This is a genomic window from Paenibacillus sp. LHD-38 (assembly GCF_031157315.1).
Lineage (GTDB): Bacteria > Bacillota > Bacilli > Paenibacillales > Paenibacillaceae > Pristimantibacillus.
The window spans coordinates 57672-173014 of the sequence record NZ_JAVIFU010000008.1; the positions used below are offsets into that span (position 1 = coordinate 57672).

The window sequence follows — 115343 nt, forward strand, 5'->3', positions numbered from 1 at the left end:
AATGACGTGACCTTTGCCAGGGGCTATTTTGGCTTAAACGTATTCGGCGGGAAAGCTTCCTATCAGAACGTCATTGCAACAGCTGCGGAACCATTGCAGGAAAAGGTCTATAAAATCGTAAATCCGAGCAGCGGTAAGGTGCTGGAGGCTGATAACGGAACGAACGGCGCCCGCGTGAGGATTCAAACGGATTCGGGCGCTGATAGCCAGAAGTGGTATGTGGAAGAAGCGGCTGACGGCACCTTCACGATACGCGGAGCCTATAGCGGGAAAGCGCTTGACGCTTCGGGATCGGATAACGGCTCGCATCTGCAAATATGGCGAAACTTCGGCTTCGGCAATCAATGCTGGACTATGCCTGAGAATGAGGATGGCACCATTGGCATCGTAGCCGTTAACAGCGGGAAGGGACTGGATGTGGACAGCGGCAGTACCGAAGCCGGCACGGCTGTTCAGCTATGGGAGCGAAATGCGTTTGCCGCGCAAAAATGGAGTCTTGTGGAGCTGGTTCCACCCTCAGGCGGCGATGAAGGCAGTGAAGCAGAAGGCTCCGGAGACGGAGGAAGCAGCAATCCGGATGATGGGAACGGCGGCGAGAGCGGAGGCAATTCGGGTGAGGGGAGCTCTGGGAATGGAACGGGATCACCAAATCCAAGCGCTTCTGGCAGCGGAGCAATTACGATGCTAATGGATGGACAGGCAGAGTCCTTTGCCACGGCTAAGACCGAACAAACCGCGGAAGGCAGCCTGACTACGATCGTAGTGGATACGGGCAAGCTTAAGCTTTTGCTTGGGGCTGGGCAAAACCATAACCTGGCTATTAAAGCTGTTACGGCGGATAAGGTTCGCTTAGAGGGTTTAACCGCGGCGGTAATGGAATTACTTAGCAGCAGCGGTTCTACTTTAACCCTTCATACGGCTTACGGCATAATTCCGCTGGAAGCAAGCAAGGATTGGAAGAAAGCATTAGCTTCATTCGGCAGCGAGGTTTCTAGCGATGACATTAAAGTCAGCTTCAGATTTGGCAAAGCTTCAGAGCAAATTCAGAAGCTTACGAAAGCTGCCGCGGCCAAAGGCGGTTATACCTTGCTGCTGTCCGACCCTATTCTTGCTGTGATGTCGCTTAGCTATGGCGATTTGAGCATGGATATTTCCAGCGAGGGGAAAACCGTTAAATATTTGGCGCTGCCCTCGAAAATGGATCCTGCCAAGCTGGCTACTGCGGCGGCTGTTTATGCAGACGGTTCCATCAATCATCTGCCGACGGTGATCGAGCGGATCGGCCAAACCGATTATGCGAGAGTAATCGATTGGAATAATAGCTCGATGTACACGCTCATTGCTAACGCCCCATCGTTTTTTGATACAGACGGCCACTGGGCAAAGGAAGCGATCGACAGCCTTTCTTCGCGTCTTATTCTAACGGGATCGGAAGCACATGTGTTCTCGCCTAAACGGAATCTCACTCGCTCCGAGTTTGGCGCTATTCTCGTCCGGTCGCTCGGTCTTATGCAGCCTGTTGAAGGAGGCAGTCGATTCTTGGATGTAAAGGAAAGCATGTGGGACCATGATGCGATCGTCATTGCTGCGGATAAGGGCTTGATAAGCGGCTATGAGGACGGTAGTTTTCGCGGAAGCACAAGTATGACGAGGGAGCAGGGCATGGTCATGCAGGCAAATGCGCTTAATCAAATCTTAGGGGAGACGTACATTCCCCTAACTGCCGCTGAGGAGGCCGAAATACTTGAGCATTATGAAGACGGCGAAGCCGCTTCCGCTTGGGCGCGGCCATCCATTGCCTATTTGATTAAGGCCGGTATTGTGAAAGGCGATGCGAATATGCAGATTCTGCCTAAGCATTCCCTTTCGAGAGCACAAGCGGCAACCATCATTCATAACCTGCTGAAGCAAGTATCGTATATTTAAATCATAGGGCTCTTTGTCTCGGTCAATGCTCACGTTGATGGGACGGGGGCTCTTTTCTATTTTGCCGGATGCAGTAATACGCAGCGATCTAAGAGACGAAGCCGTATTCTTCAAAGCTGTATTGCAAACCGCATCCGGTAACGAAGCACGTTTGGCTTATCTCGCTTGCCAATCGCGTTTATATTATAATAATAGCAACTAATGAATGAAAAAAAGGGGCTGCTTATGGAACAGGTAACGGTTGTCTGCAGCATATGGATCTCCGCCATGCCGGAGCGGGTATGGCAAGCGGTAACGGAAGGGGAACAGCTTACCCTGTGGTATTCCCCGGGCTCACCTTGGGAAATTAAAGAACTAAAGGAAGGAGAAATCGTTTACTTCCATCATTCGCCCAATAAATATCATTCGGGGTCTGAGGTTGTTACCATGCAGGCGGTGATTGAGTCACTCGACAGCTGTCGGCGTTTTGCGCTTCGTTGGGATCTGGGCGTGCTGGAGCCAGCCATGATTACCACATTTCTCCTTGCTGCTGAGAAGGATGGTACGCAAGTAACAATAACCGAGACGGGATATGAGTCCGATGATCAGACCAAGCCGACTAAGGAAGGTTATGCGATGTCGCTGGAGAACCTAAAGGCGCTTATCGAAGGCAGAAGCTTGCCTTATTGAGGTTAGATCATGAGGAGGTTTTTAGATTGTCGCGGATAGGCCTAATTAGCGCTATAAACCGTTATCCGGTGAAGTCATTTGCCGGGGAGGGCTTGGATGCATGCCAAATAGATACATACGGATTAAAAGGCGACCGCTGCCACGCTTTTTTTGACGAAACAAAGGAAGGCTGGGATAGCTTCTTCACAGCAAGGGATATTCCGGCCATGCTTTCTTACAAAGCGAAACTTGTTGACGAGAACGCGAAATCGGATGATGCTCAACTAAAAATAACCTCTCCGGAGGGCAGGAATTTTGGCTGGGACGATGATTTGCTAACCGAAATGCAGCGGTATTCCAAGAAGAAGATGCTGATGCGAAGCTATCAAACACAAAGTCCGGATCTTAAAGCCGTGGATGAGGGCAGCATCCTCATCATCATCGATACAAGCTTGCGGAAGCTTGAAGCCCTATGGGGGAAGCCGTTAGATGAGCGCCGTTTTCGAGCAAATATTGTCGTGAAAGTGGACGAAAGCGGTTTTAGCGAAAAGGATTGGATAGGGAAACGGCTCTCCGTAGGCAGCGCTCAATTGCATGTGGACAAATACTGTGACCGATGCTCGATGGTTACGCTGGATCCGGACACCCTTGAACGCGATGGATCCTTATTGCGAAAAATCAATGAAGAGATGAGATTAAACTTCGGGGTATACGCATCCGTCGAGAAAACGGGCGTTATCCATGCGGGGGATCAGGTACATCTTATGGATAGATAGGGTTTGGAACAGAGGTTAGGCTAGCTTGTTGCAAGGTTATGAAGTAAGTATCAGAAAGCCCTCATTTTGTTAACAGATGAGGGCTTTTCGACGTTCAAACATATTAGCGTAAAATTACAAAAAATACCTGTTATTTGTAAATACACAGGGGTAGGGGGACTTGTATGCTGATTACAAGCGCATTGCTTTTCAAAAAAATGTTCGCACTTTCATTTCAGAGCGAAGGGGGGCCTTATATGAAGAAATATAGATGAGCTGTCCGTTTCGCAAACCTATCTGCATGCGGATAAATCTGACTAGGCAGCATATTTACCAACTCTAGCAAGTTATAAAAAAGAGGAGATTATAAAAATGAAAATGACTAAAAGCCTTGTGCAATTACTTATTTTTTCAATGCTTATCTCCATCATTCTTCCGTATAACGTTTCCATTGGACATGCAGCAGATCCCATACCTAATGGGACTAATTATGGATTGAAAGCGGAATATTACAAGAACTCCGGACCCGGTGAGTTTAGGTTTGAAGACTTGATAACGACGATAGTCGATCTGTATATTAATTTTAGTTCATTGGAAGGAGCATTCATGACGCTGGTAGGTCAGAACAATCGTGTGAATGTAAGATGGACAGGACAGATCACACCAGAATTTTCTGAAAACTATACGTTCTGGATGACTGGTGATAATGGTTTTAGACTGTGGATTGAAAACAAACTAGTCATCGACCATTGGGTCGCTGACTGGGATAAGGAACAAACGAGCAGTCCGATTCCATTGGCAGCAGGGCAGAAATATGACATTAAAGTTGAATATTTTGAAAATGACGGTGGATCTAACTTGTTTTTACGTTGGGGAAGCCAAAGTGTGCCGAAGCAAATCGTGCCTGCGACAGCCTTCACTTTGCCTGTCGGTTTTGAAAATAACGGGCCAGTATCAGGATCGGTCTTTCCTGACGGTCTGCATGCAGAATTTACATTTTCGGAGGCATTAGCCGAGCTTGGCAGCAACGTGCGGGAGCAGCTCTCCGTCAATGTGTTAGGGAAGGATTGGCCGATCAAATCGGCAGCATTGAAGTCAGGCGATTCTAAAACAATCCAAATCGAGTTTGAGTATCCGATGTATTCCCAGGATGCGCCCATGGCCAATATCGGATATACAGGCGGCGGAGCCCTTGTGTATGATGCAACCAACCAGCCGGTAAAAGAATTCTATCTTGCGATAAAAAACAATTCAACTTATCAGATAGAAACTCCGTGGGCAAGCCAGGTAGATGCAAACAATCCCTTGCCGGAATACCCAAGACCGCAGATGGTCCGTGATCAGTGGCTTAACCTTAATGGGAAATGGGAATTCCAGCCTGCGAAAGAGGGAGATTTGCTTCCAACAGGCAAAAAACTTAATGAAAACATCATTGTACCATTTGCAGTGGAATCCAGACTTTCAGGCATCCAGCGCCAAGAACAGTTAATGTGGTACAAGAGAAACTTCACCGTACCGCAAAATTGGAATGGACAACATGTGAAATTGAATTTTGGTGCAGTTGATTATGAAACGGATGTGTATGTGAACGGAACAAAGGTAGGAAGCCATAAAGGCGGATTCACCTCATTTAGCTTCGATATAACGGATCAGCTGAAACCTGGGGAGAATGAATTGATCGTTCATGTACTCGATTATACGGATACCAAAGGGGATCAAATCAAAGGTAAGCAAACGGTAGTTCAACCAGGAGGCATTTGGTATACTTCGGTCTCTGGTATTTGGCAAACGGTATGGCTGGAGCCTGTCGCTAACGCAAGCATTGAACGGATGGATATGGTGCCGGATATTTGGAATGGCCAATTGAAGTTATCGGTAGATACTGTAAATGGAGCAGGTAAAACAGTAGAAGCTGTGGCTCTAATGAATGGCGTTGAAGTCGGCTGCATCAGCGGAGGCGCCGATGAAGAGCTGCTGCTTCCGGTACCAAACGCGAGATGGTGGACACCGGATGATCCGTTCCTCTACGATTTAAAAGTATCATTGAAGGATGGCGGAACGGTAGTCGATAAAATTGACAGCTACTTCGGTATGAGGGAAGTAAAACTGGAGAAAGTCGATGGAATCCAACGTCCTTTGTTGAATGGTAAATTCGTGTTTCAGATGGGGACTTTGGATCAGGGCTACTGGCCGGATGGCCTTTATACAGCCCCAACAGACGAAGCGCTGAAATTTGATATTGAAGCTGAAAAGCGTATGGATATGAACATGATCCGCAAACATATTAAGATTGAACCGGCCCGTTGGTATTACTGGGCAGATAAACTGGGTCTTCTCGTTTGGCAGGACATGCCGAGCGGAACGAGTAGAGATGTTTCGGCTCAACCGCAATACTACAAAGAATTCGATGAGATGATAAAGCAATTACAGAATTCCCCATCCATTATCGTATATGTTGTGTTTAATGAAGGGTGGGGTCAATTCGACAATGGCGGGGATTATACCAGGGAAGCTATCGCACATGCGCTAAATGCGGACCCGACTCGTCTCATTAACGGTGTTACGGGGTGGTATGATGCGGGAGGCGGAGAAAACGAATCCAAAGCGGGCCATTTCTTGGATTGGCACAGGTATCCTGCACCGGATTCTCCCACACCTTCGGAATACCGGGCGGCAACACTTGGAGAATATGGGGGGTTAGGCCTTCGAGTGCCAGGGCATGAATTCAGTCCTTTGATCGTTTACTCTGAACTACTAATGAAGAGTAAGGAAGAGTTAACGGATAAGTATATTAGTTATATTAATATGGTTAAAAAAATGAAAGATAAACCCGGACTCAGTGCGGCGGTGTATACGCAAATCGCGGATGTGGAGTACGAAATAAATGGATTATTAAGTTATGACCGCAAAGTGGAGAAGGTTGACTTCGCGCGCGTTGCCGCAGCGCATAGGGAATTAATCGGGAATAGCAATAAATCCGATCTAATGAACAACATCAACGCTGCGAAGCAAATTCGTGACAATGCAGCAGTAGGGGATGGCCCAGGACAGTATAAGCAGCAAGTAATCCATGATTTCTCTGCTGCTATCGCAAACGCCCAGGTTGTCTATGACAACGCTCAAGCCACCACGGATGGTATTAAGGTAGCAATAGATGCTTTAAATGCGGCTGTCAAACAATTTCGCGCCAAAATCAACAATCCTTTGCCTTTCATTGAGAAGTTTGACGATTTGAACGCAGAAGGTTGGACGACTTATGGCGGCGAGTGGAGTGCTGCCAGCGGTGCGTACTCCGTGATTAACGGAGAAGGCTTTAAAGCGGTTGCTAATGATATTAACTTCCAAGATTTCACTTACGAAACGGATGTTTCTATGAGTGCCAGCCCCAATTTAGCCAATGCTGGCGTTATATTTAGGGTTACTAATCCGACTGTTGGCAGTGATAACCTGCAGGGATATTATGCTGGTATTACACTAGCGGGGCGAGTTCAGCTAGGCAGGCTTGATAACAATTGGACAGAACTGGCGAATAAAGCAGCCCCGCCGATCGGCGTAGATACCGTATATCGGTTGAAAGTTGTGGCCAAGGGACCGAACATTGAGGTTTATGTCGATGATACACTTGTGGTAAGCGCTGTAGACAATACATTTTCAGAAGGTGCTATCGGACTTCGAACCTATAAGGCTAACGTAACGTTCGATAACATTAATGTGACTGAAATGGAAGATACGGTTAAGCCAATTGAGAGCATCGTCATCAATGGTGATTCTGCGATTACGGCTAGCGGCGGCACGCTTCAATTAACAGCGCAGGTTTCTCCTTCGGATGCCACGAATTCAGCAGTCACTTGGTCTGTAGAAAATGGAGCGGGAAGGGCAACCATTAATGAGTCAGGACTATTAACAGCTGTGAGCAATGGTACGGTAACCGTGAAAGCAGCTGCGAAAGATAATTCTGGAGTCACGGGAACCAAAACCGTTGTAATTAGCGGACAGACGCAACTAAGCGATAGCATGACATTGGATGGCGCTGGCAGTGTAAAAGAAGGTTCGACGTTTACAGTTAAGTTAGGTGTATCGAATGTAACAAACGATGTGTTCGCTTCTGATATTACGATGAACTATAATGCAGATTTGTTTGAGCTTCAGGAAGTAAGCTCTGCTGCGGACGGAATAGAAGTTGTGAAGTATGCTGATGAAGGGAAAGGCAGTGTTCGCATGGTACTGGCGTACATTGGTGAAGAGACTCAAAGCAAGCAGGAGTTACCGCTTGTTCACGTAGTATTTAAAGTGAAAGGGTCTCCTAATTCATCTGGTAAAGTTTCGGTGATTCATGCAGTGATGGCCGATGGGGAAGGCAAGGAGACTGAAGCTGCTCCCGCTGAGCTTGCTGTGAGGATTGAGGGCAACGGTTTAGACGGCGACCTGAACCATGACGGTAAATTCTCGATTGGTGATATAGCGATCGTTGCCATCCATTACGGCAAAGACAGTAACAGTCCGGACTGGAACGTTGCAAAAACCGCTGATTTGAATGGCGATGCTAGGGTAGATATTGAAGATCTTGCAAAAATGGCGCAGAAGATCTTTTCGTAAAGCTAAAGGGACGCTTTAGTTAAACAACCAAGGAGCAGTTTGCTATGGCAGCTGTTCCTTTTCTTTATTAACATAACTGGCGGATTGCCACAGTACCTGGCATGTTCATATTCATGTATTTATGTATTAAATTGGATAAATTATAATAGGATTTTATTGCATTTTAGTATACAAAAGTATAGCAAGTATTCTAATTATAATTAAGTAATAAATATTTCACTTCTATAAATTATATATAAACTGTTTTAGAATAAAGAAGTCTTCTTAGAATAGAACTGTTTAATTCAAATCGTTTAATAGGAGGAAATAGATCATGAAATATCGGAAATTAGGCGGGACTGGCTTAAAGGTCAGTGAAATCAGCTTGGGGAGCTGGCTTACATACGGTGGATACGTCGAGCGTGAAAATGCGGTCAATGCCATTAAAACGGCATACGACCTCGGCATCAATTTTTTTGACACGGCGAACGTATACGAGCGGGGTGCGGCTGAGGAATTGGTTGGGGAAGCGTTGAAAGCATATCCGCGCGAATCCTACGTGCTGGCGACAAAAGTGTTCGGGCAGATGGGCGATGGACCGAACGACCGCGGACTGTCCCGCAAGCATATCATCGAGCAGGCGAACGCCAGCCTGAAGCGGCTCGGCCATGATTATGTAGACATCTATTACTGCCACCGCCATGACCCCGAGACGCCGCTGGCGGAAACGCTCCGGGCGATGGACGACCTGGTGCGCCAGGGCAAGGTGCTGTATATCGGCGTCAGCGAATGGCAAGCCTCTCAGATAGCGGAAGCGCTGGGTGTTGCCGACCGCTATTTGCTGGATCGTATCGTCGTGAACCAGCCGATTTACAACATGTTTGACCGTTACATCGAGAAGGAAATTATTCCGCTTGGCGAACGTTCCGGCATCGGGCAGGTGGTGTTTTCTCCGCTCGCGCAAGGCCTGCTGACGGGCAAATATACGTCCGCCTCTGACATTCCGGTTGATAGTCGCGCCGCCAAGCTGGATTGGGTGCGCAAAGGCATTACCGACGAGAAGATAGGGAAGGTCCGCAAGCTGGAAGGCATCGCCGGAGAGCTCGACATTACCGTCGGCAACCTGGCCCTAGCCTGGATTTTACGACAGTCCAACGTCGCGAGCGCATTGGTCGGCGCAAGCCGTCCTGAGCAGGTGACGGAGAATGCCAAAGCGTCGGACATCGAGCTTGACCAAGATGTATTGAACAGGATTGAAGAGATATTGAACTAGAATTTTTTAAGGCTAGAAAACGTACATCATGAAGACGGAGGGAAAATTGCATGTCTAAAGTAGTCGTTACGGGAGGAAGCGGCATGCTTGGCCGCTGGGTAGTCCGGCATTTCGTGGAGCAAGGGTACGAGGTGTTAAACGCAGATACCCGCCAGCCGGAGGAGCCGCTGTGCCCTACGCTCATCGTGGATCTTGAGGATCTGGGCCAAACGTATGGCGCTCTTGCCGGGGCCGATGCGGTCGTCCATATGGCTGCCATTCCCAGAGCGGGCATGGCACCGCCCGAGGTGACTTTCCGCAATAACGTCATGTCGACTTACAATGTGCTGGAAGCAGCGGCAGGCCTCGGTATCCGTAAATCAGTCATCGCTTCCAGCGAGTCATCGTACGGTATCTGCTTCGCGGTCCATCCGATCGGCCCGCAATATGTGCCGATGGATGAAGCGCATCCGCAGCTGCCGCAGGACAGCTACGGCTTGTCCAAGATCGTGAACGAAGCGACCGCGGATATGTTCCACCGCAGGACAGGCATGCAGGTTGTGTCGCTGCGCCTAGGCAACGTGATTCCGCCTGAATGGTACGAACGGTTTCCATCGTTTATTCATAATCCAAAGGAACGCGAACGCATCCTGTGGAGCTGCATCGACACCAGGGACGCCGCAGAAGCATGCCGTCTGGCAATCGAGGCGGAAGGGCTTGGCTCGGTAGCGCTGAATCTGGCGTCAGATGAGTCCAGCATGGACATGCCAAGCCGCGAGCTGATGGCCGCGAGTTATTTGGAAGTCACCGACTTCCGAACACCGCTCAGTGGGTACGAGTCGTTGCTTAGCAGCGAGAAGGCGAAACAGCTGCTTGGCTGGCAGCCAAAGTACAAGTGGCGTGAACAGTTGGGCATGTAGCCTGTCAAGTTCTAAGGTGAAGGCAGTCAAAAAGCTTGTCTGAAAGCTGATACCGATGCTCCATCGGTGTCAGCTTTTTCAATTTAATCTGGATTATGGCATTCGAACAGAATTAGACCATTATGGAGTTGATAGCTTTACAAGCTTAATGATGCAAATCAAAAAGATCGCAAGCCGAATGCCTGGGGGCAAACAGCTGCGATCTTTTTGAAAATATAAGAAAGTATTGATCAAGTTATAGTCGTTTACGTTTGAAAAGGACAATGACCGCGCAGGAGAGTAGCAGGATAATAAGCGCGATGCCGGTTGCCGCAGCTTCCTTTGGACTACCTTGTGCTTCGGCCTGGGTCTGCTGCGCGCCCGGACCGCCGAAGCCGCCCATATCACCGCCCATATCACCGCCCATACCGCCTTGCCCATTCGGCCGTTGGCCGCCAAAGCTGCCCTGCATGCCACCCTGCTGGTCAGGCATTTGGCCATCTGGCGGAACCATGCCTTCGCCTCCAGGCGGTGCCTGTCCATTAGCGCCATTGGTGCCGGCAGCGCCTTGCCCGTCTGGTGCTTCGCCTTGCGCAAACGCTCCTGGTGCTTCCGCATTGCCGTTCGGCGTATTGGCCTGTGCCCCGTCCTGCTGGTCGTTAGGCCGTTGGCCGCCAAAGCCGCCACCCATGCCGCCTCCGCCCATGTGCAAGCTGCTGAGCGACAGAGCTCGTTTGCGTTTTATTGAAAGAAATGACTTGAGTTACACCCTGCTCGTATTGCTCATACGTGTAGAAGGAGGATGGGTCAGCCTCGACATAACTCGATATCATCGCTTTAATCTCAGCTATTCTCGCTTGAAAGTTCTCCTCTGCTAAATAGCCATTCAGTATGCTTTGTATGATTTCATGATATTTTTCCTTGTAGGCTTCAACCTTCAGCAGCTTATCGACGAGCGGGCGATCCGCTACTGTTCCAGTAGTAGGTTCATCAATCAGGACGCCGGATCCGCCGAATCCGCCGAAGGACATATTATAATCCCATGGTAAAATATTGAATAACCCGTCATCCTCATATAAATAATAGTTATGCTTTTTCTCAGACAGGTAGCTGTCAAAGTTTCCGGCTACCGCATTCAGAGCGATAAATTTCAAGGCTTCATCCACGTCCAGCACGCTCTCGTAATTCGTACCGTTGTTCAGCTCATCGAGCATATCCAGCAAAATATCATCGTTTGATTTTTCCGATTTCATATCGAGCCCGGTGTAGGCATCGATGGTTTCGAGCCAGTTAAGCTCGCTGCCGCTTCCGCCGTTTGCTTTGTATAACGCACCGTAAGCATTGCCGAAGTTGCGTTCGAGATACGCATCGCCAATTTGCTCTACCGCCAAATAAAAACCCCAAAGCTCGCCGTTGACGTAAACATTCACATAGGAATATTTAGGCGTCGGAAGTCCCATTTGCTCAGCCAGCTCATACGATAAAAATTCACGCATATAAGAGGCATCGCTATAGTTGTTGTTCAAGTTGATTTTGCTTATTCCCTGAAGAGTCTGGTTGACGTACTCGTCAAAGGAAATTTTAAAGCTGTATCGATCGGAATCGGTCATTCTGACAACGCTGTTCAAGCTGAGATTTCCTTTTGTGCGTAAGCCGACGTTTTCAAGCTTTTGACCGTTGTATTCGACAGTCGCTTCTTTAAATTCCTCGGCGCTGGCATTGTCCAGCATGCTTTGAAATTCTGTTTCATCGATCGTAATTTTGACATCAACGACTTTATCCTTCGGAAAAACAGTCTCATCAAGCTTTTGCTCATCCGCTGATTGCTCATTATCGCTCGCATTTGTGCTCGCGCCTGTGAGGTTGAAGGATGTCTCCCCAAAGGAACATCCGGACAAACCGATAATCAGGAGAATAGAGCAAAGGCTCAATAAAAATAATTGAGCTCTCACTTTCATTGAAGCACCTCCTGATTATTATGAGACATAATCACCGCTGTAGCTGATAAGCACGGCATTCCGTACGCCTGAAAGCTCAGTCAATTGGTTAATAAAGCGGCCGGTTTCGTCGCGAAGACGAACCTCAAGCGTCATTTCGATATTGCCCTGCGTCACTGATTTTTGTTTGACATTGTAACGCTTAACGATAGAGCCAATTTGCTTGTGCACGAGCTGCTCTGTTGCGTCGCTGTCACAGTTTACGACGAGCAGGTATGGCGATTCGACAGATCCGCCTTTGACGAAGAAGAACAGAATGAGACCAACAACGGTAGAACCGATGACCGCTAACGTGAAGAAGCCTGCGCCTGTTACAATCCCTGCTACCGCAGCCCAGAACAAAAAGATAAGATCGGTTGGATCCTTGATTGGCGTTCTAAAACGTACGATGGAGAGCGCGCCGACCATACCGAGCGAGAGCACGAGGTTGGAGTTAATCGCAATAATGACGACGGAGGTAATCATGGTCATGCCGATAAGCGACACATTGAAGCTCTTCGAGTAAAGCACGCCGCTGAAAATCCTTTTGTACAGCAGGAATATGAAGAAGCCAAGCAGGAAAGCGACACCAAGCGTAATCAATATTTTGGATAAGCTAATGTCGGAAGAGAAGTTTTCGATCACTGATTTTTTAAGCACGTCTGCGAAGCTGGTGGTTGTCTCGGTCGTTGCGGCAGCAGTTGTTGTGGTTTCCATTTTAATAATCCTCCCAAGTGTTGAATTTCAGATGTTTTCGGCAGATCACGTATTTTGAAGCGGATTGCCGATTAAGGCCTTCGAGCTGCAAAGCCATTTTGATATAAGCAGGAATATAAGCATCATATTTCACCTCAAGAATGATAAAATCATTGTCGAGGGCACGGATAGGCTCCAGGCTTTTGTCAAAAATATCGACGGCATGCAGACCGGTTCGCAGCTCTTTATCGAATGTGATCCTTACGTTGCCGTTGTCGCATACATAGGGCTCGCGAACATAATCAACGATTACCTTCGGCCGAAGTAAATGATGCTTCATTTCATTATGAATCTCGTTAAAAAGCGGCTTGTCCGGCTCTTTCAGCACATCGTGGTCACCGGCCATGAGCCTGTCGTACATCTCTCTAGTAAGCGGCTCCTTCACCTTGGCGATATAGTCTTTGAATTTAATTTTTTTCTCAAAATGAATGATATGATCCTGGCCGTTATAGATACGGATGCGGTATTTAACCCGGTCCCGAACGCCGCCAAGCTTCTCATGCAAAGCCTTGTTATTGATATCATCAAAGTACAAGCTTCGAATATGATATTCGCCAGTCGGACCGACATGCTTGTCATGGTCCATCAGATCCTTCAGCCTCTGGCGGATAATGAAATATTGATGATAATTAATGAAAAATTTCAACTCATTGCGATAGTTTAAATCTTTGTTCATTTCACACCTCTTTTCATGTTCAGCGCCCCTTGTTGCTAACAAATGTTATTCTACTGGCCTTTACTTATTCTTAACTTAAGGACGGCTGAAAGATTGCTGAATGCGCGAAATGCAGGTTTATTGTTAAGATATAATGAAGAATAAGAGAGATAGAGGAGCGGATATCTTGAAGTTTCGTAAAGACGTGCTAGTAGTGCTCGCTTGCTGTGTACTGTTAATCATAGGCGCAGTAGGAATGGAGTGGCTTCGGACGGATCATGCAAAAAAACCGACAGCGGTTGTGACCACGTTCAAGGGGGAACCGATGACAAGCCGTGCTTTTACTTGGTACAGCTCGAATCCGGAGGCTGACGTGATCGTGCAAGTCGTGAAAGGCGATGCAGCGAATGATTGGGAAAGTGAACAGGCGATGACCTTTAAGGGTACGACGACTTCGGTTATAGCTGCTGATGGGAGCACAAAGCTAGCCGTGCATAAAGCAGAAGCTTCCGGGCTTGAACCGGGAACGACGTATTCCTACAGAGTCGGGAGCGGGGATGTGAAGGGATGGAGCGATGCTGCTGTATTTCAGACAGATGAAGCAGACACGGAAAACGTTACTTTCATTAATGTAACGGATTCGCAAGGCGTCACGGAACAGGATTTCTCGTTGTGGGGCCATACGCTGGATAAAGCCTTTGCGACATTTCCCGCGGCTTCGTTCATCGTTCATAACGGCGATTTGACGGAGGAGCCGTCAGATGAACAGGCATGGTCTTATTTATTTGAAAAAGCAAGCAAGTGGGTAACGCAGGTTCCGTTTATGCCGGTTACGGGCAATCATGATGAGGTTGACGGCAATGCGGAGCCGTTCGTTTCTCATTTCAACCTGCCAGACAATGGCGCGGAAGGCTCGATTCCGGGAACAAGCTACTCCTATGATTACGGACCTGTCCACTTTGTCTTTCTCAATTCCGAATCAAATATCAAGGAGCAAACGAAATGGCTGCGCAGCGATCTCGAGAGTACGGATAAGGCTTGGAAAATCGTCGCTATGCATCAAGGCCCATACGGCGGTAATACCTATAAGAAGGTGAAAGACTGGACCGAGCTATTCGATGAGTTTGAGGTAGATTTAGTGCTGCAGGGGCATAACCATGAGTATTCGAGATCCTATCCGCTGCGTGATGGGAAAATCGTCGGTGACGGCGAAGCAGCCGTGCAAAACCGCGAGGGTACGGTTTATGTGGTGACGAATACGGCCGGGCAAAAGTTTAATGAGAAGAAGGAAGATAAATTTTACCATAAGGTGCATTTTCAGAACGAGAAGCAAATGTTCGCGGGCATCGTGATCAATGGAAAAACGTTGACTTATCAGGCCTATGACGTGGATGGCAAGAAGTGGGATGAGTTTGTGTTGGAGCATTAATATCTTAATATCGATTGATACGTTGAAAAGCCGAAGAGGGCAGCCTGGCATCAAATGATGCTGCTGGGCTGCCTCTTTCTGTGTTGTAGTGATTTTTTATCGCAGATCAAGCGGAAGCGAAATTCGGAAAGTCGTACCCTCGCCGGGTTCGCTGATTACCTCGATGGTACCTCCATGAGCATCCACGATCGACTTGGTTATTGCCAAACCTAAACCAGCCCCGCCGTTTTTCCGTGTTCGAGAAGATTCGCTGCGGTAGAAGCGCTCAAATAAATGGGGCAAATGAGCTGCGGCAATTCCGGTTCCGTTGTCCGTAATGCTTATTCTCGCCTGGTTTTCCAGGCGTTCGAGCATTATCTTAATTGTGCCTGACTCTGCATCCGTGTGCTGTACCGCGTTAAGAAATAAATTCAAAAGCACCTGCTTCATCTGATCGTTATTGAATTTGCCGCTTATGGCTGATTCAATAACGAGATCTATTTTACGGTTTCCGGCAAGCAGTTGCAATTGCGGCTCCATTTCTTGAAGGAGTTCATCGAGCCGGGCTGCAGACAGCTGCAGCTGCGGGGCTTGATCAAGCTTTGCAAGCGCGAGCAAATCCTCCACGAGCCTGTTGATGCGCTTGGATTCCAGCTGCATGCTGTTCAGCGCGCGGTTGAGCTGATCGGGATTTGCGGCTGCTCCGCGCAGCAGCACTTCAAGAAAGCCGTGAATAGACGTAAGCGGCGTTCTCAGCTCATGCGAAGCATCGGCAATAAACCGGCGCATTTTTTCGGTTGTTTTCCGTTCGGTTTCGAAGGAGGTATCCAAACGCTCAAGCATCCCGTTAAAAGCATCTGACAAGCGATCGATCTCTTCTTGGCCTTGGCTTGCCGGTATGCGTTTGGTCAGGCTGCCGGCATCGGTTTGCTGAGCAGCAAGCACGACGCGGGATAATGGCTTTAACGTACGGCGAAGCAGCGGTAAATAAAGGGCAAGTCCGGCCGCGAGCGCCACAATGGAAAGGCCTGTGAAAATCGCTAGCTGGGTCATGAGCAGCTGCCTTAGCGAATCGGTTTCCGTGCTTACTTGTACAATCCCCTCTACTTTGTTAAGAGGACCGGCATTTCGGAAGACGACAAGCTGCTCGACTCCATCCGCATTATTTAATATTTTGTAATCAATCTGTTGTCGTTCTTGAAGCTGTTTTGTTATTTGCTCATATTCCTCAGCTGACAGGAGCGGAGCGCTTGCCTCGGTATCCTTTGAGACATCGGTGACTGTACCGTTCGAATTAATGAAGACGATCGATAAGCCAGGTTGGTAAAATAATGGCGAGTCCCGTCGCTCTTTCGGGGGGCGAGACGCTTGGAACGAATCGCCATCCTTATTATCAGACTCCGGATGATTGTCATCCATTTCAGATTTTTTCTCGTTCGTAAACCAATCCATCGGCATAGCCATGATTTGAGTGTTTAAGGATTCAGCTTTATTTTTGAATATAAAATCCTTCATAATAATGTACTGTAGAACGCCGATCAGCAACAACAACGCTGCTAAAATAAGCAAGGATCGGTACAATAGCTGGTATCTTAGGGAACGCGGGGCAAAAATCCTCGCGAAGGCAGGCGGCGTTCGGCGGCTCATGGCAAGTCCATCCGGTAGCCGGCGCCTCGCAGCGTACGAATAAGGCGATGCTCCTTATCGTTCAATTTATCCCGCAGGGAACGGATATACACCTCAACGATGTTCTCTTCCCCTCCAAATTGATATCCCCAAACTTTATCCAATATAAGCGATTTGCTAAGCACGACCCCGTTGTTCAAAATAATAAACCGAAGCAGCTCGTATTCCGTTGGCGACAGCTCAAGAATCTGGTCCATATAGATAAGCTCTTTGCGCCGGTCATCTAAACGGAAAGGTCCGTAGACAACCTCTCCCAGCAGATTGGGAAATTGGTTGCGCAGCCTCGCTCCGATTCGTGCGAGCAGCTCGCTGAAGCTAAAGGGTTTGATCAAATAATCGTCTGCGCCGAGCGTTAATCCTTTCACGCGATCCTCGACTTCATCCTTGGCGGTGAGCATAATAACCGCGATATTATCTCCGGTTGCACGCAGCGCGGCGCATACTTCAAATCCGTTCATTCCTGGCATCATGACATCCAGAATGACGACATGCGGCTGAAATACGCTTGCTTCCGCCAGAGCGGATTCACCGTCATAGGCGACCCGGATGTCAAAGCCTTCATTTATAAGACCCAGCTCCAAAAACTGTACGATGTTTGGCTCGTCATCTACGAGCAATATTTTAATTCCTTTGAAGGATGTCATGTTGGATCCCCTTTCACTAAGATACCTGTCTATTATCGGCTTTTTGAAAAAAAGATGCACCTGTTTGCCTGCAATTTCAGCAAACTTTAAGCTGATTGCCGGGAAAATACCCGTTTTTTAAAATGTGAAAATCAAGGGAATGAAAATGAAAAATTGGGGATATTAAAGTGGTGCTCAAAAAAGAAAAGAGAAGGATGGTGTATTTTGCATGCAACAAAACAAAAAGGGAATGGCATCAAGTGAAACCGGCAATAAGATTGGAAGGCTTGCAGCAAGGTACATAGTTGCGGCATTATTGTCGATTACGTTGATGATCAGCATGCCTTATACAGGACATGCGATCGGAAAACATGCCAAGGGACCGGATGTATATGTCATTCAAGGCATGCTGAAATCATTAGGCAGCTATTCGGGACCGATTGATGGTTACTATGGTGCCTCGACCGTGCGCGGCGTTAAATATTTTCAGAAAAGGCATGGTTTGAAGGCAACGGGTTCGGTAGATATTAAAACGCTTCAATCGATTTCCTATTCGTATACTGACATGAAAGCATCGATGAAAGCAAAGAGCAAAGCGAAGTGGAAAGGTAAAGCGAAAGCAATCGGAAATGGCGGCGGAAAAGGTAACGGTGCAGGTGGCGGAGCTGGTGGCGGTGCAGGCGGCGGAGCTGGTGGCGGTGCAGGTGGCGGTGCAGGCGGCGGAGCTGGTGGCGGTGCAGGCGGCGGAGCTGGTGGCGGTGCAGGCGGCGGAGCTGGTGGCGGTGCAGGTGGCGGTGCAGGCGGCGGAGCTGGCGGCGGTGCAGGCGGCGGAGCTGGCGGCGGTGCAGGCGGCGGAGCTGGCGGCGGTGCAGGCGGCGGAGCTGGTGGCGGTGCAGGCGGCGGAGCTGGAGTAGGTGAAGGCGGCGGAGCTGGCGGCGGCGCAGGTAAGTCTGGCGGCATTGGCGGTGGCCAAGGCGAGAACCAAGGTAAATCTGGCGGAATCGGCGGCGGCCAAGGCGAGAACCAAGGCAAATCTGGCGGAATCGGCGGCGGTAAAGGCGAGAACCAAGGCAAATCTGGCGGAATCGGCGGCGGCCAAGGCGGCAACCAAGGCAAGTCAGGCGGAATTGGCGGCGGCCAAGGCGGCAATGGCAATCTAGGCGGCGGTCAATCCGAGAATCAAGCGCCGAATGGCGGAAACTCGGGCAACCCTGGTAAGGGCGGCAATCAATCCGAGAATCAAGCACCGAACGGCAGCCAACAATAGAATAAAAAAAAGATATTCCTTTGATAACGGATGATATGTTTTTGAGTATGAAGCTAGGAATAAATAAAGGCGACCAATTGTTTTTTTGGTCGCCTTTATTTCTGCGTAGTATTACTTCTATTGCACTGCATTCCATACAATGACCACGTCTCGAAAAACCACATGGATAACGCAGCGGCTTGTGTCTCTACGTTTCTAATAATATTTCACCAGTGCGCGTAAGGTCATAGCCGGATATGGAATTCAGCTCCCTCTTAAATTCATCAGATCTGAGAATATGGAGCAGAGATGAAATCCATGCTTGATTGTTTGCGGATTTGAGCATGACCAAATCATACCGTTCCTGAATTAAGGGTATAAATTCGATGTTACCTACAATAGACGCTGTCTTTTCTATGCCAATGCCAACGTCAGCTTCACCTGATGACACTTTGGAAGCTACGCCGAGATGATTGCTTTGTTCGTGCTCGTAACCTATGAGTTCATAGGACTTTATGCTGTGCAGTCTGAGCTGTTCGTCCAGCAAGACGCGAGCGCCGGAGCCTTTCTCCCGGTTAGCTATCCGCAAATTGGCAGTGCCTAAATCAGACCAGCCATTCAGCGACAACGGATTACCTTTCTGTACGTATAAGCCTGCATTCCTGGAGAGCAAATTGACGACGATGTAAGAGGAACCAATGAGCAGTTTTTTGATATAAGGGAGGTTATACTCCCCTGTATCGCCATCAAGGAGATGTGTGCTGACAATGTCGGATTCTCCGCGGTACATCGAGATAAGGCTGTCAAGACTGCCGACATATGCGCGCAGCGGCCGTATGCCGTCTATGTTCTTTTCCATATATTTCGCTAGAATGTCAAGACTGAGATCCTGACCTGTAATAACAATGGGACGAAGTCCGGTATTTAATGATTGAGTATAAGGTCGAGCAGGTGCATCTGTAATTGCTGGACGCTCGTTAATTTGTAATCCTCTGGCTCTTTGCTTATATGCTTCCAAGTCGGCAGGATCCACCCGCATCTGTTTGCCTACACGGTACGAGGGCAATTCACCTTTTTTTATAAGATCATATACGGTGAGTTTGGATATTTTCAGCAGCTTGGCAATTTCTTCAGTCGTATACGAGACATCGCTGGTCATGATGCTCCTCCTTATGAACTGTACTGAATATTTCACTATAAATGTCATTGTATCATATTAGGATTTGTACGTTTTGTTAATTGCATTTACAAAAGCGTTCTTCTCTATATATAATATGGTTTAAATATAATTAGTTATATTTGATTATAACTAGGGGGGTACTAATGTTTAAATTGATTAAAGGTTACATGGTTTTATCTATCGTTACTGCAATGATGTTAGTGTTTGCAGGCTGTGGAGCTGCACAAAATACGAATACAAATGAGAGTACGAATAATCCAGCGGAAAGCACAATCGCGCCTAGCGAGCAGCCAGCCGAAACGGTTGAGCTAACGATTTCAGCAGCGGCTAGCATGACGGATGCCTTAACAGAAATTCAGAAAACGTATGAGGCTAATAACCAAAATATTAAACTGAGCTTCAATTTCGGCGCATCCGGCGCACTTCAACAGCAAATTGAGCAAGGGGCGCCAGCTGATTTATTCTTGTCTGCGGCCGTTAAGAACATGACGGCACTTGTTGACAAACAGCTGATTGATGCAAATCAACAAGTCAATTTGTTGAATAATGAGCTTGTTGTAGTTGTTCCTGCCGATGGCAAAACGCCGATTGAAAATGTAACTGATCTAACCAAGACGGAAGTGAAAACAGTAGCGATTGGCATTCCGGAAAGCGTGCCAGCCGGCAACTATGCTAAGGAAGCGCTAACGAACGCAAAGCTATGGGATGCTTTACAGGCGAAATCCGTACAAGCGAAGGATGTAAGACAAGTGCTGCAATATGTAGAAACCGGAAATGCCGATGCCGGTTTTGTATATAAAACAGATGCGCTGACCACCGATAAAGTAAAAGTAGCATTTACGGTTGATTCAGCTGCGTATAAGACAATTCAATATCCAATCGGTATTGTAAAAGCTACGAAACATAGTCAGGAAGCCGAAGATTTTTATACGTATTTGCAGTCGCAAGAAGCGCTTGACGTGTTTGTTAAGTATGGCTTTACTGTTCCTAATTAACTGTGGCGTTCATAAATTTGCAAGAGTTTTGGCTGCCTATACGGCTTTCATTACAAGTTGCATTGTTATCAAGTATAGCGGTATTTCTTATCGGAATAGCAGTAGCTTGGTGGATGTCACGCCGCAAGTTTAAAGGGAAAATCATTATTGAAACCGTGTTTATGCTGCCGTTGGTGCTCCCGCCGACGGTAGTCGGCTTTTTGCTGCTTGTGATGCTTGGACGGAGAAGCTGGATCGGAGAATGGATCGAGTGGTTGTTTGCAGCACCCATTGTTTTTTCTTGGTGGGCTGCCGTCGTTGCTTCGATCGTGGTTTCCTTTCCGCTCGTCTATCAAACCATGAAGGTCGGCTTCGCTTCCGTAGATCGGGATTTGGAGGATGCAGGACGCTCAATTGGGGCAAATGAGTGGGCGGTATTCAGGTATATTACACTTCCGCTAACGTCCCGCTCACTAATTTCCGCCTTTATTCTCGGCTTTGCACGCGGTTTGGGTGAATTTGGAGCTACGCTGATGATTGCGGGGAATATTCCGGGTAAAACACAGACGATTCCCACGGCCATCTATGTTGCGGTCGATTCGGGGAACACCGCAATGGCATGGGCTTGGACATTCGCTATTATTGCAATATCATTTATGTTACTGCTTATAAGCCGGCAGAAATAATATTAGATATGGAAGAGATCTTGAAGAGCCGATATAAAAATCGGCTCTTTTCAATATTATGTGCATTCTGTTCCAACTTCGAACCGCTTGCCTGATTGCCTTGCTCCGTTTACTCCACTGATGCTTCAAGCTCCGCAACGATTACTGCAAGCGGCCCTAAGTCGTCAAAATGATTAAATTATTGCACTTTTATCTAAAAAAACATACATACGCTTTTTTTTTGACCATGCTACGATAGTTAATATTTGATGGAATGTTCCGAAGGTCCCGACCCGTGGGTAAGAGGAACGTACACATAAGGAGGCAAAGTAAGTGGTCATAAACAATCCGATCTTGCCCGGTTTTAACCCGGATGCATCCTTCCTGCGCGTTGGGGAAGACTATTATATTGCAACTTCAACCTTTGAATGGTTTCCGGGCGTCCAGCTTTATCATTCCAAGGATTTAGCGAACTGGGAGCTGCTGCCTCATGCACTGACCCGTACTTCGCAATTAAATTTAAGAGGGAATCCGAGCTCGGGCGGTATTTGGGCACCGGCGCTTTCTTACGATAGCGGACTTTATTATTTATTGTTTACGGATGTAAAGGGCCGCAAAGGCGTTTATAAGGATTTGCACAATTATTTGGTAACGTCTAAGAGCATGAGCGGACCGTGGTCTGAACCGGTTTATTTGAACGGCAGCGGCTTTGATCCTTATTTATTCCATGATACGGACGGAACCAAATGGCTGCTGAATATGCAGTGGGATTTCCGGGACGGCCATTCCAGGTTTGGCGGTATTATACTTCAGCAGTACGATCCCAAAGAGCAGCGGCTTGTCGGACCCGTGAAGAAAATATATGAGGGTACGGATCTAGGCGTGACCGAGGGACCTCAGGTGTTTAAACGGAACGGTTATTATTATTTGTTGGTTGCAGAGGGGGGCACAGGGATTAACCATGCTGCTACGTTAGCCCGCTCGCGTAAATTGGAAGGTCCTTACGAAACAGACCCGGCTTATCCGATATTAACCACCCGCGGCACTCCTGATTACCCGCTGCAAAATGCAGGCCACGGCATGGTTGTAGAAACGCAAACCGGCGAATGGTATATGACGCATATTTGCAGCCGTCCCTTTGCGGGCACGAAGCTTAATCCGCTCGGCAGAGAGACATCGATTCAGCGCTGCGTATGGACTGAGGATGGATGGCTTCGCCTGGATCATGAGGGAAGATTGCCTGCTCTTTCGGTACCAGCCCCGCAGCTTGAACCGCATCCGGTACCCGTTCTGCCTGCAAAGGATGACTTCGATTCGCCAAGTCTAGGCTATCTCTATCAAACGCTGCGTGCTCCGGCGGAAGAATCGTGGCTCAGCCTAACGGAAAGGCCAGGCTACTTGAGGCTCCGCGGCAGGGAATCTCTCCATTCCTGGCATCAGCAAAGCATGATTGCACGCAGATTGCAGCATTTTAGCTGTACGGTTGAAACAAAGTTGGAATACGAACCTGAGCATTTCATGCAAATGGCTGGACTTGTCTTTTATTATGACGAGTTGGATTATTTTTATTTACGTGTCACGCAGGACGGCGAAAATGGACGGAAGCTTGGTTTGATCACAAGCATTCAAGGAAAATACAGCGAAAATAGAGAGCATGAGCTCACTGTCGATGGCTGGGATGCTTATTATTTAAAGGCGGTTGTCCGAGAGAGGGAGCTGCGTTTTTACGCTTCTAATGAAGGCCAAGAATGGCTTCAGGTTGGGACAGTGCAGGATTTAGGCGTCTTGTCCGACGAATTCGGAGGGAAGCTGGGTTTTACCGGCACGATGATCGGCTTATGCGCACAGGACATCAACGGAACAAAGAAGCATGCGGATTTTGATTATTTTAGCTACGTAACGGAATAGAAGAAACCAAAAGAACGGATGGACGGCTGTTATAGCCGTTTATCCGTTCTTTTTCCCTTCAATCGTTTAAGGCGCATACAAGGCTGAGAGAAGTTGAAAAATAAGACTAAATAACCAGCCGTTTGGCCCATCTGTAACCTTCGGCGCAGCAATGATCTTAAATTATCGGCATACCGTCCTTAAAAAACTTCATTTAAGCTGTCGGAATTTGATGTTAATCTTAGATCAGGAAACGGGATTGAACAAGATGATGCGCACATCTTACATGAAAATTCCTCTTAAACAGCGGATATTAAAGGGAGGTCAAATGAATATGGCTAAAAAATCATTCTTGCAATTGGTATCTCTTATGTTGGCATTGACCGTGATTTTGACCGCATGCGGTGGTAACAACAACGGCAATAATACAGCTTCACCAAGCAATAATACGGGCACATCGGAGACTCCGACAGATGCGTCAAAGAAAGACGTTAGCTTCTCGCTGGCTTATGCGACAGGCGACCCGGCAACGAAAAAAGCAATTGAAACGACGATTGATGCCTTTACTGCAAAAAATCCTCATATCAAAATTGTTAACTATAGTGAAACAACTTCGGCTTCTTACTTAGATTGGCTTAAAACAAAAGATGCAGTAGGCCAATTCCCTGATCTCGTAGAAATGCGCGACACCAAAGTATTCGTTGACGCAGGCAAAATCGTAGAGCTGCCGGAAGATCTTCGCAGCCTGTTCTCGATCCTGCCGGAATATGCAGGCAAAATATATAACGCTCCACTTACGGGCACTGCGCCGCAAGGTATTATTTACAGTAAGAAAGCGTATGCGGATGCAGGCGTAACCGAGCTTCCGAAAACGTACGATGAGTTTTTAGCGATCCAAGAAAAGCTTGCGGCTACCGGCATTTCGCCAATCGTAGTCGGCGGTAAAGATATTTTCCATATGGGCTTCTGGACAAACTTCTTCTTCATTAACGAGGTTTATTCCAAAGATCCGGACTGGAACTCGAAACGTACGGCAAAAACGGCAAGCTTTGCGGATGCCGGCATGGTTCAAGCGGTAACCGATTATAAAGAGCTGTTCAGCAAGTATGTGGATAAAGGCTGGCTCAGCACGGCAGATAACCAAACGGCATCTATTCTAGTAAGCGGCAAAGCGGCTCAGTTGTTCTCCGGTCCTTGGATGTTCGGACAAATCGCGGAAGCGGATCCAAGCTTCGAGTTTGGCTTCTACGCAATCCCTGACCGCAGCGGCAAAGTGAATATTAACCAACTGCCTAGCCTATCAGGTTGGTCTCTTTCGGCAGAGGGAGCCAAAGACCCGGATAAAGTCGAAGCGATCAAAGCGTTCATCAAATTCTTCTTCGAGCCTGAGCAATACGGTCCTTACCTGGCTACCGTAAACGGAATTCCGACGACATCAGCTGAAGTGACTTATGAAACGGGCGAGCAAATGCAAGAAGTAATGAGGCTGGTTGGCGATTCTACGGTTAACAAATCACTTGGTCTTGCGAACTGGTACGGCGACAATGCGATTCCTCCGCAATTCCGCAACTGGTACTACAAGCTTCTTCAGGAGCTTGTATTGGAAAACGGCGACGTAACGGAATATATGAAAAAAGCAGACGCAGAGTACGACAGCAATGTAAAAGCAAATCAACAATAAAGCATGCGTTGTAAAGTAAAGAAAGAAGGACGGAAAGAGCAGCCTCTGCTTACGCGGAGGTTCTCTTTTTATCAAGAACTTAGGAGGTAGGAGAGCCATGATTGCCCAACTAAAGAAAAAGAAATGGACAAATTATGCCATTTGGTTTATATTGCCTGCATTTCTACTGTATACGGCTTTCGTCATCATCCCGACGTTGAGCAGCGTATATTTAAGCTTTACCTCATGGGATGGGCTAAGCAGCAATATCCGGTACATCGGTCTTGATAATTTCAAAGAAATCCTAAGCAGTCCAAGGGTCCACAATGCTTTGAAAAATACGCTGATCTTCGCGTTCTCACTCGTTATATTGGAAAATGCGCTTGCATTGCTGCTTGCTATTTTAGTAGATCAGGTACGTTGGTTCCGAAACTTTTTCCGCAGTATTTTCTATTTTCCGGTATTAATGAGCGGTATTATTATGGGCTTTATTTGGATGATCATTATGAATTACAACTTTGGCGTATTAAATCAATTGTTGGATATGACAGGCCTCGGCTTCCTGAAGGCAGATTGGTTGGGAAATCCTGATTTCGCGTTGATCGCGATCGTTCTCTCAACTGTATGGAAGGCAGCCGGTTACTATATGGTCATTTATTTGGCAGGACTGCAAGGCATACCACAGGAATTGCATGAAGCCGCAAGCATTGACGGAGCGAATCGCTGGCAGCAGTTCCGAAGCATTACTTTCCCTTTGCTCGCAGGAGCAATGACGGTATGCGTGATGCTTTCCATGATCGGCTCACTCAAAATCTTCGATCAAATCGCGGTGATGACCGACGGAGGTCCGGGATTTGCGACCGAAACGTTAACGTATATTATCTATAAAGTCGGCTTCGGTGAATTGAGACAGGGTTTTGGTACTGCGCTTTCGATGGTATTGTTCCTGCTTACGCTCGCGATTTCCTTGATTCAAATGAAAGTTCTTCGGAAAAGAGAGGTGCAAATGTAGGATGAAAAAAAAGATTAAGGCTAACGAAATCGTCGTTTTCACCGTTACGTTTGTTATCGCTGTCGTGTTTGCTTTTCCGATTTACTTTAATATCATGTCCGCCTTTAAGAGTAACGGCGAAATCATGCGAGATGCGATCGCCTTCCCGAAAGGGCTTTATCTCGAAAGCTTCAAGTATCTTTTGACGGAGACCCAGTACCCGACTGCGATGCTTAACAGCGCGATTTTAACCTTCTCCTCCATTATCGTTATGGTTCTAGTCATTCCGATGGCTGCTTACGCAATTGAGAGGACGAATTCGAAGTGGACGAATGGCGTGTTTACGTACTTCCTCTTCGGCATGATGATTCCTTTCCAGGTATACATGATTCCTTTGTTCAAGCAGTTGAAGATGATCGGTTTATTCGGAACGCTAACAGGGCCAATCCTTGTGTATATTTCCGGATCCGTTGGCTTCGGCGTCCTGCTCTACACAAGTTTCCTTAAGGGGATCCCGCGGGAGATCGAGGAATCGGCAGAGATTGACGGCTGCACGCGAACAGGGATATTTTGGAAAATAGTATTCCCTTTGCTGGGGCCGGTAACAGCCAGTATGGTCGTGCTGCAGGGCCTCGGAATTTGGAACGATTTCTTAATGCCGATGATGGTGCTTCCATCCGGTCAAGCCAAAACGATGATTGTCGAGCTGTTCTATTACGTCGGGGAATTTTCATCCCGTTGGGATATGATCTTCGCGGGTACGACGATGTCGCTTATCCCGGTTTTAATCGCATTCCTTTCCTTGCAAAAATATTTTGTCAAAGGCGTCTCGTCTGGCGCAATCAAGGGTTAAACAATAAATGATACATCCAGCAATAAGCACAGCCGGAAGCTCCTCTAGAGGAGTTTCCGGCTGTGCCTGTTGCTTATCAGGACGAATTAAGGCAATGGTCATTTCATGTTATGATGAGATAACATTACAGGGTTCAGCGTTTGTATAGGAGGAGTTTATCGATGAAGTCGTGGGGGCATAGATGGAACAGTGTATTCGTGAAATTTTCGGCGGCGTTCATATTAGTTGGCCTTATTCCGTTGTTTGCGCTCAGTTATTTCTCCGTACAGACCTTTACGGGGCATGTCGAGCGGTATACAAACGATAATTTGCGCCAGATGGTTCTTTATATCAGCTATAATTTGAATTCCGCATTCAATAACTATAACGAAATCTCCATGCTGATGTACACGGGGCGATATGATGGCCTGCAGGACAGCTTCTCGGACAATCAAACCCGCAATGTGAACGAATTGCAGCAAATCAATTCCGTTCCAATCGATGCTTTTCTCAAAATGATCATGTACAGCGACCGGTATATAACGAGTACTTATTTTGTTCGGACGAATGACAGCAAGCTTTATTATCAAACGAAGGAAAATAAAGTTATCATTCCGGAAAAGCTGCCCACTCGGGAATGGCTAAGCACGATGGACGATGACCCTACCGGACTAATGATTTATCCGACGCATGAGGATTATTATATATTCAATTCCCAGGACAAAGTCATTACCATCGGGCGGAATTTGATTGATACATCAGGTACGCTCACGCGGGAACCCAAAATCGTAGGCACTTTGTTTTTTGATGTCGACGCCAAAATAGCGGATCAGTTTTTGCGTGAGCTCAATTTGGGAGCGAAGGACGAGCTGTATGTGCTCGATGACAAAGAGAGGCCCTACTTCAGCAATAAGGAGCTGGCTGCCATACAAGTCCCCATTTCTACGGAGAACGACGGCGGCAAGCTTATTTTAAGCGAAGAGATCCCGTTTATTAAAGGGCAGCTGCTTGTTAAGTTCGAGAACGAGGAGATTTACAAGCAGCTTGGAACAACCAGCTCCGCTGTTTATATCGCGATCGGAATTTGTTCGCTGGTGCTTATTATTATGGGAACCTGGTTTTCAAGACGGCTTGCTGCGCCGATTCGAGGGCTGATTAAGCAAATGGCCAAGGTAGAATCAGGCAATCTGGAAATACAGGTCGAAGTGAAAAGCAATGACGAGATGGGAAGATTAGCCCATGGCTTCAACCGGATGGTGGATCGGCTTCAGGCCTTCATCAACGAAGCTTATGTTGCTGAGATCAAGCAAAAGCAAACCGAGCTGAATGCACTGAAAAGCCAAATCAGGCCTCATTATTTATATAACACACTCGAGGTCATTCGGATGAATGCCGTCCATAGCGATGCCGATGAAGTGGCGGATATGATTCTCTCGCTCTCGAATCAACTGAAGTATGTCATTGATTACGGCGAGGATTGGGTGACGATCCAGCGGGAGCTGGGGCATCTCAAGGATTATTTCTATATCATCCAGGTAAGATTTGAAAACAGATTCGAGCTCAGATGCGATATTTCGGAAGAAGTAAATAGGGAATGGCCGATCCTAAAGCTTTCCCTGCAGCCGATCGTCGAGAATGCGATTCAGCACGGGCTGCGACTCAAAGGAAAGGGCATCGTGAAAATATCGATCGAGCTTTGGGAGAATAAGCTTGCCGTTACCGTTTACGATGACGGCGTCGGCATGGATAAGACGGAGCTCGATCGCCTTAACGCGATGCTTGAGGATACAGCGGCACCTTCCAAAAATGTCGGCGTAAAAAATGTGCATGAACGAATTAAATCAGTCTGCGGAGAAGGCTACGGGGTATCGATAAGCAGTCGCAAGCATGTCGGCACGTCGGTGCTGATGCTATTTCCAGTGAAGGAGGAACTAACGCATGATACGACTTATTCTGGCAGATGATGAACCGATTATCATAAAAGGATTGCGGAAGCTGATTGATTGGGAATCGTTCGGCATGGAAATCGTCGGTCAAGCCTACGATGGCAATGAGTTAATGCAGCTGATTGAAGAGCTGGTTCCTGATCTAGTCATTAGCGATATCAGCATGCCGCATCGGACGGGGATCGATATTATAAAAGAGATCAAGCAAAGAGGAATGCCTGTGAGCGTGATCTTTATTAGCGCGTATCAGGAGTTTTCCTATGCGAGAGACGCAGTAGCTTTTGGAGCAATCGACTATTTGGTGAAGCCGGTCGTGAAGCAGCAGCTGGAGGGCGTGCTGGACAAAGCAATTACATTAATATCGGAGCATAACGAAGAGCAGAAACGAAAAGGAAAGCTCCAGCTGCTGGAGCGGAAAAGCCGGCATGAAGAGATGCAGGATGCCTTAATCCAATTAACAGACGGAAATTTATCGCCTAATACGAAGTCTTTTCAAGAAACAGACGCACAGCTTCAAGGGCCGCGCTATTCGGTATTAATCATAGAGGTAGAGCGCTTGAAGGAAGAGACGGACCGCTGGACGGAAAAGGAAAAGAAGCTGATCGAATTCGCGATCGGGAATGTGCTGCAGGAGGTCATTATCGATACGGGCATCGGTTATGTTTTTATGAAGCGGTATCAGCATGTCATCGTTGTCAGTCACGATGAGCCGGAAGAGCCGGTTTTACTGGCCGAGGATATGCAGGGGAAAATAGAAACCTTCCTGAAGCTGAAGGTCTCGATTGCCCTTAGCCGTCCCGTGAGCGAGCTGATTAAGCTTGCCGATGCTTACCGCGAAGCGGAGCAGGCCATGGAGATGAAGTATTTCTTAGGCTTGAACCGCGTTTTAAGCTTTGTTCCGCAAGGACAGCCGCAATCCTTCGATAAAGAACTTTATAACCTGCAATGGGATGTCATCCGCGCAATGACGTCAAAGGCATGGCCCGAGGTGCAGGCCGCACTTGCGGTATGGCTCGATACGATCAAAAATGAAACTTATGGAAATCGTTCGCTTGCCGTATCGACGTGTTTCTCCTCGGTGTCCTTTATTATCCAAGAGCTGTCCAAATCGGGTGTGCCTCTATCAGAACGCGCCTTAGACAAACGCGAGCTGCAGCAGCTGCTTGCTAACTTTGAGACCTTTGACCAAATGCGTTCTGAAATTATCGGCGTATTTGAGAAAACCTACAAAGAAATGGACAGCGATTCAGGCAATAAGGACAAAATCGTGTTAGCTAAAATCAAGCAATACATCGATGAGCATTACAGTGAGGAGATTACGCTCGAGTCGATGGCGAGCATGGCTTTCATGAACTCCTATTATTTCAGCAGCTTCTTCAAGAAGCATACGAAACAAAACTTTAAGCAGTATGTGACAGAGGTTCGGATGAGGCATGCAGCAGACATGCTCAGCCTGACGGATTTGATGGTGTATGAGATCGCGGAGAAGGTTGGGTATAACAACGCCAGGCATTTTAGCGATATGTTCAAAAAAATGTACGGCAAGCTGCCCATCGATTACCGGCAGGATACGAAAAAAACGACGGAATGAGCATGAAATCGGTTTGTCAGGCCAATCAGCACAGCTGGTTGGCCTGGTTCAAATTCGCGCAAAATCCATTGCAAAAGAACTTTAAATGATATATCATGATATATTATTAGAGTTTGCAGATAGGCTGGAATGGAAGGAGGGGCTTGCTTTGAATGAAACATCATCTAAACCCATGTACGAAAAAATATTTGAATCGGTAAAAAATCAAATCTTAACGAAGGTCTATGGGGTCGGAGAACGAATCCCTTCGGAGAAGGAACTGGCAGAAGCCTACAGCGTCAGCCGAATTACGAGCAAAAAAGCGCTGGAGCTGCTTACGAATGAGCGCTTAATTGTAAGAAAGCCAGGCAGAGGATCATTTGTCGCCGATCCTGACACCGATTTTGGGACAGTGGCAGCCTCTTCTGGGGCGCCTGTTGCTGCTTTTTCCACGGAAATGACAACGATAGGGCTCGTCATTACCGATTTTGGCAACAGTTACGGAACGGGCTTAATCTATGGTATGGAAGAAGCATCCAGGGAACATGATTGCTTCCTCGTACTTCGCCGGTCATTCGGCATTCCCGCTAATGAAGAGCTGTCGATTCAGAAGCTCCTTCATTTGGGCGTAGACGGGTTAATCGTATTCCCGGCTCAGGGCGAATACTTCAATGAGGAAATTTTGAAGCTGGTTATCGGACGGTTTCCTTTAGTATTGATTGACCGGCATTTAAAGGGAGTATCCGCAGCATCAATCAGTACGGATAATGCCGCGGCGGCAAGAAAAGCGACAGCCCACTTATTTGAACTCGGGCATCGTCATATTTCATTTCTGTCGCCTCCGCCAACGGATACGACGGCTGTCGAGGAACGGATTGAAGGCTTTATTCAAGCGCATGCCGAGCATGGGATTGCGGTGGATCGTGGGCTGTGGGTAAATGATCTTACCTCCACGCTGCCGAATTCGTTCAGAGGGAACAATATCGAGCAGGATATCGACAAATTAATGGCGCATTTGAATAGCCGTCCCGAGATCACGGCCTTGTTCGCGATTGAATATAACATTGCTTTGCTTGCCAAAGCAGCTGTGGAAAGAATAGGACTTCGGATCCCACAGGATATCTCCATTATTTGCTTCGATAGTCCGCCTACGGGACTTGGCGGCGGATATGCATTCACCCATATCAGGCAAAATGAAGAGGAAATGGGACGTTTGGCCGTTGGCCATGTACTGCGAATCATGCAGGGGCAGGCGGTTCCTAATAAAGTCATGCTAGAAGCGGATTTAATCATCGGTGTTTCAACCGATAAGGTACGCCAGTAACGCCCCTGACCTTCAGGGGTATTTTTTTTGAAATGGTATATCGATTATAATGATATATTAGCTTATAAAATGTCGAAATAAATTCATATTGACATACACACCTTATACCAATATACTCATTTTATGAAAGCGGTTACGGTTATAGGAGAGAAGCTTCTTTACCATAGCCAAGATAAATACGAAAAGGGAGGCATGGCAATGAAATTGAAAAAATGGTTCATGACAGGGACAGCAATGCTGCTCGTAATCGGGCTTATCGCAGGATGCTCGGGTAACAACGCAAACCAGAAGAATACGAACGGTTCTACGAATGCGGGAGAAGGTAATACAAAAAACGCAAAAGCAGTAGAGTTAACCTTCTGGGGCGATTGGGGCGGTGAAGGCCAAGTACAGTTCGAGACCATGGTCGATGCCTTCAATAAGTCGCAAAGCAAAATACATGTAAAATATGTGCTGCAGCAGGATATGATTACCAAGTTTTTGACGGCGGCTACCTCGGGCGGTTCGCCGGATATCCTTTTTTGGGACCGCTGGAGAACCTCGCTGTATGCGCCCAAAAACGTGCTGCATCCCATTGATGAATATTTAGAGCGTGACGGCATTTCCCGCGATGATTATTACGAGGAGTCGCTTAAAGAGCTCTCCTTGAACGATAAGCTCTACGGCCTGCCGCTGACAGTAGATGCGCGCGCACTTTTCTATAATAAGAAGCTTCTTGCCGAAGCAGGCATCGAGCCGCCGAAGACATGGGATGAGCTTGCAGATGCCGCAGCCAAGCTGACAAAGTGGAACGGAAACAAGCTTGAGGTAGCTGGATTCTCGCTTGGTGATGTTGGATTGTTCAATATGTATTTGCAGCAAGCGGGCGCGCAAATGCTTACGGAAGACGGCAAAACGAATTTCAACAACGAGCAGGGTAAACAAGTGCTGCAATATTGGGACCGTTTGTTGAACCAGGACAAAGTATATAAAGTCGGCTTTGAGCAAGGTTTGGGCGAAGGGCAGGACGCATTCGTAACCGGCAAGCTTGCCATGCAGTATACGGGTCCGTGGATGCTCAGCACTTATAAAAAATACGGCAAGGATCTTGACTTCGGAATCGTACCGCCGCCAGCTGGGCCAAATGGCGATAAAGCAAGCGTCATGGGCGGCTTTGGTTTAGTTATTCCGGAGGGCGCTAAGCATAAAGAAGAGTCATGGGAGTTTATTAAATGGTGGCTTGCCAATAAAGACAATGCGCTGCTTTGGGCGAAAACAAGCTTGAATATTCCGGGCTACAAGCCGGCCCTCGAAGATCCGTTTTTCAAAGACGACCCGTTCTGGAAGCCGTTTATGGAAACGCTTGAATTTGCGAAGGTGCGGCCGAATCATCCAGGCTACTCCGTCCTGGAGGGAGATGCTTTGATACCGAATCTCCAGCTGTTTCAGCAGAACAAACAAAGCATAGAAGATACGCTGAAGAAGGCGCAGGAGCAAGGGGATAAGCTGCTCGAGGATAACCGCGAAGTAAAATAAGCAATATTCGTGAAAAACAGAAAGGGAGGAAAACCTCCCTTTCTCCAATTGAGGGGGAGTTCCTATGGCTTCCGTTAGAAAGCTGGAGCGTCATCAAGCGAGAACTGCGTATTTGTTTATTACGCCGACCATGCTGTTGTTTCTTATATTTACGGTAATCCCGGTATTTATGGCGCTTTATTTAAGCTTCACCAATTACGATGTGCTGAGCCGCAAGGACTGGGTCGGCTTCGATAATTACCGCAGGCTGCTTGACGATGATTTATTATGGGTAACATTCAAAAACGTATTTTTATATGCCGTTATTTTCGTTCCTTTTAACATTATCATTTCATTAGCCCTAGGGATTCTCATGAACCGGGCTTGGCGCGGCATTAAGCTGTTCCGCACCTTAAATTATTTGCCGACTTTGACATCGTCGGTAGCCGCGGCTACCGTTTGGATTTGGCTGCTCCACCCCGAGTACGGATTGGTAAACGGAATGTTATCATACATTGGCATAACCGGGCCGGCATGGGTAGCGCAGACGGAAACGGCGATGCTGTCGATCATTCTTGTTACGCTATGGCAATCCGTCGGCTCCAACATGATCATTTATCTGGCAGGTTTACAGGGCGTTCCGGATTATTTATATGAGTCGGCACGGCTGGACGGGGCGACAAAGATCGATTGCTTCCGGTTTATTACATGGCCGCAGCTTAGACCGACAACCTTTCTGGTCAGCACTTTATCCATTATCGGCGCGCTTCAGCTATTTGACCAGGCGTTTGTGCTTACGCAGGGCGGACCGGCCAACGTGACGAAAACACCCGTCTACCTCATTTACCAGCAAGGCTTTAATCAATTGCAAATGGGCTATGCATCGGCGCAGGCCTTCGTTCTGGCCGTGGCGATTCTTATTTTCTCCATCATTAATATGCGAATAACAAAAGCGGAAGAGTCTGTGATATAGGAGGCGAGCTGCAAATGGAAACGATCGGAGATACTCCTCTGCGCAAGGGTTTGAAGAAAACGATCTATTATGTCGTTTGCGCCTTGATCGCAATCGTCATGTTTTTACCCTTTTACTGGAGCGTTTTGACCTCGATAAAACCGGATGATCAAATTTTTGCAATGCCGATCAAATGGCTGCCAACGGACATCACGTTCGAGCATTACAAAAAAGCGTTTACCACTGTTCCTTTTGGCTTATATTTCTGGAACTCTTTTGTGCTGGCAGCCGCAGGTGTATTATTTAATCTCTTTTTAGGCTCATTGGCAGGATACGCGTTCGCTAAGCTCAAATTCAAGCTTAGTCAGCCATTGTTTCGTGTTTTATTGGCTGCGATGATGATTCCCGGCATCGTAACGATGATCCCGAGCGTTTACGTGCTGCAGCATCTCCCGTTTTTTGGCGGGAACGATTTGCTCGGCTCGGGAGGTCATGGTCTCATGAACTCCTTTTGGGGAATTATTTTGCCCGGCGCTTCCGGCACGTTTGCGGTCTTCTTCATGCGGCAATTTTTCCTGACGCTTCCTACCGATATGCTGGAGATGGCGCGGATTGAAGGCTGCGGAGAGTTTAATATCTTTTGGAAAATCTACCTGCCGCTTACGAAGCCGGCGCTCGCAACATTGGGAATCTTTACTTTTCAAGCAGGCTGGAACAGCTTTCTCTGGCCGATGATCGTGCTTAACGATCCATCGAAAGCGACGGTTCAAATGGGATTGCAGGCATTCTCGTACAATTTTCAGACGGATTTTGGTCCGATGATGGCAGGTGCTTTGGTTGCTATTTTACCAATCTTGATTTTGTTCCTGCTGCTGCAGCGTTACTTTGTTCAAGGTATTGCTTTCAGCGGTATTAAAGGGTAACGGGAAATCGGATGGAGCAGGCGGTACATTTCATATCATGATCTAGGGGGAGACGGCCGATGAACAAAACGGCAATCGGAGTATGGGAGAAGCGGGTGGACGAGGCGCAGGCAGCGCTTGAGCATTTTTTCTGGAATGATGAAATTAAGATGTACAACATAGAAACGCCTTGTCCAAACGGCAGCTGCAATACGATCTTCCATTATTGGTGGATGGCGCATGCGGTTGACGTACTGGTCGATGGATTGTTAAGAACAGGTGAGCAGCGATATGCGGAAAAGCTGCGTATTTTCTATGAGGGGATCTTGGAGAGAAACGGCGGATCGCTGCCAAATGAGCTCTATGATGATATGGAGTGGATGGCGCTTGCTTGGCTGAGGGCCTATGCGGCAACAGGAGAAATGACTTATAAGCAAGCAGCTTTGGTTTTATGGGAGGATATTAAAACCGGCTGGAACGACCATATGGGAGGCGGCATCGCTTGGCAGAAATCCCAGCTTGATTATAAAAACACGCCTGCTAACGCGCCTGCGGCGATTTTGGCGGCACGCTTATACCTGGCATTTAAAGACAACAGTGATCTGGCGTGGGCGAAAAAAATATACGAATGGCAAAAGGACAATCTTGTCGATCCGGACACCGGCTTCGTATGGGACGGCATGAACCGAATAGGCGACGGGGCAATCGATAAAGAATGGAAGTTTACTTATTGTCAGGGCGTCTATATTGGTGCTGCAGTGGAGTTATTTCGGGCAAGCGGAGAGCAGGCTTATTTGGAGGATGCCATCCGGTCATTCGACGCCGCTGTATCAGAGCTGACAGATCCCGTAACGGGGGTGCTGCCGGATGAGGAAACGGGCGACGGCGGTTTATTCAAGGGTATCCTGATCCGATACGCAGCCGAGCTTGCGAAGGAAGAGGGCGGTGCCCGCGCGGCGCAGCTGCTTCTCGTGAATGCCGAGCAGCTGTGGCTGAACGGCAAAGCGGATGGCCAGGCTTTGTTCAATCACAATTGGACGGAAAATCCGGGGGAAATCGTAACATTAAGCGTACAGCTCAGCGGCGTCATGCTGTTGGAGAAAATGGCGGAGCAGCACGGATGAGCCATGACAACGGGGTTGATTTCGTACAGGACGCTTTGGTCCGGAATTATTGGAACACCAGCAGCTCGATTATGAACCAGTGGTATCCGCCAGAGGCAAACCCGCCGGAGGAAAACTATTATTACTGGTGGCAGGCACATGTCATCGATGTTTTCGTTGACGGATTGAAACGGACAAGCGACGGACAATATCAGAATCGCATTGAGGCGATATACGATGGCATCCTCCGAAGCAACGGCGGTACTTTTCTCCACCATTATTATGATGATATGGAATGGCTCGCTTTAGCTTTGCTCAGGGTGCATCAAATCACCCGGGATGAAAAGTACAAGCAGAGCGCACTAGAATTGTGGGCAGACATTCAGACCGCATGGAGCGAGCAGCTCGGCGGCGGCATGGCGTGGAACAAAGGTCAATTGGATTATAAAAATACGCCGGCCAACGCGCCTGCTGCCATACTTGCTGCCCGCTTGTATCAATGCTTCGGAGACAAGTCAGATCTGGACTGGGCTTTGAACATCTATAGGTGGAATAAGGACCATTTGGTTGATCCCGCTACCGGCTTTGTATGGGATGGAATCAACAGGAATGGTGACATGCAGATCGATTATGATTGGGCATTTACTTACTGCCAAGGGGTTTTCATCGGCGCAGGCGTTGAGCTCTACCGCTGCACAAATGATCGGTCTTTTCTGGAAGACGCGAAGCGAACGGCGCATGCCTGCATCGAAAGGTTATGCAATCCGGAAAGTCTTGTAATGCCCGATGAAGGAATTGACGATACAGGGCTATTTAAAGGAATTTTAGTCCGCTACTTCGCCCAGCTGCTGCTGGTCGCTCCGGAAATGAATGAGGTCAGGGACGTGATTAAGGCGAACGCAGCGATCTTGACGAAGCAAGGGCTGAATATGGAAAACGGGCTATGCGGTCCTTCCTGGGAGAGCCGTCCTTCGCTCCCTGTTCAGTTAAGCGTACAGCTTAGCGGCGTCATGATGCTGGAAGCCGCTGAGCTGCTGAGGCATATGGAATAAGAGAAGTCCCCGTGTAACAGCTGTATGCTGCCGCGCGGGGACTTCTTCGTTTTTATCAGATTTCATTTGAACCGGTAAAGCCGTGGATGAATTTTCGGGGAGATATCGCTTCGATCTGTTTGAAGGCTTTGCTAAATGCATAGACGCTGCCGTAGCCTACCTTCTCCGCGATGGTCGTAATCGAAAGCGGCGTATAAATCATCAGATGTTTTGCTTTTTCAATGCGATAGCGCATCTGGAATTGATGCGGCGTGAGGCCGTATTTTTGTTTAAACAGCCTTGAGAAATGGAATACGCTCAGCGTGGCCGTCTTCGAAAGCTCCTCAAGAAGGATCGTTTGGTCAAATCGCTCCATAATGAGTGATGCTGCTGCGTCAAGCGATTTATGATGAACCCGGCGCCGAGACAGCTCGCTAGCTTCCAATCCTTTCATGATCAGATAAATCAGTTTTAAAACGAGTGATTTTTGCAAAATGAAAAAATCCAGATCCCGCCGCTCATAAGCATGTATGAGCTGCTGCAGCGTTTTTAGTATTTCTCCGTGATTATCGACCCGAATGACATCCGGTATTTGCAGAACGGATTCCAGAACGTCTTCGCGAATCCAGCTTTTTTCTTGCTCGCTGCAATCTGCCAAGCTCTTGTAGCTGATGGGCACATCCTCCAGATTATCTGCGTAAAGCGCGTCGAAGTGAATATGCGGCATCCAGCATTCCCCCACGGATTCCAAAAACTCATGCTCCTTGCCCGGCTTGAATAATACGATGTCCCCAGGAAGGAGGTTATGGATGGAGTCGTTGATCCTTAGTGTAAGTTCCCCCTTCTCCAAGTAAAGCAGCTCATAATCGAATATAATGCGCGATTTTAATCGCATCCCGGATTCACGATGATTCCAAGCTCTGCGGACATTGGGCGAGAGCTGAATCATCAATGTTTTCTTAGTATCGGAAAACGCTTCCATTCTATCACTCCAAAATAGCAAGATTGGACAAATAATAACAAGTTGAACTAAAGAAGTTCCCAAAAAACTATGATAACATAAGCAATGTAAACGATAACATGATTTGAACGGCCAATGAATAGAAAGCATCTTCTATTATATTATGGCCCGGTTAGTTCATCAACCATGGTTGTATTTCTTTAATTGAAAGGCTGCAATTATATGAAAAGGAGCATGAAATCATGAATAAATTTAACGGTCTAGAGATGGGGATTGGCAGTTTAGCTAGAGTTTCTGACGCACAGACCCGGTCGATAAGCGCTGAAAATTTTAACGGGGAAAAGGGCAAGGGCGGTATGGCAACGGAAGGAACCGGCGCAAATTGCGCACGGGATCTAGGGATCGGCTGGAAGGTATCCCCTTCGGTGGAAATTGCGGCGGGAGCGACCTTCACGATGGCCGAAATTGACGGTCCGGGAGCGATTCAACATATTTGGCTGACATCCTCTCCATCTCATTGGAGGAATATGATCCTTCGTATGTATTGGGACGAAGAGGAGCAGCCTTCCGTCGAAGTGCCGCTTGGAGACTTCTTCTGCAATGGTTGGCAGGAACGATGCGACGTGAATTCGCAGCCCATCGCCGTGAACCCGGCGGGCGGAATGAACAGCTACTGGCTGATGCCGTTCCGGAAGCATGCCAAAATTACCGTTGAGAACAAAGAGTCTGATAAGGTCGTGCTTTATTATCAGGTTGATTACACTTTAACGGATGTACCGGATGACATGGCATATTTCCATGCCCAGTGGAGAAGATCCAATCCCGTACCGTACGGCGAAGTCCATACGATACTGGACGGCGTAACCGGTAGAGGACAATACATCGGGACGTACCTGGCCTGGCAGGTAAACAATACAGGCTGGTGGGGCGAAGGCGAAATCAAGTTCTACATGGACGGAGACAAGCAGTTTCCGACGATATGCGGAACAGGCACCGAGGACTATTTTGGCGGGGCTTGGAACTGGGAGCAGCCAAACGGAAAGTACTCCACCTATTCGACTGCGTATCTAGGGATGCATCAGCTGATCAAGCCGGACGGATTATATCGCAGCCAGCAGCGGTTCGGGATGTATCGGTGGCATATCATGGATCCGATCCGGTTCCAGAGCGATTTAAAAGTAACAATCCAGGATCTCGGCTGGCGGTCAGGAGGAAGGTATTTGCCGCAGCAAAGCGATATCGCCTCGACTGCATTTTGGTACCAGCTTGAGCCGCATGCTCCTTTTCCATCCATACCGGAAAACGACGATCGGGAAGTGATTTGACGGTTGCATGCAGCGGAGATCTCTACGGTGTGGGGATAATAAATAAAGTGGTTCGAGGGCCCGTGCGTATTTGCACGGGCCTACTCGAATTAGCTTCTAGGGAGAGGGACACCCCGTGAGCTGACATAAAGGATTTGGGGTGCCGATTACCGGCTGGATCATTACCGGGTCACTTATTCAACCCGGTCGATCATCAGGCAAAAGGAGGCTCCCATATCTTTTTCCTCCACCCGATCGTGTCTCCGGTTACCAGCAGCCGTTCATCCAACGTTACATCCATGCCGAAGGGGAGATTATGGCCATGTCGAAAACGGATGTCTCGCAGCTCGACTCTATATCCGTTCTGAAGTTTTTGACAGGAGATATGAACGCGATGCGTGAACTGAAGAAACGTGCGCACCCCGTCGCTGCCCATGACCGCCTGAACCACATCGTTCTGTTCTTCTTTTTCGAAGATTGCTTCTTCCTTCAGAATCAATCCGCGAATCGAGCCGGTAATATAGGCCTGCCCGGTCTCATGGACGTATTTCCACTGGTGGGGAAGTCCACGCGGAATCAGGAAGGAGTAACCGGCCATTCCGTAATGCCTGCGGACATGATGCAGCATTAAGCGGCCGATCAGGATACGGCATCCGATAAAGAGAAAGGTTAACGCATAGACGAATGGGAAAATAGCCGTTGACCCGAAGACTCCGAACAGCCATAGGAGCAGCCCCGCGGCATGAAGAAGGAACAGAACTGGATCGAAGATCGGGATCGTGTTCGCGTGGAACCATTTCTTAGAAACCGGTCTGAAACATTGTACGCCGTATGCATTAAAAAAATCGAGGATGACGTGAAGCACGACCCCGGCCATCGTCCATAGAAATATCGGGATCAGGTGGACCCAGGCATGAAATGTGAGGGCAATCAAAGGGGCGAGGACAACAGGCCACCCTGCAAGCATAAGAAGCGAATGACTGAAGCCCCGATGATGCCGCAAGTACGACTTGTACCCGCGAATACGAATGACGGCATCGAAATCAGGGGCGGTCGACCCGATGATTGTCGCCGCGAATAATCCATAAACGACAGTCGAATGACTGACGAGAGCTGGATCGGCAAGAGAGATCGCCAGTCCGCCCAAAGTGGCGCCAAGAAGAAGATGAGTTCCGGTATCCATAACCCTGTACCTCCTACTGAAGCTCAGATTTGAACATACCCAGTTCCAATGTCTGTCATCTTCAAGCAGTCTCGACTTCTTCATGTATGCTTGCCGTCGTTTGTCTTGCGGCGGCCAGCTGATTATGCTCCGTTTCTGCGATCTGCAGGCAGCGCGTGTAAATCGACTCCATCGCTTGGTCCCAAGTGCGTGAGAGCGCATAGGCTCTGGCTCTTACCCCGAACTCCCGCCATTTGTCCGGATGGTCAATCCAATCGGTCAATGCTGCGAGAAAGCTCTCCGCATTTCTCGCCTGGACATGCATCCCGGTTATCCCATTCTGAACAATCTCAGTCACGCCTCCGCTATCGGCGACAATAGAGGGAAGCCCGGACGCCGCAGCCTCCAACACGACGTTACCGAATGTTTCGGTCGAAGAAGGGAACACGAACAGATCCGAGGAGGCGTAAAATTCCGCTAACGCTTCTCCGCTTTGGTAGCCGGCGAACGTTGCATTCGGAGGAGCTTCCTGACTGGCCTGCTCCATCATGGGGCCGTCACCGACGATGAGCCAGTGGACCTGTCCGCGGATCTCTTCAGGCAGCCGATGCATGAGTTGAAGCAGGATATCCAAATCTTTCTCCGGGGCCAGACGGCCGACAAACAGGAGCAGATACCGCTCCTTAATCTCGTAAATCTCGCGAATACGGTCCGATCGTTTCTCGGGCGTGAACAAATCGCAGTCTACCCCCCGGGTCCACAAAGCAAGATTGCGCAGCCCTTTGTCTTCCAGCCGGTTGATCGTCTCCAGCGAAGGCGCGAATATGGCGCTGCAGGAACGATGGAACCATTTGATGTACGGCCAATAACACGCCCGGGCGAGCGGAAAGCGATAGGAGTCCAGATAATGGTCGAAATGGGTATGGTAAGAGGCTACTACAGGAATGTGTAGTTTCTGAGCGGCAGTCAGACCGGCGAGTCCAACATTGAAGGGGGTGGCGATATGGACAAGATCTGGCTTGAACCGGGAAAGCTGATGGCGAATACGCAGCAAATTAGGAATGGCAAACCGATGTTCCGGATAGAGCAGGAGAGGAATACTGGCGAGCCTGCACACCTCTTCTTCATAGGATGGATCCGGTGCGGTAGGCACAAACAGCATGCATTCAACACCATGGTCGGACAAATAATCGGTCCATCGCTTCAAAGTAAGAGCAACGCCATTGATCTGCGGGACATAAGTGTCTGAAAACACGGCAATTCGCATTGAATCACTCCTCTTCCGGGATGATATCCTCACAGTAGTGCATGATTATTATCTCTGATGTACATTTGAGTAAAGAATTTATGAATTAAAATAAAAACAATTTGACTCAAGCTGAAATAGGCTTGAGTCAGATTGTTTTTTTGTCGTACCGCCTTGCGGAAGAGAAAGTCGAATAGGGTGTTCAGCTGCTCCATACAATGGTTAATAAGTAACGATTGACAGAGGAGTAGATCATGCATAAGCAGCCATTGCCGAAAAAAGTCGAAGGGGGGGATGAGATGAAGAAGATACGGATTGGGGCAGGACAAGGATTTTATGGGGATTCCATTTTACCTGCAATCGAGACGGCGAAGAGAGGGAATGTCCAATATCTATGCTTCGATAGTCTTGCTGAATTAACGCTGGCCATTCTCCAGAAAGACCGGCAGAGAGATCGGACCAAGGGATACGCACGAGACATTTCCGTAACGATGAGGGAGCTGCTTCCTTTTGTCAAAGAGAAGGGCATTAAGATTCTGACCAATGCCGGGGGAATGAATCCGCTTGGAGCTCAGCAGGAGGTAATGCGAATCGCTGGTGAGCTTGGCATAGAAGGACTTAAAGTGGCGGTAGTCTCAGGCGATGATGTATTAGATCAATTACAGGCATGGGAACTGCAGGGGATATCACTAGCACACATGGAAGATGGCAGAGACATTGAGTCCGCTAGGAGCCGCATCGTATTCGCCAACGCCTATTTAGGAGCCGGTCCTGTTGTGGAAGCGCTTCGACAAGGAGCTGACGTTATCGTAACCGGGCGAATAACAGATTCCGCGCTATTCCTTGCACCGCTCATCTATGAATTTGGCTGGGAACTGGAGGATTGGAACCGGCTGGCTCAAGGAATACTGATGGGCCATCTCATGGAGTGTTCCGGACAGGCAACGGGAGGTAATTTCAGCGGCGATTGGCAGTCTATTGAAGAGGATTTAGACAGCATCGGCTTTCCTGTGGCGGAAGTCCGGGAAGACGGAGAGTTTGTCCTGACCAAGACGGAAGGAACAGGCGGGCTTGTTTCCGTAGATACTGTAAAGGAACAGCTGCTCTATGAGATTCACGACCCGTCTGCTTATATGACGCCGGATGTCGTTCTGGACCTGACGGGTGTGCAACTGCAGGATGCAGGCGTGAATCGTGTCCGGGTGACAGGCGCCCGCGGAACGAAACGTCCCGGTACGCTGAAGGTTGTCATGGGATATGCGGACGGCTGGCTTGGGCAAGCGATCTGGGGATATTCATGGCCTGATGCATTGGCTAAGGCTAAGGCTGCAGACCGCATCATTCGTAACCAAATGAAGCGGATGAATTTGCAATATGACGAAGTCCGTACCGATTATCTCGGCTACAATTCCTTACATGGGCCGCTTGCGAAGGAGCCTGCGGAAGAGTTAAATGAAGTGTACTTGCGGATGGCTGTGCGCACGGGCAGCAAGGAAGATGCGGCTAGGCTCGGCAGACTTGTCCCCCCGCTAATGCTTAGCGGCCCTCCTGCAATGGGCGGATTCCTCGGTATGATGAAGCCGCGTGAGCTGCTTGGCATGTGGTCCTGTCTCGTACCCAGGTCAATCGTTGAAAGCAGCGTTCAGGTGAACGTCCTGGAGGTGTAAGCAATGGCCCTGGTACAGCTTCGGCATCTTGCGCAGGCGCGTTCCGGCGATAAGGGGAATACGGTGAATATTGCCGTTTTTGCCTCGGATGCATCCACATATGAAGTACTGATTAGAGAAGTAACCGCTGAACGGGTAAAGACGCATTTTGATGGACTGGTGAAGGGAGAAGTGACTCGTTATTTAGTGCCTAATCTCAAAGCGATGAATTTTGTTTGCAAGGAGGCATTAAGCGGGGGAGGCTCTGCATCAACGAGAATGGATAATCTCGGAAAGTGTTATGCGGCTAGCTTAATGCGGTTGGAAATCGAAGCCGGGGACAACGGTAATCTCTCCATGTCATAAGCAGAGAGGTCGTGTGCTATGCATTTCGATTTAACGGCAGAACAAACAATGATCAGAGATTTGATCCATGAGTTCGCACAATCGGAGGTTGCTCCGGGGGCGGTTGAAAGAGACCGAACAGGTGCATTTCCGTTAGAAATATTCGAGAAAATGGCAAAGCTCGGGTTAATGGGGCTTCCTTTTCCAGAGCAATACGGAGGTGGAGGAGCAGATACCATAAGCTTTGCCATTGTCGTGGAGGAGTTAAGCCGGGTCTGCGCCTCCACTGGAATCACATATTCCGCTCATATCTCTTTGGGGGGAGCGCCCATTGACCGGTTTGGAACAGAGGAGCAGAAGGCGGGCTATTTAACTCCGCTGTGCGAAGGTCAATACCTGGGCGCTTTCGGGCTTACGGAGCCGGATGCGGGATCCGATGCGGGCGGAACCCGAACGACAGCCGCCCCAGTCGGGGATAAATGGGTGATAAGCGGCTCCAAATGTTTTATTACCAATGCCAGCTATGCCCGTAACCTCGTTCTGACTGCCGTAACTGACCCTTCGAAAGGAACGAACGGCATAAGCGCTTTTATCGTTCCTACGGATGCGCCTGGTTTTACGGTGTTAAATCATTACGAGAAAATGGGACTGCACGCTTCAAATACAACCGAGCTTGTGCTAGATCAAGTGGTCGTACCTAAAGAGAACCTTCTGGGCATCGAAGGCAACGGTTACAAGCAGTTTCTGGCTGTCCTTGACGGTGGAAGAATAGGAATCGGGGCTATGGCTGTCGGAATAGCGCAAGGCGCATTCGAGAAATCTCTCCAATATGCCAAACAGAGAAAGCAATTCGGGAGCACCTTGTCTACCTTTCAGGCGATCCGGTTTAAACTGGCGGATATGGCGATGAATATAGAATTAGCCCGTAACATGGTCTATAAGGCAGCCTGGCTTAAGGATCAAGGAAGAGGGTTTAAGAAGGAGGCCGCAATCGCCAAATTGTTCGCTTCGGAGATGTGTATGAAGGTTTGTGACCAGGCTGTTCAGATTCATGGCGGCTATGGATACATGAGAGAGTATGAAGTGGAGCGCTGCTTGCGTGATGCCAAGCTATTGGAAATTGGGGAGGGAACCTCGGAGATCCAGCGGATGGTAATCGCAGCTCAAATCGGATGTTAACGGGAAACGAAACAAACGAGTGCCGCCGCAATCGACGCTTTTCAAGGTAAACGCCACCCGGTATTAAAAGGGGAGTGCTAGAACATGTCCAATGAAGTTGAACCTGGGAAAGCCGCTTTGCAAGAGCGGATCGATCGGATCAAACAGGGAGGCGCCTCCAAGTATCATGAGAAAAATGCGGAGCAGGGAAAGCTCTTTGTCCGTGACCGGTTGATGCTGTTGTTTGATCCGGGATTCGAGCTCGAGGATGCCCTGTTTGCCAACTGCAGAGAGAAGGAACTGCCGGCTGACGGAGTAGTAACGGCCATAGGAAAAATAAATGGACAGACGGTTTGTGTGATTGCGAATGATTCGACCGTCAAAGCCGGCTCGTGGGGAGCCAGGACGGTAGAGAAAATGATTCGCATGCAGGAAACCGCGGATAGAATGCGGGTGCCGCTGCTTTATCTAGTCGATTCGGCGGGCGCACGGATTACAGACCAGGTAGAGATGTACCCGGGGCGGCGCGGCGCAGGCAAAATTTTTTATAATCAGGTGAAGCTATCGGGGAAAATCCCGCAGATTTGTATATTATTTGGTCCGTCCGCAGCTGGAGGAGCTTATATTCCTGCGTTTTGCGATATTGTGATTATGGTCGAGGGAAATGCATCCATGTATCTCGGCTCGCCGCGGATCGTGGAAATCGTTACAGGGGAGAAGACAACCTTGGAAAAGCTGGGCGGCGCCAAAATGCACTGCTCCGTATCCGGCTGCGGCGATGTGCTCGCTCACAGCGAAGAAGAAGCGATTGCGCTTGCCAGAGACTATCTTGCTTATTTTCCCGCCAATTGTTCGGAAAAGCCTGCTGTCTTGGACGCGAAGCCTTCTGTCAGTCTCGAGAAGACGCTGGAAGACATTATCCCAGGCAATCAGTATACAGCGTTTGATATGTACGACCTCATTGAACGGATTATCGATGAAGACTCCTTTTTTGAAATCAAGAAGCTGTTCGCCAAAGAACTTATAACCGGATTAGGGCGTTTTGCCGGGAGACCGGTCGGCATCGTTGCCAATCAGCCTCGGGTGAAGGGCGGGATCTTATTCCACGATTCTGCTGACAAAGCCGCTAAATTCATTTGCTTGTGCGATGCTTTTCAAATTCCGCTGCTGTTTCTGGTTGATGTTCCCGGCTTTATGGTAGGCACAAGAGTAGAACAAGCGGGCATTATTCGACATGGCGCGAAAATGATTTCTGCCGTATCGGAAGCCACGGTTACCAAAATTTCAGTTATTGTCCGCAAGGCTTACGGCGCTGGCTTATATGCAATGGCTGGACCGGCTTTCGAACCTGACTGCTGCCTGGCTTTGCCGACCGCCCAAATTGCCGTGATGGGAGCTGAAGCAGCGGTAAACGCGGTGTATGCGAATAAAATTGCCGAATTGCCGGAATCCGAAAGAGCCGATTTCATCACAAGCATGCGGGAAGAATACGTAAAAGACATCGACATTTACAACCTTGCCTCCGATATGGTCATCGACGGGATTATCCCTGCCAATTCTTTGCGAGGCGAATTAATCAAACGGTTTGACGCCTATTCCTCGAATAGCGCCGCATCTGCAGAGCGAAAGCATCCTGTTTATCCGGTTTAATCCGGAAGGAAGGTATCGGTTTTTTGAGGAATAGGTTAAAGGGTTTTCGCGGAGGTGGACAGCGTGAGCAGACCGGTGCTCTGGGAAAAGCATGGACATATCGGTTATATCCGGCTCAATCGCCCTGATACTTTGAACGCGCTTAATTATGACATGCTGATTGCGCTTGGTGAAATGGTGGAAATGATCGGGCAAAGTCCGCGCGATATTCGTGCGGTAATCATAGGAGGCGAAGGCAGGGCATTTTGCGCAGGTGCGGATTTAAAGGAGCGAAGAACGCTGAACGATCAGCAAATACGTCGAAACGTAAAGAAGTTCAGAGAGGTGTTCTCCTCGCTTGAACGGCTGCAGCAGCCTACGATTGCGGCAATAAACGGCTATGCATTTGGAGGAGGTATGGAGCTTGCGTTATGTTGCGACTTCCGTTATTCGATCCGTGAGGCTAAGATGGGGCTTACGGAGGCCGGACTTGGTATCATCCCTGGCGCGGGAGGCACGCAGCGACTACCGCGTCTCATTGGAACGTCCAAAGCGAAAGAGCTTATTTTGACAGCACGGAAAATTTCTGCGGATCAGGCGTTTGAGCTTGGGTTACTGAACGGTGTTGCGGATGACCGGGAACAGCTGAAGGAAATGAGTGAGGGCTTGGCCGCTGAGATACTCGCCAATGCTCCTTTGGCTGTCTATCAGGCTAAACGTGCAATCGACGAAGGCATAAATACCGATCTGGATTCGGGCATGGATTTAGAATTCAAAGCTTATGAAGCGGTCATCGCGACAAAAGACCGGCTGGAGGCGCTGGAGGCGTTCCGCGAGAAGCGCTCTCCCCGTTTTACCGGGGAGTAGCGGGTACCTTTTTAGCGGCGAGGGGAACAGTCGATTTTATCCAGCCTCACTATTAGGAGCGGGGCTTTTTGCAATTAATCGTTCCTCAAGTTAGCAGTTAACCGGATGGGTGAGAGTTGCTTGAGGTCGAGCAGCACGTTTAAGGTAGAGCTAATTTTTAGTTTTGGAAGAAATAGATCTAATTTCTAGCTCTATTTCAGTGCTGTGGCGCATTCGAGACCTGTACATATGAATGTTACAGCGCCGACTGATGGTGGTTGTGAGGTATCTGCGGGTACGGCGCCGACTGTTGGTGGATGTGAGGTATCTGCGGGTACGGGCAAACTGATGGTGGTTGTGAGGTAACCTCATTATTTAGTGAGGAGAATCTCACTATATTAGGCGGTTTATCGGACTTCTGAGGAATTAGTGAGGGAAAGCTCACTTCCCGTGAGGCTCGCCTCACGGCGAGTGAGGTTAGACTCACTATTTGCTGGGGCTTCCCGTGAGGCTCGAAAATAGTGAATGCAGCTTCACTATTTAATGAAGTTGCTTCATAAACTAGTAGAGCGATCCTAAAGTAACATTAGATTAGTCCATAGTACGTCCGATCTAATTGCAATACCTTGCAGTCAACTTGCGACCGGACAAATAAATGTTAATTCCGGATCGATCTACTAGACGTGCCCTTCGTGGAGGATATTTCACCATTTTATAGAAATATACATAAATACTTCCTGACAATTCCTGCTCTGATAAGTCATAAGAAAGAGAGGGCTGCCTTCGTGTGGACCAGCTGGGGGAAGAAGATTAGTTTTAAAAGCAAGCTGCTGTTCGGGATTTCAGCCATTATTTTCTTTACGGTCAACTTGACCGGACTAATCTCCTATCGAACCCATCTTCGGTTGTTTGAGGAGGAGGTGACGGGACAGTACGTGAAGGCCAGCGAGCAGGCGATGATGCAGCTGGAGCTTCGTATTCAGGAGATGTACCGTATTTCGAACTATATTGTGTTTAATCCGACGATTGAGAAAATAATTACGAAGCAGTCCACCTTCAGGGAGGAGCTTTCGATTGCGGAACGCCACTTTGAGCAGGAGCAAATCGCGGAGCAGCTTCGGCAGGTCAAGTTTGATGCTCCGCAGCTGCTCTCGCTTTATTTATACGATTTAACCGGTACGAACTATTATTACGGCCTTTTGAAAGAAACGGTCGAGCCGCTCAGCCAAGCCGCTTTTCATGATGTGTACAGCACCTTGGCTTCTTCTAAGGGGGACTTGGTATGGATGCGAAGATCGATCCCCAGTCATATAGAGCAAAGCGGGTACCGGGACGTCATTATCGCGTCGCGCTGGATGAAGGGTAACCAAGGCGAGAACTACGGACTGCTCGTCATGGTCATAAATGAAGAGTTCTTGACCCGTTCGTTCCGTGAAATCGGAAGCGGTGACGATGGACGCGTCTATTTATACGATCAGCAGGCCAAGCTCCTATATACCGATGGGCCCGAGGAAGATACGGAGGGACTCGAGCGGTTATTAAGCGGCAGGAATAGCAGTAAGATTAAAGAGCAGGGAGATACTACCTATTTTTATACCTCTGTCTATTCGAAAGAAATATTGTTTACGCTGATCAGCCGGGTTTCGCTGTCGTATATTTTTCGAGAAAGCCAATTGATCTTAAATATCAGCTTATGGCTTGGGCTCCTCAGTATTTGCTTAAGCAGCCTGCTCATTGTTTTATTGAGCAGCCGATTGCTGTCACCTCTTAAGGAGCTGGTGCGGGCGATGCGTACGATGAGGGAAGGTAAATTTAATATTCGGATCCGGTCCCGCACACACGATGAGCTTGGTTTTTTGGGAGAAAGCTTTAACTCCATGGCATCCAGCGTCCAAGACATGATTCAAAAGGTATATATGAGCCAGATCAGCGAAAGGGAAGCGGAGCTGAAGGCGCTGCAGGCGCAGTTAAACCCTCATTTTCTGTATAACACCTTAAACGGACTCTATTGGAAGCTGTACATACAGAACGACTTGGATTCGGCCAATCTGGTGTTTTCATTGTCGAAGCTGCTCAAGTATTCCTTGGAACGAATTAAAAAAAGAACAACGCTTCGCGAGGAGCTGGAGCAGGTTGAAAACTATTTGCGTATCCAAGCGGCCTTTCTGGAAAATAGTTTCGATGCCCGCATTCATGCGGATGAGGATGTATATGACTGTGAAATTCAACGTCTGCTGCTTCAACCGCTGGTGGAAAATGCGTTCGTTCATGCCTTCAAGGATAGGACTTCATCCAAGGTTCTGGAGATTCGGGCCTACCGGATCGATGATTTTTTGAAAATCGAAATTGAGGATAACGGCTGCGGCATGAGCAAGGAACGGGTGGAAAAAATTTGCGCTCCTGACTTTACAGGAGAACGAGATTCGCTTGGTGTACAAAGCGTCCTGCGTCGAATTAATTTGGTATACGGGCTGCCCTATCGGTTGGAGATCATAAGCAGCGCCGATCAAGGAACAACGGTGCATTTATATTTACCCCTAAGAGGTGATGAATTGCAATGACCGGAAAACTGCTGCTTGTCGAGGATCAAACGTTATTCAGAAAAGGGCTCCGCAAGATGATTGAGGATCATTCCTTAGGCTGGACGGTGGTTGGGGAGGCTGAGAACGGACATGAAGCACTTGAGCTTCTGGAAGCGTTACAGCCGGACCTGGTGCTGACGGACATTCGAATGCCGGGAATGGATGGAATTGAGCTGTCGGAGCATATCTATAACAAGCATGCGCAAACAGACGTTGTCATTTTGACCGGTTATGATGATTTCAAATATGCACAGATGGCTATCCGTTTCGGTGTCATCGATTTTCTGCTGAAGCCGTGCAATGATCGAACGTTGATGGAGGTCCTACATAAAGCCCAAGAGCGGCTGGAGTCCGTTTTGCGCAAAAGGGAGGAGCGGGAGGCGGATCTTCGGATGAAAGAGGAAGCGCTGCTGCGGGCGCTGCTTCTCCGGCTTCCCGGTACCCGCGGGGAGGAGCATCGGTTGAAGTCATGGGTGGTCGGGAATAGGCTGCTGTTTGTCGCAGTGAAGGATTATTTTTCTGTGAATAAGCATTATGGGACGAACGATTTGGGTCTGCTGCAATTCGCCTTATTCAATATCTTGACGGAGTTGATGCAGCAGCATCAACTAACCGGACCGTTCATTTCACTCGAATTCGACCGGTTTTGTTTCATTGTAGAGGATGGCAGGGAGGCGAATACACTCGGCCGTTTAATGGAGGAAGCAGTGCAATCCTATCTTGGCATCGGTCTGACGGTAAGCTGGACCCCTCCTGTTACAAGCTTGAACGAGCCGCCTTCGCTGTACGAATCGTTTATTTTGAAAGAAGCTTCTGCCTCGAAACGAAAAGGGTCGGAAACTGCCTTTTTGTCCAGCGGGGTAGCCAGCAGGCAACGTGTGAAGGAGCTTCAAACGCAGCTTACCGGAGGTATACTTCTCGGACAGCCTGATAAGCTGGATGATCAAATAAGCGAGCTTGTGTCTAAAATCGGTACGCTTTCGCCCGAGGATGCCAAGATGGAGGCACTGGCTCTAGCCTTTGCGATGAATAGTGTGGCTAAGCAACAGCTGGAGCAGTCCGGTGAGACACCGGGCTTTGCCGAGCAAATCGAGCGGCTGCAGAGCTTGCAATCGGAGCATGCCGCAGCAGAATGGGCCCGGGGTGAAGCGGGGAAATTCATAACGGGATTCGAAAAATGGAGGCTGCGCAACAACGAGAGCATCATCAGCCGTTCTCTCGATTACCTTGACAAGCATTACATGGAAACCTGTTCACTAACGGAAATGGCCGAGATGTTTAAAGTCAGCTCGACGTATTATAGTAAATTGTTCAAGAAAGTGACCGGCGACAACTACAGTGCTTATTTGACTCAAATTCGCATGCAAAAGGCCGTGATGCTGCTAATGAATACGGATATGAAGGTGCTTGAGATCGCGGCCTCAGTCGGCTACGATGACCCGAATTATTTTACGAACGTGTTCCGCCTGCTCCATAAGATGTCTCCGAGCGATTACCGCAAGCAGTTTAAGCGATAGTTTTTTATATGCCGTTTTGAGGGGGACCCTTGAAGCGGCATTTTTATAATTCTAAGAATTTATAAGTTTCACACTTATATTTGCTTAGAATTCTCCGCGAAACGAAGCTTCGCCGCCAGAGGACGGCGAAGCCGTTTACGCTTGATTGGGCAGTTCAAATAATTACAGGTTTTGAGCCTGTAATTCAAGGCAGCGCTTACAAAATACCGCTATGATAAACCTAACGATACGCAGATGAGGTGATGGAGTTGGCTGTTCGGTCAAGCCTGACGGATTCGGTGCCCCAATCGAACAAATGGCTTAAAGCAAGCACTGTCAAACTAATAAAGCAAAACATTCCGCTCATGATTATGTTTTTGCCGGGACTTTTGTTTTATATCATTTTTAAGTACGCGCCTATGGGCGGCATTATTATTGCCTTCAAGGACTTTAATCTTCGTGACGGCATATTTGGAAGTCCCTGGGTCGGGATGGACAATTTCATGCAGCTGTTCAACCAAGCGCAGTCTCTCCAAATTATCCGCAATTCGTTCATGATCAGTATTCTTGGCATTGTTGTCGGTTTTCCGGTGCCGATCATTTTAGCCATTATGTTAAACGAGGTTCGCAAAATGTGGTTTAAACGCGTCGTACAGACGTTTGTATATTTACCGCATTTCCTATCATGGGTTATCGTCGGCGGCATCGTCCTTTCATTGTTCGCTTTAGAGTCAGGAACGATCAACCGCTGGCTGGAAGGCTTTCTCGGAGAACCATACCCTTTCATGTATGAAAAGGTTTCATGGCTGATCATTTATTTGGGCTCAGGCATATGGAAGGAAATGGGCTTCGCGGCTATCATCTACTTAGCGGCCTTGGCGGGTATCGACCCTCACTTGTACGAAGCAGGCAGTATTGACGGTGCGAATAAATGGCAGCAAATGCGGCACATAACGATTCCCGGTATCAGCACGACAATCATCCTATTGTTAATATTGTCCGTCGGTAAAGTGATGGATGTAGGATTCGACCAAATTTATAATTTGCAAAATGCCGTCGTTTCCGATGTCGCAAACGTCATCAGCCTCTATATCTATCAAATCGGAATACTTCGAGGACAATACAGCCTGACGGCAGCGATGGGTATATTTGAAAATCTCGTCGGCCTCGTTCTCATATTATCGGCGAATTATTTCGCTCGCAAATTCAATCAAGGCTTGTGGTAAGGAGGTGTACCGATGAAATCGACCTTGGGAGAAAAGTTGTTTTACGGCATTAACTATTTCGTCCTGCTCTTGTTGGGATTAAGCTGCTTGCTGCCTTTAGTGCACATTCTGGCCTTATCCATGAGCGATGCGCATGCGATCATGTCCGGTAACGTGTCACTTCGGCCTATAGGCTTCACGATGGAATCATTCCAATCTCTGTTCCAAGGAACGCGTATACTAGATTCGCTCAAAAATAGCATTATTATTACGGTCGTAGGAACAACGCTTGCGATGATCGTCACGATACTAACCGCTTACCCGCTGGCCAGGAAATATTTTATCGGGAGACGCTTTTTCATGCTGGCCTTTCTGTTCACGATGATGTTCGGCGGAGGCACGATTCCTAATTATCTGATTATGAAGTCTCTGGGGATTATCAACACCTATTGGGCGCTCTGGCTGCCGGCATTAGTGAATACGTATAATCTCCTGATTCTGCGGACGTTCTTCGTCGGGATGCCCGAAGAAATTGAGGATGCGGCCCGAATTGACGGCTGCGGCGAGTGGAGGCTGCTCGGTTCCATCATTCTTCCGCTGTCGCTGCCCGTGCTGGCTACATTAACTCTGTTTAACGCGGTCGGGTTTTGGAACTCATTCTTGGCCGTTCTGATCTATATCAACGATACACATCTATACAACCTAACAGTTCTCGTGCAAAACATGATTCAGAGCCAATCCGTACTTCAGGAGGTCGTCGCCTCACAAATGATTCAGGCCGACGACACCGCTCAGATTACTCCGGAAGGGATAAAAGCCGCCGGCATTATCACCTTAATGGCGCCGATGGTCATCGTTTATCCGTTCGTTCAGAAATATTTTGTGAAAGGCGCTCTCCTGGGCTCGGTGAAGGGGTGAAGTATTCAGTGTTCTTAGGGCAGGAGGGATGCGAATGAGATTATAAGAAGATTTGAAGCTGTAATGAGTACAGTACGATTTCAATCCTATTGAAAAGGGGAATAGCGATGAAAAATACGGTTAACCCATGGTTTGCAAGAAGTGCGGCGCTGCTCTTGATCTTAGGCTTGCTGCTCGCCGGCTGCTCCCAAACGCCAGCATCGACTGAACCTGAGGATGTGACGGACGTACAGACACCCGAAGCAAAAAAAGATATTTCCGTAACCGTCTACGACAGGGGGGCCGTTCCGGCTGCAGAAGGAACTATAGAGGACAACCGCTGGACCAAATGGTTGAACGATAATGGTCCGGCGAATGTAAAGTTTGTTGCGGTTCCGCGATTTGAATCTCAGCAGAAGCTGAATGTATTATTTGCTTCCTCGAGCGCTCCCGATTTGATATTCGAGTATGCGCCTCATATTAAGAATCCGTTGATCGATCAAAAACTGCTTATGCCGCTCGATGATATCATCGAAAAATACAGCACGACGTACAAGCAAATGCTGCAGCAATATCCGGCGCTGAAGAAGGTCGGTACGAAGGCGGACGGTAAAATTTACGAGTTCGCACGGCTGGCCGAGGTCTATCCGATCCATGCCCTGCTGATCCGTGAGGACTGGCTGGAAAAGCTGAATTTACAAATTCCCCAAACGACGGAGGAACTATATCAGGTAGCCAAAGCATTTGCCGAGAACGACCCTGACGGCAACGGAGAGAAGGATACCCACGGTATCGCGGTCAGCTTCCAATCAGGTCAAGTGATCGACCAAATCTTTCAAGCGACCCGCTGGGTGGTGAAGGACGGGACCGTGACCCGCAACTGGGATAACTTCACGGCTGTGACGGACTTTAAGAAGCGGTTGTTTGATGAAGGCATCATCGATAAAGATTTCTTGAACGATAAGAATGGCGCGAAAGCAAAGCAGGATTTTGTCAACGGCAAGGTCGGTATTTATCCGCTTCAGATCAACTGGGTAAGCTTCAGCCAGAATGAACTGGCTTCACTGAAGAAGAACGTGCCGGACGCCGTCGTGACGCCGATTCCTTATCCGAAGAGTCCTGCCGGCCAGTTCAATCCTGCTTTCTCAAATCCGGTTCAAGCGACAGCCGTAGTCAATGCGAGCGCGAAAAACCCGGATGCGGTCATGAAATATATCGACTTCCTGGTGAAACCAGAGACAGCTAATACACTTAGAAACGGTATCGAGGGCGAGCATTGGAAGGCTGGAGCGAATGGCTGTCCGGAACCGGTAAGCATGGATAAGCGCAAGGAAGAGGTGGCATGGAACGGTGACTTCCAGATGATGAGCAGCACCATTCTCGATACGCAGTGCGGCAAGCTCGAGACAGGGTTCAATCTGAGTGACCCGGTGCAGAAGGAAGGCTTCGACATGTACAAGAAAGCGATGGAAATATACACCGATCCAAATAAACCGTATGTCGAAATCACTCACCCTGAGCATATGCCGCAGCTTCCCGAGGATGTTGAAGAAGTCTCCGCACCGATGGTGAAGCCGATTGACGATATGTTCATCAAAGGAATTTTGGGCGGCAAAGGGTATACGGCTGAACAGGCAACGAAAGATGCGAAGGATACTTGGGATAAAGGGAATGGGAAACTGATAGAGGACTGGTTCAAGGAGTGGTATGCAAAAGACAGCAACAATGCATTCTTAGCGAAGGATATTTATGAGGTCATGGAGCAGCAGCAGTCTCAAAAGTAAGTTGGATGAAGGGACGTAGTGTGCAACAGCTATGTCTCTTTCCAATTCATTAGGGGCTAAAAGCGCATCCAAACATGTGGGAGGTCAACATCATGAAGCTACGCAAAATTATCACCTTAATCTGCTTGTGGTCGCTCTTTGCTACCCTTGTAATCCCGGGACTTACCGCTAATGCCGAAGAGAACGGGTTTGTCGATGAGATGAACAACTTTACGAACGTGTTCCAACGCTCGAATATACGGATTGAGACAGCTGATCAGTCCTATTTTGGAAACGATGCCAGCCGTATGGTCCGAAACACAACGGCCACCGGATTTATGCTTTACAAAACCTCGATGCCGATCAACACCTTTACTGCCTACAGCTATTCATTTATAGGCGGGGGTATGCCGATGGTCGGGCATCGCTTCTATGCTTCTGCCGACGGCTCGACCTTTACTGAAGTGAATCCGTCGGTGTTTAGCTCCGGTGCGCCGGTGTCTAACTGGCAGCTTGTCATTTATGAGGCTGCTGAAATGCCGTCCGATACGCGATATTTGAAAATCGAGTTCACCGGAGCTGATAAGGCTTGGACGCCTCAGTTATCCAAGCTGGTCATTAACCAAAATGTTAGTTCGGTGATGGCGGATCCGCCGAACGGTCTGATCGGCGATCAGCCGCTTACAGTTGCTTTGAGCTCGGGAACGCCGGGAGCTTCCGTGTTCTATAAACTGAATGACGATACCGATTATAAACCGTATACGGGCCCGTTGTCACTTTCCGGGTTTACTGCACTGGATACGTATGCTTCCAAGGAAGGATACGTAACAAGTCCGGTCAAAACCTATAAGTACTATGCCAAAGCGGATATGCTGATTGACCGGTATGGCCAGGTCAAAACAGCTGATTTTCCTACAAAAGTGATAAACGATGCGGAATTACAGGCAGACGTTGCGAAGGATCAGGAATATTACGGCAGTCTTGGGGTTCCATCCGATTTCGATGAGCTTGGCGGTTTAAAGGGCAGCAAGGAAGAGCTCCAGTTGGAAGCCACAGGATTTTTCAACATCCAGGAGGCAAGCGGCAAGCCGATTCTGGTTTCACCGAGCGGATCGGCTTATTTCAGCTTAGGTATGAACGGGATTACGAACAATGAAACTTTCACCTTGCTCAAGGGTCAGGAGACGAAGTTCGAATGGGTGCCGCCCTATGACAGCGAATATCATGATGCCTTCCAAGGCTCACAGGACGTATTTTCTTTCTACATGGCTAATAAATACAAAAAAAAAGGGTCGATTCCGACGAATACGGAGTTTTTTGCGGAGGCGGTCGACCGGCTCAAAAAATGGGGCTTTAACAGCGCCGGCGCGTGGGGCTCGGGAACTTTGTCAGCGCAGAACGGTTTGCCATATACCCTTGTGCTTCCCCTCAACGGCATGAGTAAGCCTAGCGAAATCAAAATATTCGACATTTTTGCTGACGATGCGGAAGCCAAGATTGATGATGCGTTTTTTAAAACGCTGCCTGCTCTTAAGGACGATCCTTTGCTGATCGGATACTTTGTCGATAATGAATACCATTATGAAAAGTTTTTTACGGCGGTTCCCAAGTTGAAGGCAAGCAATACGGGGATTAAGAAGCGTTTGGTTCAGATGCTTCAGGAAAAGTACGTTGATATTGCGGCCTTTAATGCGAATTGGAGCACGAATTATGCAAGCTTTACGGATTTAAACGAAGCGGCTTTGTATATCGATACGGCGGAGGCTGACAAAGATATCGAGAGCTTTTTCCGGTTGTATTTGAACACGTATTACAGTACGGTGAAGCGCCTCTTTGATAAATACGATTCGAATCACCTGCTGCTTGGCGATAGATGGCTCACGCTGCCGATGCAGAATACGAAGGTTCGGGGGATTTTGGCTGAGGAAGCCGGTAAATATATGGACGTTATCAGCATTAACCACTATGCGCATAATCTTGATGTGACGATGTTGAATGAGATCTATACGAAGTCAGGCGGCAAGCCGATTATGCTAAGCGAATGGAGTTACGGCACAGCGGAGCAGGGGCTAAACCCGATTGTGACGGGAGCCGCTGTGAATGAACAAGAACGTGCTTGGCGTTATCGCAATTATGTCGAAGGAGCGGCTTCTCTCGGATATGTCGTCGGTACGCATTGGTTTGATTATTTAGACCAGGCTGCTACCGGACGTTGGTTTGAAGGCTTGACCGGAGAACGCTACAACACCGGATTGATTAATGTGGCAGACCGGCCCTATAAGACCTTTCTTGACGGCGTGATGCAGACGCATCATGACATCTATGATGTCATGCTCGGTAAGAAAGAACCGTTTAACCATGATTTCGGCGAAGAGACGCCTACGGGGAAAAATCAAATCATCAACATCCCTTATACGTCTGTACCGATTCCGCTCGACGGGGAAATGAACGGCTTTCCAGCAGGTTCCGAAGGAAAGGCGACGTTAACGGTCGAGAATCGGGTCGGAGGCAGCGGGGGAGATAGCATTACCGCAGATTATGCCTTCGCGTGGGATGAACAGCATTTGTATGTGACGGCGCATATCAACGAACCGACACCGATGATGAACAACAACCCGAACAGCAACGTTTGGAAGGGTGACGGCGTGGAAATGTTCTTTGGCCCTAGCGAGCTTGAGCTGGCCGGCCCTCTCCTATACGATGACCGACAGATCATCATTAGCGCGGGCGCAGGGATTGAAGATCAGGAAAACTTTTGGTTATGGTTTAACACAGGACGTCAGAGCTCAATACAGATGATTAAGGAAGCAGCAGCAGACGGTCAAGGCTATGTTCTTGAAGCCGCAATCCCTTGGGAATCGGTGCTGATGCAGCCGGAGAGCGGCAGGGAATTTTTATTTGACTTCGGCTTTAATGAAAGTGAAGACGGAATCAACAGGAAGCGGCAATATGAATGGAACGGCACAAACCGGAACAACCTCGATCGCGGACTTTGGGGCAATGCTAAGCTGATAGAAGCCGTTGCCGTTGATCACACCGATCCTGTTGTTACCGTAACGGGAGTCGAACATGGCGGTGAATATACGGATCAAGCGATACCGGAAGTGTCTGTAGTTGACCCGGAAAGCGGTGTGAAGCATATCTCTATCAAGCTTAACGGTGCGGATTGGGCAAGCGGTACCGCTATAACGCAACCAGGGGCATATGTACTGACGGTAGAAGCGGAGGATAACGCATCCAATCAAACTTTGCAGGAGACACCCTTTAAGATTTACGCCTCCACGAAGCTTGCCTCCGCGCAAGCAAACGGTGTGTATAGTGATCAGGCCAAGCTGGAAGCGATATTGACTGACAAGAATGGTATCCCGATCTCAGGGGAATCCGTATCCTTCCTGGTGAACGGCCAATCAGCGGGAACGGCTGTAACCAATGAACAGGGAACGGCGGAGCTTACGTATTCTGTTCAACAGGGCACAGGAACGTACACAGTGGATGCCAAGTATGCCCAAAGCGAGAGCCGTTATCTTCGCGGCTCCGCTTCATCGTCGTCGCTTATGGTGTCGCGTGAAGCTACTTCGATCAGTTATCAGGGCAGCCTGCTCGGAACGACATGTGAACCTATCTCTCTTGCGGCGCAAGTATCGGAGCCTTCTGACGGCAGCCAAGGGACTCTCAGCGGACTCCCGGTTACATTCGCGGTATATGCGGTCGAGCCGGACGGATCAAAAACACCGGTTGTACTTCCGCCGAATGAAGCCGAGGCTCTAACCGACGCTGCGGGACTTGCTTCCTCCATGACAATGCTGCCTGCCGGATTATATGAAGTGAGTGCAGTGCTTATCGACAATCCGTACTTTATATCTGCCAGCTCGTCATCTAACATTGTCATGACAGGTCCAGCTCCTCAGCGGCTTATAGTGAAAGGGTACGTGGAACTGCCATCCGGGTTTGGGCCTGGCGCCATCTGGAAAGTGAAGCTGTATTGGGATGTGGAATTCAAAAACGGACTTCTAAAATATTGGACCTTGAAAGCAAATTCCACAAGCCAAAAGATCGACGTTAAATCGGACTGGATCGTTACGGAAAGCGGAAACGCCTATATTCAAGGTCTGCTGAAAATAAACGGAGAATTGTACACCATCCGTTTGATGGCGCAGGAAACGGAAGCAAACAATGGCCGCGTTAGCATTCAATTATGGAAAGGTCAAGCGGACGGCCCCACACCAGACTTTGAGCTTCTCAATGCTGGCTTCAAAGGCACAATCAACATCGAGTAACAGACAACCGCCCTGTCCCGCAGCTGCTGCGGGGCGGGGCATTTTATAAAGAAAGTAGAGGAGGGAGGGAATCCATAATGAATGAAACCTTGCACCGAAACTTGCTGTTGAAGCGTATCGAACGGTGGGAGCCCGACTATAACCCCACGGCTCGGCTTCTTCGTGTGCTATTTAGCAGTCCGGGCTACCATACCACCTTAAAAAACAAGGATTATGTCCATTCCACTTATCCGAGCCTTGTGTATGCCGTTGCACTGCTGGACAGCGGTATCGCCGCTTACGAAGCGAGAGCCTTTGATATCCTTCGAACGGTAATTTCACTTCAAGAAACAGATCCTGAGAAGGATACATACGGTATCTGGCCTTGGTTTTGGGAGGAGCCTTTGTCGCAAATGTCTCCGCCGGACTGGAATTGGGCGGATTTTTGCGGAAGATAATGGGAGCTTTCGTCACGGCCATTGCAGGCGAGCATTATCATCGGGCTGATTACTATGAATATGGTCTACAGCGGCTGGAACGGTTTCGTGATTTTACGAACCGCCTGCAAACCTTTCAGGAATATAACAGCCCGGCTTACGCGCTCATCACGATCCTTGAGCTATCCAAGCTGCGGACGGAGTCCGTCAGCCAGCAGGTCAAGGCGATCAGTGACGAGATGCTCGGCCTTTGCTGGAAAATGGTTGCCGAGCACTATCATCCCGGGCTGCAGCAATGGTGCGGGCCCTATAGCCGAAGTTACAGCACCTTGCTGAAGCCTGAAACGGCCTCATTCCTACAGCTGGTAACGGAAGGTATGGCTTTCTTCCTGCCTTGGGAACAGCTCTCGTATTCCCCGGAGTGGTTCGGCAGCGGCATTCGATGCCCGGAAGCATACCTGCCGTATTTTCGGGAAACGCAAACTCACACGGTGCGGGAAATCTTTTATCGCGATGATAAGAAAGGCTTCGAAAAAACAGCTCATGCTTATATGATGCCGCAGTATGCCCTAGGTTCCTTCACCAGGGAGATCATGTGGAACCAGTGCCGAAGCCTGATCGCCTACCTCGATAACGGGGGAAGAGCGGCCTATATTCACTTGCGCGTCCTAAAAAACGGTTATGATTACAGCTCTGCGCTTTTAACAAGTGCGCAGCACGAGGGAGATGTGATCGGCGGACTGCAGTTTTTTACAAACGGGGGCGATACGCATTACTGGATAAGAAGGGCGGCATTATCAAAGCGGAAGATCTGCGCATACGCTTTGAGGTTGGCGGACATCTGGATGATATGGAATGCAAGCTGGTTCAGCCGGATCAAATAGAACTAACAGCCGGCAATGTACGAGCCTCGTTACGATTGCTGTACGGGATGTTTCAGGATTCGAATGAGCTTGAACCGACACCGCTGCAATGGACTGCAGCATTGATAAATGAGCTGTGGTGCGTAGATGTTGTTATTCATTCCGGTGAGAAACGTACGTTTGATTTTAACCTAATCCGCACGGCTACTTTCCTTTTCGCGGTTTCAATAGGCCGCTCAGCCGCTGCTCCTCTTGAGATTACCGTTACAGAGGACCGGGCAACGGTCGTCAAATCTTTTACCGTATAGCTATAGGAGGCTTCCGCTACAATAACGAAATAAACATGCTGCTGTTATTATTTATCGGTTCAATTACTCGGTTGCTTTAGAAAATTTAGATACATTATTATAGTTAACTCTTATTGTTACTATGTTTTCAATCAAGGTCTACAAAAATCGGTATTTATTCCGATAGACATGCATTTAAGAGATTAACTATAATGAAAATTAGCTTGTCGGGTAAAATTTGGATCATTATGCAAAGAAATGTGAAGATTTTATGTAGGAGGTAAAAGGATTGCACAAAATTAAAATAATAACGATAATATTTGCTTTAGTATTATTGTTATCCGGTTGCACGCAAGGCAATTCGAGACAGCAGGCGATTGATAAGTTGTTACAAAACCAGAGACATAATGTATCCGTCATTGTATTTACCGATAAATCACTTGAAGATTCTTTCGTAAATTTGTTGAGCTAGAACATAAACGAGATTAATAACCGATTAATGACGAATACAACTGCGATTACAAATGATGCGATGTTTACCCGTCGGTCCCCCCAACCGTTGAATATTCGCTCACTCCATTAGGCAGGACCTTGCACGAATGGACAGAGTCCCACTATGATTCCGTGCTGCAGGCGAGAGAGCACTACGATCAAGAATAAACGCGAGCGGCACGTTTCATTACGAATGATTCCATTGAAAAGTTATATATATATATATAAACCCATCGTACTCTCGTATAACTCCTGAAGGACGGAAAGGAGAGACGTCTATGAAAGCGGATGCCGTGTTTGAAGGCGGGGGCGTAAGGGGGATTGCTTTTATTGGCGCTATTCAAGTAATGGAGGCGAATGGCTATAAGTGGGAGCGCTTAGCTGGAACATCCGCCGGCTCTGTCGTGGCTGCACTTCTAGCCTGCGGGTATAGCGCCAGGGAATTAATAGAAATCATGAATACGCTCGATTACTCCCGATTGCTCGGAAAAACATGGCTTCATTATTTACCCTTTGTCGGTAAAGCGGCTCCGCTTCTGTTCCGGTCAGGAATCTACTTAAATACACCACTTGAAGACAAGTTAACCTATTTGCTGAACCAAAAAGGGGTGTCTACCTTCGCGGATTTGCCCGAGGGAAAGCTGAAAATTATTGCTTCCGATATTAGCAGCGGAAAGATGTTGGTCCTGCCGGACGACCTGTCACGTTATGATATTTCTCCTTCCCAGTTCCCGATTGCCACCGCAGTTAGGATGAGCACAACGATTCCCTACTTCTTTCAACCGTACCGATTGAAAACGAAGGTAAGAAGAAAAGCGTTTTATATTCTGGACGGCGGGCTTCTAAGCAATTATCCAATCTGGCTCTTTGATGTGGAGGGGATTCCGCGTTGGCCTACGTTTGGATTCCGGTTATTAGGAGAACATACGGAAATCCCAATTCATGATATACGTGGTCCCTTCTCGATGTTTCGTGCCATGTTCCAGACCATGCTTAAAGCTCATGATCAACGGCATGTGGACAAACACGCCAAAAGACGGACTGTTTTTATTCCGACAGGCCGAGTGACTGCCACTCAGTTCGATCTGAGCGCAGAAGATCGGGACTCGCTCTTTCAATCCGGGCAAGATGCAGCTCTCAAATTTCTATCTGGTTGGGACAGTGAGCAGTATATTAAAGAATATCGAATCTCTTACGAACACAAGTAGGCGGTAGTCCGTTTCAACCCTGTTCTCATACTCATACCTTAATTGGAACAGGGGAGGAATGAACGAATGACAAAAAACGGATCGCTATGTAATAAGTTCTCGACTATTATTGGGGGCGAGGCCGGCTTCGCTGGCGGAAAATGCGTATCGACCATAAACCGAGATCAGATAAGAGCAACCATCTTGGGAAAAAAATTCAGCGTAACGTCTTCTTTTTCATTCGAATCTTTAAATAGTAAAACGGGCAAAGCACTATGTTTAGGCAGAGCAGCTTTCTTACAAAAAGAAGTTAATACATTTATTTCGGCTATTCGTAAGCAAGGAATTAAAGTTACATCTGTACGCAACGAATGGCTGTTCGAGCATCCCCGTTTAATTTATATCAACATCGAAGCCGTTGAACATCCGCTTGTTTTCGCAACAAAAGTCAGGAAAGCGCTTGATGCTATTTAATTAAAGTGGAATTTCGTTTTTTAGGGAGCCGTGTGTTTACACTCGGTTCTTTTTTTATTTTCAAAAGGGAAGGTTGATCCTTATCGAAATGAAATAGACCATTAACTAATCCCATAAGATGGGTGTATTAGACTTTTGATGGAAAATAGGCTATCATACTATCGACCAAATAAATAGAGTTATAGATTTACTCTAATAGGGAGAGGGATACGGTGAAGCTGCGGGGAAGAACGGTTACGCTTATTGGGATTTTGATGCTTTTTATAATAGGGACGTCTATGCAGGCATTTGCTTATGATGCGCAATTGAAGCAGTACCTTGATGTGCCGGAGAAGGATTGGGCAGCGGAATCGATCTATCGGTTAGTTGCAATGGGAGTCGTTACGGGATACGAGGATGGTACCTTCCGTCCGAATGCGGCATTGACGAGAGAGGCGTTTGTTAAGCTATTGGTAGAATCCGTGAAGCCGATAGCAGTGAAAGAGAAGACAGCCGCGATTTCTGACGTAGCGAAGGAGCGCTGGTCCTACGGCATGATTAAACAGGCCTATGACGCTGGATGGTTGGATCTATTCATTCAGAATGGCAAATTTAATCCGGGCCAAAGCATAAAGCGGGAGGAAGTAGCGGCATTAACCGCTTTTGCGTTGCTGCAGGACAAATCCGCCGAGGAGAAACAGCAGTGGTTGGATTCGGGATGGGTTGAGGCAGGCGAGCAAGCGGCTTATGGGGATAGGGATCAAATCGATCCCAAGCTGGCTCCTTATGTGATGAGATCTTACTCGGATTCCATCATGCGAGGGGACAACAAAGGCCTGTTCCTCCCGAAAAAACCGCTAACACGCCGCGAAGCCGCAGTTATGGTTGATCGCTTGATCGGCTTCCGCAGCGAGGGCCGTCAGCTTGAAATTTCCGCTTTCTATGCGGAATCAGGGCTATACAAGAAACAAGAGCGCTTTGCCGATGCTGACGAGCTGATCTTCGATTGGGCAAAGCTGAACTACCAAGGAAATGGCATGGCATCCGTCGCCTTTGCGCCGCCGAGCGACTGGACGCAGACGCTTACTGCGGCCGAGGCAAGCGGATCGACGAAAACACTGATGGTTTTCGGGAATACGACGCTTCAAAAGCTTGGGGAATTCGTTGTCGATGCGGAAGCCCGCAAAGCTTTTGTTTCATCTCTTAGCCAGATTCTAGTAAATCCAGCTTACGGATTTGACCGTGTTGCCATCGATTTCGAGGGTCTCGTTCCGGCTTCCGCTAAGGAACCTTTCACAAGCCTGATCCGTGAGATTAAAGCAGAATTAAGCAGCGATACCACGCTGACGGTTGTTGTCCCGCCTTCGTATTACTATGCCGGTTATGATTACAAACAAATCGGGGAGATGGCTGACGAGGTCGTGCTGATGGCTTATGAATTCACGCATGCGGAAAGCGGGCTGCCTTCTGCGCCGCTTACGCTGGTAGGAGATTCCGTTCGGAATGCGCTGTCACATATTCCCGCTGATAAGCTTCTGCTCGGCATATCGAAGCAGGCGAACCAATGGACGACCAAGGCTGACGGTACCGTGGAATTTTTCCGGTCTCCTTCCATTGCCGCGGTTGAAACCCGGATTGCGAACCCGGATACGACATCAGTTTTGCAGCTGCCGTACTTTTTGAACCGGGTAACCTTCACGGATACAAGGGGCTCGCATTTGCTATGGTACGAAAACACGCAAAGCATCCAAGCGAAGCTGCGTTTAGCGAAAGAGATGGGGCTTCGAGGCGTTGCCTTATGGCAGATCAATCAGCTTACGGATGAGGATTGGCAAATGATCTCCTCCTTTAATAAATAGAACTCTACGAAAAATAGGACAAGGCAGTGTATGACAGCTGCTTTGTCCTATTTTTATTTATATATAAGAATTTATAAGTTTTCACTTATAAATGTGCTTATATATCACCGCGAAACGTCAGCTTTTGCCACAGAGGACGGTGACAGCCGTTTACGCTTGTCGAAGGATCTTAGATTTATACCCCTATATCTTAGTTTCTTCCATCGTCAACAAATAGCTGCGCTCTTATAATCATAGTAGCGCGCGGAATTCGGCTTGTTATGAATAAGCTGAGCGATATTCTGAAGGCGTGAGGCTGGTCTCCTTGCGAAAAAACTTCGTAAAGTGACTCGTTTCTTTAAATCCGGTTTGATCCGCTATTTCCTTGATGCTGAGGGAAGTGGACGTTAAAAGCTGCTTGGCGCGGTCGGTGCGTTTGCGGCTGACGTATTTAAGCGGCGGTATGCCGAAATGCTTTTTGAAATAGGCGCTAAAATAGTTCGGATGCAGATGGAGGGACTCAGCCATTTGATTGATGCTGATGCCCGTATGAAGACGGCTGTCTACATATTGCTGGATAATGTTTAAGCGGTTCATTTCCTCAGAGCGGTGCTGGAGCACCTGAATGGGGACGGATTCCAGGAAACGGCTTACGATTTCCAGAAGCAGCGCCTTCTCGCGAAGCCGGGCTACAATCGTGTGCTGCTCATGCCAGCCGATCAGCTCCTCAAACAAGATGGTCATGTGAGCGGAATCCTCAATATTAAGGCACAAAGGTACGCCAATCCATTGGAATAGGTCGAAGGGACCCGCAAGGATGCTGAAATGGCACCAATATTTTAAGTAAGGACGATCATTTAAAGCAGAAAATGATACCCGGGAGTGGGCTGGAGTCAAAAATAATTGACCTGGCTTCGGATAATAATCGTCATTGCCGATTCGAATCCAGCCCTCGCCTTCGCAAATGTAATACAGCTTATTGTATTCGGGCGTGGAATTGGTTTCACCCCAGCTCATGGATACCTGAGTCTTATGCGCAATAATTAACTGCAGCTGCAGCGATTGGAGCAAATCGGATAACGCGTGTTGTTCGCTTTTTCTAATCATCTCGTGCACCGCCATCCGGTGGTTTTAATAGGGATATTACCATAGTAATAGATTGCAGAAGCAAATAAAAGTTTGATAGATGAAAAGGAGATTTGAAAATGACTGAGAATGCAGAAAACCGGTTGTGGTACAAACAGCCTGCCTCCATTTGGGAGGAGGCTTTGCCCGTAGGTAACGGCAAGCTGGGCGGCATGGTATTCGGAGATACGAAGCGCGAGCGAATTGCGCTGAATGAAGACAGCGTCTGGTACGGCGGACCGCGTGACCGGAATAATCCGGATGCTCTTGCTCATTTGGAGCGTATTCGCAAGCTGCTGAGAGAAGGACAGCTGCGGGAAGCACATGATTTGTCGGCGATGGCGCTATCAGGCGTGCCCGAGACCCAGCGCCATTATATGCCGCTTGGCGATTTGCAGCTATCGTTCCGTTACGAAGAGAAGCATGAGGTTAAGGCATACAGCCGCGAGCTGGATCTAACCAGCGGAATCGCGGCGGTTACTTATACCAAAGGGGAAACGACTTACTCCCGTGAAACGTTTGCCAGTTTTCCGGATGAGGTGCTTGTTACACGGCTGACAGCCGATAAGCCAGGCCAAATTAGCTTTACTGCAAGGCTGCTGCGCGGAAGTAATCGATACTATGATGAATTGGTAAAAGCTGACGAGAGCATGATTCTCATGCGCGGGGAATGCGGCGGTTCGGGGGGATCGGACTTCCGTATGGCTTTGCGCGCGGTTGCCGAAGGCGGCTCCGTCTCTATTATCGGCGAGCATCTCGTAGTAGAGGGCGCGGATCGCGTGACGCTTCTATTAACTGCAGCCACATCGTTCCGGCATGCCGACCCTGAGGCCTACGTTATTCGCACGGGAAAAAATGCGGCAATTTCTGATTATGAAACCTTAAGAACGCGCCATGTCAAAGATTTCACTGCGCTATCCAAGCGGGTACAGCTTCGTATTAAAGGCGACGACCGGTTCCCAAGCCTCGCTGTTCCAACGGATGAGCGGTTAAAGCTTGTTCAGGAAGGGAAGGAAGATGCAGGACTGATGGCGTTATATTATCAGTTCGGCCGTTATCTGCTCATATCGAGCAGCCGGCCGGGCTCGCTGGCCGCAAATCTTCAGGGCATATGGAACGATAAAATGCTTCCGCCATGGGATAGCAAATATACCATTAATATTAATGCGCAAATGAATTATTGGCCGGCAGAAGCGGGCAACTTGGCGGAATGCCATGAGCCGTTGTTCGAACTGATCGAACGGATGCGCGAACCGGGGAGAGTAACCGCCAAAGCGATGTATGATTGCGGAGGTTTTGTCGCCCATCACAATACCGATATTTGGGGAGACACTGCGCCGCAGGATATTTATTTGCCGGCATCTTATTGGACGTTGGGCGCGGCGTGGCTTTGCCTACATTTGTGGGAGCATTACGAGTATGGGCTGGACCTGGCTTTTCTGGAGAGGATCTATCCGACCTTGAAAGAATCGGCGCAGTTTTTCGTGGAGTTTTTGACGGAAACAGAGGATGGCCTGCTGGTGTTAAATCCTTCCGTATCACCTGAGAATACGTATATTTTGCCAAGCGGTGAATCGGGTACGCTTTGCATTGGCGCCTCGATGGATAGCCAGATCCTATACGAGCTGTTCACGGCCTGCGCAGAGGCGGCAAAGGCGCTCGGCATTGCGCCATCGGAGCAGCAGCAATGGGAGCAATTTAGGGATCGCCTGCCGGAGCCTACGATTGGCAGGCACGGTCAAATCCAAGAGTGGATGGAGGATTACGAGGAAGCGGAGCCTGGACATCGCCATATCTCGCATCTCTTCGCGCTTCATCCCGGTAAGCGGTTCACTGTAAGAGAGACACCGGAATGGGCAGCGGCAGCCAGGGTAACGCTTGAACGCAGATTGGCGAGCGGCGGTGGCCATACGGGTTGGAGCCGAGCGTGGATTATTAATTTCTGGGCAAGGCTTGAGGATGGCGAAAAGGCGTATGAGAACATACAAGCGCTGCTGGGCCATTCGACGCTCCCGAATCTGTTCGACAACCATCCGCCTTTTCAAATTGACGGCAACTTCGGAGGTGCAGCGGGCATATCAGAGATGCTGCTTCAATGTCATGCAGGGGGAATTCATCTGCTGCCGGCTTTGCCTGCTGCATGGGCAGAAGGCGAAATATCCGGCCTTCGCGCTAGGGGCGGCTTCGAAGTGGATATCCGTTGGTCCGGCGGGAAGCTGCAAGAAGCGCGCATTCGTTCGAGCGCAGAGAACCTCTGCTCCGTATTGACCGATTATGCGCTTGTAATTACGAGTGATGGAGCAGAAGTACAGGACGTAGTCACTAAGGATGGGCTGACAGCTTGGACGGCATCTTCCGGAAGCGAGTATGTGCTTACCGTTCGCAATTAAATGATTTATTGTCGGCCATAGGGTAAATAAGAGAAAGGGGCTGTCTCAAAAGGTCTGAAGACCCGGGAGACAGCCCTTTTTTCAATATATAAGAATTTATATGTTTTCACATATAAATGTGCTTATATATCTCCGCGAAACGACTGCTTTTGCCACAGAGGACGGCGACAGCCGTTTACGCTTGTGAAAACAAATGGTTTCTTGGTGAACTGGAGTTGTTGCCGAGCGGCACACGGAGGCGTCGATTTAAGTTTGAGCATGCGGCGGTTGCTGCAGCAACGCGGTCGATTTCTATCGGGTGTAATGGGGTTCTCGGTCTAAATGTTTTTTTGGAAATATTTGGACGAACGGTCTTGTAGAAGCTAAGAGTAATAAAAGTTCGGTCAGAGTTCTACGTTGTAGTTTCTGCAATGTATGGACAAAAAACGAGTTGGATCGAGGTGTACAATGCAGTTTCTGCAATGGGAGTGCCTATTTTTGAGCGATTAGGAACGTGTGGCGTCTATTCTGCTGTAGTAAATGCATTGCAGCTAAAATAAAGAAGCGTATTCCGTAATTCTGCTGCAGAAACTGCAGTGTACCGGAGCGGCTGGCGGCTAAGAGGATGTCCTGGATTTGCGAGACTAAAGCCCTACGGATACACGATGCTTGAAACCGCATTTAGAGAAATTGAAAGCCGAACTTGGAAAGCTACCGTGAACCATCATCGCATATGCTGGATAGGGCGGAGAAGAGAACTAGGCTTACCTAGAACAGGAAGAGCTTGAAGCGTTGGTCAAATACAGCACGTATCATAAGGAAAAATCGAAGAAATGGCAAATGGACATCAGTAAGATCGACAATTGGGATTACGACGAGGAAGAAGATACGTGGACATGCGCGAATGGACAGAAACTTGTCTTTCGCTATGAAAGTAAAGATACGACGGAAAGTGGATTTGAAATCCGACATCGTCATTACCGCAGTGTGAGCTGTGAAGGGTGTCCCATCAAACCCGCTTGTACGAAGGCGCAAGGCGACCGAGAGGTTCGAGTCAGTCTGAGATACATGCGCTACAAGCAGCAGGTGAGGGAAAAGCTGCGCAGCGAGGAAGTTTATGCGCTGTCGGTGAGACGAATGATTGAACCCGAAAGTGTATTCGGGCAGATAAAGAATAACCGGGGATTCCGGCGGTTTCTGCTTCGCGGCTTGCCAAAAGTAAGCTTAGAGGTCGGGTGGCTTTCGCTTGCCCATAATCTACTTAAGCAAGCAGCCATAGACCAGAATAGAAAAATAGCGGTACAGGAATAGTCCCCTGTACCGCTATTTTTTCACGTTTTCCAACATTTCTGTTCAAAGCGAGCTATCTCTCCTGCGAGCTTACTACTTTTGGGACAGCCCCTTTTTGCTTATGGGAATCTAGAAAATGGCTGAATCAACGTCCTGCATGCTTTTCTGCAGCAGGAGCTTGGACGATTCTTCCGCCATAGGCTAGTCTGCTAAGTCAAGATTTGCTATTAATTTGGATTTATTTTACCATAATCAGGATTGAGATACTTTCATTTTTTCAATAGCTTTTAGAGTTAGAGATTTTATGAGGGGGAATGGCATCATGCACTATCAATTTAATCGAGAGTGGCTGATTCATAAGTTTGAAGAAATCAGAAGACGAATACTAAAAGCCGTGGATCAGCTTGATGACGAGCAATTGAATTGGCGCCCTGACGAAACGAGCCACAGTATATCCATGCTGATTAAGCATATTGAAGGGAATATGCTGGAGCGCATTGTTAAGGGGATTTTGCATGAAGAGATCGTGCGGGACCGCGAGAATGAGCTCAAAGAAACCTTTTTGAACCAATTGGAGCTGAAAGCCATCATTCAGAATCGATTTCAGATAGCGATTGATACAATCAAGAGCATATCCGATGAGAGATTGAATGAGAAGCAGCTGGTAAGAAGCCGCGAGCGGACTGGACATGCTGCATCAGTGCGCCGCGCATTACTCCGAGCATATGGGCCAAATCTTTTATATCGCTAAGCAATGTTTGAAAGAGAACTACCAATCGACCTCCGTGTAGGAAATTAAAAGGAACGCTGCGTGAAATGAATAGATGAAACGGAGGTTTACGAATGCAAAAAGAACAAAGCGAGATGAACAAAAAGGCGTGGTCTCACAAAGCATATGAATGGTGGGAAAAGAAAAGCGGCAGCCCGAAAGAAGCAGCCGAGGACATCAACCGGGACCCGGAAAAATACATGAGAAAGCATCTTGGTTACATGGGCGATGTGAATGGGAAGCGCATAGCCGTGCTGCTCGGGAGCAGCGGGAGAAAAGCGATACCTCTTGCACGGCTCGGCGGCATCGTTACCGTTGTCGATATTTCGCCCGAGAATGAACGTTACGCCCTTGAAGTAGCGAGAGAAGCGAATGTGGAAATCGAGTACATTGTTTCGGATCTATTTGACATCGACATGGAAAAGCTTAAACATACCTTCGATATCGTTTATTTAGAAGGCGGAATTTTGCATTATTTTGCAGACCTCACCCCTTTTGCCCGCATTGTTTATGAGCTGCTTAAGGATGGCGGGAGACTGGTGCTGAACGACTTCCATCCTATCCGAAAAGTCATTTATGTCAGTGAAGACCATACGGCGGAGCTGAGAGGCGATTATTTTGATACCCGGTTACTCGGCGGCGACGTTGCGTATAAAGGCATGTTTTCATTAGATGAACAAGAAAGCTTTCCAGACTGCCTGCTGAGGTATTGGACCCTCGGAGAAATTGTAACGGCTGTTGCTGCCTCTGGACTTGTATTGGAGCAGCTTGCCGAAGAGCCGAGAAACGATCCGAATCCCCATCTTCCGGGAAGCTTTACGATTGTCGCGAATAAATTCAGAGTGGATCGGGTTTAATCATGGAGAGACAGGCGCGCTGCATTGTTTCATACCCCATAGTTATGGGATAATTAATAAGGTAAAGATCACCAGGAATGGAGCATAACGATGAACAATTTTAGCATTAAGAAAAAAGCGGATGCAGCGCTGCTCTTTTCAGCTATCGGAATACTTGTCGCTTTTCCCTTTCACGATACGTTTGCAGGCGGACTGTTTTTTTCATTGTTTAGTGCCGCGACGATTGGCGGGCTGGCCGATTCGTTTGCGGTAAGCGCGTTGTTCGGCAACCCTCTGCGGATCAAATGGCCGGTCTGGATGGGGACGAATATTATTTCCCGCAATCGGGAGCGCTTGATCGGCGAGCTCGTTAAGATGGTTCAGAACGATTTGTTGACGATTCCGAATATTAGGGAACGGCTGGATGAATACAACATCGCCGATGTTCTTGTAACTTATTTGAAGAAGCATGGCGGCGAAGAGGGTATTAACGATATTTTGCAGCAGGTAGCGAACGATGTCATTACGACCATCGATTTGCAGGAGCTGGCCAAAACCGTACAGACCTTCTTGCTTGAGCATGCGGATGCGATTCCCGTATCGAATATTGCTGCGGATGCGGGAGACTGGACGATCAAGAACGGCTATGATGACCGTATCATCGAATTTATGATCCCGGAGCTGATTAAAATCGTGAAGTCGGCCGCATTTGGCTCGGTTGTCGATCAAATCGTAAATTCAGCCATCCGGTCCTATGAGGGTGATAAATTCAGACGGAAATTGATTGATTTTTCGGCGGGGTTAGAAGCGGCCAATCTAAGCGGAAGATTGCAGGATTGGCTGGTGTCTTTCTTGGAGAAATTCCACTCCGAGGATCATCCGCAGCGCAAGCAGCTTAAAGCATTTATTGCGGGATTTGTTGCGAGACTGCGCACGGACGAACAGCTGCGCGACCGGATCGAAGCGGGCAAAGAAACGCTGCTGGCAGCCGTTAAGGATGACCTCAAGTTAGACGTATACATCCAGCGCGGCCTCGAATCGCTTCGGCAAGCTGCGGCGGAGAATGCGGAAGGGCAGCTCGCCCGCTATCCATGGATAAAAGAAAAGCTGCGTGAAGGCATTGCTTACATGGAGGGAAATGGCGAGCTGCTCTCACGGATTGATCAGTACGTGAAGACCACGCTGCTGAAATGGATGGAGCAGAAGCATTCGTATATCGGTAAAATCGTTACCGACAAACTAAACAGCTTCTCCGAGGAAGAGCTCACCCAGCTCGTGAAAGAAAAGGCGGGACGGGATCTGCAGTACATCCGGATAAACGGAATCGGAGTCGGAGCGTTGATTGGCGTCATTTTGCATCTAGCAACCTTTTGGATAGGAGGGCAAGCTTAAATGGCAATGAGAAAAAAAGCGAACCGCAGCTTGATATTGTTGGCGATTTTGTTCGTTATTGCCGCCTGCTGCTTATATGTCTTCCCTGATCGGTGGTGGTCTCGGATGCTGCTCTACACGACCGAAGCAGGGCTCGTGGGCGCATTAGCCGATTTGTTTGCGGTAACGGTGCTGTTTCGTCATCCGTTTGGCTGGAAATGGATTCCTCATACGGCGATCATACCAAAGAACCGCGATAAGCTGATCGAAGGCGTCGCGAATATGGTTGAGCAGCAATTGCTCAGCAAGGATCTGCTGAAGGACAAGGTGAAGCAAATTTCGCTTGTCGAGATCGGGATTGCTTGGATTGACCGGCGTCCAAGCGGCATACTGGCGGAGCAAGGCTGGAGGCTGGCAGCGGGGCTGCTTGCTAAGCTGGACATTAAGGGGCTCTCTGTTCAATTGGATGAGAAGGCGCGCAAAGGCTTAGGGAAAATCAATCTGTCGCCTTATGCGGGCAAAGCGCTGAAATGGGTAATGGATAACGGGAATTTCCAAAGCTGGCTCAGCCAGATCGTAGAGCTTGCAGCGGAACGCGCGGCAGATGAAAGGACGAAGCTCGTCATTCGCGAGCTGCTCGGGAAGGAAAAGGAGAAGTTCGTCAATCAAGGCAGCGTATTCTCCAAATGGCTCAAAAAAATGGCAGTGGAAATTGCGGAATCGACCAATGCGCTCAATCTCGATGATGCGACAAATGTGTTATTTGAGGATTTGCAGCTTTTGATTCAAGATTTGCGCAATCCTCAGCATGAACTTCGTGTATTGCTGGAGAACATGGTCTATCAGCTTGCCGACAATATGCAAAGCCGCGAAGATGTCTCCGCTGCGGTTAACGAGTGGAGGGATGAGCTGCTCGAGAAGATCTCATTGCTGCCGACGATCGAAGCCTTAATGGGCAATTTGCAGAAGCTTCTGATAAGTGAACCCGGGATGCAGCTTGCGGTAAAAGAGAAGCATACGGTAAACCAATCGGATATAAAGCATCTGATCAATCAGTTCATTGCGTCGTATTGGGAATGGTTTAAAGCAAACGAGGAAACGAAGGGCTGGCTCGAGCAATACGCACAGAGTTTTGTGGGCAAAATGATTGAGACGGAGCATGCGATTATCGGGATTATCGTGCGAAAGACATTGGACAGCTTTACCGAGCAGAAGCTGGTGTATTTTATCGAGAGCAAGGTCGAAACCGATCTGCAGCGTATCCGGTTAAATGGTGCTTACATCGGCTCTGCGCTGGGCGCGGCTTTTTATCTTCTGCTGTACGGGATATATGAGCCGTTATTGAAGCTCTTATAGAAGGAGGCCTTCACTCATGGGATTTTTATGAGTGAGGCTTTTTTTATATATAAGCATTTATATGTTTTCACATATAAATGTGCTTATATATCTCCGCGAAACGACTGTTTTGCCACAGAGGACGGCGACAGCCGTTTACGCTTGTTTAAAACAACCCCATAAAGTTTGCTTTTACCCCCGTGCAATCCAAAATCCAGTCAGGTAGTATGGAGGTAAGCAACGATAGGTTTGCGATACTGATGAAAATGCAAGAGGGGTAAGGTGAGGGAATGCTGCGAGTTCTAATCGTGGACGATGAATTCGAGATCCGGGAAGGTTTGCGCAACCGCTTTCCTTGGGAATCTTTCGGCATTGACGAGGTGCTGGTAGCCGATGACGGAGATACAGCCTTAATGCTCGCGCTTGATATGCGGCCGGATCTTATCGTGACTGATATTAAAATGAACCGGATGTCGGGACTTGAATTTCTTCGAGCCTTGAATCCGGTTCAGGACTATAAACCTGAATCCATTGTTGTCAGCGGGTATGACGATTTCGAGCTGGTCAAGCAGGCGATGCAAATCGGCGTGCTGGATTATATTCTGAAGCCAATCAACCTCGAGGAGCTGGACCAAATTGTTCGTAAAATGATCGATCGTATTCTCAAAAAAAGAATGGATCAGCATAATGAACAACAGCTAATCAATCAAGTGAAGTTTGCGATACCGAAAATGCGCGAGGAGCTGCTCAGGGAGATGATCGAGCAGGAATACGATCCTTACCGCGAAGCAAGGAGACGCCACCGGCTGCAGACGCTCAATTTGGAATGGATGGTTAATCAGCAAATGACGCTAATGGTCGTTGAAGCGGATGATTTGAAGGCGATTGAGAACCGCCATGCCAAGGAAAAGGATTTGATCCTGTTCGGTATCGGCAATGTGGTGAATCAGACGCTGGAGGAGGAGTATCCTTATCCCTTCGCGCTTTGCATGGAAAGCGGCAGCCGTTGGGTCGCTATTATGAGCTGCTCACGCTCCGAGCATGCAGAGCTGAGCCGTGGGATGGCACAGCTTTGCATCCAAAGAATCAATGATTTCGTTAAGGTCAAGGCAAGCGCGGGCATGCGAACGATTCCATGTACGTTTGAGCATCTGCATGAGATGTTTACGGAAGCCGTTAACGTGTTGGAGCAGAAGGCCGTATACGGCGGAAATCGATTATTTACGGAGCAGGGACTTTATTATGAAGGTGATGGCGGAGACTTGTCTCTTGGAGAGCCGGAAGAAGTGCTTGATCTCGTCAAATACGGGTCGGATGAAGAAATAACAGCGGCCATGGACCGGTTCGTCGAGATGGTCCAAGCCTGGCGGCTTAATCAATTACGCGATATACAGCAAAAAATATTCGAATGGCTGTTTGAGGTGTTCCGCAGGGCAGCCGCGGCGGGCATACCGAACAAAACCTGGGGCAGCAATCCGATCGCAGTGTGGGAGCAGCTTGAACAGTATGACACGCTGCAGTCGCTGCGCGAGCAGACGGAAATTTTCCTTCATGCGATTGCAGCCGATTTTCGCAAGTTGTCCTCTTCACCCAGTCAGATCGTATCCGAAGCGGAGAAAATATTGCATCGCGATTATGCAGAGAGCTTGACGCTCCAGAGTGTGGCGATGTCCGTTCATGTTACGCCTGTATGGCTGAGCAAGCTGTTCAAGAAAGAGAAGCGAAAAACCTTTTTGGAATATTTGACGGAAATACGAATTGAGAAAGCAAAGGAAATGCTGGGCGATATCCAGCACAAAGTTTACCAAATCTCGTACCAGGTGGGCTATAAAGATCCCGTGCATTTCTCTAAGCTGTTCAAAAAGCAAGTGGGCTGCACGCCAAAGGAATATCGGAGACAAAGAGGCATTGCGGAGGAATAACCCGTAGCTGTAACCTATAAACGAATTCATCGCATGAGAGGCAGACTCCAAGGTAGGTATTGCAAAACCTTAGGAGGCTGCCTCTTTCAGTCAAACGATGATCTGTAGGGAACCATTTACTTATTTCGAATGAGATGCAGTTTCGGCTGAAACGCCGACAGTTATGATTTTAAAGCCTTCTATTTGAAGGGTAGGCTGAAGCGGATCGGTGCTCGGGTCCTCCATAATGTTGCTTATATAAGTGCGGGAGGCAGCATTCGGTTGAATAGCCAATCGGGTTGCCGATCCAGCTAAATTGTACCAACGGGCCATCAAGTCGCCTCTTTCTTCATTGATTTTCAAGCTTGAGAAAGCAAGCTGTTCGCCGTTCCATTTTAGAAAATGGTTGGAAAGAGCAAGCTCGCCATCATGCAAGCTGGTACCCATCGCGGTGAGCGGGATTGGAAAACGATACGCCTCCCGGTATGCGTCGAACCGATTGGCGGAGCCGCCGTAAGGGATAATCATCCATTCCGCTTCTTGTTCACCAAGGCATTGTGCCTCAGGCGTAGGGAAGACGCCCCAATCACCGAGCTCTCCGACGGAACGAAGCATCGTTAACGCGATCGTGTTTCGGCCATCTTGAAGCACTTCGTATTCGTTTAAGCCTTTGGCGGCAACGGTTAGGCCCCTATGCTCCGCATGAACATCAACGAAGGCTTGCATATGCTGACAGTTGCTCGGATTCTCCCATTCCTTTGCAGGTACGTTTTGGCGCTCGGCCACCTCAAATATAGAATCGGCAAAATGGGTGGCTGCGAGAATGTCCGAAGGCAGCAAGACGCGAAGCCTATGGTCTTTGGACTGATTCTCCATTCTGGCATGCACGTGAACGCCTTTGCCTTCCCGTTCAAGGCTGACGCGAGTCACAATGACTAGCGGAACCAGCGATTCGGACCTGGCGGCAACCCGCTGCCGGAATTCAACCATCGTGCGGACTTCTTCAGAGAGCTGCTCATCTGCCTGAGAAGGGATAGCAAGGCGATGTATAATCTCAATGGCTGCCCGGTAAGGCGTATCTTCAACAATCTGAACCTCGGCATTGCTGCCCTTCGTCGTTATCAGGCAATCTCCAAGCGGCTGCTTGAAAATGTATTCGTTGCCGATATCGCCGACGTCCTCGTAATGGCCGAGATCCAAGAACAGCTGTTTGTTTTTCTTGTCATAGACAGAATAGCTTCCATCGCTTTCAACCGTAAGCCTGAGATGACGATTTTCAAGCGTTGTTTGGCCAGACACCAAGGAATCGCGCTTGCTAATTACGGATTTGTTGTCATTCCGGCTCGGAATCCATGCGAAGGTCTCGTAACCCATAGCAGGCAATGCACCGGATTCAAAGGTCAGCCGCAAAGCGCGGGCCATATAGGGCTGACGGAATTTATCTTGAGGCAGATCATAGCCGAAGCGGACACCCAAATCTTGAACGGAGTACTCCAGTCTCTCGCCGCTCGCGTTTATCAAATAGCCTTCCCCATGCGTCCTTTCTTTGACAAGCGCAGCGATAGCAACGGGGTTTTCGCTCTGGTCGAAGTAGCGATGGGACCACTCGATCTCAACCGTAATGACGGACGATCCCTCATAACCGCTGGTATTGAATAGGACAAAAGGAGCCGCCGAATCGCTGTATTGAGCAAAATGGTTCGTATTGACCTTTGCGCTAATAAATTTGGCGCTTTCGTTTGCTAATGCTTTGCCAACCTCCATGCTTTTGGCAAAACGCGTCTTCATCTCGTGATATACCTCGTCCACGCTGCAGCCGCAAATGCTGTCATGCGGATGGTTTTGCATTAAGGTTTTCCAAGCGTATTGAAAGAGCCCGTGCGGATAAGGCTTGCCAAGCTGATGGGCAATCGCCGAGATCGGCTCGGCTACCTTCTCCAGCAGCGTCTGGTTCTGTTGATTCAGCTGTTTGATATATACTCTGGCGGAAGCTGTGTTGACTAAAGAATACCAGCCATCCGTTTTCTGGCCTCGCAGCTCTCCGCGCGTGAGGCTCAGGTCGTCAGGTTTCTCGGCTTGGACGGCTTTCATGTAATCGTCAAAGTTGGAATGAACAAATTCGTAGTCCGGAAACAGCTCTCTTGCAACGCGGAGCGCTTCCGACAGATCGGTCTGAACGGGCTGATGATCGCAGCCGTTCATAAGCAGCAGCTGCGAGGTAGACGCATATTGTTCGGCCCGCGACAGGCGTTGCTCCCAATAAGGTTTCGCTAGAGTAGGATCAATGGGAATTTCCATGCCGTTGTTATACCAATTGGCAAACAAGATGCCGAGAACGCTGGAGCCGTCAGGTGCCTGCCAGATAAGCTCGGAATACGGCGATTCCAAGCCAGCGGTATCTTCCACCCGATTATTGAAGCCGGTTGCTTTGACTCCTCTGCCGAAAACGGCCGTATCGATGCCCGCTTGTGCAAGGAGCTGTGCCGCTTGCCCCATATTGCCGAATGAATCGGGAAAATAGCCAAGCTTCGAAATCGGGCCAAACTTCCGGGCATCCCGATGTCCGATTTGCAAATTTCTAACGTTTGCTTCGCTGCTTGTAAGAAATTCATCCTGCAAAATATACCAAGGCCCTAGCGAAAGCTTGCCTTCATCGCATAGCTGCTGTATTTGTTCGCGCTTCTCCGGATAAACCTGCAAGTAATCGTCTAAAATGATCGTTTGTCCGTCGAGATAAAAGCTGCGGAAATCCGGATCGGCTTCGAAAGTATCGAGGAGCGTGTCCATCGTCTCAATAAGCTTCACATGATGGGCTTCATAAGGCATATACCATTCTCGATCCCAGTGGGTATGGGAAATGACATGTACCACCCGTTTCGATGCAGTCATCGTTGTTCCTCTTTTCCTTTAAAGGTTAGGTATTACGGAAATAGTGTAATGAATCCGCAAAATTCGAACAATGAGGGAATAGCAAACTTTAAGAGGCATTATTATCGTCTTTGCAAAAAAGGGACAGAAGACATGACCATCCTTGGTAAAGCTGGATCTGCGTATTGCAAGAATGAAGGAATGAAGGTTAAAATCGAGGACAAGATTTCTCAATCGAATGGATAGACAGGGAAGGCAGGTGCTTGCAGATGAACAAAGTCTCCTTTCGGCTCGCTTCATCTTTCCGTAATCGGATGATTCTTATTTTCTTTATGATCATCATCGTTCCGTTTTTGTTATTTGCATACTACGCTCATATAAAATCAATCGAAGGCATCTCCAATACGAATACAAAGATGTCCATGAGCTATTTGCTGCAAGCGAGAAAGAACTTTGAAATTTATCTCAATACGTTAAATGAACAGGTCAATGAAGTGATCGGCAATAAAGGGCTTCAGGATTTGCTGGAAAAAGAGCCTTTAGACCAAGCAGAAGAGGAAGCTTTTACAGTAAATCTGCTTACGGTGCTTTATTATGCGACACCGGTCATCGATGCATTTCGGGTCAAGGTTTATCCCATAAAACCGACGGTCTATCCCTCCTATATGCGAACCATTGACGAATCGGTGCGAATCGGGGACCAATATTGGTTCCAGCGTTCCAAGTCGACGGTCAGTCCCACTTGGTACCTGACCATGCCGCAGCAAGGAAAATACGCGAAGCCGCTGCTCTCTTATGTCAAACGGTTCTCGGGACTGTATGATCAAAAGTTGAGAGGCATCATCGCAACGGATTTATCCGAGGATTATTTAAAACGTTATTTTTCTCCGTCGGATCAGCTTAAGGATCAGAAGCTGCTGCTCATTAATGAGAAGGGCATTGTCCATTATGATTCTTCCGTGAATGAATGGACGGGCAAGGAATTCCCGTCGGATGCCTTTATTTCTTATATGCGAACGGGTGATGAGGGCTCTAAATCCATTGCCATCGGCGGTCAAACCTATCTGGCCACCTACTTGAAGATGGCCAACCATCCTTGGACCATCGTAAGCTTGACTCCCCTGCATGAGCTGACGGGAACGATTGATGAAATTAACCGCATGTTGGTGATCTTTCTTGTCGTCTATCTCGTTTGCTGCATCAGCGTTGTTTTTTATATTACGGCGTATTACACGCAGCCGATTGCCCACCTAGTTCGCATCATGCGCAGGCTGGAAGCGGACAACCTTCATTATTTGGTGCCCTGGTCTTCCCGAAAAGACGAGGTTGGCTGGCTGTATCGCGGGGTCGGCAGCCTTGTCCAGCGAATTGAAAGGCTGATCACGGAAGCGGCGCGTTCGGAGAGGAATAAAAAAGCACTAGAGTTTCAGGTGCTGAGCCATCAGATCAACCCGCATTTTCTATACAACACCTTGGAGTCTATAAGGTGGAAGGCCGAAAATCACGGCCGCAGCGATATAAGCGAGATGGTATCGGCTTTAGGCAATCTGCTGCGGCTCAGCTTGAACCAAGGCAAGGAAATTACAACGCTGCGCCGCGAAATCGAGCAGGTCAAGGCTTATGTATTAATAGAGCAAGCAAGGATGGGCAAGGTTGTCAGAATTTTGTATTCATGTGAGGAAGCGACGATGGATATGCCGTTTTTACGGCTTTTGCTTCAGCCGCTTGTTGAGAATGCGATTCAGCACAGCGTTAGGGATGATTTCGAGAAAGGGAAAATCATGATAACGGCTAGGAAGGAAAATGAAGATATCGTTATCGAGCTGGCGGACAACGGCAAAGGCATTCCGCAGGCGGTCCTCGCTCAGCTTGAGCAAGAAGAGGAGCCGAGCGATACGTTCTCCCATGCTCGCAGGGGTGTCGGGCTTCGCAATGTCAACGATCGATTGAAGCTTTATTTCGGAGATGCTTACAAGCTCAAAATCGAGACGGGACCTGATATTGGTACCAAAATCATCTTAAGGCATCCGATTTTAAAGGAAGGCCATGATTTGGATTCGATAGGCAAAGGGTGAAGCGTAAAGCGCGTTGAGTATGAAAGGAGGAATGATCTTGAAAAACAAACGTACATTTACCTTTGTTATAAGTATTCTTCTCATCTTTATGCTCGTGCTTGCCGCTTGCTCACTACAAGAATGGAAGGGCGGTCATGCAGCGAAGGGAACAGAATCTTCGAAAGCAGATCTGGCCCTGAGCAGAGCGCCCGTCAAGCTTAAGCTGCTCACCTGGGCGGATGATACGTATCAGGAGCTTTATGATATGTTTCATGCGAAATATCCTTGGATTACGATAGAACCTATCCGTATTGATGGGGGCGATGATACTATCATGAATAAAATCATTGCGCTTGAGGCGGCGGGGACGCCTGCCGATCTCACATGGGTCGTCGGAGATCTGCTTCGGTACGAGGAAAACGGGCTGCTGGAAAATTTGAAGCCCTACATGGACAGGGATGTGTCCTTCCAAAGCAAATTGCTGCCGGATGGCTATTTCGATACGATGGCCTTCAATGGCCGAAGGCTTGCCGTTCCGTTCGTTGACGTGCCGATGTGGATTGTAGTAAATAAGGATTTGCTCGCAAAGCACGGCGTAGAAATGCCGCCTAATGATTGGACCTTCGAGGATTTTCGGGAAATTGCCAAGCAGGTTACGGATTCTGCGGCAGGGGAGTACGGGCTGACGACGAGCAGCGACTTTGTTATGCGCTTGCTGCCCATGAAAGCGGCAGCCGACGGGAATGCGCCTAATTTGGCTTATTTGGATGAGAAATTGAGACAAAGCCTGCTTAGCACACCCGCTGTTATGGATGATGTGCGCTGGCTGTCGGAATTCGTAACCAAGGATGGCTCGATGCTGTCCTGGGAAGAATCCGCAGATAAGGGGGATGTCGTGCGGCAGTTCACCAATGGCAAAACGGCCTTCGAAATCGGAGGTGACTGGCTGCTGCCGAGGCTCCAGAAGGAAGCCCCGTTTGATTGGGACATTCTTCCTTTCCCCAGGGGGAAGGTCAACCAGTACTCCTTCCATATTAACGGACCGCTTGCTTTGCTTAGCGGCTCGAAGCATAAGGAGGAGGCTTACAAATGGATTAGCTTTCAATTCGAGATGGAGGCTCAGAAATGGAAGGTAGAGAAGGGCGCTAACGCTTCCGTTATCGACCCGGAGCTGACCGCTTATATCGACCAAGTACCGCTATGGCAGGGGAAAAACATCGAAGCGGTCAAGATGACGAAGGATAATGCGCTTGTATTGCCGGGAGCAACCATACCGGGATTCTCCGAATATAACTGGATCAATGTCATTAATGATATCGTTTTCCAAGGCCATGGCATTCATCTCATTATTCCGCAGACGGAAGCATGGAACCAAAAGACGCTGGAGCTGCGGGAGCAATGGAAACGCAAGCCGTAAAAGAAAAGTAGCGTCTCGCCAAAAAAACATAGACCAAGAAGGAGCTGTCCTTAAGCAGATTGATCTGCTTAGGACAGCTTCTTTTTTTCATTTTGGACGCGGGACAACCAGGAGGATAATACGAAACAACAAAGGATAAGAATGGCTCATAGTAAGCCCAAATGCGCTCCTTTAGAATAAAAGTATCACATTTGGGAAAGGGAAATCGATATGAAATCAAATGGAGTCATTCGGGAATTGCTTAGAAATCGCACCTTGCTGCTCATGTTCCTGCCCGTCGCGACGCTCCTATTTCTCTTTAATTACTTGCCGCTCGCAGGGCTTGTCATCGCCTTCAAGGACTTTGACTTTGCCAAAGGAATTTTCGGAAGCGATTGGATGGACCCGCTGTTCAATAACTTTGAGTATTTGTTCTCCTCCCCCACCGCATATCGGGCGATGAGAAATACAATACTGCTAAATGCGTTGTTCATTACGGTAGGGCTTGTTTTTGAAGTTGGGTTCGCTTTGCTGCTTAACGAAATCAGGAACAAATATTTCAAACGGGTGACGCAGTCGCTCACGTTCCTACCTTTCTTTATCTCATGGATCGTGGTAGGCGTATTCGCTTATAATCTCATGAATTTCGAGAGCGGGGCCGTCAATCGTCTGCTTGAGAACATTGGGCTGCAGCCGATTGATTTCTATAGCGAAGCGGGTCTTTGGCCGCTCATCCTAACGATAGCCATTCGTTGGAAGGTCACGGGCTACGGTACGATCATTTACTTGGCGGCGCTAACGTCAATTGACAATTCGTACTATGAAGCGGCTTCCATCGACGGGGCCACAAGATGGCAGCAAATTCGCTATATCAGCATTCCGATGCTGAGGCCAACGATTATTATTCTGACGCTGCTTGCAGTCGGCAGAATTATGAATGCGGATTTCGGGATGTTTTATGCCATGGTTGGCGATGCCTCTCTCTTGTTCCCGACAACCGACGTTATTGATACCTTCGTTTATCGCAGCTTGCGCAAATCAGGAGATATCGGCATGGCATCCGCCGCTGGTTTCCTGCAATCCATTATTGCTTTCGTGCTTATTATTGGCAGCAATTACGCAGCGCGCAAAATAGACAAGGATTCAGCGATTTTCTAAAAACGTCTTATTACATCAAGGGAGGATCTCTTATATGCTTGCAAAAAAAATATCAGTCTCACAGTTTGTCATCATGATTGCGATCTCCCTGTTCAGCTTGTCCTGCCTGTTTCCGTTTATTATGGTGATTTCGGGCTCACTTAGCACGGAGAAGGACATTATGGATTATGGCTACTTGCTTTGGCCGAAGACCGTAACCTTTGATTCTTACCGGATTCTGTTTCTCGGCTCCACCCGTATCATTGATGCGTACGGCGTCAGTCTATTCGTTACGGTGGCCGGAACGGTGCTATCGCTGTTTGTCACCAGCATGGGCGCCTATGTCATGGCGAGACGCTCGTTTAAGTACCGGAACATCTTATCGGTCTATGTCATTATTACCATGCTGTTTAACGGCGGTTTGGTTCCGTGGTATATCATTTGCGTGAGATACCTGGATCTGAAGGATACGCTCTGGGCGTTAATCCTGCCGATGCTCGCTAACGCCTTCAATATGTTTCTTATCCGGAATTTCATGCTGTCCATTCCCGAGGATATGAATGAATCGGCCAAAATGGACGGGGCGGGCGACTTTAAAATCTTTTATAGTCTCATTGCGCCGCTCTCCTTGCCTGTACTTGCCACTGTTGGCTTGTTCGTAGCCTTGAGTTACTGGAATGACTGGTTTCTTGGCTTAATGTTTGTAGATAAGCAAGAGCTGCAGCCGCTGCAGCTGCTGCTGCGGACGCTCATTTCCAATGTGGAATTTCTAAAGAGCTCCAGCAACGCCTCAGCCATGCAGCGCATCTCGGCACAAATTCCTTCGGAATCGATCAAGATGGCGCTTACCGTCATTACGATCGGGCCAATCATTTTCTTGTATCCGTTCGTTCAGCGTTTTTTTGTGAAAGGCTTAATGGTTGGCGCTGTAAAAGGATGACTATGCCGGCTTTGGCCGTGTAGTATATAAATCACAAGCTAAGGGGAGAGATTCAGATGCAAAAAAGAAAGACAAGACTGCCGCTATTGCTTGCTGCCATTATGCTGATAAGCGTTATTCTAGCAGCGTGCAGCTCGAACAACGGGAATTCCCCAAGTAACGGGAATGCGACGAATGCGCCTTCGGGCGAGTCCGGAGAGAAGCAGGAAGATGAGGTTACGCTAAAGTTTTATTTTGGCGGAGATAAAAAGGCGGCTACGGACGAGGTTTGGTCCAAGGTCAGCGAGTACGTCAAAGCGAAAGGGCTAAATATTAAGTTTGATATCAACTTTATCCCGTTCGGCGACTTTAAGGAGAAAATGCTCGTTATGGCGGCTTCCGGCGATAACTGGGATATGAACTTTGACGGCGATTGGCTGTCGTACAAGCAAATGGCGGCAAAAGGCTCCTATATGGCGCTGAACGACCTGCTTCCGGAGTATGCTCCTAATTTGCTTAAGAAATATGAAGAGCAGGGCACGCTTGGGGCTGCTACCGTAAACGGCGACATCGTCGGGCTTCCTTGGACGATGAAAATGAATGAGCGTAAATTTACCGGCTGGCGCTCCGATCTTATCGAGAAAGCAGGCCTGGATATTCCTGCCGGCTCGATTAAGACGATCGAGGATGTTGACCGGTTGCTGCGCGAGCTGAAAAAAGCGTATCCGAATGAGAGAATTTCCCGTACGCCGCCCGTTTCGCTCATTATGATTCGCGATGAGTGGGTGGATCTTAACTTCCATGGCCTGGGCTTCTATTTGAGCGACGATAAAATTACGGTGCAAGCCGTTGAGCAGCAGCCTTTCTATCTCGAAGCGGCTAAGCTGGCAAAGGTATGGTATGACGATAACCTGATTAACAGAGACGCCATGATCGATAAATCGGATGAAGCGGCTGAGTGGAGAAACGGCAAGAAGCTGTTTACGGTAACGTCTCATGAATGGGTAAGCGCGAATCCGGGCTTCTCTGATCCATCCTTCAAGATGGAATCTGCCGAGCTGTATCCCGATAAACGATTCGTCAACCGTACGGCGCTTGCAAACGTGGTAGCGATCAACCGCAATTCCAAAAATCCGGAGCGCGTGCTTCGTTTCCTGGATATGATGGAAACCGATAAAACCCTTTATGACCTTGTTCAATACGGCATCGAAGGCAAAACCTACGTGTTGAACGGCGAGACTGCCGAATATCCGGAAGGCATGGAAACGACTACGAGCAACTACATGGAGTGGGGCGGTCAATGGGCATTCTGGAAGCCGCAATTCATGCGTCCGACGATGACTTACGGACCAGATTTCTGGGTGAAGGAAGCGGAATTCGCAAGCAAGCCTAATAATGTAAACTCCCCTATCGACGGCTTGTTTATCGCGGAAGACAACATGAAAAACGAAATTGCCAAACGCGACACCGCAAACGATGAGCTCAACAGACCGATTGAATTCGGCGTCGTGAAGGATGTCGAGAAAGCTGTTGCCGATTATATTGAAACGCAAAAGAAAAACGGCCTTGATGTCATCATCGCCGAAACGCAAAAGCAAATCGACGCATTCCTTGCAGCCAAAAAATAATTCACACACCATGAGAGAAGCCGACCTGAAGCAATGAAGGAAGGCTTCTTCTTTTAAAATGCAGTGAAAGCGAATACATTTCTGTTTTTCAATTATGAGGTTGAAAGCCGGCCTAATAATAAATTAAGTCTCTCGATTCACAGAGGAGTGTCCTGATTATAGGGCACTCCTTTTAAGTATATAAAGCCATTAGAAGGGGAGAATCGTAAGAGGAATTGTTTGTTTATAAGGAGAAGCGGACTATGGATTCTTTATTGAAAGAATTAGAGGACAAATTGGGCGCAAATGATGATTTCTTCATTCAGCCGGACAAAATCGGCGGGGCAAGCGTCGTGTTGATGGGATTCGTGACGTTAATCGACTTAATGAGGACGAAAATAGCGATACATAAAAACTTTGAAAACACGAGCAAGGGATCCGAATCTATTGTTTCCATCATGGCTGAGATCGGCGAAATAAGGGAAATCGATCTGCATGAAGCGATCTCATTATTTATGGGAGGCAAACTAATCGTTTATTTTGAAAGCGAAGCAGCTTTCGTCATCGTTGACCCCTTCCCAATTGTCCTAAACCGGTCCGTTGAATCACCTACGAACGAGAATGTGCTGCAAGGGCCGATGAGCTCATTCATCGAGGATATTGATACGAATATTGGCATCGTGAGGAAACAAATCATCTCGCACCATATCAAGGTGAAATCTTTCTTGGCGGGCACCCGGCAGCAGAAAAAAATTTCTTTAATCTACGATGACAGCCACGCTGATCCAGGACTAGTGAGCAAAATCATGGAACAGCTCGAGCGCAGCAGCGACAAGGAAATCGATAACATACAGAATCTATCGACATCGCTGGGCTTATCCTCTTGGTCAGCTGTACCCAAATTTAATACGACGGAATTGCCGCAAGAGGTAGCGAGTGCGTTGAAGAAGGGAAGAGTAGTGCTGTTCATTGATCGCCTTCCGTTTGCGCTTGTGCTTCCTAACTTGATCTGGGATATGTTTTCGCTCGAAAATGACCATAACTTCCCGCGTCCATTAATGGTGATCATTCGCCTCCTGCGTGTTATCGGCGTATTGATAACGCTGCTGGCTCCCGGTTTGTACGTTGCTCTCGTCGCCGTAAATCCGGAGGTTCTCCGAATAGAGCTTGCTTTAACGATTGCGCAAAGCAGGGAAGGCGTGCCGTATCCGGCAATCGTGGAAATCATATTGATGCTGGTCATCTTGGAATTAATTATCGAGGCCAGCACCAGACTGCCCAAAAGCATCGGTCCGACCATCACGATGGTAGGGGGAATCATATTGGGGCAAGCCGTCGTAGCGGCAAGATTGGTAAGTAATTTATTGATCATTGTGCTTGCTGCCACGACGATTTCGAACTCAACGGTTGTCGGATTCCAAAATTCGCTTACGATTCGGGTATTCAAATATTTAATTGTTATTATGTCCGCTATATTTGGAATTCTCGGGCTGCTTGCAGGTATGGTGCTGCTGTGCGGTTACCTTGCAAGTATCAAGACGTTCGGCATTTCTTATTTGGATTTCAGTATGAAAAAGGGTGAGACGGAAAATGGATAGAACTTTACATGTCGTACTAATGTATAGCCTGACTAAGCTGGGATTCGTTTTCTTCTTCTATTCCGGTGACATCATCTCAAGCACGACAGAGGGGCATTGGGTTGCGATTACATTGGGAATCGCGCTAAATATGCTGATGGTTTGGGCGTATATGAAAGGTCTCAGCTTTTTCCCGAAGCAGGATATTATAAGTATCTACGTGGGCATAGGAAAGTGGGCAGCCGTCCTATTTCTGCTGCCCCTTGTATTTTATTTGATTGTCGTCAACATCGTAACCATCCAAGCCTTTTCTCAAATTATTACGCTTGTTTTTCTGGCCAATACGCCCATATGGGCGATCATGGGGCTTATTGTTGTTATCTCAACCTATATTGCGTCGAATGGCGTAGATGCTATTTTCCGTACGGGCTTTCTGCTGGCTATTCTTTTTGTTCCATTTATTTTTTTCGTGATTGTTACTTCCTTTCATAATGTGGATCTCCGTTATTTATTTCCGTTAATTGATCAGAAATTTTCATTTTTGACGAAGCCAGCCTATTTACACAGCTTCTCAGCATTTTCCGTTAGCTACTTATTTCTAGGTTTCATTCAGCCCTATTTTTCCTACAGCCGTAGAAAAATGATGTTAACCCTAACGGCACTCGTTCCGTTTTTCTTCTTATCTGTCTATCTTCCGCTGCTGACTTTCGGACAAGCTACCGCCTCAACCTTTAAATTTCCTTTCATTATGCTGGTAAGCACGGTCCATATTAACTGGCTGATGTTTGACCGGATTACGATGTTTTTGCTGCTGAGTCTCATCACCTTCACGATGCTGTTTATTTCGATCGTACTATGGGAAATCAGCCGGATCCTGCATCGAAGCATGCCGAAGGTGAAGCCCAACTATCTAATGATCACGACAGCTGTGCTTATCTATTCGGCTTGCTTGTTCATTCAGAATTGGGAGTCGATAGAGAAGCTGACGATGTGGAGTACGCTGCTGCGGTTTTTTGTATTCTTAATCATACCCTGCTCGATATGGTTTATTGGGCTTCGTTCCAGAAGGATGATCAAAGATGAAAGTGCTTAAGATATTTATAATCGTATGCATGGCCTTAGCCCTAAGCGGCTGCTGGGATAATATCGATATCAACCACCGAGTGCTGCCGGTAGTGTTGGGCGTTTCAAAGAAGAACGGCGAATATTTGATCTATCTTCAAATTCCTGAACCGGGTCAAAATTCGACTCAAATAAAAATCGTGACCGGAACCGGGAACACGATCAATCATGCGGTCGATAAGATCAGCGCTAATTTGGAGAATCGCGTGGATTTGCTTCACGTGAAGGTGGTATTGATGGACAAGAAATATGCGCAGGATGGACTCGAAGATACCATAGCCGATTTTATGAGAGGCCGCGACGTGTCTCCTAAGACGCTGGTTACGATATGCGATGAAGATATGGATTATTTCTTTAAGACGGTAAAAAAAATGATGGAGCCCGAGGGTACGACCCTCTATGATTTTTTTGAGAAAAACGCAGGCTGGAATCCGCAAATTGCATTAACCCGGGTGTGGGCGGTATACCGCAGCATTTACTCTTATACGCGAGACGTTGCCATACCGATTATACGGTCGGGAAAAACCACAGCCGTTCAGCATATAGGCTCGGCGGTTATAAAAAACGGAAAAATGGTTGGGCAGATCAGTGCGGACGAAACACTGCTGTTCAATGCTTTTAATGGCGAAAGCACGCAAGGGAAAATCGAAGTTTTGAATCATGCCAGCGTACTTATCGTTAGCAACGATATGGATACAAAAAGCTCGATGAGCAGCGGTAAGCCTATTTTAAAAAGTGAATTAAAATTGAAGGTCGTTATCTTGGAAACAAAGGGGAACCCGACAAGCGAAATGATCAAGCAGGAGCTTGATACCATGCTGACAAAAAAGTTCAATCAAATGTTCGCAAGGCTTCAAGCGAGCGGAGCGGATATTTTGGGCACAGGCCAATTTTTTCGCCATAAAATTCCGCGGCAGCAGTTGAAAAGCTGGCGTACGGAATATTACCCAAAGCTAAAGCTGGAGCTTCAAGTAAATGCGATTATCGAAAATACAGGATTTCTCAATATGCCTTAGCGTTAACAATAACGAAGCGAAAAGGATGGTTTCCAGAGCGGCTTGCCCGTATCTTGGAAACCGTCTTTTTTTAATATATAAGAATTTATATGTTTTCACATATAAATGTACTTATATATCTCCGCGAAACGGCTGCTTTTGCCACAGAGGACGGCGACAGCCGTTTACGCTTGTTTGCAGGGATCAAGAGGCCAATCATAGGACAGAAAATTTAAGGATGCCTCATTTGGAACGACGCAGAATTCGCTTACACTATACGTGATACAAAAAAAAGGGATGGTGGGAGCATGGCGAAAATAACGGGAATCAAATGCATACGTACGCGAAAAAACGGCACATGGACAATCGTGAAGGTGCTGACGGACCAAGACGGGCTTTATGGACTCGGCTCCGCTTCGGATGTTTATAATCCGGAGGCCGTCGTGCAGGTGATCGAGCAATTGCTGGCGCCGGTGTTGATCGGCAGGGATGCGGCAAATATAGAGGACCTTTGGCAGACGATGTATATGAGCGGTTATTGGAGGAATGGGGCTATTCTGCATACCGCGATCGGCGGCATCGATATGGCATTATGGGATATTAAAGGCAAGGAAGCCGGACTGCCAGTCTATCAACTGCTGGGCGGGGCGAGCCGCGCTGCCGTTCCGTGTTACGGACATGCCGGCGGATCGGATATCGTCGAGCTGAAGGAGGATGTTCATCGCTTCATGGAAGAGGGCTATACGGTCATCCGCGTGCAAATGGGCGGGTATGGGGGCGGTGGCTTCATTGGGGCGGATAAGGCGAACCTTCCCGAGCGCGCATGGACAAAGGGGCCGGTGTTTGACGAACAGGCCTACCTGAATGCCATTCCGGGCATGTTCGAGCAGCTGCGGGTGGCATTCGGCATGGGTGTTCAGTTTACCCATGACGTACATGAGCATCTCTCGCCTATCCATGCGATCCAGCTCGCAAAGCGAGTCGAGCCTTACGGTCTATTCTTTCTTGAGGATGCGCTGGCACCGGAGCAGATTGGCTGGTACCGCCAGCTGCGCCAGCAGAGTGCTACGCCACAAGCGGTCGGCGAGCTGTTCGTTAACCCGCAGGAATGGACGGAGCTGGTGAAGGAGAGGCTGATCGATTTCATTCGCGTGCGCGTCTCCAAGGCAGGAGGCATCAGCGCATGCCGCAAAATCGCCGCATTATGCGAGGCTTTTGGCGTACGTACCGCATGGCAGGAGGGCGGTGAGAATGATCCCGTTAATCAGGCGGCAGCTGTGCATTTGGACATGGCGATATGGAATTTCGGCATTCAGGAAGTGAACCATTTTAGGGCGGAGGAGCTTGATGCCTTTGAAGGGCATATCGTCAGAAAGGGCGGTTATTTGTATCCTTCGAATAAGCCGGGCCTCGGGATCGAGCTGGATGAGCTAAAGGCACAATTGCTCGTTGGCGAGAATTGGAATCGGTCTGCTTACCATAATCCCTATCATCTTGACCGTAAGGCTGACGGAACATTAGTACGGCCATAATGGCAAATAAACGGAGGTGCTTCTCAGCATGAAGACCATTGCAGTAACAGGCGGGAGCGGCAAGCTCGGCACTCAGCTCATTCAGTCACTGCAGGAGCATGGCTACCAGGTCGTATCCTTGGATAACAAGCGGTCCAGTCAGCTGCACTGCAAACAGATAAACGTGGATTTGAACGATTTCGGGCAGGTGGTCTCCGCGCTTCACGGCGCGGATGCGATCATCCATTTGGCAGCCATTCCTGCACCGCTCGTTTATACGCATCCCTATATTTTCGCTAATAATACCATTTCGGGCTATCACATTTTGGAGGCAGCCTCGATTTTGGGCATTAGAAAGGTCGTGATGGGTTCAAGCGAGTCATCCTATGGCTTTGCATGGGCGCCGTCACCGTTCTCTCCGGATTATTTGCCGCTGGATGAGGATCATCCGCAGCAGCCTCAGGAATGTTATGGCTTATCGAAGGTTGTTAACGAGCTTACCGCAGCGATGTTTGACCGCCGAAACGGAATGCAGGTTATTTCGCTGCGCTTCTCCATGATTACGAAGCCGGAGGATTACAAGCATCTCGCGGTTAGCAAGCCGGAAGCATTCAAGCATATCCTCTGGAGCTATATTGATATTCGCGATGCCGTCAGCGCATGTCTCGCGTCCTTGGAAGTGGAGGACCGCGGAGCGATTTGTCTCAATATTACGAGCAGCGATACGCTTAGCGACTGGGAGACTGAGCGGCTGCTAAACCATTTTTATCCTGACGTGACGGATCGCCGGGCTTCACTCCACGGAAGAACTGCGGTGGTCAGCAATCAATTGGCGCAGGATGTGCTTGGCTGGCGTCCAAAGCATTCATGGTCGGATCATTGGGAAACAATTGAATAGGATTGGAAGCTAGAGGAAGCCGTTCGAGGAGAACGGCTTTTTTTAATATATGAGAAATTATAAGTTTTCACTTATAAATGTGCTTATATATCTCCGCGAAACGATAGCTTTTGCCACTGAGGACGGCGAGAGCCGTTTACGCTTGTTGACAGTGTTTTTTACATAAGGTTAAAACCTTGCATTTGAACCAATAGAAGCTAATTTTTGACTGCAAAAGAAAATATCGCCTCATATTTGCCGCAGCCCGGATACGTTAACATTAATGGTAGCAAGAGGAAGAAAATACGTCATGAGAGGTGAGTGAGGGTGGGAAGCATCACGTTCAGCCATGTCTATAAGCATTACAAAGGGGAGTCTCGTCCGGCGGTCAACGATTTCCACCTTTCCATTGAGGAGGGGGAGTTCCTGGTACTCGTAGGTCCTTCCGGCTGCGGTAAGTCCACAACGCTGAGAATGCTGGCAGGCTTAGAGGAAATTACCGAAGGGGACTTGTACATCGACGAGAAGTTCGTAAACTATGTTTCGCCAAAGGATCGGGACATTGCAATGGTTTTTCAAAACTATGCGTTATACCCGAATCTAACGGTCTATGAAAATATCGCGCTAGGGTTAAAGCTTCGTAAAACAGCCAAGCATGACATTGCGCTTCGGGTTAACCGTGTGGCGAAAATATTGGAGATCTCGCATCTTCTGGAGCGCAAGCCGAGCCAGCTCTCGGGAGGGCAAAAGCAGCGTGTCGCGCTTGGCCGGGCGATAGCCCGCGAGCCTCAAGTGTTTCTCATGGACGAACCGCTGTCAAACCTCGATGCCAAGCTGCGTGCCCAGACGAGGGCGGAGATCATCAAGCTGCAAAGCGACTTGAAACGAACGATGGTCTATGTCACCCATGACCAGGTCGAAGCGATGACAATGGGGACGCGGATTGTCGTCATGAAGGACGGGATCATTCAGCAGGTCGCGCCGCCGCGCCAGCTGTACGATGAGCCTGCGAATATGTTCGTGGCGGGATTTATCGGTTCGCCTCAGATGAATTTTTTGGAGGGCAGCCTCGTACGGGAGAACGGGAACTATTATTTTCTCAATAAGCGTCTCAAGCTGCTGGTTCCGGAGCGTTATTACCGCCATTTTACAGCCAAACCGGGCTCGCTTCGCAATTGCGTAATGGGCGTTCGCCCCGAGCATGTGTGGCTGAAACGGGAGGATACGGAAACGCCCGACAATGATTTTGCGCGCTGCACGGTGGAGATGTCGGAGGTGACTGGCGCCGATTCGTACGTGTACGTGAAGGTAGGCGAGAAAACGGTAATAGGCAGAACGGAGCCTGAGACCGTGTTTAGGAAGGAAGAGAAACTGCTTGTCGGCTTTAACATGAACAAGATTCACTTTTTTGACGAGGAATCCGGCATATCCCTGGCAGTTGGAGGGGAGGCAGAATGAGGAGGATGCTGGGCATCGTTCTTCGTCTTATGCTGGCACTGGCGCTCGTGTTCGCAGGTTTCCGCTGGATCACGGCGAGCGAGCCGGTCCTTCATGCTACCTCCGTCAGTACGGAGCAGCTGCTCTCCTTCGACAGCAAAGCCGAGGAGCTGCCCTACGCCAAGCTGATGCTTCAGCACCCAGAGGCGGGGAAGGCGGAGGAGTCCTTGCAAGCGGTCACGATTTTGCCGAAGGAATATTCGGCCGCCGCCGATGAAGCGAAAGTATTCCATGACGAACAGGATGAGGCCGCGCTGCGCTGGGAAAATGAACGGGGCTGGGTGGAATGGACGTTTAGCGTTCCAAAGGGCGGTTGGTATGAGCTTCATTTTGATTACAAGCCGCTTGCTGGCGGCAGCGCCTCGGTCGTTCGGGGTGTGCAGATTGACGGGCGCTTTCCGTTTGCCGAGTCGGAGCGAATTGAGCTGGAGCGGCAGTGGAAGGATTCTAAGTTCCCATATGACCGCAATGAGATCGGTCAGCAAATTCGTCCTCCGCAAACAGAGCTGGAGGGCTGGAGTAGGAAAGCGGCAGCCGTTCTATCGGCTTCCGCCGAGCCTTTACTTTATCGCCTGGAGGAAGGGACGCATTCGCTGCGGCTTACCGGAGTCAGAGAGTCTGTGGCATTGCGGGAGATCTCCTTCAGGCCTAAAGAAGCGATTCCGGATTACGAAAATTACAAGCGCTTACATCCGGAGGGTGAGACGCAGCCCGGCTGGTACGGTGTAATCGAAGCCGAGCAGTTCATGCGGAAGTCGAGTCTGGCAATCCAGACCGATTTCTGGTCAGAGCCCTATATATCACCCGATCCAAAGGGACGAATCACGTACAATGTGCTGGGCGGACAACGATGGAGGTTGCCGGGCGAATGGGTGGAATGGGAGCTCACGGTGCCGAATGACGGGTGGTATGAGCTTGATCTGAAAACATTCCAAAATTACCGGAACGGCTTTGAGGCGTACCGCATGATTTCGATCGACGGGAAGACGCCGTTTCAAGAGCTGCTGCATTACGCTATCCCGACGGATAAAGAATTCAAGATCGGAACGCTTGCGGATGGCGAAGGCGAGCCCTTTCGTTTTTATTTGGAGAAGGGTGCGCACACGCTGCGCATGACCGTTGATTCGTCTCTCGTTCAGCCGGTGTATCTCGCACTGAAGGAAACGCTGAAACAATTGGCTGCTTTCGACCGGCACATTAGGCTGCTAACGGGTAATTACAGTAAATCGGGCTTCGATGCGAACATTGATTCGACACGGACATGGGATATGTTGAAGCTAGAGCCGGATGTAGAGAAGAAGATGTCGGGCTTCATCACTCATTTGACGGATATACGCCATTATATTAACGGTCTCAACAAGAAGGACTCCGATTTGTCGGAGGCGATCAAAGGCTCCGAGGCGATCCTGGCGAAGATGCTGGAGGATGTTAATGAAATTCCGAATAAGATCAACGATTTCTCCACCATTCAGAATAATATCGGAACCTGGATGGCGACGCTGACGCAGCAGCCGCTGCTCATGGATTATATCGTCGTACGCACGCCGGGAACGGAAACGAATTTGAAGGTGGCAAGCACGCTCTCGAGAGTTCCGTATTCCATTGCGGACTTCGGACGCTCGTTCTATTTGGACTATGACACGCGCAAACACAACCGGAAGGAAGCGTTGACCATCTGGGTCCAGCGGGGACGGGATTACGTCGAGCTTTTGCGCGAAATGGTCGATCAGGATTTTACGCCCCGAACGGGCATTGAAGTGAACATCAATTTGATGACGAATCCGAACATGCTGATTCTTGGGAACGCTGCAGGAGATGTGCCGGACATCGCGCTTGGGGTAGGGGAATCCACGCCTGCGGATTTCGCCATGAGGGATGCTGTCCAGGATTTATCCGGCTTTCCCGGCTTTGATCAGGTGCTTGACCGGTTTATTCCCGGTGTCAGCCGTACCCTTAGCTATGACGGCGGAATCTATGGGCTGCCCGAGGTGCAAAACTTCCAGATGCTGTTCTATCGGACGGATATTCTCGAGGGATTGCATCTGAAGGCTCCCGATACATGGGAGGATGTTTTCGATATTCTGCCGACGCTGCAGGAAAACGGAATGACGATGAACTATCCGAAAAGCGATTTCTCGACGCTCTTCTTTCAAAACGGAGCAGAGGCTTATTCGCCGGACGGCTTGAAGGGCACGCTATCGGGCGATGCAGGGCAGCAGGCATTCAAACGCTGGACGGAGCTTTACCGGAAATATAATCTTCCCATCGATATTCCGGCGTTCTTCCAGCATTTCCGCGACGGGGATATCCCGATCGGCATAGCGGATTTCAATACGTACGTGCAGCTTCTGGTCGCTGCCCCGGAAATTACGGGACATTGGAAAATCGCTCCATTGCCAGGCATCAAGCAGGCGGACGACGAGGTCGCAAGGTGGTCGCCGCAGGGAATTTCAGCTGCGATGATTATGAAAAAAAGCGAACGGAAGGACGACGCCTGGGCGTTCTTGGAATGGTGGACCTCCGAAGAGGTGCAGTCGCAATACGCCAAGGATATGGAATCCTTCTATGGGATCGAATTCAGGTGGAATACCGCCAACACCGATGCCATGCAAGGACTCGCCTGGCCGAGCGAGGATTTGGCCGCGCTTCGGGAGCAGGCGCGCTGGGCGAAGAACATGCCCTATGTGCCGGGCTATTACTTCCTGACGCGGGAAATGGAATTCGCATGGAACCGTACGGTAATGGAAGGCATTCCGGCACAGGAATCGCTGGAGCAGGCGCAGCTTTCCCAGCAGCGTGAAATGAACCGGAGGCAAAATAATTTTGGCATAACGGCGGGAGACGATCTTCGAATTCCACAAATTTCACAACCTTACGAATGGGAGGAACCGCAGAAATGAATACGCAGCTATCTCCCGGTTTACAGGTGGCAAAGCCCAAATCGGCGCTTCGGTTGAAATGGAATCAGTTTTGGCGGGAAATTAGACGTGATGCTTTTTGCTATCTGTTTCTCGCTCCTTTCCTCCTTTGCTTTCTATTATTCATCGTTATTCCTGTCGTGATGGCCGCTACGCTTGGCTTTACGTCTTACGACGGCTTCGGCTCGCTGCATTTTATCGGGATAGACAACTACATCAGCCTGTTCACGCAGGACATTATTTTTCTGACCAAGGCGATTCCGAACACGTTTTTGTTCGCGCTGATCGTAGGGCCGGGCGGCTATATTCTTGCTTTTCTATTCGCTTGGCTCATACATCAACTGCCGATCCGCATTCGCGATTACTATACGCTGGCGTTTTATGCGCCATCCATGGCTGGCGGAGTCGCGTTGTCGGTCGTCTGGATTGCAACGTTCAGTGGTGACCGCGTCGGCTATTTCAACAATTTCCTGCTGCAGATGGGATGGATCGACAGTCCGGTTATCTGGCTGCAGGACCCGAAATATTTGCTGAATATTATGATTATCGTTTCGCTCTGGGTGAGCTTCAGTGTCGGGTTTCTAGCGATGCTCGCGGGACTTCAGACCGTAAACCGCGAGCTTTACGAGGCTGGCCGAATCGATGGGATTTCGAGCCGGCTGCAGGAGGTTTTCTACATCACGGTCCCGTCGATGAAGCCGCAAATGCTGTTCAGCGCCGTTATGTCCATCGTGGGGACGCTGAAGGCGGGCGGGATTTCGACCCAATTGACCGGCATGGCGATTACGCCCTCGTACTCGGGACATTTAATCATCAATCATATCGACGATTATGCTTTTATCCGCTTCGAGCTTGGATATGCTTCGGCTGTCTCGGTTATGCTGCTGCTCATCAGCTATTTTGCCATGAGATTCGCTTACCGGCTGTTCGGATCAAAGGAGGAACTATAAAACCATGATTCGAAGACTTCGCAGAGTAACGACATTTCAGGTCATCCTGATTACGGTGTTTACCGTACTTGCCGCGTTTATGTCGTTGCCGATCGTATTTATTTTGAACCATGCCTTCAAGCCGCAAAATGAGCTGTTTCTATTTCCTCCGCGGTTTCTGGTGCAAAATCCGACGCTGCGCAACTTTGAATCGCTCATTCTGCATGCGTCAAACGCGACGGTTCCGTTCACCCGGTATCTGTTCAACAGCTTGATCGTAGCGGGGTTTACGCTTGCCGCGGTTATCATCGTCAGCACGATGGCGGGTTATGTGCTTGCCAAATACCAGTTTCATTTCAAGCAGCTGATCTTGGCGCTTATCACGTTATCCTTGATGTTCGCGCCAGAGACGGTGGGTATTCCAAGATACCTGATGATTAGCGGTCTTGGCATAAACAACACGTATTTCGGTCATATTTTGCCCGCCCTGGCTTCACCGATCGCGGTATTCATGCTGGTCGGCTTTATATCGCAAATCCCCGGTGAGCTGCTGGAGGCGGCGAAGATCGACGGAGCAAGCCATTTGGGCATCTTTACAAAAATAGTGCTGCCGCTGGCCGTTCCCGCCATTGCGACCATTTCAATTTTCACGTTCCAAGGCGTATGGGGCGATGTGGAGACATCGACGTTATTTATGCAAGAGGAAACGATGAGAACATTGGCCTTCTACGTCAATAGCTTGCTCAGCGGGCTTCAGAACAGCGTGGCGGGTCAGAACGTAGCCGCCGCAGCAGGCTTGCTCATGTTCGTGCCTAACCTCATTATCTTTCTGCTCTTTCAGCGGAGAGTACTCGAGACGATGGTTCATTCCGGAATCAAGTAATTCAAATCAGCAAAGGAAGTCGTAACGATGAAGAGATTTCTATTATTCCTGCTTCTTGCGGCGACCTTCATGCTTGCCGCACCTGAAGCGATCTATGCGGAGCTCCCTTACAGGACCTCCTACTATGACAACAATCAAGCGACATGGCTGCGCATCCAGCCTGTATATGCGCCTGCAGAAACAAAAGGCACGCGCTTTGTCGAGCCGATGGATCTGCAGGTAGGAGCGGACGACAAGGTGTACGTTGCAGATAAAGGGGCGAATAAGGTCGTTGTGCTAGATAACGACGGTGCCCTCCTTCTCTCGATTGGCGCGGAAGAAGGGGAGAGCATGCTCAGCGCGCCCGAGGGCTTGTTCGTTACTCCGGATGGGCTGATCTATGTCGCCGATTCAGGAAATCAACGCATTGCCGTATTCGGAGCGGACGGCTCGTTTGTCCGCGAATATAAGAAGCCGGAGTCGACCTTTCTGGAGCAGGAGCATTTTGTGCCCGTCAAGCTGGTGGTTGACCGGCGCGGCGTGATGTACATCAGCTTGAATTCCTCCTACCAAGGCTTGCTTCGCATGAATGAGGACGGGGAGTTCATGGGTTATTTCGGCGCTAACAAGGCGCAGCAAACCGTGCTCAATTGGCTGAAGAAGCTCATTCTCAACAAGGAGCAGCTGTCCAAGGAGCTGGCGAGTTTGCCGCGTCCGATTACGAACGTTGCGCTTGATCGGGACGGTTTCATTTATACGGCAACAGCTGCGGGCTTCGGACAGGGCGCAATCCGCAAGCTGAATGCCGGGGGTGTAGACGCCTTCAAGAACAAAACATTGGTGAACGGGCATGGCATTGTCGACGTAGCGAGCGATTCGAACGGCTTCTTGTACAACGTCGACATGGATTCGGCCCGCGTCAATATCTACGACCAGAATGCGGAGGCGTTGTTTGCATTCGGGCTAATCGATAATGAAACGCAGCAGTACGGCGTTCTCGGGTTTCCGACAAGCATAGGCGTAGATTCCAAATTCGGCGTTTGGATATCCGACAGCCGAACCGGTACGATACATAAATTTGTCCGTACCGAGTTCGGGAGCGATGTGATGAATGCGCTTACGCTTTATGTAGAGGGCAAGTATGAGCAGAGCAAGCCTTACTGGGATAAAGTATATGCCCGCAATGACATGTATAACGGCGTGTTTCAAGGGCTGGGCAAGGTGTATTTGCATGAGAACGATTATGATAATGCCTTGTCGTTTCTGAAAATAGCCTTCGACACGGAGGGCTACTCCAAGGCGTATTGGCAAATCCGTCTGGACTTTCTGCAAAAACATTTCATTTGGCTGGCGGCGGCAGCGGCGGTAATTCTGCTATTGCTGAAATTCGGCGGGTCGGCCGTCCGGAAATGGTTGAAGCATCGGCCTCTGCCGCTATACTGGCAGCGTCCGCTTGGCGATTTGCGCAATCTTTGGTACGTCATGCTTCATCCTTACCAGGGTTTTTACAGGCTAAAGGAAGCGAGAGTCGCGCCTTGGATCATTATTCTGATTTTGGCAGCTGCCGTAGCGGTAAAGATCGTGACAATCTATTACACCGGATTTCTTTTCCATTCTGTGGAGCTGTCGCAAATTAATCTGTTCGGCAGCTTAGGCTTATTCATGGTCCCTTGGATCACCTGGATCATTGCCAATTATCTCGTATGCAGCGTGAAGGACGGAGAAGGGAAATTCAGAGAGGTCATTCAAGGCAGCGCCTATGCGCTTGCTCCATATCTGTTCTTCTCCATTCCGACGTTAATTTTGTCCAATATCGTGACGCTCGACGAGCGGGTGATCGTGGATTCGCTAAATACTGTCATGTTTCTATGGATGGGCGTCATGCTCATCGTCATGACGCAGGTCATTCATAATTTTGATTTTCTGGAGTCGCTCAAAAATATTGCCATTACCGTGTTTACCATTGGCACCATTTGGTTGTTTGCTTTTCTCGTGTTTGGCTTGTCCTTCAATTTATATGATTTCTTCTATCAGCTTTACAAGGAGGTGACCTTCTATGGTTGAGCTCATCAAGCGCACTTCCCTTCGCGTAAAGCTCGCGGCAATCGCTTTAATTATGCTTGCTGCCGCTTCCTGCATCCTCTTCCTGCAAGGTGACGGGCTGACGCCTGCCAAAGCGCTGGAGCTGACTGGAATCGAGAAGCCTTCAGCCAGCCGTGCTCCTCTGTACGAGGGGGTAGCATGGACGCCGCAAACAGGGGCTGACGGTTTTGCCGATGCGCTGGAAAACGATGATTTTGCGCTTTATATTCATCCCGGCACTACACAGATTGCATTAGTCGATAAGCGTACCGGGTATCGGTGGAGCAGCAATCCGACGGAAGAGCAGCTCGGCAGCGAAACGGTGAAGGGCGTCTTGCTTGCCAATCTGAAATCGCCCTTTGTCCTGACATATGTAAGGACGCAAGGGAAGGACCAGACGATTCGCGAGGTTCTGAATGCAAGCGATCCCAAGATTCAAACCACGTTGATCAAAACCGCGGCAGGCCTTCAGGTTTCCTATGTTTTCCCCGAGCCGCAGCTTGGCTTTACGATCCAATACGAGCTTACGCCGAAGGGGTTAAAGGCGCGGATCCCAACAGACGGCATTAAAGAAGATGGCGAATATGCCATCTTTACGGTTGATTTGCTCCCTTACTTCGGTGCTGCCGCGCCGGAGGAGGACGGTTATATCTTCGTACCGGACGGACCCGGCGGATTGATTGCTTTTGACAGCGAACGGGCAGGGGTTTCAAGGGGTTACATCCATCAGGTGTACGGGTTGGAATTAACCAATACCGGAAACTGGAGCGGTTCCGGGGAAAGACGGGAAAATATTGCTTTTCCGGTGTTCGGAATGAAGCGAGGCAGCAACGCCTTTATGGCAGTTCTTACGGAGGGCGGGGATTCAGCGAATATCGCGGCGATGCCGCCGGGACTGAAATCGGGACTGTACAACGTGTACGCCAATCAGATTTACCGCGAGGAATATTTGTATCGGATGAGCCGTCTCGCTGCTCCGCTCAAAGCGGTTCAGAAGCAGCGCCTAGAAACGGATAGGGAGGTGGAGTACTGCTTTCTGAACGGCGGGGACGCCGATTATGTCGGGATGGCGAAGGCCTACCGCGACTATATGGCGGAGACAGGCAAGCTGAAGGAACCGTTGAAGCCGGTCGACCATATGCCGCTTTACCTAAAAGTGATGGGAGGCAGCTACACGGAGGCTTTTAACAAAATCAAATATATCGCCGCGACCACCTTCCCGCAGGCAGCAGAAATGGTAAACGGCTTGCGTGAGCAGGGCGTCGATCATTTAAAGGTCATTTATTACGGCTGGCAAAATCAAGGCGATTACGATTCGTATGACCGCTTTCCGATCGAGAAGTCGCTAGGCGGCGAAGCGGCGGCAAAAGATTTTATTTCCAAGATGACTAAGCTGGGCATCGATGTGCTGTTCGAGGATGATTTTGTTTGGATCGATTCAGAAAGTTCTGAACTATCGGGCAAAACAAACGGCATTCGCGGCATCGACGAAACGGTATTCATTGATGAAGGCTGGTTTATCAGTAAGCCTGCGCGCACCGTTGCCATGGCGTATCAAACGATGGAGAAGCTTAAGGACATCGGAGTGTCCGGTATGTTGTTCAACTATCTTGGCGAGATGGTGTTCCATGATTATGATCCGTCGGGCATTGCGACGCGCTCGGATACGATCGCTATTTACGATGGTTTGCTCGCCTACACGCAGAAAACGCTCGGCTCGGCTGGCGTTTACCGCGGCAACGACTATACGGTCGGGCAGACCGACTATATTGCCGGCCTTCCTTACGAATCTAGCTACGATTTCATGGTTGATGAGACCGTACCCTTTTATCCGATAGCGCTTCACGGTTATGTTTCCTATTCCTTTGGAGACGGCAACCTGCGCAACGACGTAGAGGCGGAATTTCTGAAAGCGATAGAGTACGGGGCCGTTCCTTCGTTCTTCTTAACCCATGAGGATTCGCGAAAGCTGAAGTATACGTCGGCAGGTTTCCTATTCAGCACGCAATACGAGAAGTGGACGGAGCGGATCCTGAAGGAATACGAGGCTTTCGATTCCCTTGCGCCGGTGTTCTCTCAGAAGATAACCGATCATGAAAAGCTGTCGGAGACGAGGTTCGCTACGGTATATGAGGACGGTACGCGCGTCATTGTCGATTATGGCAGCAAGACATTCCAAGTGGAGAAAGGGGAGGGCGCGTAATGAAAGCGAAAGCACGGGGACGCGCAGCGCGCCTCCATCTTTGGAAGGGCTATGGACTCGGCTTGATGTTCATGCTGCCGTGGATAATCGGGTTCGCGATGTTTGTGCTTATCCCCATCAGCTGGTCGTTGTTTATGTCCTTCAACAAGGTCCAAGTTGCGGTGGGAGGCTTTAAGTACGAGTGGCTCGGATTCCGCAATTACCGGGACGCCTTCTTGAAGGATAACGTTTTTCCGATCGAGCTGATCACGTATTTCCAAGAAATGCTGCTGATGGTTCCGATCATCGTTATATTCGCCCTGCTTATTTCATTAATGCTCAATCAAAAGTTTCCTGGTCGTTTCATATACCGCGCGTTGTTCTTTTTACCGGTTATATTTGCTACGGGGCAGGTGCTCTCTGAGCTTTTCCTGCAGGGAGCCGGGGATATTCCTTTCCTGGAGCAGTATAATTTGCTGCCGCTCGTGGAGGAGTACGTAGGCAAGCAATTTGCCGAAACGGTTATGGCTGTGCTGGGCAAGGCGATTCTTATTTTATGGTATTCAGGCGTACAGATTCTAATCTTTATCGCAGGCTTTCAGACGATTTCTCCGACGATCTACGAAGCCGTACGCATTGACGGGGCATCCCCGTGGGACAGCTTTTGGAAAATCACGCTGCCTGCGTGCGTTCCGTTCATCAGCCTGAATGTGCTGTACACGATCATTGATTTGTTTACATTCCCGCTGAATCCGGTGCTGGCGCATATCAAGAGCAACATGTTTAAGGTCGATACCGGCTACGGCTATGCGAGCGCGCTCGCTTGGATTTATTTTGGATTCATTTTCGCGCTGATCGCCCTCGTATTATGGCTGTTCAACCGAAGCCTCAAGACAAGGAGGGTACATTCATGATTACAGCGATGAAGTCTGAGATTGAGAAGGCGGGCCGCAGCGTCAGAAGCGTTCTTTGGGGCCGAAAAGCGCAAAAAACGAAGATGCTGGTGTTGGGACGAAGCGTATCCGACGGTTTGCTTGCTAAGCTTGTCATCTATCTTCTGCTCTCGATTGTCGCTTATCTCTATTTGCAGCCCATTCTTTATATGGTCAGCACGATGTTCAAGAACATGAGCGATCTGCTGGACCCGACCGTGAAGTGGATTCCTCGCGAGATAACTTGGGAAAATGTATCAAAGGCGCTGAAGGGCTTGCAATACCCGGAGGCGCTGAGGAACACTGCCCTTATATCCGTGAGCTGCTCGCTCGTACAGGTCATGATTTGCGCAATGACCGGCTACGCGCTGGCTCGTCTAGCATTGCCGTTCAAGGGACTTTTCACGGCGCTTATCATTTTGACCTTTTTGATTCCGCCGCAGGTCATCATCATCCCGCTTTACGTTATTTTCAGCAAGCTGGGCTTGTTGAATTCAATATTCGTTTTTCTCATTCCCGCGATCTTCGGGCAGGGACTGAAGGGTGCTTTGTTTATTCTGATCTTCCGGCAGTTTTTCAAAGCGCAGCCTCCAAGCCTGGAAGAAGCAGCGAAGCTGGACGGCGCTTCAACGGCAAGGCTGTTTTTCGGGATAATGCTGCCGCTTGCCCGCTCCGCCTGCTTGGTCGTATTTCTTTTCTCGTTCATCTGGTACTGGAATATGTACTACGAGCCGTCGATGTTTTTGACCAAAGGCTTTACGCCGCTGTCGATTCGTCTGGATATGCTCGAAGAGGTGCTGAATCCATCCTTGCTTGGGAACACCCGCACCATTGTGAATCCGATCACGGAAAGCACCAAAATGGCCGCGGCTTTCTTGATCATTCTCCCGCCGATACTCGTGTTCATGTTTCTGCAGCGCTGGTTCGTAAGCGGAATCGAGAGAACGGGAATCGTCGAGTAGAGTTTGTACAGGACAGGAACTGTATGTTGACGTTTATGAGGAGGTGATGATTCGGCAAGGGTTGCAGGCTCCGCGGCAGGATCGGAAGAACCGTTTTTATTGCGTACATTGAGGGGAAGGCCTACGAAGCGAGTTTGCTTCACAAAACAAAGCGAAGGCTTACGGAGCAAGTTTTGCTTCAAAAAACTAAGCGAAGGCTTACGGAGCAAGTTTTGCTCTACAAACATGCTCATAAGTGATGAGCTTCTTGCGTATCACAAAACTTTTGGGAGGTTAATACAGTGAAAAACAAACGTGGTTTAACGTGGATGTTGTGTCTCGTATTGATGTTTTCGGTAATACTTTCTGCTTGCTCCAGCAATAACGGAGGCAGCAACGTCCCTAACAATACGGGTGAGGCAACCGAGCCGCCTGCTGCAGCGGATAACCAGCCCGCGCCAGATGTCAAAAAAGACCCAGTTACCTTGAAGCTGATCTCATGGTCGGATTCATACACGGAATTATACAAAAAATTCAACGAAAAATATCCATGGATCACGATCGAGCAGGTGCCGGTCAACAGCCAGCCGATCATGGAAATTATCGCTTCCTTGGAAGCGGCAGGAACGCCTGCCGACTTGACATGGATCGATAGCGACCTCATTACGTTTGATCAAGCCGGGCTTGTGGAGGATCTGTCTCCCTATATCGAGAAGGACCCGACCTTCCAGGATGTGCAGCTGCCCGAAGGCTTCTTCGATACGATGACGTATAAAGACAAAAAGCTTGCAGTCCCATTTGTAGACGTGCCAATGTGGATTTTGGTGAATAAGGATCTTCTTGCTAAGCATGGCGTGGAAATGCCGGCCAACGATTGGACCTATGATGATTTCCGCGACATTGCCAAGAAGCTTACGGATCCGGAGGCAGGTGAATACGGTTTGACGACGCAGCCGGAATTTCAAATGCGCGTGCTGAGCACGAAGGCGATTGCTGACGGCCATGCGGACAACATTCACTACATGAATGAGGATTTGACGCAAAGCTTGCTGAACACGCCTGATGTCATGAATGACGTGAGATGGCTGTCGGATTTCGTCTGGAAGGACGGTTCGATGCAAAGCAATGCAAAGGCTGCCGAGTCGGGCGACGTAACGAGAGAATTCATAAACGGTAAAACAGGCTTCGCGATCGGCGGAGACTGGGTGCTGCCGGGTCTGAAGAAGGACGCTAAATTCGAATGGGACGTATTGCCTTTCCCTCGCGGAATAGTAAGCCAGCCTGGCTATAGCATTTACGGTCCGCTGTCGATGCTTAGCGGCTCGAAGCATAAGGAAGAAGCATTCCTGTGGATCAGCTTCCAATTCTCGAAAGAAGCGCAAAAGTGGAAAATCGACCAAGGAGCGAATGCTTCCGTTATCGATCCGGAATTGACGGCCTATTATGACGAGACGCCAATGTGGGAAGGCAAAAACAAAGAAGCGGTCAAAATCGCGAAGGAAAATGCCAAAATCCAGCCAGGTGTTACGATTCCCGCATGGTCCGAATACAACTGGAACAATATTTTGAATGAAATCATTTTCGACGGGGCCGATATTAATAAATTAATTCCCGAAACGGAAAAGTGGAATAAACGGACATTAGAGGTTCGTGAGTCATTGAAATAATTGAGTTGTAATCATAAGTAAGCTACTAATCAAACACCCTAAGCGGAATTATTGGCCGCATAGGGTGTTTTTTGTACTGAGCATATGAATTAATATAACATTTCGTATTACTTTTGTTGATTACTGACGGCATGTCGGACTAGACGCCGAAAGGAATTACGGCCACGGCCATCTTCTATTACGATTGCATCATTCTCTCCAAATTCGCTCAATTGCTCGGAAAAGAGCAAGACGCGCACAAGTATTAGCAGCTGGCGCTAGACGTAAAGGGTGCTTTCGAGCGGGAGTGGTTCGATCCTGAGCAGAACCATTTAGCCACTGGAACGCAAACGTCCAATTCGGCTCCGCTGGCTGTGGGACTTACAACGCCTGAGACGGATGAGGCAGCGCTTGAGTCGCTCATCCGAAATCTTAAGCAAGGAGATTACGCGATTACGAGCGGTGAAATCGGATACAGATTTACGCTGTTGGCTTTAACACGCCTGGATCGATCGGATGTCATTCAGAAGATGCTTTAACAAACAATGAAGCCATATTACGCCTATCAAGTGGCACATGGGGCTTCCAGCTTGACCGATTATTGGGACGGTCCGACAGACGGTCATTCGCAGAATCACTTTATGATGGGTCACATCGAAGAATGGTTTTACTCCGCTCTAGCCGGGATTGCAATCGACTATGACGGAACAAAAGAGCATGCGCTCATGATAAAGTCTTATCTGACGGAGGGGGGAGACTGGGTCAAAGCCTCCCATATGCTGACGCAAGGGAAGCAGGACGTTCTATGGTAACGGGAGGCCACCGGAGCACCCGCATTGCATGTGACCGTTCCTGTTTCCGCATCCGTAGTTGTCGCGATACCTGCTGCAGATGCTCGCAGCATAAAGGAAAGCGGGAGATAATTGATTCCGTGCCGGATATCGCGTTTATTGAAGAGAAAAACGGATCTGTATTCGTTCGTATCGGTTCCGGTACGTACACGTTCCATTCTTCTTTTAATACCTCTGGATCTGGACAAATGCATTAACCAACATCGACAAACGGGCAGGGGAGCGCATAGGGCTCTCCTGCCCGTTTGTCGTTCCAAAAAAACGTTTACAAACCAAATTAATGTGATTATAATTGGAAATAAGTTTAATAAAGGACTCATGACGTTTTTTATGGAATCGTTATCAGACTCCAAACTGTCAATACGATAAAAACGTAATGTGAATTATGGAAAGGTTTCCAGAAATGTTGAACACAATGCTTATTACTTGAAATAACAGTTCGAAAGTCTATTTATGAAACCGCTACCATAGAAGGGGTGAGAGGATTCTGCATTCTGTATGGGAAATTTCCCATTGGGAACTTATTTTCAGAATGATTGTTTCGGTTGTGCTCGGAGGTTTAGTAGGAATCGAACGAGAGTGGAGTAACCATGCCGCTGGGTTTCGCACCCATATCTTGGTGTGCCTGGGATCTGCGACGATTATGATGCTTTCCATGTACGGATTCTCCCAGTTTGTGAATGAAACGAATGTACGCATGGATCCGGCTCGGTTGGCTGCCCAGGTCATCAGCGGAATCGGATTTCTTGGAGCAGGCGCGATATTAAGGAACGGGAACATGATTAAAGGGTTGACGACGGCGGCTTCCGTATGGGTCGTAGCGGCCATCGGCCTTTGTACGGGAGCCGGGTTTATGTTGGGTGCTTCGGTATGTACACTGTTAGTTCTCATCAGCCTGTTTCTTCTGAACAAGTGGGAGAAACATTGGCTTAAGGACCGAAGGATTCATGATCTCGACATTCAAATTTATGATAAACCGGGCGTATTAGGCAAGATCGCTTCTAAATTCGGTGAATACGGCATTCAAATTACGAATTTGAAGATGATTCATCAAGAATCTCCTGTTACCGATTCTGATGAGTTGCAAACGATGCACCTTCATTTCAGTCTCAAAGGGAATACCTCGGATAAATTTCATGCGCTGATTGAAGAGATTGCCTGTATGGAAGTCGTAATCAGCATTGAATCGAATCAAATTGCAAGCGTTAATAGAGGCAGCAAAGAAAAATATTTAACGGCATAGCACGAAATAATGATTGTGCTTACAGAAAGTTAAGACTATAATAACGTCAAGGAAAGCGCTTACTATTAAATATTTCGAGGAGTCGAGATGATTAATCAAACAAGAGTCTTGGTTGCTGCACATACAGGTTGCGGAAATGCACCGGATAACACAACGGACTCATTTCTGGAAGGTGTGGACAGCGGAGCCGATATTGTGGAAGTGGACATTCGGGTGACGAATGACGGCACGGCAATTCTGCTTCATGATGACACACCGCTTCTTCGGGCGTATACATACGAACAATTAAACCAACAAGAAATTCGCGTTCAATTGGATCCCGTATACGAGAAGCATGAAATTCCAAGGTTGGATGATATTCTGCAGTTGGCGGCAATGCATAAGGTGAAACTCAATTTGGATATAAAGGACAAAGAGAGCATTGAACCTGCAATGGAGTCTATTAAGCGCTTTGAACATCCGGACAGACTGTTCATTACAGGTTGTTCTGACGGAATTACCCGGCATAACGGCGGAATTCAAGTGTTAATGAACACCCCGGATGAACTTGCCGCGGATGAAGAACTTGATTACGAAGCATTTGCTCTAGCCATTTGCGAGCAAGCACAACATGAAGGTTATTATGGAATTAACATGAATTATCGCACGTGCCGCAAGGAAATCGTCGATATTGCGCATGCGAGGAATTTGGCGGTATGGGTATATACCGTGGATGATCCGATCGTTATGAAGATTTTTATTCAGATGAAGGTGGATGCCATAACAACACGGAAAGTTGAAGGAATGCTCGAGATTAGAAAGTAATTTGCAAAGAAAATGATTTTTTTATTGGATATGGTAACGATACCATATCCGTCCGATGCATACGAATGCTCGATAATATCATACAAAGTTAATATTATGATGACATGGGCGTTACACAAGAATATTACCATTCTATTAGCATGATTAATTGATGATAGGAGGTGAGTATATGCCACTCAAATGGGATGCCCATACTCATACAAATTTTTGCAAACATGGCAGCGATTCAGGGATGCGTCTATATGTGGAAGAGGCGATAAAACAGGGATTTCAACGGTACTCCATTACGGAACATCCTCCGCTGCCTGAGGGTTGGATCTTCAATCGCCAATTGTTTAAAGAACTGGCGATGGAATCATTCGAGCTGCCTCATTACTTACGTCAAGCTTACGAAACGAAAGAGCGGTTTGAAGGCCGAATTGAAGTCGCAGTAGGTTTAGAACTGGATTATTTGGACGGAGCACCCGATTTTATGTTAGGAGTTATAGATTCTTGCGAGCGAACATTAGAAGACGTTGTGGTGTCCGTGCATTTCTTGCCAGGCGTTGGAGGCATACGCTGCATTGACTATACGATCCAAGATTTCAGGGAAGGGCTGCTAGGACACTACGTCACGTTGGCAGCAGTTGTTGATGAATACTACAATCATGTGGAAGCTGCCATTGAATTCGCGAAACAATTGCCGATGCGCAAGAGAATCGGCCATATTAACCTAATAGAAAAGTTCCGCCTGGAATTGCCCGAATTTGATGAAGATCAGATCAGGAAGAGGCTAAGCGCGATCCTGCCACAACTTGAGAAGGCCGGAGTTGGGATTGACGTGAATACGGCCGGATTCCGGAAAGCTACATGCGGCAAGACTTATGTGCCGGAATGGTTCCTGCAGCAATGCGTAAGAAGAGGGATAGAAGTGGTTTACGGTTCCGATGCCCATTCGTCACGAGATGTCGGTGCGGGTTGGGACTGGTATGAGCAAGCCATGCTTCAAGCTGCAAAATAGAAAGCCGTCCCATTCTATTTCAATTTTATGGTAGCGATACCATAGAAACTATGAAAGCGCCGCACTTTTTTATTTAGCGCCAATGTATAAAGCTGCTTCGCTCGTAACTTTGCACCTTATTAACCCAGGAGAAGGTGATCTTTAATCCATGCAAACACAAATGACCACAACGGGTAAAACAGCAAAGCCATCAAAGAAATTATGGAAAAATATTATGCTGCACAAGTATTTGTACCTGATGCTGCTGCCCTGTCTCGTATTTTTCATCATTTTTGCCTATATTCCAATGAGCGGATTGATTCTGGCCTTTAAAGAATTCAAGTTCAATATGGGCATTCTGGGAAGCCCTTGGGTAGGGTTCGAGTATTTCGAGAGATTTTTCAATGACTATCAGAGCATGACTCTAATTAAGAATACTCTAATTATCAGTTTCATGAAGCTGTTTATCGGTTTGCCATTTCCTATCATTCTCGCGCTTATGTTTAGTGAGGTGAAGAACCGCTATTTCAGGAATATATCGCAAAGCATATCCTACTTGCCTCACTTTTTGTCTTGGGTTGTCGTAGTCGGTTTGGTGCAAAGGCTTCTCGCGCCGAATAACGGCTTGCTGAACCAAATCATCGCGAAATTCGGCGGAGACGGCAGCGTTTTCTATATGATGGAGCCGAATTACTTCTATCAAATCATGTTCGGCAGTCATATCTGGAAAACCGTAGGTTGGGACTCCATTATATATCTTGCGGCGATTGCCGGCATCAATCCGGATATGTATGAAGCGGCCAAGATGGACGGGGCCAGCAAATGGAAAGAAATTTGGCATATCACATTACCTTCGATAAGACCGACAATCTTGATTTTGTTTATCTTATCATTAGGAAATATATTATCCGCCGGTTTCGATCAGCTGTATCTGCTTAGAACTCCAGGGAATATGCAACTTTCGGAAATTTTGGATACTTACGTCATTCGCGTGGGCCTTCAAGGCGGACAATATGGTTACGCGACAGCAGTAGGAATGATGCAGGGGGTAATCGGATTAATCTTAGTAATTTTGGCTAACCGGATTTCCAAGAAAGTTTCTGAAACTTCTTTATGGTAACAGTATTCCTTTTAGTTGAAAAACGTCTTTGACGATTTTCATAAAAAAATGATAAAAGAGGGATGATGAAATGCTAAAAAACAAGAAGTGGGTCAAATTACTCTCCATACCGCTTATTGCTTCCATGTTCCTGGCAGGATGTAGCGGAAACGGAAACGGAAACAATGAAGGTCAGGCCAACACATCGAATAAGGGAACAGAGAACGTAACGACAGATACCAGTAAGCCGGCAACTTGGATTGCCGATCGTAAAGTGAAAGGGTTAGTCTTCATGGGCACCGACGACTATACGGAAGACATGAATGACGAGATTAAAGCACAATTAAAAGAAAGTACAGGTATCGATCTGGAAATTGAAATCATGGTCGCGGACCATTCGATTGACGGACTCATCGCCGGATTGGCATCGAACGACTTGCCTGACTTCATCACATTCTACTTAAATAACAGCGGTCGTCCGGAAATGTCGGTCATTCTTAAAGCCGCAAGAGAAAACATGTTTACGGATCTAACGCCTTTGATGAAAAAATCCAAAGTTTACAGTAAATATTTGCAGGACGATTACCTTCCACTGGATACGAAATATGGCGTCATGTTCCGTCCGGAGTTTAACGGCTCCTCCTACTTCGTTCACATGAACGTTGCCAGACAAGGCGGCTACGCAACCCGGAAGTATGCAGGCGGGCCGTATATCCGCAAAGATATCGCGGAAGCATTGAATATTGATCCTAGGACCGTTAATACAACCGATGAGCTCTACGAGCTGGCTAAGAAAATCAATGAAGGCAACTTCAAAGACAAGAATGGCAAAGATGTCGTTCCGATCGGTCCTGCTTATTGGGGTGGCAAAGAAGTCGGCGCTTTATTCAACGATCTGGAGTGGGGTGCCGACGACCAGCGGATCAAGAAGGACAAAGACGGCAACATCTTGCACGAAAGCCAAACCGAATTTGCATTGAAGAAAGTTGAATATGTTCAAAAGTTGCTTAACGAGAAGCTACTTCACCCGGAATTCTTCACCATTGACGAAAGCCGCGCCACTGAGGGCGCCTTGAACGAAACTTGGGGTATCATCGCAGATACGCACAACTATCAAGAATATAACAAAGATATGCATTACTTACCTTTAGGCCCAATTGATTTCGTTGACCGTCCATATCAAATGCAAGTGGATTATAAATCCGGTTATTCCGCTTGGGCGATCCCGGCTACAACGAAAAATCCGGAGGATATCATGAAACTGGCAGACTTCCTGGCAAGCCGCGAAGGAAAGCTGTTATGGCAATACGGCCTTGAGGGCCGAGACTACACCCTTGATGCCAAAGGCAATCCACTTGCGAAGAAAGAAGTTATTGATTTGAAAACGAGCAATCCGGAAGAAGCGAAAAAACTTGGTTTTGGCGGAGTGGCCAATTACTGGGGAGAACTTCTGGGAGGTACGGATATCGACCGGATGGCCGATTTTGGCGAGATGGAGTACGGAGATGCAGTTGCTCCGGAAGTCAACGCAGGCGCATTGAAAATCGCCGAATACTGGGGCTGGGACGAGAAACGTAAAAACGCGAAAATCGTGGACGGCTACACTCCATTGTCTTTCATCGGCGAATTCGAACAAGGTACGGAACTGAAAACCGCGTTCGAAAATTACGATGACAGCTTGATTCGCGCCTATTACGCGAAAAACGCGGACGAAGCGAAGAAAATTCTGGATTCCGCATCCAAACAGCTAGAAGCTACCGGATTGAAGCAATTCCTGGAGCTGTTGAAACAGAAAGACTCAGATCCAAAAACACATTTGAAATTCTAGTCTATGATGTTCTTGATGCAGGCCGGTTACTTCCGATCATGGCGAGACCGGCCTCTCATCAAATACGAGAGGGGAAACACGTGTGGGAAAGGAATTTCACAAGACGACTTTCGGGGAAAAAGTAGTTAAGATCGTTATTTACTCACTCATTATTCTGCTGTGCTTATCCATCATTCTTCCTTTCTTAAATATTCTTGCCCTGTCCTTCAATGCCGGAAAAGACGCCGAACGCGGAGGAATCTATTTCTGGCCTAGGGTATGGTCGCTTCAAAATTATCAAGAAGTGATCACATCCGCCAACATTGTAACGGCTTTCGGCATCTCTATATTCAGGACGGTTGTGGGGACGGTGGCCAGCGTGTTCCTTACGGCAATGGCCGCGTATACGCTGAAAAGTAAGACAATGCCGGGCGTACGTTTTTTTACATTGCTCATCTTTTTCACGATGTTGTTCAGCGGCGGAATCATCCCGTACTATATGCTGTTGAAGGATCTCCATTTGACGAATACGATTTGGGTGTATGTCATTCCCTCGCTATACAGCGCATGGAATCTTATCATAATGCGGACCTTCTTTCAACAAATCCATGTTTCATTGGAAGAATCGGCACGACTTGACGGGTATAACGATTTCTCCATCTTTATGCGAATCATCATGCCGCTAAGTAAACCTGTTATTGCGGTTATTGCATTGTTTAATGCCGTAGGTCATTGGAATGATTGGTTTACCGGGTCCTTCTACGTAAGATCGAGCGAGCTCCGGCCTCTTTCCACGCTTCTGCAAGAGATGTTGACCAGAGCGGAAGCGATGAGAAGCAAGTTGGAACAAGCAGCAGGCATGAGTCAATATGAGATGCTTGAAAAAATGCAGGTCACCGGTGATTCTATGAAAATGGCAACCATTATTATCGTTGTCGCTCCGATTATTATCATTTATCCGTTTATTCAGAAATATTTTGCCCAAGGCGTCATGATTGGTTCGATTAAGGAATAATTAACAGATAAAGGATGGATTGGAATGAGAATAGCAAACCCATACGATACGCAAGGCAGCTGGATACGCGGAAGCTTCCACAATCATACAAACAACAGCGACGGATGGTTTTCATTGGAAACGGTATACAAGATGTATGGCGACTATGATTTTCTGGCGATTTCCGATCATGACAAAATTACGAATTTAGATGGGGAACGCAACATACCAACCGTATTCGAAGCGATTGAAGTAAGCAGCCGGAAACCGCATATGCTGTTGGTTCAGCCTCCTCATTCCATAATGGAGAATTATAGCAATGAATTTACCATTGACAATTATCAGAGATTTGCGAATGCCACGCTGGATAACGGCGGCATTTGCGTCTTGGTTCATCCCAACCGTTACTTCTCTAACTTCTGGACGCTGGAAGACATGCTGCAGATGGAACGATACACGGGAGTTGAAGTGTATAACGGCGACGGGAATATAGAATACGATATCGCGTTCGACAAGTGGGACGCATTGTTGACTGCGGGACGCAGGATATGGGGATTCGGGAACGATGACTCCCATGTGTACGGTCAGGAAAAGCAGGCGTGGAATATGGTGCTTGTGGAAGAAAATTCACGCGAAGCGATATTAAAGGCAATCATAAGCGGAAGTTTCTACGTATCGACGGGATTTGGATTTGACTCTATCCGGACCGAAGGAAACAAGATTATAATTGATTTGAAATCCAACGAGTTGCTGGACAAAATGTACAAGTACGTGACATTGTTCGGCAAAGACGGCCGGGTGCTTCATGAAGTGACGGGCAGAACAAAGCATATCGAGTACGAATGTCAGGGCGATGAAGGTTATGTCCGCGTAAGCGCTTATATTGAGGGAGGGTATGCAGCTTTCTCCCAGCCTTTGTTCATTGAAGCGGATTAACGTATTTCGTTGCAGCAAAACAGCTGCAGGAAGAGACAGGAAAAGACAGAGAGAGGGAAGACGTTGAAAACATACGATGCCGTTGTTATAGGAGATGCAAACGTAGATTTGGTTATTACTGGCTGCAACGAACTGCCGCTCCCCGGACAAGAAGTATTTGTCCGGGACATGACAATTCATGTCGGTGGCGGAGCGGCATTGTTCAGCATTACGCTTGCCAAGCTGGGCAAGAAGCTTGCCTTTAAAGGAATACTAGGCAAAGATTACTACGGTCAATATATCCTTAATCAATTCCATCGATATGGTATCGATACCAGTTACGTAAAAAAGAGTGATCTAAACCAAACGGGCATCTCCATTGCTATCAATCCGGAGAGGGACCGCTCCTTTATTTCTTACGCCGGAACAAACTCAGAGCTTCAATTGGGGCAAGTCGCAATCGAGGATTTAGTTCTGTCCAAGCACGTTCATATAACCGGATATAAAGGCAGTGTAAATCATAAAGAGTTTATGGCGATTGCCCGCGAATTGAACCGGTCCGGAATCACCGTCTCGCTGGACGTGGGTTGGGACGACACCGGAGAATGGTATCAAGGTATTTTTGAACTCATGG

84 protein-coding genes and 4 pseudogenes (2 of these 88 cut by a window edge) are annotated in these 115343 nt (G+C 48.4%); 76 read left to right on the top strand and 12 right to left on the bottom strand.

What is annotated here, in order from left to right; translation table 11 throughout:
* From RCO25_RS08985 to RCO25_RS09010, 6 genes are all read left to right on the top strand, one after another.
* Positions 1–1926, top strand: the 3' portion of a protein-coding gene (locus RCO25_RS08985) for a GH32 C-terminal domain-containing protein (protein ID WP_308995809.1). 3711 nt of this gene lie to the left of the window's left edge; only the last 1926 of its 5637 coding nucleotides appear in the window; its start codon lies beyond the left edge, outside the window; it ends in the stop codon at positions 1924–1926.
* 225 nt (positions 1927–2151) lie between these two features.
* A complete protein-coding gene (locus tag RCO25_RS08990) occupies positions 2152–2595 on the top strand; it encodes an SRPBCC domain-containing protein (protein ID WP_308995810.1) in 444 nt (147 codons plus the stop codon).
* A gap of 26 nt (positions 2596–2621) precedes the next feature.
* Complete coding sequence (locus tag RCO25_RS08995) at positions 2622–3350, top strand: MOSC domain-containing protein (protein WP_308995811.1); 729 nt, start codon at positions 2622–2624, stop codon at positions 3348–3350.
* A 351-nt stretch (positions 3351–3701) separates the two neighbouring features.
* Positions 3702–7925, top strand: a complete 4224-nt coding sequence (locus tag RCO25_RS09000) for a PA14 domain-containing protein (RefSeq protein WP_308995812.1) — start codon at positions 3702–3704, stop codon at positions 7923–7925.
* A gap of 313 nt (positions 7926–8238) precedes the next feature.
* Positions 8239–9177 (top strand): aldo/keto reductase family protein, encoded by a 939-nt coding sequence (locus tag RCO25_RS09005; RefSeq protein WP_308995813.1) that lies wholly within the window; start codon positions 8239–8241, stop codon positions 9175–9177.
* A gap of 50 nt (positions 9178–9227) precedes the next feature.
* Entirely contained in the window at positions 9228–10076 is an 849-nt protein-coding gene (locus RCO25_RS09010) for an NAD-dependent epimerase/dehydratase family protein (protein ID WP_308995814.1), read from the top strand.
* A 235-nt stretch (positions 10077–10311) separates the two neighbouring features.
* On the opposite strand, the gene RCO25_RS09015 is transcribed toward RCO25_RS09010, so the two are convergent.
* The 4 genes from RCO25_RS09015 to RCO25_RS09030 are packed head-to-tail and all read right to left on the bottom strand — an operon-like array spanning position 10312 to position 13463.
* Positions 10312–10746, bottom strand: coding sequence for a hypothetical protein (locus RCO25_RS09015; protein WP_308995815.1), 435 nt, complete (start codon positions 10744–10746; stop codon positions 10312–10314).
* Positions 10715–12013, bottom strand: coding sequence for a CotH kinase family protein (locus RCO25_RS09020; protein WP_308995816.1), 1299 nt, complete (start codon positions 12011–12013; stop codon positions 10715–10717). The genes RCO25_RS09015 and RCO25_RS09020 overlap by 32 nt, the downstream gene beginning before the upstream one ends.
* Before the next feature lie 18 nt (positions 12014–12031).
* Complete coding sequence (locus RCO25_RS09025) at positions 12032–12748, bottom strand: DUF4956 domain-containing protein (protein WP_308995817.1); 717 nt, start codon at positions 12746–12748, stop codon at positions 12032–12034.
* A 1-nt stretch (position 12749) separates the two neighbouring features.
* Positions 12750–13463, bottom strand: coding sequence for a polyphosphate polymerase domain-containing protein (locus RCO25_RS09030; protein ID WP_308995818.1), 714 nt, complete (start codon positions 13461–13463; stop codon positions 12750–12752).
* Positions 13464–13629: 166 nt separating this feature from the next.
* Between RCO25_RS09030 and RCO25_RS09035 the strand changes: the two genes are divergently transcribed.
* A complete protein-coding gene (locus tag RCO25_RS09035) occupies positions 13630–14871 on the top strand; it encodes a purple acid phosphatase family protein (RefSeq protein WP_308995819.1) in 1242 nt (413 codons plus the stop codon).
* Between the two features lie 96 nt (positions 14872–14967).
* Here RCO25_RS09035 and RCO25_RS09040 read toward each other — a convergent pair whose 3' ends face one another.
* Positions 14968–16497, bottom strand: coding sequence for a sensor histidine kinase (locus RCO25_RS09040; RefSeq protein ID WP_308995820.1), 1530 nt, complete (start codon positions 16495–16497; stop codon positions 14968–14970).
* Positions 16494–17180 carry a response regulator transcription factor gene (locus RCO25_RS09045; protein ID WP_308995821.1) on the bottom strand — a complete coding sequence of 229 codons (687 nt, stop codon included), beginning with the start codon at positions 17178–17180 and terminating at the stop codon, positions 16494–16496. Before RCO25_RS09045 ends, RCO25_RS09040 begins: the two co-directional genes overlap by 4 nt.
* Positions 17181–17388: 208 nt before the next feature.
* On the opposite strand from RCO25_RS09045, the gene RCO25_RS09050 reads away from it, so the two are divergent.
* Positions 17389–18426 carry a peptidoglycan-binding domain-containing protein gene (locus RCO25_RS09050; RefSeq protein ID WP_308995822.1) on the top strand — a complete coding sequence of 346 codons (1038 nt, stop codon included), beginning with the start codon at positions 17389–17391 and terminating at the stop codon, positions 18424–18426.
* A gap of 187 nt (positions 18427–18613) precedes the next feature.
* Here RCO25_RS09050 and RCO25_RS09055 read toward each other — a convergent pair whose 3' ends face one another.
* A complete protein-coding gene (locus RCO25_RS09055) occupies positions 18614–19564 on the bottom strand; it encodes a substrate-binding domain-containing protein (RefSeq protein WP_308995823.1) in 951 nt (316 codons plus the stop codon).
* Positions 19565–19728: 164 nt separating this feature from the next.
* On the opposite strand from RCO25_RS09055, the gene modA reads away from it, so the two are divergent.
* From modA to RCO25_RS09125, 14 genes are all read left to right on the top strand, one after another.
* Positions 19729–20580: a molybdate ABC transporter substrate-binding protein gene (gene modA / locus RCO25_RS09060; protein ID WP_308995824.1), complete on the top strand. Its 852-nt coding sequence runs from the start codon at positions 19729–19731 to the stop codon at positions 20578–20580.
* Between the two features lie 11 nt (positions 20581–20591).
* Complete coding sequence (gene modB / locus RCO25_RS09065) at positions 20592–21245, top strand: molybdate ABC transporter permease subunit (RefSeq protein WP_308995927.1); 654 nt, start codon at positions 20592–20594, stop codon at positions 21243–21245.
* Positions 21246–21557: 312 nt separating this feature from the next.
* On the top strand, positions 21558–23132 hold the full coding sequence (locus tag RCO25_RS09070; RefSeq protein WP_308995825.1) for a glycoside hydrolase family 43 protein: 1575 nt from the start codon (positions 21558–21560) through the stop codon (positions 23130–23132).
* A gap of 313 nt (positions 23133–23445) precedes the next feature.
* Positions 23446–24792: an ABC transporter substrate-binding protein gene (locus RCO25_RS09075; RefSeq protein WP_308995826.1), complete on the top strand. Its 1347-nt coding sequence runs from the start codon at positions 23446–23448 to the stop codon at positions 24790–24792.
* Positions 24793–24889: 97 nt separating this feature from the next.
* Positions 24890–25783, top strand: coding sequence for a carbohydrate ABC transporter permease (locus tag RCO25_RS09080; protein WP_308995827.1), 894 nt, complete (start codon positions 24890–24892; stop codon positions 25781–25783).
* A gap of 1 nt (position 25784) precedes the next feature.
* Complete coding sequence (locus RCO25_RS09085) at positions 25785–26615, top strand: carbohydrate ABC transporter permease (protein ID WP_308995828.1); 831 nt, start codon at positions 25785–25787, stop codon at positions 26613–26615.
* Between the two features lie 161 nt (positions 26616–26776).
* A complete protein-coding gene (locus RCO25_RS09090) occupies positions 26777–28558 on the top strand; it encodes a sensor histidine kinase (RefSeq protein ID WP_308995829.1) in 1782 nt (593 codons plus the stop codon).
* The gene (locus tag RCO25_RS09095) at positions 28533–30131 is read left to right on the top strand and encodes a response regulator (protein ID WP_308995830.1); all 1599 of its coding nucleotides are present in this window, start codon (positions 28533–28535) and stop codon (positions 30129–30131) included. The genes RCO25_RS09090 and RCO25_RS09095 overlap by 26 nt, the downstream gene beginning before the upstream one ends.
* 148 nt (positions 30132–30279) lie before the next feature.
* A complete protein-coding gene (locus RCO25_RS09100) occupies positions 30280–31434 on the top strand; it encodes a GntR family transcriptional regulator (protein WP_308995831.1) in 1155 nt (384 codons plus the stop codon).
* Between the two features lie 204 nt (positions 31435–31638).
* On the top strand, positions 31639–32949 hold the full coding sequence (locus RCO25_RS09105; protein WP_374992091.1) for an ABC transporter substrate-binding protein: 1311 nt from the start codon (positions 31639–31641) through the stop codon (positions 32947–32949).
* 64 nt (positions 32950–33013) lie between these two features.
* Positions 33014–33901, top strand: coding sequence for a carbohydrate ABC transporter permease (locus RCO25_RS09110; RefSeq protein ID WP_308995833.1), 888 nt, complete (start codon positions 33014–33016; stop codon positions 33899–33901).
* A 23-nt stretch (positions 33902–33924) separates the two neighbouring features.
* Positions 33925–34803: a carbohydrate ABC transporter permease gene (locus tag RCO25_RS09115; protein WP_374992092.1), complete on the top strand. Its 879-nt coding sequence runs from the start codon at positions 33925–33927 to the stop codon at positions 34801–34803.
* Positions 34804–34862: 59 nt separating this feature from the next.
* On the top strand, positions 34863–35906 hold the full coding sequence (locus RCO25_RS09120; RefSeq protein WP_308995835.1) for a glycoside hydrolase family 76 protein: 1044 nt from the start codon (positions 34863–34865) through the stop codon (positions 35904–35906).
* Entirely contained in the window at positions 35903–36937 is a 1035-nt protein-coding gene (locus tag RCO25_RS09125; protein ID WP_308995836.1) for a glycoside hydrolase family 76 protein, read from the top strand. Before RCO25_RS09120 ends, RCO25_RS09125 begins: the two co-directional genes overlap by 4 nt.
* A gap of 55 nt (positions 36938–36992) precedes the next feature.
* Here the strand turns inward: RCO25_RS09125 and RCO25_RS09130 are convergent, their stop codons facing one another.
* Positions 36993–37898 (bottom strand): helix-turn-helix domain-containing protein, encoded by a 906-nt coding sequence (locus tag RCO25_RS09130; protein ID WP_308995837.1) that lies wholly within the window; start codon positions 37896–37898, stop codon positions 36993–36995.
* Positions 37899–38119: 221 nt separating this feature from the next.
* Between RCO25_RS09130 and RCO25_RS09135 the strand changes: the two genes are divergently transcribed.
* Positions 38120–39202, top strand: a complete 1083-nt coding sequence (locus RCO25_RS09135) for a glycoside hydrolase family 172 protein (RefSeq protein WP_308995838.1) — start codon at positions 38120–38122, stop codon at positions 39200–39202.
* Positions 39203–39395: 193 nt separating this feature from the next.
* On the opposite strand, the gene RCO25_RS09140 is transcribed toward RCO25_RS09135, so the two are convergent.
* Together RCO25_RS09140 and RCO25_RS09145 are read right to left on the bottom strand one after the other, a co-directional pair.
* Positions 39396–40364: a metal-dependent hydrolase gene (locus tag RCO25_RS09140; RefSeq protein ID WP_308995839.1), complete on the bottom strand. Its 969-nt coding sequence runs from the start codon at positions 40362–40364 to the stop codon at positions 39396–39398.
* A 61-nt stretch (positions 40365–40425) separates the two neighbouring features.
* Positions 40426–41610, bottom strand: a complete 1185-nt coding sequence (locus RCO25_RS09145) for a glycosyltransferase family 4 protein (protein WP_308995840.1) — start codon at positions 41608–41610, stop codon at positions 40426–40428.
* A 278-nt stretch (positions 41611–41888) separates the two neighbouring features.
* On the opposite strand from RCO25_RS09145, the gene RCO25_RS09150 reads away from it, so the two are divergent.
* The 18 genes and pseudogenes from RCO25_RS09150 to RCO25_RS09235 all read left to right on the top strand — a co-directional run bounded on the left by RCO25_RS09150 (position 41889) and on the right by RCO25_RS09235 (position 64990).
* Positions 41889–43256 (top strand): acyclic terpene utilization AtuA family protein, encoded by a 1368-nt coding sequence (locus RCO25_RS09150; protein ID WP_308995841.1) that lies wholly within the window; start codon positions 41889–41891, stop codon positions 43254–43256.
* Between the two features lie 3 nt (positions 43257–43259).
* Positions 43260–43601, top strand: coding sequence for an AtuA-related protein (locus tag RCO25_RS09155; RefSeq protein ID WP_308995842.1), 342 nt, complete (start codon positions 43260–43262; stop codon positions 43599–43601).
* Positions 43602–43619: 18 nt separating this feature from the next.
* Positions 43620–44759 (top strand): acyl-CoA dehydrogenase family protein, encoded by a 1140-nt coding sequence (locus RCO25_RS09160; RefSeq protein ID WP_308995843.1) that lies wholly within the window; start codon positions 43620–43622, stop codon positions 44757–44759.
* A gap of 84 nt (positions 44760–44843) precedes the next feature.
* The gene (locus RCO25_RS09165; protein WP_308995844.1) at positions 44844–46388 is read left to right on the top strand and encodes an acyl-CoA carboxylase subunit beta; all 1545 of its coding nucleotides are present in this window, start codon (positions 44844–44846) and stop codon (positions 46386–46388) included.
* Positions 46389–46451: 63 nt separating this feature from the next.
* Positions 46452–47234, top strand: coding sequence for an enoyl-CoA hydratase-related protein (locus RCO25_RS09170; protein WP_308995845.1), 783 nt, complete (start codon positions 46452–46454; stop codon positions 47232–47234).
* Positions 47235–47998: 764 nt separating this feature from the next.
* Positions 47999–49774 carry a sensor histidine kinase gene (locus RCO25_RS09175; RefSeq protein WP_308995846.1) on the top strand — a complete coding sequence of 592 codons (1776 nt, stop codon included), beginning with the start codon at positions 47999–48001 and terminating at the stop codon, positions 49772–49774.
* Complete coding sequence (locus tag RCO25_RS09180) at positions 49771–51312, top strand: response regulator transcription factor (RefSeq protein WP_308995847.1); 1542 nt, start codon at positions 49771–49773, stop codon at positions 51310–51312. Before RCO25_RS09175 ends, RCO25_RS09180 begins: the two co-directional genes overlap by 4 nt.
* Before the next feature lie 242 nt (positions 51313–51554).
* Entirely contained in the window at positions 51555–52517 is a 963-nt protein-coding gene (locus RCO25_RS09185; RefSeq protein ID WP_374992089.1) for an ABC transporter permease, read from the top strand.
* A gap of 12 nt (positions 52518–52529) precedes the next feature.
* A complete protein-coding gene (locus RCO25_RS09190) occupies positions 52530–53414 on the top strand; it encodes a carbohydrate ABC transporter permease (RefSeq protein ID WP_308995848.1) in 885 nt (294 codons plus the stop codon).
* A gap of 107 nt (positions 53415–53521) precedes the next feature.
* The gene (locus RCO25_RS09195; protein WP_308995849.1) at positions 53522–55177 is read left to right on the top strand and encodes an extracellular solute-binding protein; all 1656 of its coding nucleotides are present in this window, start codon (positions 53522–53524) and stop codon (positions 55175–55177) included.
* Between the two features lie 92 nt (positions 55178–55269).
* Entirely contained in the window at positions 55270–59433 is a 4164-nt protein-coding gene (locus tag RCO25_RS09200) for a sugar-binding protein (protein ID WP_308995850.1), read from the top strand.
* Between the two features lie 77 nt (positions 59434–59510).
* Positions 59511–59870: a hypothetical protein gene (locus tag RCO25_RS09205; protein WP_308995851.1), complete on the top strand. Its 360-nt coding sequence runs from the start codon at positions 59511–59513 to the stop codon at positions 59868–59870.
* Positions 59858–60733, top strand: a complete 876-nt coding sequence (locus RCO25_RS09210) for a hypothetical protein (protein WP_308995852.1) — start codon at positions 59858–59860, stop codon at positions 60731–60733. Before RCO25_RS09205 ends, RCO25_RS09210 begins: the two co-directional genes overlap by 13 nt.
* On the top strand, positions 60700–61020 hold the full coding sequence (locus tag RCO25_RS09215) for a hypothetical protein (RefSeq protein WP_308995853.1): 321 nt from the start codon (positions 60700–60702) through the stop codon (positions 61018–61020). The genes RCO25_RS09210 and RCO25_RS09215 overlap by 34 nt, the downstream gene beginning before the upstream one ends.
* 519 nt (positions 61021–61539) lie before the next feature.
* Positions 61540–61659, top strand: a pseudogene (locus tag RCO25_RS09220) (winged helix-turn-helix transcriptional regulator); the annotation flags it as partial.
* 110 nt (positions 61660–61769) lie between these two features.
* Positions 61770–62699 carry a patatin-like phospholipase family protein gene (locus tag RCO25_RS09225; protein WP_308995854.1) on the top strand — a complete coding sequence of 310 codons (930 nt, stop codon included), beginning with the start codon at positions 61770–61772 and terminating at the stop codon, positions 62697–62699.
* A gap of 66 nt (positions 62700–62765) precedes the next feature.
* The gene (locus tag RCO25_RS09230; protein WP_308995855.1) at positions 62766–63152 is read left to right on the top strand and encodes a DUF1259 domain-containing protein; all 387 of its coding nucleotides are present in this window, start codon (positions 62766–62768) and stop codon (positions 63150–63152) included.
* A gap of 212 nt (positions 63153–63364) precedes the next feature.
* The gene (locus tag RCO25_RS09235; protein WP_308995856.1) at positions 63365–64990 is read left to right on the top strand and encodes a glycosyl hydrolase family 18 protein; all 1626 of its coding nucleotides are present in this window, start codon (positions 63365–63367) and stop codon (positions 64988–64990) included.
* 258 nt (positions 64991–65248) lie between these two features.
* On the opposite strand, the gene RCO25_RS09240 is transcribed toward RCO25_RS09235, so the two are convergent.
* On the bottom strand, positions 65249–66076 hold the full coding sequence (locus tag RCO25_RS09240; protein ID WP_308995857.1) for a helix-turn-helix domain-containing protein: 828 nt from the start codon (positions 66074–66076) through the stop codon (positions 65249–65251).
* Positions 66077–66174: 98 nt separating this feature from the next.
* Here RCO25_RS09240 and RCO25_RS09245 point away from each other — a divergent pair, with 98 nt between their 5' ends.
* The 7 genes and pseudogenes from RCO25_RS09245 (at position 66175) to RCO25_RS09275 (ending at position 75986) form a co-directional block, all read left to right on the top strand.
* Positions 66175–68484 carry a glycoside hydrolase family 95 protein gene (locus RCO25_RS09245; protein ID WP_308995858.1) on the top strand — a complete coding sequence of 770 codons (2310 nt, stop codon included), beginning with the start codon at positions 66175–66177 and terminating at the stop codon, positions 68482–68484.
* A gap of 630 nt (positions 68485–69114) precedes the next feature.
* Positions 69115–69774: pseudogene (locus RCO25_RS09250) on the top strand (transposase); the annotation flags it as partial.
* Between the two features lie 301 nt (positions 69775–70075).
* Positions 70076–70544, top strand: a pseudogene (locus RCO25_RS09255) (DUF1572 family protein).
* Positions 70545–70596: 52 nt separating this feature from the next.
* Positions 70597–71379 carry a class I SAM-dependent methyltransferase gene (locus RCO25_RS09260; RefSeq protein ID WP_308995860.1) on the top strand — a complete coding sequence of 261 codons (783 nt, stop codon included), beginning with the start codon at positions 70597–70599 and terminating at the stop codon, positions 71377–71379.
* A gap of 90 nt (positions 71380–71469) precedes the next feature.
* Positions 71470–72750 (top strand): DUF445 domain-containing protein, encoded by a 1281-nt coding sequence (locus RCO25_RS09265; RefSeq protein WP_308995861.1) that lies wholly within the window; start codon positions 71470–71472, stop codon positions 72748–72750.
* Positions 72751–74085: a DUF445 domain-containing protein gene (locus RCO25_RS09270; protein WP_308995862.1), complete on the top strand. Its 1335-nt coding sequence runs from the start codon at positions 72751–72753 to the stop codon at positions 74083–74085.
* 269 nt (positions 74086–74354) lie between these two features.
* Positions 74355–75986, top strand: a complete 1632-nt coding sequence (locus RCO25_RS09275; RefSeq protein WP_308995863.1) for a response regulator transcription factor — start codon at positions 74355–74357, stop codon at positions 75984–75986.
* Between the two features lie 120 nt (positions 75987–76106).
* On the opposite strand, the gene RCO25_RS09280 is transcribed toward RCO25_RS09275, so the two are convergent.
* A complete protein-coding gene (locus tag RCO25_RS09280; RefSeq protein ID WP_308995864.1) occupies positions 76107–78854 on the bottom strand; it encodes an alpha-mannosidase in 2748 nt (915 codons plus the stop codon).
* A 248-nt stretch (positions 78855–79102) separates the two neighbouring features.
* Here RCO25_RS09280 and RCO25_RS09285 point away from each other — a divergent pair, with 248 nt between their 5' ends.
* From RCO25_RS09285 to RCO25_RS09420, 28 genes and pseudogenes are all read left to right on the top strand, one after another.
* Positions 79103–80908, top strand: a complete 1806-nt coding sequence (locus RCO25_RS09285; protein WP_308995865.1) for a sensor histidine kinase — start codon at positions 79103–79105, stop codon at positions 80906–80908.
* Between the two features lie 37 nt (positions 80909–80945).
* Positions 80946–82304, top strand: coding sequence for an ABC transporter substrate-binding protein (locus tag RCO25_RS09290; protein ID WP_308995866.1), 1359 nt, complete (start codon positions 80946–80948; stop codon positions 82302–82304).
* 210 nt (positions 82305–82514) lie between these two features.
* Positions 82515–83441, top strand: a complete 927-nt coding sequence (locus RCO25_RS09295; RefSeq protein WP_308995867.1) for an ABC transporter permease — start codon at positions 82515–82517, stop codon at positions 83439–83441.
* Positions 83442–83475: 34 nt separating this feature from the next.
* Positions 83476–84360, top strand: a complete 885-nt coding sequence (locus RCO25_RS09300) for a carbohydrate ABC transporter permease (protein ID WP_308995868.1) — start codon at positions 83476–83478, stop codon at positions 84358–84360.
* A 56-nt stretch (positions 84361–84416) separates the two neighbouring features.
* Complete coding sequence (locus RCO25_RS09305; RefSeq protein ID WP_308995869.1) at positions 84417–85967, top strand: extracellular solute-binding protein; 1551 nt, start codon at positions 84417–84419, stop codon at positions 85965–85967.
* A gap of 242 nt (positions 85968–86209) precedes the next feature.
* On the top strand, positions 86210–87544 hold the full coding sequence (locus RCO25_RS09310; RefSeq protein WP_308995870.1) for a spore germination protein: 1335 nt from the start codon (positions 86210–86212) through the stop codon (positions 87542–87544).
* Positions 87537–88616, top strand: a complete 1080-nt coding sequence (locus RCO25_RS09315; RefSeq protein WP_308995871.1) for a GerAB/ArcD/ProY family transporter — start codon at positions 87537–87539, stop codon at positions 88614–88616. Before RCO25_RS09310 ends, RCO25_RS09315 begins: the two co-directional genes overlap by 8 nt.
* A complete protein-coding gene (locus RCO25_RS09320; RefSeq protein ID WP_308995872.1) occupies positions 88603–89661 on the top strand; it encodes a Ger(x)C family spore germination protein in 1059 nt (352 codons plus the stop codon). The genes RCO25_RS09315 and RCO25_RS09320 overlap by 14 nt, the downstream gene beginning before the upstream one ends.
* A gap of 287 nt (positions 89662–89948) precedes the next feature.
* Positions 89949–91172 carry an enolase C-terminal domain-like protein gene (locus RCO25_RS09325; RefSeq protein WP_308995873.1) on the top strand — a complete coding sequence of 408 codons (1224 nt, stop codon included), beginning with the start codon at positions 89949–89951 and terminating at the stop codon, positions 91170–91172.
* A 28-nt stretch (positions 91173–91200) separates the two neighbouring features.
* Positions 91201–92049, top strand: coding sequence for an NAD-dependent epimerase/dehydratase family protein (locus RCO25_RS09330; RefSeq protein WP_308995874.1), 849 nt, complete (start codon positions 91201–91203; stop codon positions 92047–92049).
* A 306-nt stretch (positions 92050–92355) separates the two neighbouring features.
* Positions 92356–93486 (top strand): ABC transporter ATP-binding protein, encoded by a 1131-nt coding sequence (locus RCO25_RS09335; protein ID WP_308995875.1) that lies wholly within the window; start codon positions 92356–92358, stop codon positions 93484–93486.
* A complete protein-coding gene (locus RCO25_RS09340) occupies positions 93483–96425 on the top strand; it encodes an extracellular solute-binding protein (RefSeq protein ID WP_308995876.1) in 2943 nt (980 codons plus the stop codon). Before RCO25_RS09335 ends, RCO25_RS09340 begins: the two co-directional genes overlap by 4 nt.
* Complete coding sequence (locus RCO25_RS09345; RefSeq protein ID WP_308995877.1) at positions 96422–97393, top strand: carbohydrate ABC transporter permease; 972 nt, start codon at positions 96422–96424, stop codon at positions 97391–97393. The genes RCO25_RS09340 and RCO25_RS09345 overlap by 4 nt, the downstream gene beginning before the upstream one ends.
* Positions 97394–97397: 4 nt before the next feature.
* Positions 97398–98255: a carbohydrate ABC transporter permease gene (locus RCO25_RS09350; RefSeq protein ID WP_308995878.1), complete on the top strand. Its 858-nt coding sequence runs from the start codon at positions 97398–97400 to the stop codon at positions 98253–98255.
* 27 nt (positions 98256–98282) lie between these two features.
* On the top strand, positions 98283–100298 hold the full coding sequence (locus RCO25_RS09355) for a YIP1 family protein (protein WP_308995879.1): 2016 nt from the start codon (positions 98283–98285) through the stop codon (positions 100296–100298).
* On the top strand, positions 100291–102519 hold the full coding sequence (locus RCO25_RS09360; protein WP_308995880.1) for a DUF5696 domain-containing protein: 2229 nt from the start codon (positions 100291–100293) through the stop codon (positions 102517–102519). Before RCO25_RS09355 ends, RCO25_RS09360 begins: the two co-directional genes overlap by 8 nt.
* A complete protein-coding gene (locus RCO25_RS09365; RefSeq protein WP_308995881.1) occupies positions 102519–103412 on the top strand; it encodes a carbohydrate ABC transporter permease in 894 nt (297 codons plus the stop codon). The genes RCO25_RS09360 and RCO25_RS09365 overlap by 1 nt, the downstream gene beginning before the upstream one ends.
* Positions 103409–104392, top strand: coding sequence for a carbohydrate ABC transporter permease (locus RCO25_RS09370; RefSeq protein ID WP_308995882.1), 984 nt, complete (start codon positions 103409–103411; stop codon positions 104390–104392). Before RCO25_RS09365 ends, RCO25_RS09370 begins: the two co-directional genes overlap by 4 nt.
* A gap of 281 nt (positions 104393–104673) precedes the next feature.
* Positions 104674–106038, top strand: coding sequence for an ABC transporter substrate-binding protein (locus RCO25_RS09375; RefSeq protein WP_308995883.1), 1365 nt, complete (start codon positions 104674–104676; stop codon positions 106036–106038).
* 251 nt (positions 106039–106289) lie between these two features.
* A pseudogene (locus RCO25_RS09380) lies at positions 106290–106829 on the top strand (alpha-L-rhamnosidase-related protein).
* A gap of 571 nt (positions 106830–107400) precedes the next feature.
* Positions 107401–108111, top strand: a complete 711-nt coding sequence (locus tag RCO25_RS09385; RefSeq protein WP_308995884.1) for an MgtC/SapB family protein — start codon at positions 107401–107403, stop codon at positions 108109–108111.
* An 87-nt stretch (positions 108112–108198) separates the two neighbouring features.
* Positions 108199–108915 carry a glycerophosphodiester phosphodiesterase gene (locus tag RCO25_RS09390; RefSeq protein ID WP_308995885.1) on the top strand — a complete coding sequence of 239 codons (717 nt, stop codon included), beginning with the start codon at positions 108199–108201 and terminating at the stop codon, positions 108913–108915.
* 169 nt (positions 108916–109084) lie between these two features.
* Positions 109085–109915, top strand: a complete 831-nt coding sequence (gene hisJ / locus RCO25_RS09395; RefSeq protein WP_308995886.1) for a histidinol-phosphatase HisJ — start codon at positions 109085–109087, stop codon at positions 109913–109915.
* 148 nt (positions 109916–110063) lie between these two features.
* Positions 110064–111014 (top strand): ABC transporter permease, encoded by a 951-nt coding sequence (locus RCO25_RS09400; protein WP_374992090.1) that lies wholly within the window; start codon positions 110064–110066, stop codon positions 111012–111014.
* Between the two features lie 70 nt (positions 111015–111084).
* The gene (locus RCO25_RS09405) at positions 111085–112821 is read left to right on the top strand and encodes an extracellular solute-binding protein (protein WP_308995887.1); all 1737 of its coding nucleotides are present in this window, start codon (positions 111085–111087) and stop codon (positions 112819–112821) included.
* Positions 112822–112903: 82 nt separating this feature from the next.
* Positions 112904–113815, top strand: a complete 912-nt coding sequence (locus tag RCO25_RS09410) for a carbohydrate ABC transporter permease (protein WP_308995888.1) — start codon at positions 112904–112906, stop codon at positions 113813–113815.
* Positions 113816–113839: 24 nt separating this feature from the next.
* On the top strand, positions 113840–114730 hold the full coding sequence (locus RCO25_RS09415; protein ID WP_308995889.1) for a CehA/McbA family metallohydrolase: 891 nt from the start codon (positions 113840–113842) through the stop codon (positions 114728–114730).
* A 63-nt stretch (positions 114731–114793) separates the two neighbouring features.
* A protein-coding gene (locus RCO25_RS09420; RefSeq protein WP_308995890.1) for a carbohydrate kinase family protein crosses the window boundary here: on the top strand, positions 114794–115343 show its 5' portion. The gene runs 392 nt beyond the window's last position; the window shows 550 of its 942 coding nt (coding positions 1–550); its start codon is at positions 114794–114796; the stop codon falls past the right edge of the window.

Coding starts and splice junctions, on each gene's coding strand:
- RCO25_RS09190 (WP_308995848.1), top strand. CDS start 52,530: ATGAAATCGACCTTGGGAGAAAAGTTGTTTTACGGCATTAACTATTTC.
- RCO25_RS09150 (WP_308995841.1), top strand. CDS start 41,889: ATGAAGAAGATACGGATTGGGGCAGGACAAGGATTTTATGGGGATTCC.
- RCO25_RS09165 (WP_308995844.1), top strand. CDS start 44,844: ATGTCCAATGAAGTTGAACCTGGGAAAGCCGCTTTGCAAGAGCGGATC.
- RCO25_RS09000 (WP_308995812.1), top strand. CDS start 3,702: ATGAAAATGACTAAAAGCCTTGTGCAATTACTTATTTTTTCAATGCTT.
- RCO25_RS09005 (WP_308995813.1), top strand. CDS start 8,239: ATGAAATATCGGAAATTAGGCGGGACTGGCTTAAAGGTCAGTGAAATC.
- RCO25_RS09330 (WP_308995874.1), top strand. CDS start 91,201: ATGAAGACCATTGCAGTAACAGGCGGGAGCGGCAAGCTCGGCACTCAG.
- RCO25_RS09345 (WP_308995877.1), top strand. CDS start 96,422: ATGAATACGCAGCTATCTCCCGGTTTACAGGTGGCAAAGCCCAAATCG.
- RCO25_RS09405 (WP_308995887.1), top strand. CDS start 111,085: ATGCTAAAAAACAAGAAGTGGGTCAAATTACTCTCCATACCGCTTATT.
- RCO25_RS09415 (WP_308995889.1), top strand. CDS start 113,840: ATGAGAATAGCAAACCCATACGATACGCAAGGCAGCTGGATACGCGGA.
- RCO25_RS09340 (WP_308995876.1), top strand. CDS start 93,483: ATGAGGAGGATGCTGGGCATCGTTCTTCGTCTTATGCTGGCACTGGCG.
- RCO25_RS09300 (WP_308995868.1), top strand. CDS start 83,476: ATGCTTGCAAAAAAAATATCAGTCTCACAGTTTGTCATCATGATTGCG.
- RCO25_RS09215 (WP_308995853.1), top strand. CDS start 60,700: ATGGAATGCAAGCTGGTTCAGCCGGATCAAATAGAACTAACAGCCGGC.
- RCO25_RS09025 (WP_308995817.1), bottom strand. CDS start 12,748: ATGGAAACCACAACAACTGCTGCCGCAACGACCGAGACAACCACCAGC.
- RCO25_RS08990 (WP_308995810.1), top strand. CDS start 2,152: ATGGAACAGGTAACGGTTGTCTGCAGCATATGGATCTCCGCCATGCCG.
- RCO25_RS09010 (WP_308995814.1), top strand. CDS start 9,228: ATGTCTAAAGTAGTCGTTACGGGAGGAAGCGGCATGCTTGGCCGCTGG.
- RCO25_RS09120 (WP_308995835.1), top strand. CDS start 34,863: ATGAACAAAACGGCAATCGGAGTATGGGAGAAGCGGGTGGACGAGGCG.
- RCO25_RS09185 (WP_374992089.1), top strand. CDS start 51,555: ATGGAGTTGGCTGTTCGGTCAAGCCTGACGGATTCGGTGCCCCAATCG.
- RCO25_RS09295 (WP_308995867.1), top strand. CDS start 82,515: ATGAAATCAAATGGAGTCATTCGGGAATTGCTTAGAAATCGCACCTTG.
- RCO25_RS09225 (WP_308995854.1), top strand. CDS start 61,770: ATGAAAGCGGATGCCGTGTTTGAAGGCGGGGGCGTAAGGGGGATTGCT.
- RCO25_RS09245 (WP_308995858.1), top strand. CDS start 66,175: ATGACTGAGAATGCAGAAAACCGGTTGTGGTACAAACAGCCTGCCTCC.
- RCO25_RS09200 (WP_308995850.1), top strand. CDS start 55,270: ATGAAGCTACGCAAAATTATCACCTTAATCTGCTTGTGGTCGCTCTTT.
- RCO25_RS09140 (WP_308995839.1), bottom strand. CDS start 40,364: ATGGATACCGGAACTCATCTTCTTCTTGGCGCCACTTTGGGCGGACTG.
- RCO25_RS09195 (WP_308995849.1), top strand. CDS start 53,522: ATGAAAAATACGGTTAACCCATGGTTTGCAAGAAGTGCGGCGCTGCTC.
- RCO25_RS09370 (WP_308995882.1), top strand. CDS start 103,409: ATGATTACAGCGATGAAGTCTGAGATTGAGAAGGCGGGCCGCAGCGTC.
- RCO25_RS09130 (WP_308995837.1), bottom strand. CDS start 37,898: ATGGAAGCGTTTTCCGATACTAAGAAAACATTGATGATTCAGCTCTCG.
- RCO25_RS09125 (WP_308995836.1), top strand. CDS start 35,903: ATGAGCCATGACAACGGGGTTGATTTCGTACAGGACGCTTTGGTCCGG.
- RCO25_RS09015 (WP_308995815.1), bottom strand. CDS start 10,746: ATGGGTGGCGGCTTTGGCGGCCAACGGCCTAACGACCAGCAGGACGGG.
- RCO25_RS09270 (WP_308995862.1), top strand. CDS start 72,751: ATGGCAATGAGAAAAAAAGCGAACCGCAGCTTGATATTGTTGGCGATT.
- RCO25_RS09090 (WP_308995829.1), top strand. CDS start 26,777: ATGAAGTCGTGGGGGCATAGATGGAACAGTGTATTCGTGAAATTTTCG.
- RCO25_RS09360 (WP_308995880.1), top strand. CDS start 100,291: ATGGTTGAGCTCATCAAGCGCACTTCCCTTCGCGTAAAGCTCGCGGCA.
- RCO25_RS09400 (WP_374992090.1), top strand. CDS start 110,064: ATGCAAACACAAATGACCACAACGGGTAAAACAGCAAAGCCATCAAAG.
- RCO25_RS09240 (WP_308995857.1), bottom strand. CDS start 66,076: ATGATTAGAAAAAGCGAACAACACGCGTTATCCGATTTGCTCCAATCG.
- hisJ (WP_308995886.1), top strand. CDS start 109,085: ATGCCACTCAAATGGGATGCCCATACTCATACAAATTTTTGCAAACAT.
- RCO25_RS09050 (WP_308995822.1), top strand. CDS start 17,389: ATGCAACAAAACAAAAAGGGAATGGCATCAAGTGAAACCGGCAATAAG.
- RCO25_RS09350 (WP_308995878.1), top strand. CDS start 97,398: ATGATTCGAAGACTTCGCAGAGTAACGACATTTCAGGTCATCCTGATT.
- RCO25_RS09135 (WP_308995838.1), top strand. CDS start 38,120: ATGAATAAATTTAACGGTCTAGAGATGGGGATTGGCAGTTTAGCTAGA.
- RCO25_RS09055 (WP_308995823.1), bottom strand. CDS start 19,564: ATGACCAGCGATGTCTCGTATACGACTGAAGAAATTGCCAAGCTGCTG.
- RCO25_RS09030 (WP_308995818.1), bottom strand. CDS start 13,463: ATGAACAAAGATTTAAACTATCGCAATGAGTTGAAATTTTTCATTAAT.
- RCO25_RS09075 (WP_308995826.1), top strand. CDS start 23,446: ATGGCTAAAAAATCATTCTTGCAATTGGTATCTCTTATGTTGGCATTG.
- RCO25_RS09285 (WP_308995865.1), top strand. CDS start 79,103: ATGAACAAAGTCTCCTTTCGGCTCGCTTCATCTTTCCGTAATCGGATG.
- RCO25_RS09315 (WP_308995871.1), top strand. CDS start 87,537: ATGGATAGAACTTTACATGTCGTACTAATGTATAGCCTGACTAAGCTG.
- RCO25_RS09390 (WP_308995885.1), top strand. CDS start 108,199: ATGATTAATCAAACAAGAGTCTTGGTTGCTGCACATACAGGTTGCGGA.
- RCO25_RS09385 (WP_308995884.1), top strand. CDS start 107,401: ATGATTGTTTCGGTTGTGCTCGGAGGTTTAGTAGGAATCGAACGAGAG.
- RCO25_RS09110 (WP_308995833.1), top strand. CDS start 33,014: ATGGCTTCCGTTAGAAAGCTGGAGCGTCATCAAGCGAGAACTGCGTAT.
- RCO25_RS09160 (WP_308995843.1), top strand. CDS start 43,620: ATGCATTTCGATTTAACGGCAGAACAAACAATGATCAGAGATTTGATC.
- RCO25_RS09045 (WP_308995821.1), bottom strand. CDS start 17,180: ATGACATCCTTCAAAGGAATTAAAATATTGCTCGTAGATGACGAGCCA.
- RCO25_RS09325 (WP_308995873.1), top strand. CDS start 89,949: ATGGCGAAAATAACGGGAATCAAATGCATACGTACGCGAAAAAACGGC.
- RCO25_RS09355 (WP_308995879.1), top strand. CDS start 98,283: ATGAAGAGATTTCTATTATTCCTGCTTCTTGCGGCGACCTTCATGCTT.
- RCO25_RS09145 (WP_308995840.1), bottom strand. CDS start 41,610: ATGCGAATTGCCGTGTTTTCAGACACTTATGTCCCGCAGATCAATGGC.
- RCO25_RS09180 (WP_308995847.1), top strand. CDS start 49,771: ATGACCGGAAAACTGCTGCTTGTCGAGGATCAAACGTTATTCAGAAAA.
- RCO25_RS09305 (WP_308995869.1), top strand. CDS start 84,417: ATGCAAAAAAGAAAGACAAGACTGCCGCTATTGCTTGCTGCCATTATG.
- RCO25_RS09260 (WP_308995860.1), top strand. CDS start 70,597: ATGCAAAAAGAACAAAGCGAGATGAACAAAAAGGCGTGGTCTCACAAA.
- RCO25_RS09280 (WP_308995864.1), bottom strand. CDS start 78,854: ATGACTGCATCGAAACGGGTGGTACATGTCATTTCCCATACCCACTGG.
- RCO25_RS09365 (WP_308995881.1), top strand. CDS start 102,519: ATGAAAGCGAAAGCACGGGGACGCGCAGCGCGCCTCCATCTTTGGAAG.
- RCO25_RS09230 (WP_308995855.1), top strand. CDS start 62,766: ATGACAAAAAACGGATCGCTATGTAATAAGTTCTCGACTATTATTGGG.
- modA (WP_308995824.1), top strand. CDS start 19,729: ATGTTTAAATTGATTAAAGGTTACATGGTTTTATCTATCGTTACTGCA.
- RCO25_RS09155 (WP_308995842.1), top strand. CDS start 43,260: ATGGCCCTGGTACAGCTTCGGCATCTTGCGCAGGCGCGTTCCGGCGAT.
- RCO25_RS09040 (WP_308995820.1), bottom strand. CDS start 16,497: ATGAGCCGCCGAACGCCGCCTGCCTTCGCGAGGATTTTTGCCCCGCGT.
- RCO25_RS09205 (WP_308995851.1), top strand. CDS start 59,511: ATGAATGAAACCTTGCACCGAAACTTGCTGTTGAAGCGTATCGAACGG.
- RCO25_RS09080 (WP_308995827.1), top strand. CDS start 24,890: ATGATTGCCCAACTAAAGAAAAAGAAATGGACAAATTATGCCATTTGG.
- RCO25_RS09020 (WP_308995816.1), bottom strand. CDS start 12,013: ATGAAAGTGAGAGCTCAATTATTTTTATTGAGCCTTTGCTCTATTCTC.
- RCO25_RS09265 (WP_308995861.1), top strand. CDS start 71,470: ATGAACAATTTTAGCATTAAGAAAAAAGCGGATGCAGCGCTGCTCTTT.
- RCO25_RS09310 (WP_308995870.1), top strand. CDS start 86,210: ATGGATTCTTTATTGAAAGAATTAGAGGACAAATTGGGCGCAAATGAT.
- RCO25_RS09095 (WP_308995830.1), top strand. CDS start 28,533: ATGATACGACTTATTCTGGCAGATGATGAACCGATTATCATAAAAGGA.
- RCO25_RS09085 (WP_308995828.1), top strand. CDS start 25,785: ATGAAAAAAAAGATTAAGGCTAACGAAATCGTCGTTTTCACCGTTACG.
- RCO25_RS09275 (WP_308995863.1), top strand. CDS start 74,355: ATGCTGCGAGTTCTAATCGTGGACGATGAATTCGAGATCCGGGAAGGT.
- RCO25_RS09320 (WP_308995872.1), top strand. CDS start 88,603: ATGAAAGTGCTTAAGATATTTATAATCGTATGCATGGCCTTAGCCCTA.